Genomic DNA, 113,595 nt, shown 5'->3' with positions numbered 1-113,595 from the left:
AATAGCGGGCGCAGCGCCGCAATATCGCTTTCCTGTAAAAAGTAATGGGTGGTGCGGACGGAAGATTCCCAGATCGCGACCAGACGTTCGAAGTGTGAGGGGAGTGCGGTTTCTATTTTCATGGGGGGATCATTATAGAGCGCGGCGATTAAATCAAGTATCCAGAAGCATGGAGGCAATAAACTGAAGACCTTAAATGAAGTTATAAACTCTCGTACCTGTGAAAGTCGAGTGCGTATCAGGGAAATGGCCCGGAAGTTGGTTCAGGAGACGGGTCAGCAGATAGAGCATGAAAAGCAAGAATCCCCAACAGACAGTGAGAATAAAGAAACCAGCTAATCCTTCATGGCAGTTGTTCGGTTAAACCGAACAACTGAGGAACGGTAAATATTGTAGCGCCCTGTCCCCCCCTCACCCTAACCCTCTCCCTCAGGGAGAGGGAACTGACCGTGCGGTTTTTCATCCCCTACCCTAATCTCCATCACCGCGTACACGCCGTCCTTCGGCACCACCACGGTAACATTTTCCACCGGCACGCCCGCCGCGAGGTGAATATCCTGCAGCTGCTGTAACGACCTAGGGTAAATATCCTCCCAGCCGATACCCCGCAGCACAAAATCAATTTGCGGGCTGCTGGTGAGCATGTTTGACACAATTACCGCCCCGCCGGGCTTGACCAGCCGCAGCGCGCGCTGGAGGAAAATCACCGCGTCGGTATCGTTGAAGTATTCGAAAATCCCCAGCGCGTCGACCAGTTCGGCCTGCTGCTCGCCCAGCTCCAGCAGCAGATCTTCGTTACGCACCAGCGTATGGAGCAGGTTGCGCCTGAGCAGGGTCAGCTGTTCCCCCACTACAATCCCTTCCTGTGCCGCCATGGTTTCAGCCCAGCTGAGCGCCACCGGGTCTTTGTCCACCAGCGTGAGATACACCTGCTGGCCGTCGAGCTTTGCTTCACGCAGCGCCTCCAGCACCGGGATGGCGGCACCGCTCGCGAGGCTGACCCAGTTGTTCTCGCTCTCATTATGAATGTACTTATCCACCAGCGCGGCCAGCACTCTGGCGCGGGAGCGCACGCCAATCGCATCGTTAGCGTGGATAAACCACTGGCGGCTGTCGCTGTCCATTTTCGTGCCGTCGGGCAGGCGGTCTTCCAGCGGGTTTTGCACCACAAACAGCGCCAGCGCGGAGGGCACCAGCCGGGTGCGCCACGCGGTGAGCGCCGGGCGGTTGCGGAAGGCCTGTTCGGAATAGCGGTTCTGGGGAACCAGCACGGCCTGCCCCCCTTCGTCGTATTCCACCCTCGGGGGCCGGAGCGCTGGCTCGGCTTTCAGGGCGCGGTCAAGGGAGGCGATCTCGCGGGCAGCGTCGTCTTTCATCGGCCACTGGTCGCTGACGTCGGGAAATGACGCGCTGAAAATCGTCATATTTTCCGGTGCATCGCCGCGAAAAGGCTGCCAGTTCATGTCGTCTTCCCTCCGTTAGGCTTTTAACGGAAGTCTATCCAGGCGAGCCAGTAATACCCTACGAAGAAAGCACGAAATAGGTGCATCAGTTCTGCGACGTGCGCCATACCCCCGGCGTGCAGCCGTACTCGGTCTGAAAATGACGAATAAAGTGGGCGCAGTCGCTAAACCGCATCCGTCGCGCAATATCCGTAACGCTTTGCTGAGAGTTTTTCAGCAGCCAGCAGGCATAGCGCAGCCTGGCGCTGCGAATAAATTCCCGCGCCGTTTTGCCAAACTCGGCGTGAAACAGGCGGTTAAGCTGGCGCTCGCTCAGCTTAACGTCCTGCGCGAGCCTGGCGGCGTTCAGCGGGTGAGTCAGATACTGTTCGACGATCGTCACCGCCCTGCGCAGCCGTGAATCAGGGATCATGGCGATATTCGCGGGCCGCGGCGTGGCGGCGTCATGCGGAGGAAGGGACAGCCGCCGGGAGGTGGTGGCCGCAATGTCGTCTCCCCCGTGGGCTCGGATAAGCGCCGTTACCAGGGTGAGCGTTGAGATCCCGCCCGGGCAGGTCAGCAAATCGCCTTCGTCGATAAAATCGAGGCCTTGCTCAGCATAAACCTGCGGAAAGCGTTGCGTGAAAACGTCATGGTGATGAGGATGAATCGAGGCGCGGCGCTCGTTCAGTAAGCCTTCCTCCGCCAGAATAAAGCTGCCGGTACCAATACCTATCAGGGGAACGTTGTTGTGATAAGCCTCCGTGAGAAACGCTCTGTCGCCACGGTGCCCCTGGTGAAGGTGCTCCAGGCCTCCACCAATTACCGCAATGTAGTCGAAGTCACCGGGCGGCGCATGGGCGGCCTCCGGCCGCAAGCTGAGCCCTGAGCTGCTCACTACCGGTAAGTCGGGATAAGTGCTTATATGACTGAGTCTAAAGCGTATTTTCTGGCTACGCTTCTGGACGCTGGATGCAATACGTAACGCCTCTATTAATCCTGAATATGCGAAAAGCGAGAAATGGGGCCACAGGAGTAAACCCATATGCAGGGATTTATTCCGTGCAGGCGTCATTCTGACGCTATCATCAATTATATTTTTCATTAACTTGCCGAAGAATAATTACATTATCGCAACATTATTGTTGCTGTTATATTTTCCTAAGATAGGTCCTGGCTGTTAAATCAAGCATAAATGATGGTCGCAAAAACTTAAAAATATTTCTCCTTGTCGCTATCCGTTTTTTGACGTGTGGCACACATAGGTCGGCAGCGTCCCCAGAATAAATAAATAGTTCTCATTCTGCTGTTTCTTAATACGCATATAAATATTCTTATTCGGATAGATAAAAAATAAGGGCTCGTACTTCTCCAGCCAGCTGTCGCTGATGTTGTCGTCCGGAAATTTCATATTGCGTATGGACGTCAGATTATAGACGCTGTCTTTGCGCTCAATCTGAAAGAAAACTTTGCGATTCAGGGTCTTCGTGGGATCGCTTTTCAACCGGCCATTCATGCTGAGTATTCCGCTGTTACCCTCCACGGTGTAATTCAGCCACAGAGAGAGCGTCTCATCACGGTGATGCTGAATAAAGTTCGCCTGACAGGAAAAGGGCTGAATGTAATGGCGATGCCAGAGGTAATACGCCGCCACGACAGCCCCCATCAACAGGCACAGGCAGAGCGCAACAAGCGTTTGACGGTAGCGAACCATACTAGCGATCCTCTATAAAATAATCGGACATACAGCGGTTGGGTTCCGTCATCGGTCTGTCACAGCGAATGACCGACGCGCGAGGCAGCAGGATGTATCCGCTGACGTACACCCAGGGATAGTTCGCGCACTGGTCCTTAAACGGGGCGGCATAGGCCAGGGCTTTATCCCGGTCGCGCTGCGTTTCAATATCGCGAGAAAAATAGAGCTGGCATTCGCCCATCTTCATCGCGAAGCGGTACCCGTCGACGAAATAGCTGTCATGCAGCAGGTTATGGCTGATAACGCTCACGCCAGCCAGCATCAGCAATAGCACCAGCGCGCCCGGCAGCCAGAAGCGGCGCGTCGAGTCGGTCGGGGCGACGGTCTCTTCGCAGACATCCGGAGCAGCACGTTCTTCCTCATCAGCCTGCGGCTGCGTCTCTTTAACGGTGATTTGCGTATCGCTTGCGAGCGTCAGTCCAATCCGCGGGATAGTGACAATCGGATCGGTTTCAAACCCCACTTTCTTCAACCCCTTACGCAGAATAGAAATATTCTGGTAGTAGGTATTAGGCGAAACCAGCATCCCCCGGCGCTGCCAGACAATATCCATGCACTCCTGTTGAGTCACAATACTTCCGACTCTTTCTATTAATAACAACAAACAGCGCCCCGCCGGGGAATTTAATACCACCACCCGGTCAGGATTGTTGAGATCGCGTAATGTGCTGGCCGCTGGATGAAACTCTACCAGGCCATTAATAATGTAATGCTTATGCATAGAATGGGCTAAATACCTCCGGTCAACGCCTGTTGCTCCAGTAGATTCCCTTCACGGTTAACATGCGTATCCCTCGCCTGTGTAAGGATTAATGTGACGGATAAATGCGCAACTGTATATCCTGGCGCCTGGCGAAAATTCTTATTTTTCCTTTCTCTTTATCTGACGGGTCTAAAGTTTTCTTAACCGCTATTTAAAGCCGTCTTGACACTGACAAAACTCGACAAATCCGCCCGTTGAACGGTTTAGCCATCATTGTCTGAATTATTCAGCACCCTTAATTTGTTTTTTTAACAAAAAGGAGAGAGGACGGGCGTTCCCGGCGGGTTTCAAAATTATGCCCCATTCGAAACCTGTCGTCTTAATTAACAATTTCGGCACGGAACTGTTAGTCACCGTCAGTAACAACCCGCGTCGCATGACGTCCCCAGACTATTTCCTTACAAAACATTTATTAAAGCTAACTTTTCAATAAAAACTATCGGTATGATTATTTACAGGCAGATAAGCAAAAGCCGGTTCAGCGAGGAGAAATTGACGCTACACCTAAACCGTACTTAAAACAAATTAAGATTAATTCAGGTTACCTCTTTTACGCCCTGAGTATAGTGGGCTCACACCGTGCAATGCTTAATTGCTTCGAAAATACAGGCATCGTTCTGCCAGACAGACGAGTCTCATTACAATTATAAATCGAGGGAATGACATGGCGAATAAGCTCAACAACACACGTCATTTAAATATCGCGCTATTAGGTGGAGATCACTTTGCGCGCCAGGGGATCGCCGCGTTATTAAAAAATATTGTCCCGGCTATGCAGATTACGGCATCGATCGATAATTACGCGGAGATCGAAACGATACTCGCGGCCGCACCGGTAGACGTGATTTTTTTATCCGGCATGGAGAAATATCACGCGGGATATGACTGCCTGAAATATATCAGGAAGATGAAAGTCCTTTATCCCGACGTACTTATTTGCATGTATTCCGCACCGGCAAATTCCTGGCTGTGGATACGCGGTGAAATAGACGCCTATCTCTCGCTGCAGGACCCGCTTTATCACTGGCGAGCCAGCGTATTAAAAATGGTCGATAGCCGTTATCGCCCAATAAAAAAACCCACGGCGTTATCGCTGACGCCGGGTGAATGGAGGGTATTGAAGGAACTGCGAAAGGGTCTGGATATGCGTTACATCGCCGAAACAGAGCAGCTTTCTTACCGTCGTGTCAGCGCGTTAAAAAGCTCAGCGATAAGAAAACTCGGGCTCAGGAACAAGACAGATTTGCTGGTCTTTTTAACCAGTTAGACCTGCTGCTTTCAGAGCAAATCTCGACATAACACCATAATGGAATCAGGACAATGAAAGCTCAATTCAATAATAAAACGCTGCTCGCGATCGCTATTGCGGCATTACTGCCAGCGGGCACGGCTCTGGCTGCCGGCACCAGCGGCGGCACGGTGAACTTTAGCGGCAAAGTGGTGACTTCCGCCTGCGCCATCAGCGCAGGAAGCGCCAACATTGACGTGGATATGGGTGAAGTGCGTACCGCAACGCTGGCGACCGCCGGCAGCGAAGCCAGCACGGCAAAAGCGTTTGCCATCACCCTGGAAGATTGCGAAATCGCCGATACCTCAGCCTCTACGGATGAGAACCCGATTGCCGCCACAACCGTGGCCGTCACCTTCACCGGCACGCCGGACACTTCCGATGTTAATAGCTTGTCCGTCGGGGCAAACGGCAGCGCCAACTCTGCGCAAAACGTGGCTATTCGCCTTTATGACGAGCAGGGCAACGTGGTTAAGCTGGGTGAACCCGCTTCGGCCATCCCTCTGCGTAAGGGTGCCAACACCCTGAACTTCAGCGCGAAATATTACTCGCCGAAGGGCGGCGCCACTGCGGGTGATGCCAGCGCCGTCGCAACCTACACAGTGACCTATTCGTAACCTTCAGGCCCGGTCTGCGAGCCGGGCCTGTCTTAGCTTTCAGGAGAAGCACTATGCGCGTAAACACATGGATTTGCCTGGCGGGCGCGTTATGTTCCTCCGCCGTCTATGCCGGCGGCGTGGGACTGGGCGCAACGCGATTGGTCTACTCCAGCGCCACCAGCCAGGCCATGATGCAGGTGAGAAACACCCATCCCGACGCCACGTTCCTGATCCAGTCATGGATGGAGAATGAGAAAGGCGAACGTACCAACGACTTCGCGATCACGCCGCCGCTGTACGTCATAAAACCGGCCAGCGAAAGCGCGGTGAAAATCATGTTTAACGGCAAAGCCCTGCCAGCGGATCGGGAGACGCTCTACTGGATGACGGTCAAAGCCATCCCCCAGCAGGCGAAAAGCGGCGCCGGGAATACGCTGCAGTTTGCATCGGCTAACCGCATCAAGGTCTTTTATCGCCCGGAGGGACTCAGTGAGACCCCGCGAGAGGCGTGGAAAAAACTGGCCGGTGCCTACCGTGCCGGAAAAGTGACGCTCAGTAACCCAACGCCGTACTACCTCACCACCATCAACGTGAAAATTGACGGTATGCCGGTGCAGCCGGTGATGGTGCCCCCGAAAGGCAGCGTGACGCTGGCTGAACGCTTCAGCCACGCGAGCAGCATGAGCTATCAAACCATTAACGATTACGGGGCATGGACCCCCGCCACGCGCGCGTCGTTATCCCAGTAATAAAAACAGTAAGGCGTGACCACGTGAAAATAAAAATCCTGTGCGCCACGGTGATCTCCCTGGTGATTCGGCAAGCCGTGGCTGCTGAAAGCGAGCTGCAATTTAATCCCGCGTTCCTCAACGGCGAGAGCGCAAACAGCGCCGATCTCGCCTGGGTCAACGCCGGGAGCGCGTTGCCGCCGGGTGATTACAATCTCAACGTGTATATCAATACGAATTATGCGTTCACGGGAAACGTCACGTTCCGCCTTGCTGAAGACAGCACGGGTGAAGCGCTGCCCTGCCTCACGCCTGAACAATTCGCCGCGCTGGGCATCGATAGCCATCAGGCGAAGGGCGGAGCGCTGCCGCTGGCGCAGCGCTGCATTTTCTTAACGAAGGCGTTTGCGGATACGCAGTTTGACCTGGACCAGAAGACGCTCACCCTGAGCTTCACCGTACCGCAGAGTGCGATGCGCAATTTGCCGCGCGGGTACGTCAGCCCGGAAAGCTGGGAGGCGGGCATTCCTGCCGCGTGGCTGAATTACGTGGTCAATGGCTCGAACAATGAGTATCGCGGCGAGACGCGCACGCGGGAACAGCAGCTGTTTGCGAGCCTCAACAGCGGCGTCAACCTGGGCGCGTGGCGGCTGCGTGATTTCACCACATGGACCAAAGACAGCAATGAGCTTACCCACGTGCAGACCTGGCTGCAGCGCGATATTCACGCCCTGCGCGCGCAGGTGTATGCCGGGGAAACGTACACCTCGGCGCAGGTGTTCGACTCCGTGGGCCTGCGCGGTATCGCCCTGAAAACCGATGACAACATGCTGCCCGCCAGCCTCAGCGGCTATGCGCCTGAAGTCCGGGGCATCGCGCGCAGCAACGCCACCGTGACGGTTCGCCAGAACGGCAATATCATCTATCAAACCTCCGTTCCACCAGGGGCGTTTGTGCTGAAAGATCTCTACCCGACCTCCTCGGGAGGCGATCTGGCGGTCACCATTCAGGAGAACGACGGCAGCAAAAAGCAATACACGCTTCCCTTTGCCAGCGTGCCGAACCTGGTGCGTAACGGACAGGTGAAATATGCCCTCGGCGCCGGGAAGTACCGTCCAACGGGCAATCAGGATGCGCCCTCTTTCGCGCAGGGCGAGCTGTTCTACGGCTGGCAATACGGCCTGACGTTTTACGGCGGGGCGCAGTTTGCCGATCGCTACAACGGCCTGGCCTTTGGGTTTGGGCAAAACCTCGGCCGCTTTGGCGCCTACTCCATCGACCTGACCCACGCCCGCAGCCAGCTGGCGGACGATCGGCACTATACCGGTGATTCGGTGCGCCTGCGCTACAGCAAGCTGCTGAACGACATTGGCACGCGGGTTAACTTCTTCTCGCTGCGCTACTCCACGAAAGGGTTTTATACCCTCAGCGACACCACGTACAAAGGCATGTCGGGCGGATCGCCAAAGCAGACGGTGGAAGACGATGGCACCGTCACCACCCAATACGACAACGTGTACAACCTGCGCATGTCGCGCAAGGCAAAAAACCAGCTGCTGCTGTCGCAGCCGATGGGACAATACGGCTCGCTGTCACTGTCGTGGGATCAGCAGACCTACTGGAACACGTCAAATACCACGCAAAGCCTGCAGTTTGCGTGGAACGCCACGTTTCGCAACGTGTCGCTTGGCGTCAGCGTCCAGCGAAGCTCGAGCCTGTATGACGACAAGAAAGATAACATCCTGTCGATGTCGATTTCGGTCCCGCTGGGCAACCCGACGCTGTCGACCCGCGCGCGCTTTACCACGACCCATGCGGACTCCACCGGCACCACCACCAGCACGGGCGTGAGCGGCTACCTGCCGGGTGAGGAGAATCTGTTCTACAGCGTCAACCAGCGCTACAGCTCCCGACAGCACTATGGCGGCGATGCCACCCTGCAGTACGAAGGCGCGTGGGGAGACTACAACCTGGGCTACAGCTACGCCAGCGACTCCCGCAACCTCAGCTACGGCATCAGCGGCGGCGCGGTAGTGCATGAAGATGGCCTGACGCTGAGCCAGCCGCTCGGGAACACCAACATTCTGGTAAAAGCGCCGGGAGCCAGCAACGTCGCCGTGCTTAACCATAAGGGCATCAAAACGGACAGCCGGGGCTACGCGGTGATCCCGTACGCCACGCCGTATCGCGTCAACCAGGTCGCGCTGGACGTGACGACCGCCGGCAATGACGTGGAGCTGGAAAACGCCATCGCCAACAAAACGCCTACCGACGGTGCCCTGGTTCGCGCCACCTTCATCACGCACCAGGGGGCTAAAGCGATGTTTATCGTGCGTCACGGCAACGACGTGCTCCCCTTCGGCACGCTGGTCTCGCTCGATGATGACAAAACCAGCGGCATCGTCGGCGATGGCGGCAGCCTGTATCTCTCCGGTTTGTCAGAGAAGGGCACGCTGAACGCCGTGTGGGGCCGCGGCAGCCGCCAGCGCTGCGCCATTACCTACGCCTTAAACAAGCAGAACTATAACGCCCGCACCGGTCTCTATTCTCAGGAGGTGGTATGTCAGTAACGTTCCGGATCGGCTGCATCGCACTGCTGGTTTTCGCTCTCCCCGTTCGCGGGTATGACGTGCTGGTCTCCGTCACCGGCAATGTGATTGGCAATACCTGCGTGGTTGCAGAGGGCTCTGAGGTGCAAAACGTGCCGCTGGGCACCATTGGCATCAAGCAGTTCAACCGCGCCGGAGCCGTCAGCAATATCAAAACGCCCTTTACGCTCAGGCTTGAAGCGTGCGGGCCAACCTTTGCTGGCGTAAAAATTCGCTTCAGCGGAACGCCGGATGATGCCAACCCGCAGCTGCTGAAGATTGCCGACGGTGGCGCTACCGGCGTGGCGGTGCAGATCCTCGATAAAGAGAGCGTACTCATTCCCCTGAACACACAAACCGCCGCGTACGGAATGGCGGGGGATGACAGCGTACAGATGACCTTTTACGCGCAGCTGGTAGCCACCGGCGCACCCGTGAGCGCTGGCGATGTGTCAGCCTTCGCCACATGGACAACGGAGTATCTATGATGCGTTTATTATTTCTTCTCGGCGGATTACTTTTCTGCGCCAGCGTGCAGGCTCTGGACTGGAAATCGGACATTACGCTCTCCCCTCAGCCGATGACCTACAGCGGGCCGGCGGATTCCGTGGTGCCGGGCAGCATTATCGGCTCGACCTGGAGCGCCACCGCCAGCGTGCAGCAGGTGTTCTGGTGCGGGATTGTTTTTACCTGCAACAAAGGCACGCTGCAGCCCAGCAGCAGCGCCATCACGAGCGGTGCGACGGTCACCGTCGACGGGGTGAACTACACCGTTTTTGAGACCGGCGTACCGGGCGTGGGGTATATCATCGGGCTGAAGGATTTTAAGGGAACAAAATACATTCCCCTGCAAACCGGTATCACGCAAAGCTACCCGGCAGAGGGCACCAGTGGGTTTGCCCAGGATCTGGGCTGGTCTGCAAAGGTCACCTTTATTAAAACCGGTGCCGCCCTGAAATCCGGCGTCTATAACATCCCGACCATCAACGCCGCGGTGCTCACCGCCTATAACAACGAAACGAAAACGGCGCAGGTGATTATCAGCCCGACCAGCATCACGGTAACCGCCAGCGGATGTACGGTTGGCAGCAAAAACGCCAGCGTGGCGCTGGGCACCATCGATATGCGTACCCTGCCCACGGTGGGAAGCACGTCGCCATCGGGAACGTTTACCGTTGGCCTGACCTGCGACGCGAACGTGGCGGTTCACGCGGTGATGACCGATCAGACCACGCCGTCGAACACCTCGTCGGTGGTGACCCTGACCGGAGACTCAACGGCGTCCGGCGTTGGGGTGCAGTTTTTCTACAACGGCAGCGGGCCGCTGACGATGGGGCCGGACAGCTCGGCCGCGGGCACGACCGGCCAGTTCTTTATCCAGAGCACCACGGCGGCGCAGACGCTCACGTTACCGTTCCAGGCGCAGTACATCAGAACCGGTGAACTGGTCCCCGGCTCGGCCAACGCGCTGGCCAGCATTACGTTTTCCTACCAGTAGGGGCTACTGCTTCACCCACACCAGCTGGTCAACCCGGAAGCCCAGACTGCGCGCGGTGTTCAGGTAATCCTGCTTCACCGCATCCGGAATGGTTGGCGTGCGCGACAGGATCCACAGGTAATCGCGGTTCGGGCCGCTGACCAGGGCGTACTGGTACTTATCGTCCAGCCTGATCACGTTGTAGCCGCCGTAGAACGGGCCGAAGAAGGAGACCTTCAGCGCGGCGGTGGTCGGCTCGCCGGTGAAGTACGCTTTCCCTTCGCTCTCATTCCACTTGTTCTTCACCGGATCGTAGCCCCGGTTAAGCACGCTGATCCCGCCGTCGCTGCGCTTGCCGTAGGTCGCCGTCACCTGCTCCAGCCCGCGTTCGAAGCGGTTTTCCAGACGGGCGACTTCGTACCATTTGCCGAGATAGCGGCTGGCTTCGAAGTTGGTAATAGGCTGCACGCCTTTCGGCGGCGTGGGGGATTTACAGGCGACCAGCGTCAAAGCAATCGCAACACCGGTCACAACAGGCCATAGCTTCATGAGAATTCCTTTCATTTGCACGGTTGGATGTTAAGTGTAGTGCACCGTTTCGGCGCTTCATCCCCTTCGGGAAAATTCGTAGTATATTGAGAGTATTCCTCCACTCTGGACACGGACATGGCTTACTCCATCGGCGAATTCGCCAGACTCAGCGGCATCACCGCCACCACCCTGCGGGCGTGGCAGCGTCGCTACGGTTTACTCAAGCCACAGCGCACGGAGGGCGGCCATCGCCAGTACAGCGATGAGGACGTCCAGCAGGCGCTAAAAATTCTCGACTGGGTCAAAAAAGGCGTCCCGATCGGCCAGGTCAAACCTCTGCTGGAGCGCCCGACGCCGGGTCGGACCAACAACTGGCAAACCCTGCAGCAGAACATGCTGCAACGCCTGCAGGACGGCAAGGTCGAGTCCCTGCGCCAGATGATTTACGACGCCGGACGCGAATACCCCAGGCCGGAGCTGGTCGCGAACGTGCTGCGCCCGCTGCGCAGCCAGGTCTCGGCCAACGTCGCCGCCGCCATGACCCTGCGTGCGATCCTCGACGGCATCATCATCGCCTACACCTCGTTTTGCCTCGAAGGCGATAAAAAAGCGCCGGGCGATAACATTCTGCTCAGCGGCTGGCACCTGAACGACCCGTGCGAGATCTGGCTCGAAGCCTTAACGCGCACCGGGCAGGGCCACCGAATCGACATCCTGCCGGTTCCGCCTGACGCGCTGGCACCGGAAATTTTCCCGGAGCGCAAATGGCTTCTGGTCATCAGCGGCAAACTCACCGCCGGGCGGAAAAAACAGGTGGAGCAGTGGCAGCAGCAGGTATCGCTTGAAGTGATTATCCTCTGATAATTTTCTCCTGCGGGAATCTTCACGAAAAGTTGAATATTTTCCCGCGCCGCAGATGCTAACGTTTTCCTGTGACGAATAACTCAACAGGAAAACACCATGAAAAAAACTGCCCCTCTGCTGATCCTGGCCTCGATGGCCTTTGCCCCTGCCGCCTTTAGCGCCCCTGCCGGCACGCTGAGCGTCCATATTCTCGACCAGCAAACCGGGATGCCGCCATCGGACGTGACCGTTACGCTGGAGAAACAGCAGCAGGACAAATGGACCCCGATTGCCAACGGCAAAACCGACCACGACGGCCGCATCAAATCGCTCTATCCGCAGGATCAGGACATGCAGCCTGGCGTGTATAAAGTGACCTTCAAAACCGCAGAGTACTTCCACGGCAAAAAGCTGGACTCCTTCTTCCCGGAGATCCCGGTGCTGTTTACCGTGACCCGCACCAACGAGAAGCTGCACATCCCGCTTCTGCTGAGCCAGTACGGTTACTCTACCTACAAGGGTAGTTAAGACCCGTTGATTTTAAAGGAATAAAAAAAATAGTTCCTCTAATACTTGGACAAATTAGTCATGTTGTGTAAGTTTTAATTATATGAACGGGAGGACTACACCATGACAACGAAACCTGTGCTCGGTATTAGCGGATGTTTGACCGGATCCGCCGTTCGCTTTGACGGCGGACACAAGCGTATGGGCTTCGTCATGGATGAGCTGGCCCAGTGGGTGAATTTCAGGCCCGTCTGCCCGGAAATGGCTATCGGTCTGCCGACGCCTCGCCCGGCCATACGCCTGACGCTGACGGACAGCGGCGAAACGCAGCTCCGTTTCAGCAAACCGCCTCATGATGACCTCACGCAGAAAATGACCGAGTTCACGGCGGACTATCTGCCAAAAATCGGCGATCTGTCGGGATTTATCGTCTGTGCAAAATCCCCAAGCTGCGGCCTGGAACGCGTGCGGCTGTACGATGAAAACGGCAACCGGGGCCGCAAGGAGGGCGTCGGGCTGTTCACCGCCGCCCTTCTTGAAACCTGGCCGTGGCTGCCCGTCGAGGAAGACGGTCGGCTGCACGACCCGGTGCTGCGGGAAAACTTTATCGAGCGGGTATTTGCCCTGCACGAGCTAAACACGCTGCGCGCTAAAGGTCTCACGCGACGTGGGCTGCTGGATTTCCACAGCCGCTATAAATTGCAGCTGCTGGCGCACCATCAGGCGGGCTACCGTGAAATCGGCCCGTTCGTTGCCTCGCTGCACGAGTGGGAAGACCTGGACGCCTTCTTCGTGGCGTACCGGGAAAAACTAATGACCATCCTGAAAAAACCCGCCTCGCGGAAGAATCACACCAACGTGCTGATGCATATCCAGGGGTATTTCCGTAACCAGCTGAACACCCGCCAGCGCGGCGAGCTGCGCGACGTGATCCTGCACTATCGCAACGGACAGTTGCCTATTCTCGCCCCGATCACGCTGCTGAAGCACTACCTGGCCGAATACCCCGACCGGTATCTGATGACGCAAAACTACTTTGATCCCTATCCTGATGATTTGGGTCTGCGTCTGGCAGTCAAGTGATCATAAAAATGCGAAGGCCCCATTGACCCGTAGAGGCCCAAAGCAGTACCCCGTTTAGACGACATCCTCACTGTCGTCTCTTTTTTGCATTTCACCTCAAAGACTGTGATTATATACAGGCTTATTCTGCGAAAGGGGCCTGCCTGTGATCAACACCCTGCACATTCAAAACTACCGCTCCATCCGCGACATGTCGCTGGAGCTGGAGCAGCTCAACATCGTCTTCGGGCCGAACGGCACCGGGAAATCCAATATTTACAAGGCGATACACCTGATGCACAGCGCCGCCCAGGGGCAGTTTTCCCAGGCGCTGGCGAACGAGGGCGGCATTCTGAAGGTGTTCTGGGCAGGCAAAACCCGTAGCGACCAGCTACGACGGATGAATCTGGCCGTGGAAACAGAGTCCTACGAATACGAGCTGCAGGTCGGGTTTGTGGAGAAGCTGCCCTATCCCTCGCAGTTTCAGCTCGATCCGGTGATCAAAGAGGAGTCCATCTGGCTGAGCGGCCAGCACCGTCGGCCTTCATCACAGCTGATGAAGCGTAAGAACCAGGCGGTGTTTCTCAACAACGTGCATCACGAGAAAGTGACCCACAGCGGCACGCTGTACGAGAACGAATCGGTGTTCGGACAGCTCGGCGAACCGCATCTTTATCCGGAAGTGTCGCAGATGCGTGAGTCCCTGCGTAACTGGCGCTTTTATCATGAGTTTTCTGTATCAATTGGCTCGGCGATGCGCGCCCCGCAGGTCGGCTTCCGCTCCCCGGTGCTGGCCAGCGACGGCGCCAACCTGGCGGCCGCGTTTCAGACCATCGTCGAGATCGGCGACGAGCTGCTGCTGATGCGCATCCTTGACCAGGCCTTCCCCGGCTGCGTGTTTTACAGCGACAACACCGGCGGACGTTTTCGCATGATGATGCAGCGCGAGGGGCTGAGCAGGCCGCTGGAACCGGCGGAGTTCTCCGACGGCACCCTGCGCTTTCTGTGCCTGGCGGTAGCGCTGTTAAGCCCGCGCCCACCGGCGTTTATCGCGTTGAACGAACCGGAAAACAGCCTGCACCCGCAGATGCTGCCCGCGCTGGCGAGCTTAATTGCCGAGGCCAGCCGCTACTCGCAGATCTGGCTCACCAGCCACTCGCCGGAGCTGGCAAAGTTGATTGAGAAGCAGAGGTCGTTTTCGCTGTATCAGCTATCGATGGTTGAGGGGGAGACGCGGGTGGAGAGGCTGGGGTAAGCCGCATTCTCTTCCTTTGAAGCCCAATAAAATGAAATCTTCATTTTTTCTCTTTCACCTGCAGGGACTGCCCCCCTCCAATGATGAACCCTGCGCCTACAGAGATTTTGAGCGCAGTAATCAAGTCGCTCCACTTGAAATCAAAATCATTAAGGAAGAGATACGAGGCCGCTGCAATTAGCAGACGGCCTGCAGCCATAGTGATAAAGAGGCCTGACATCCAGAGTAATACCAGTAACAGGAAAAGTTTTATTCGAGGATTAATCATCATTTCTATAACTACCACAATCGCTTTCGTGATATTGATATTTCGTTTGGCAGTACGTCGAGATTGAGGCTCTCTCTATCCACATTTGCTTCAACGTATCATTCCAATAAAGAAACCCAGATACCCGGCCCGACTTAACCATAAAAAGGGGCTAGTGAGGCTGGACAACCTGAGACTGGTCAATTCTCTCATGGGTGCAAGCCCATCATTTTTGATAACGACATTTTTTGCGCAATAGCGACAGTGCATAATTAGAAACAAAATCCCGGCGATCACGAGACCAAAATAGCTTTCTCGACTCCCCCAAAAATGTGCGCTTAATTTTAAATAAGTTAATCCCCATACGCTTAGTAAAAAGACAATAAACGAACATGCTGCGATATTCATGTCTCGCTTACTGCCCAGCCCAAAAAAGAGCGCATCAAAGAAAAACATAGAGGTAAAAGGTGACTGGACGCTTCTTCCCGTCACTTTACTAAAGCGAAGAAACACGGCCGTTCCAACTGCAAAAGCGAAAAGTGCAATTCCTAATAATACATAAATCATTTCATGAGTCCTTTTTGCCACCTCATTCAATGTACCTATCTGTTCTTCGACAGGTAAGAAATTATATTATCGGCATCAGGTTTGTTTGGTTGAGACTTAGTACTCAACACATTTTCTTCTGCCGCTATATGCTCTCCTGTATCAGGCTCCTCACCCTGCTTAGTATCATTAGAACAGCAAGTACGCCCAAAGGTGCATTGGGTCACGCCATCGTCTGGTTGGCATCATTCATCGCATCACCGGTATTGTTGCCAGCAACCGAGAGTGGAGAGGCTGGGGTAGTACAATCTCTTCCTACCCAACTTACCGGGGTGGGTCTTCGGATCGGTTCTTTTCCTTTGCCATAACGCACTGTATTCCTCCAATGAGGATCCCACCACTAATGGCAAGGGTAGTAGCTTCAACAAGATCACTGATTGGAAAATCAAATTGTCCGATGAAAAAGAAGCTGACCAGGGCAATCAACAAACGTCCAAATAAAAGCGTGGCAAATATTCCTGCTATCCAAACAGCGGCCAGTAACAAGAATAATTTTACCCTTGTAGTAATCATTATTTTTCCTCTGCCTGAAGGCGGCAAACTGGTGAAGGACTATAACCACTAGCTTCTGTAGGTTCCTGAATGCTCAAATTTCTTAACCTTTCGTTATTACAGAACTTTCACGCTAGTTCTGCAGACGAAACGTCTTTCGCCACTCCGCCGGACTGACCCCAAAACGCGCCTTAAACTGCTGTCGCCAGGTGACGGCGGAATTAAACCCCACCAGCTCGGCCACGCGCTCAATCGGCATATTTCCGGCTTCAAGCAGGATCTGGCTGCGCCGCAGGCGTTCGGCGGTCAGCCAGTCGGCGACGCTCATCCCCGTGGCTTTAATAAAATGGCGGGTCAGGGTGCGGCGGCTCATCGAAACCACCTCTGCCAGCGAGTCCAGGCTATGCGGTTCGGTGATGTGCTGCTGAAGATAATCGATCAGACAGTTAATACGTCCGTCGCGGGTATCTTTGGGTACCGGCTGGGCGATGAACTGCGCCTGCCCGCCTTCGCGGTAGGGCGGAACAATCATCCGACGGGCAATCTGGTTGGCAACCACGCTGCCAAAGCGCTGGCGAATGATATACAGGCAGCAGTCCAGCGCAGCCGCCGTTCCAGCAGAGGTGATGATATTGCCGTCATCCACGTAAAGGGCATTAATATCCAGCTGAACGTACGGGAAAAGCGACTGGAACTGATGCTCGAACTCCCAGTGGGTGGCCGCACGTTTGCCGTCGAGGAGCCCCGCCCAGGCCAGCACAAACGACCCCAGACACAGCCCGACGATTTCCGCGCCGTTGTCTCTCGCCTGCACCAGGCTGTCGAGCAGCGTCTGGGGCGGTCGTTCAAGGACGTGCTGCCAGTAGGGAACGACAACAATATCGGCCTGGCCAATGGCGGTGTAATCCTGCGTGGCGTTGAGGGCAAATCCGTCTTTTGAGGTGAGAAAACCCGGCGTTTCGGCGCAGATCGTCACGTTAAAGCGCTTTTCGCCGGAGACCGAATCGCCAAACAGAATGCAGGGAACGGAGTAGTGGAACGGGCTGAACCCGTCTACCGCGACAATCGCGACGTTGATTAGCGACATCTGTCTCTCCTTTCCCTTTAACGCACTCAGAATATAACGGTTTCGCCATCCTGGGGAATGCTCACCGCGTCACTCACCTGATTGGCTTCAACGTACTCACGCAGCGCGCTGCGGGTCAACAGGCAGTGGTTAATCGCCTCCATATGGATCGCCACAATGTTTGCCTGCGGCAGCAGGAAATGAACGTTGAGCACATCCTCCTGCCCCATAATAATGGGCCCAAAACCAATGACGTGGGCATAGCCCGCGTTCAGCACCACCACGTCCGGCTGGTGCTTTTGCAGGTCGGCCGCCACTTCGTCACGCCAGATGGTATCCCCGGCAAGATAAAGCGTCTTCTCATCGGGATGACGCAGCACCACGCCGCAGGCCTCGCCCAGCCGCTCCGCCAGCTCCGGCACGGCGTAAGCGCGATCGGTGCCGTGCTGCCCGCCGTGGGTTTTCGTAATCTGAATATCGCCGAAGAAGGTCGCGTCGGTCATGACCGTCAGGTTGCTGAATCCCTGGCTTCGCAGCAGCGCGGCGTCACGATCGTTTTGCACGTAGATCGGTTTGTCTTTGGCGATCAGCTCCGCCGCGGTGCGATCCCAGTGATCGTCATGGGTATGGGTGACGATCACCGCGTCAGCATCCAGCAGCGTGTTGACGTCAACGGGGAGTTCGACAGTCGGGTTACGGCGTTCGGCATACGCCGTACCGGGAAAGCCCGGATAAGCCCCCTTCGGGGCCAGCATCGGGTCGATTAAAAGACGTTTACCGGCGTAGGTAATCAGCTGGGTGGCGTTGCGAATGTGGGTAATGTTCATTGGGCTATCCTCCGGTTGGTGTGATAAGGAGGATAGCCAGCCGTCACAATTGACGCTGTGGGTTAAAGGGCGATTACCGATGGAATCGGGCCAAGTTAAGCAACCCGTTTTCCGTCAGATCGTTTACCAGCCCGGCACCGCCCCGCCGTTAAAGATCGTCTCCGCCGCTTTCGCTACCTCAGGCGATTGATACGACTGGATAAATTCCTTCACGTTCTCCGCGTCTTTGTTGTCTTCGCGCGTCACCACAATGTTCACGTACGGCGAGTTTTTATCCTCAATAAAGACGCTGTCATGCACCGGCGACAGCCCTGTTTGCTGAATATAGGTAGTGCTGATGATGGCGACATCCACTTTCGGGTCGTCCAGCACGCGCGGCAGCTGTGCCCCTTCCAGCTCCATAATTTTCAGTTGTTTAGGGTTGGCGGTAATATCCAGCGCCGTGGGCAGCAGCCCGGTGTCCGGCTTCAGGGTAATGAGCTTCTCCTTTTGCAGCAGCAACAGCGCGCGGCCAAGGTTGGTCGGGTCGTTTGGAATGGCAATGGTCGCCCCGTCCTTCAGGTCAGAGACGGATTTGATTTTGCGGGAATAGCCGGCCATCGGAAAAACAAAGGTGTTCGCCACGGCCACCAGCTTGTAGTTATGCGCCTTGTTATCCTCAGCGAGGAACGGGCGATGCTGGAAGACGTTAGCATCCAGTTCCCCCTGGTTGGTGGCATCGTTGGGCAACAGCGAGCCGCTGAAACCCACCAGCTCCACGTCCAGGCCATATTTCTCTTTTGCCACCTTTTTGGCAACTTCCGCTACGTCCTGTTCAGCGCCGTTGATGACGCCCACTTTAATGTGTTTGGCATCGCTGCCACTTTGATCGCACCCTGCCAGCAGCAGGCCAGCAAGTACCAGAGCACCCAATCGACGTTTCACAAGACAGTTCCTTTTGCTAAATGTTGTAGTGACTATATCGACAACGAGGCGGTGAAATAAAAACCGAAAAAGAATCAATAAGAAGGATAAGTTATATGCGGGTATTGCCGGGTGGAGCTGCGCTTACCCGGCCAACAGATTCCGAGCTTAAAGCGCTTTCGCCAGATAATGCCGCTGCATGCCCTCATACGGGTAATCCTGTAGCGACATCTGCAGCCGGTACCCCTGTTTTTCATAGAACGGGCGCGCCTGGAAGCTGGCGGTATCGACCAGCGCGTGCTTGCAGCCTTTGCGTCTGGCTTCCTCTTCGGCCGCTTTGATAAGCTGACTGCCCACGCCGGATCCGCGCACGGCATCGCTCACCCAGAGAAAGTCGATATTCAGCCAGTCGCCTTTACGCACCCCAATTAGCCCGCCGAGCATGACGCCTTTATCGTCCCGCACGTAAACGCCAATATCCCCGCTGAAGGTGGATAGATCCAGAAACTGCGCATTGTAGGCTCTCAGGCCCGTGAGTAACTCTTCTTTTTCCTGCGCCGTAACCGCACGAGTAATGCTCAGCTGCATATTTTTATCTCCTTGTTATCTGTGCCGCTTCACTATCTCACACAGATCTCCTGGAGAAAATTCATACTTTCGGCTGGCGTCGCTACACTGAATGTAACGATATATTTCATGGGAAGCATGTGACTTCTAAAAGGGGGTTGTTGATGAAAGCTGCGCACCTGGTCTGCCTGCTGGTTTGTCTGCTCTTCGCCGCGTTTGTCCATGCTCAGGAAAAGGATGACCCCGCGAAAGAGGCGCAAATAAAGCAGCAGGTCCTTAAAGATATTAAGAAAACCTGTACGCCACAGAAAAAGCAGAGCGATAAAGCCTGGCAGGAGATGATTTTGTCGTCCGAGGCCAATCAGCTGCTGATCAAAAATGCCATCACCGCCGTTAAGCGCGACAACCTGGATGCCTACTGGGGGGCGATTGGTCAAGTGGATTGTATGGAAGATTATTGAGTTCCCGCCGGGTGGCGCTGCGCTTACCCGGCCTGGAAAACATTTTTAACGCTTCCGCATGTCCGGAATAATCAAATCCCCGCGCAGAACATAGGACCCGAGCATCTGCGTTTTCTCCGTCAGCCAGCTCACAATCCGCGCCGCCATCGCGTCCATGGAATATTCAATCGCCGGGATCACCGGAATACCCGGCAGGTGCAGCGATCCGGCCAGGCTAAAGACCATGATGTCGTCCGGCACCGATTTGTTAAACGCCTGCAGCTGCGGGATCACCCGCTGGGCTTCCTGCTCATCCGCCACCAGCAGCGCGTTGAAGTTCAGCGTGCTGGCGTTATTAAGCAGCTCCTGTAGCGCAACGGACGAGGAGGTCGCGTCCATAAAGACCAGGCTGCGATTAAAGGGCAGGAAATTTTTCTCCAGCGCGTGCTTGTAGCCGAGCAGCACCTGATCGGCAAAACCGCTGCCGTGCGGATGGATCAGCGCAATCTGGCGACGCCCCTGGCTGGTGAGGTAGTTACAGGCGGTCTCGGCGGCAAAGGCGTGATCGAACTGGATGCTGTTGGAATTATCAGTCTCCATGCAGTCCACCAGAATGACGTTTTCCATTTCCACGTCCAGCGGGAAACGGGCGCCAATCACCAGGATGTCATCGCACAGCCCGCAGGAGAGTTCTTCAAGGGCGTGCATCACTTCCGCTTTGCTGTGCGCGAAGCGCAGCAGGAGATGTTTTTGATGCTGGCTGAGCTGTTTTTCCAGCGCGTAGAGATAACCGGTGGTCTGGTTAATGTTTTCCTGCGCGCAAATCACCCCGATACAGCCCGTCGACTGGCTCAGCAGCGACTGGGCAATCACGTTAGGCCGGTAATTCAGCTCATCCACCGCTTTTAATACGGCCTGACGGCTGGCTTCCTTAACGCCACGCGACCCGCTCAACACTCGCGATACCGTGGCTTTAGACACCCCGGCAAGACGTGATACATCATTGATTGTCGACATCTCTTTCCCCTGGCAGGCTTACCTCGCGCCTGCAAATTCCATGACCGCTTCGGCTCACATTATAGCCAGAACGGAGTATATCCGTTTCCGTTTTCCATGGAAACCGATTTTCCGTTTCCACTCAAAATGATCTCAAAACAGCCAAATTATGTGATGCACATCCGGTTAATTAGCCTCATAAGTAAGGGATCTTGATGGGTATCACACTTCTGTCTTTTATGAATGGAAACCGGTTTCCGTATAATGTCCAATCATCCTCGCAATAACTTTTTACATTTAGAGGATGGTTGTCGATGTTCAAGATTATGCTGTGCTGCTCTGCCGGGATGTCCACCAGCCTGCTGGTCAGCAAAATGGTCGATGTCGCGAAAGAACGTGGTTTGCCGGTGAAGATCGATGCGTACGGTGTTTCCGAATTTGATACGCAGTTTCCGCAATACCAGGTTGTCCTTCTCGGACCGCAAGTGAAATACATGTTACAGACACTCTCAGACAAGGCGGCTACGAAAGGCATTCCGGTGCAGCCCATCGATATGATGGACTACGGTATGCAGCGTGGCGATAAAGTACTGGACTATGCTCTGTCGCTCATCGAAGCGGCACACTAAAAGGTGTTCACATGAGTTCGTTATATCAATCCATGGTCGCGGTGATTGAGCAGTCAATTACCCCGCTGGCCGCGAAGCTGGGTCAGCAAAAGTATGTGATTGCCATCCGCGACGGCTTTACTGCCGCGCTGCCGTTTATGATCATCGGCTCGTTTATGCTGGTGTTCATCTTCCCGCCGTTCTCGGCGGATACCACTAACAGCTTCGCCCGCGGCTGGCTGGATTTTTCCCAGACCTATCGCGAGCAGCTGATGCTGCCGTTTAACCTCAGCATGGGCGTGATGACCTTCTTCATCTCGGTGGGGATTGGGGCAAGCCTGGGGCGTCAGTTCAACCTCGACCCGGTGATGTCCGGCCTGCTGGCCTTTATGGCCTTCCTGCTGGTCGCCGCGCCGTATGCCGACGGCAAGATCTCGACCCAGTATCTCTCCGGCCAGGGCATCTTCACCGCGCTGATCACCGCCATTTACGCTACCCGCGTCTACGCGTGGCTGAAGCAGAACAACGTGACCATTCGCCTGCCGAAGGAAGTCCCAACCGGTGTGGCGCGCTCGTTTGAGATCCTGATCCCGGTGATGGTGGTGATCGGTACGCTGCACCCGCTGAACCTGTTCATCGAAGCGCAGACCGGAATGGTCATCCCGCAGGCGATCATGCACCTGCTGGAGCCGCTGGTGTCCGCGTCTGACTCCCTGCCCGCGATTCTGCTCTCCGTACTGCTGTGCCAGATCTTCTGGTTCGCCGGTATTCACGGCTCGCTGATTGTCACCGGCATCATGAACCCGTTCTGGATGGCGAACCTATCCGCAAACCAGGCGGCGCTGGCGGCCGGCGCGGCGCTGCCGCACGTTTATCTTCAGGGCTTCTGGGATCACTACCTGCTGATTGGCGGCGTAGGCTCCACCCTGCCGCTGGCGTTCCTGCTGCTGCGCAGCCGCGTTACCCACCTGCGTACCATCGGCAAAATGGGCGTGGTGCCGAGCTTCTTTAACATCAACGAACCGATCCTGTTCGGCGCGCCGATCATCATGAACCCGATGCTGTTTATCCCGTTCGTGTTCGTTCCGCTGGTTAACGCCTGCCTGGCGTACGCGGCAACCAAACTCGGCTGGCTGGCGCAGGTTGTGTCGTTAACCCCGTGGACCACCCCTGCACCGATTGGCGCTTCGTGGGCAGCAAACTGGGCGCTGAGCCCGGTGGTGATGTGCCTGGTCTGTATGGTGATGTCCGCGCTGATGTACCTGCCGTTCCTGCGCGCCTATGAGCGTACGCTCATCAAAAACGAAGAGCAGAAGGCCCAGGCAACCGTCGGCGCCGCCGAGACCGCCAGCAATTAAGTCAAAGAGGAAGAGTCATGAAATACGCATTTCCCGATAACTTCTGGTGGGGCAGCGCAAGCTCCGCTCTCCAGACCGAAGGGGCAAGAGAGGGCGAAACCACATGGGATTACTGGTTTGCCCGCGAGCCGAACCGTTTTCACAACGGCGTGGGGCCGCAGCAGACCTCCACGTTCTATCAGCACTGGAAAACGGACATTCAGCTGTTAAAGCAGCTGAACCACAACAGCTTTCGCACCTCGATTAGCTGGGCGCGCCTGATCCCCGACGGTATCGGTGAAGTGAACCCGGAAGCGGTCGATTTTTACAATCAGGTCATTGATGAGCTGAATGAACAGGGCATCACGCCGTTTATGACCCTGTTCCATTTCGACATGCCGATGGCGATGCAGGAGATCGGCGGCTGGGAAAACCGCGACGTGGTGGACGCCTACGCCCGCTATGCGCAGATTTGCTTTGAGCTGTTCGGCGATCGCGTGCTGCACTGGTTTACCTTCAACGAGCCGATCGTGCCGGTGGAAGGCGGTTATCTGTACGACTTCCACTACCCCAACGTGGTGGATTTTCGTCGGGCGGCAACCGTGGCGTATCACACCGTGCTGGCCCATGCGAAAGCGGTGCAGGCCTACCGCGCCGGGCATTACGCGGGGGAGATTGGCATCGTGCTGAACCTGACGCCGTCGTACCCGCGCTCGCAGAACCCGGCGGACGTGAAGGCGGCGCACATCGCGGACCTGATGTTTAACCGCAGCTTCCTCGACCCGGTCCTGCGCGGCGAATACCCGGCGGACCTGGTCGCGCTGCTGAAATCCTGCGATCAATTACCCGCCTGTAAACCGGAAGACGGTTTCCTGATTGCGGAAGGGAAAATCGACCTGCTCGGCGTGAACTACTATCAGCCGCGTCGCGTGAAGTGTCGCGACACCGCGGTGAACCCGCAGGCGCCGTTTATGCCGGAGTGGTTCTTTGATAGCTACGAGATGCCGGGCCGCAAGATGAACCCGTACCGCGGCTGGGAAATCTACGAGCCGGGTATTTACGATATTCTGGTCAACCTGCGCGACAATTACGGCAACCCTCGCTGCTTTATTTCTGAAAACGGCATGGGCGTCGAAAACGAGCAGCGCTTTATTGAAAATGGCCAGATTAACGATCGGTACCGCATCGAGTTTATCTCCGAACATTTAGCCTGGCTGCATAAGGGTATTAGCGAAGGGTGCAATTGTCTTGGCTATCATATGTGGACGTTTATTGATAACTGGTCGTGGTGCAACGCGTATAAAAATCGCTACGGATTTATCCAGCTCGATTTAGAGACGCAGAAACGCACCATTAAGAAAAGCGGAGAGTGGTTTGCCGCCACCGCGTTAAATAATAGTTTTGATAAAGAGTAATGATGATGATCGCATTAGAAGAAGCCGTAATGGAAATTATCGTCAATGCCGGACAGTCCCGCAGCCTGTGCTTTGAAGCACTGCACGCGGCGCGCCAGGGCAACATTGACGAAGCCAAAAGCCTGCTGCGCGAAGCTGACGGCTACGCGCGCCAGGCGCACAAGATGCAGACCAAACTGATCGAGCAGGATGCGGGCGAAGGCCGCCAGCCGATGACGTTAATTATGGTGCACGCGCAGGATCATTTAATGAATTCCTTATTAGCGCGTGAATTATCCGAAGAAATTATTCATTTATATCAGAGATAGTCCATGGCGAAATAATTACTGTAATACCTCTGTACCCTAAATAGAGATCCACTTGTTCTGATGATAGCGACATACTCTGTCAGATCGGAGCGGGATGGTTATTGTCTGAATAAAATTAAACTATATTGAGATAACCATGAATACGATTAAAAAACTTCCATTAACCATGGCGGTTATCGCCGCGCTTTGCCCAATTTCCGTGCTCGCGCAGGAATTCACCCAGGAGCAAATCGACGCCATTGTGGCAAAAGCGGTGGATAAAGCCCTCGCCGAACGTCAGGCTAAAATGGATGCGGCGGTCGCGAAAAAAGCGGACGTGGTGACCGAGCCGCAAAGCGCGGCGCAATCTCCGGATATGGCGATCCCGTTCGGGATTAAATTTACCGGCTATGCCCGCTACGGCGCGCACTTCCAGGCCGCCGATCAAAAATACGTGGCGGTGGACGGCTCGTACAACGGCGCGTCGGCCATTGGTCGTCTGGGCAACGAAGGCAACGGCGGGGAATTCCAGCTCTCCAAGGCCTTTAAGGGTGAAAACGGCGCCATCTGGGACGTTAACGTGATGATCGACCACTGGGGCGACGAAGTTAACCTGAAAAAAGCCTACGCGGGGGTGACCAACATTATGGCCTCCAACCCGAACGCCTATTTCTGGGCCGGTCGTGACTTCCACCAGCGTCCACAGCAGGGCATCAACGATTACTTCTGGATGAACCACGACGGCCAGGGCGCCGGGGTGAAGAACTTCGACATCGGCGGCGTGCAGTTCGACGTGGCCGCCGTCGCGGCGGTGGAATCCTGTAGCCCGGAAGTGATGGAAGACGAAGCCAACCCGTCGCGCATCACCTGTACCGGCGGGTCAGGCACGGGCGACAAAGGCAACTACGCCGCAACCTCAAAAATCCACGGCATGAAGCTCGGCCCGATCGACATGGAGCTGTACGCTAACTACGGCTTTGACTCCAAAGCGGTGGAGAGCGACGAGCGTCTGAACGCCTGGCAGGGCGGCGTGGTGCTTAGCCACACCAACGACAGTGGCGTGAACAAGGTGATTGCCCGCTACTCCGATAACGCGGACAACAGCGTGTTCAACAAAACCGAGGATCTGACCACGGTCTACGCCAGCTTCGAAGGGCTGTACAAATTCACCCAGGCCACGCAGGTGGAGTACATCCTCGCCTTCCACGACTACGACAACAGCCGCGATAAGACCGACAACCGCAAGAACTACAACGCCATCGTGCGTCCGATGCACTGGTGGAACGACGTTCACTCCACCTGGCTGGAAGCAGGCTGGCAGCACGTTGACTACGATAACGGCGGCGACAACAAGGGCTGGAAGCTGACCCTGTCGCAGAATATGTCTATCGCCATGGGGCCGGAGTTCCGCCCGATGCTGCGCTTCTACGTGACCGGCGGCAAAGTGGATAACGAACGCACCGCGCGCGTGAACAACACCAAAGACGAAACCCTCGACGACTTCAACGTCGGCGCGATGTGGGAGGCGTGGTTCTAAGCAAGGTAGAAGCAAAACGGCAACGAGAGTTGCCGTTTTTAGTGTTTGCTCCCTCTCCCCGTGGGAGAGGGAGCCCCAGTAATTTTTTTACCGAAAGCGACGAATGTTTCTTCAGGAAAATGAATGACGTACAGCGACGCCCTGGTCCGGCTGTAAATCGCTGAGGCGTTTCCTGCAGGCCGGGGCGAGGCGCATGGATGCGCCGAGAGGGCGGCTTTACAGGGACGTTACATCCGCCCGTCCCCGATAAGCCGGAAGGAATAAGCCGAAGGCACCGCGAAGCGGCGATTTACCGCCGGGAGCCCGGGTCGCTAGGGCGGCGGCGATTGAGCCGCCCTGGCACGTTCACAAGTCATGCCGTTACAGAGTAGCAAGGAACATAAAGTGAACGGAATGACCTCCACAGCCGTATGTTCCCCCTCACCCCGGCCCTCTCCCAAAGGGAGAGGGGGCCGTCTGTGCAGGCATTATTTATGGGGAACCCTCAGCCCCGTGGGAGAGGGTCAGGGTGAGGGCATCAGGCCACACACAACCATGCTATGCTGTTGACCGAATTAACGACAACATCGCAGGGGAGAACATGGGTTCCACACGTAAAGGGATGCTAAACGTCCTGATCGCCGCCGTTTTATGGGGCAGTTCCGGCGTTTGCGCGCAGTACATCATGGAGAAAAGCCACATTTCTTCGCCATACCTGACCATGGTTCGCCTGCTGTTTACCGGCGTGATCCTCCTGACGCTCTCCTTCGTTCACGGCGACAAGATTTTCTCGGTGATCAAACATCGCAAAGACGCCCTCAGCCTGCTGTTTTTCTCGCTGGTCGGCGCGCTCACCGTGCAGCTCACCTTCCTGCTGACGATTGAAAAATCCAACGCCGCGACCGCTACCGTTCTGCAGTTTCTGTCACCAACCATTATCGTGGCGTGGTTCGCGCTGGCGCGGAAAAAGCGCCCTGGCGTGTTTGTTTTATCCGCGATTGTGACCTCGCTTGTCGGGACGTTCCTGCTGGTCACCCACGGCGACCCGACCTCGCTCTCCATCTCGCCTGCCGCGTTGTTCTTCGGTATCGCCTCGGCGTTTGCCGCGGCGTTTTACACCACCTATCCGTCCACGCTGATCGCCCGCTACGGCACGCTGCCGATTGTCGGCTGGAGTATGTTGATTGCCGGATTGATGTTGACGCCGTTCTACGCCGGGCGCGGGACGACCTTCGTCATTGACGGCAGCCTGCTGCTGGCGTTTTTCTATCTGGTGGTGATTGGTACGGCGCTGACGTTCAGCCTGTATCTGAAAGGCGCACAGACGATCGGCGGGCCGAAGGCGAGCATTCTGAGCTGCGCCGAGCCGCTGAGCAGCGCGCTGCTGTCGGTGATTTTGCTGGGCGTGGCGTTCACCCTGCCGGACTGGCTGGGGACGCTGCTGATTGTGTCATCGGTGGTGCTGATTTCGATGGATTCGAGAAGACGGGTTCAGACATCGGCGTAGCCTGATGTCCCCTCACCCCAGCCCTCTCCCCAAAGGGGCGAGGGTGAAAAGACAGCACCGAGCAGTCCCCTCTCCCTGATGGGGGGAGGGAGAAAAGCACTACTTCGCCTTAACCTTCCCCGCCACCAGCAGCGCGGTCAGCAGCATCAGCGTACCGGAAATCACCAGCGGTGAGGTCAGCCCCAGATGGTCGAGCGCCACGCCGCCAATGGCCGCGCCGCAGGTGTTCGCCAGCTGGATCACCGCCACCTGAATCGACCCGGCTTTTTCAGCCTGATCGGCAAGCGAGCGGGTGATCCACGTCGACCAGCCCACCGGCACCAGCGCAAAGGCAAAGCCCCAAATAATCGCGATGGCAGACGCCACCCACTTATCGCTGCCCCACAGCACCAGCACCGCCGCGCTCGCCGCCAGCACCAGCGGCGCACCCGCCAGCGCCACCTTCAGGGAGCGTTTCAGGAACTGAGACGACAGCGAGGTGCCGACAAAGCTGGCGATACCGAAGCTCAGCAGCACCAGCGTCAGGCCGTCCACGTCAAAGCCCGCCATGGTCATAAACACCGGGCGGATGTAGGTAAAGAAGGCAAACTGCCCGGCAAAGGACATAAAGATGGCGGTCATCCCCGCCAGCACGCCGGGGCGCTTCAGCAGCGCGAACATGTTCTGTTTGTGGTGCGCCGCTTCGCCCGGCAACGACGGTAGCGCTTTCCACACCCAAATGATGCAGAGCAGGCCCATCACCGCCGCCGCGTTGAAGACGTTACGCCAGCCGATAATCCCGCCGAGGAAGCTGCCGAGCGGCGCGGCAATCACCAGCGCGATAGAGACCGCACCGAAGATAACGGAAAGCGCTTTTGGCACCGTCCGCGCGGGCACCAGGCGCATGGTGAGCGAGGCCGACATCGCCCAGAAGCCGCCTAACCCCAGCCCCAAACAGGCGCGACCGAGCAGCAGCAGGGTGAAGCTTTCAGCAAAGGAGACCAGCAGGCAAGAGAGCGTCAGCAGAACGCTGAACAGGATGACCACCTTGCGGCGGTCGATGGTGCCAATCACCTGGGTGATAAACAGGCTGGCGAACATCGCCACAAACGCGGTGACGGTAACGGACTGCCCCGCCACGCCTTCGGAAATGCCCAGATCCTGCGCCATCGGCGTCAGCAGGCTCACCGGCAGAAACTCAACGGTAATCAGGCAGGCGACGCAGAATGCCACGGCGAAAACGGCCGACCAGTTGGGGCGTGAAACCTCGTTGGTCTGCGGTCTGGTCGTGGGCTGGATATGTTCTGTCATGGCGTCACCTGAAGATAAAAACGTGCGGAAAAGTCGCGCAGTTTATCATCAAAAGTGTGACGAATTTAACGTTTAGACAACTTTTGTGATTTTTAGAGGGGATCAGTGCAGGTAAAACACGCCCTCTTCCGGCAGGAAGAGCTGGTTATAGCGCAGCTGGAAGGCGTTAAGCTCCTGCGGATCGGGCTCCATCTCGCGCATAAAACCGAGCGCCAGACGAATTTGCGCATCGGTGATCGGCGCGGCCAGGCGGGCTTTACGCAGCATACGGTGCCAGGCGTGCAGGTTCTCTTCGCTGCCGTCGACAATGCAGACCTGCCAGATAAGCAGCACCTGCGCCGCGTTTTGCAGATGCGCCTCGTCCGGCCGCTCAAGGTAGCGGATAAACTCATTCCCGGGCGTCTTTCCGAACTGGTCGATCATCGACTCAACCGGCATCGGGGTGATCCCCAGACGCTCGCTTAAACGTTTGATGGCGCGGCGGGAATCTGAGGTCAGGACGCGAAATCCCACCACAAACACCACGGCAAGCGTTGCCAGCATTATCCAGACCATGCGTTCTCCTATGAATAGCCGCTCATCATAGCGGGAAACGCAGCGCCTCGACAGCGGGTGGCGCCATAATAGTGAACGGAAAAGATGTTGAAGAATTGGGAGAGGAGGAGTTAACCCCGTCGGGTCAATATAAAAAAGCCCGGCATCACACACCGGGCAAAGAAGTTACCTGCACACTCAGGCTGTTTTTAATTTCTGCGCACGATTCTCACGGCGGATCTTACGTTCTTCCAGCACCGCGACCATCGCCATCAGGACGATACAGCCGATGGCCGCCGCATCCAGCGCCGCGAAGGTGCCCGCCCAGCCGGTGAGGCCGAAAATCGGCGTGCCGTCGGCGATCATCCCCAGGCCCAGCTTGGCGAAGCTGTCGCCGATCAGGTAGGCGAAGGTGCCTTTAATCCCATCGGCGGCGCCGATCGCTTTTTTCGGGACGAAGCCCACTGCCGCTACGCCGATCAGCAGCTGAGGACCAAACACCAGGAAGCCGAGCGCGAACAGGGACGCCAGGTAAACGTACTGGTTGCTGGCGTGCTGGTAGACGCCGAGCGTGGCGATAATCAACGCCAGCGCGACGCAGGCTACCAGCGCGCGACGGCCGTTGGCGAGGTCGGAGAGCCAGCCCCACAGCAGCGTGCCGACCAGGGCGCCCACTTCGAACAGGGTGAAGCCCTGAATTGCTACTTCTTTAGAAAGCTTCAGCTCCTGGAAAGCATACACGGTTGACCACTGGTCAATGCCGATACGCACCACGTACAGGAAGATATTCGAGAAGCAGAGCAGCCAGATCACTTTGTTTTTCAGCACGTACTCAACGAAGATCTGCCATTTGGACATCTCGTTTTCTTCGGTCTCTTTGTCCTCTTCGCTGATCTCCTCGCCGAACAGCTCTTCGGCCTTGCCGAGGCCGTAAGATTCCGGGGAGTCGCTGCCGTAGCGCAGGCCGATAAAGCCGACGATCAGGGCGATAATCGACGGGAAGATAAACATGCCGATCACGTGGCCGTCGAACAGGTAGTTTGCGCCAAACAGCGCCACGCCAGCCGCACCCGCCCCGCCGAGGTTGTGGGAGATGTTCCACATGCCGAGGTAGGAACCACGCTTGCGGCGCGGCGTCCATTTGGTGATGGTGGAGTAGCTGCACGACCCGCCGGTACTCTGGAAGAAACCGCTCAGGGCGTAGAAGGCGATCATAAGGAACAGGCTGACTGAGCCCGCGCCCATGCTGGCGCTGAAGCCGAGCATACAGATGGCGGAGAGGATCAGCATAAACGGCAGGAACTGCTTGGTGTTTTTGCCGTCCGCGTAGTAGGAAACGACGGTTTTACCCACGCCGTAGGTGATGGAGAAGCCCAGGCCAATCATCCCCAGCTGCGTCATGCTCAGCCCGTAGGTTGAGATCATGTCGTTCTGCGCGATGTTAAAGTTTTTGCGGATCAGGTACATGGTCAGGTAGCCGATGAAGACCACCAGATAGGACTGCATGAACGGTTTGAACCACATCTTGCGCCGCACGTCGAGCGGCAGATCCAGGGTCGGCTTGCGCACCTGATTTAAGAAGGCCAGCATGACTGAGTTACTCCTGAGCTGATTTTTGCAGCATTGTAAAAATCAGCCGGGAGAGATGCCTGAGACAGCGTCCAGGTAAAACCGGGAAAATTTCTTAGTTTTACGCCATTCGGGGTGAAAAGGTGAGACGCATCACGCTTCGCTCACCTCGCGCGGCGCCTGCGCATGCAGGAAGGGAAGCAGCAGCAGGGCGGAGATCCCCGCCGCGATGGCGATCACCGCGAAGAAACCGCTCCAGTGCCAGACGTCGATCACCCGCGCCAGCGGCCAGCCGGAGAGCGATGCACCGAGGTAGGCAAACAGCCCGACAAAGCCCGTCGCCGCGCCTGCCGCCTCTTTGTGCGAGCACTCCGCCGCCGCCATGCCGATCAGCATCTGCGGGCCAAAGACGAAGAAGCCGGTGGTGAAGAAGCACGCCGCCTGCATCACGTAGCTGGCGAACGGCATCAGCCACAGCGAGCCGACGGAGAGCAAAATCCCGGCGGCGAAAATCAGGTTCATCGGGCCACGGTTGCCGTTGAACAGCTTGTCCGAGCCCCAGCCCGCCACCAGCGCACCGATAAACCCGCCCAGCTCAAACATCGTCACCGCCGAGTTGGCGGTCACCAGGTCCACGCCGAGCGTCTCGGACATGTACAGGTTGCCCCAGTCGTTGATCGCCGCGCGCACCACGTAGACCAGCACGTAGCAGAGCGACAGCAGCCAGATGTAGGGGTTTTTCAGCACGTATTTGGTGAGGATCTCCCTGCGGGTCAGCCCCGCGCCCTCCTGCTGCTGGGCAATCTCCATCTCGTCGTGCCGCCAGTCGCCCACCGCAGGGAGGCCGACGGTTTGCGGCCGGTCGCGCAGGCGCCAGCAGAGAAACAGCCCGGCGACAATCGCGAGGCCACCGGCAATCATCATCCCCGCTCGCCAGCCGTAGTGCAGCGCCGCCGCACCTACCACCATCGGGATCAGCGCCCCGCCGACGTTATGCGCGGTGTTCCAGATTGCCCACCAGCCGCCGCGCTCGTTGCGCGAATACCAGGCGGTGAGCAGGCGGGCGCAGACCGGCGCGCCCCAGCCCTGGAAAAAGGCGTTCAGCGCCCACAGCAGGGCGAAGGCCCACAGCGAGGTGGAGAATCCAAACAGAATGTTCACCACGCCGGTGGCGATCAGCCCAACACCCATAAAATAGCGCGCGTTGGAGCGGTCGCTGACGATGCCGGAGAAGAACTTCGACAGGCCGTAGGTGATGTAAAACAGCGTCGCCAGCAGGCCGATATCGGTGCGAGTCATCACGCCGCTGGCGAGGATCTCCGGCGCGGCGGCGTTGAAGCTTTTGCGGGTGAAGTAGAACAGCGCGTAGCCGAGCCAGATGGCCATCAGGATATGGCGACGCCAGTAGCGGTAGCGGGCGTCGATTTCCGATTTATCGCCAATCGGCGCGGCGCTGGCAGGGGTTTTAAACATGGTAACTCCGTAGCGGCAGGCTGACGCTGACGCGCGTCCCGTGGGTGCAGGAGAGGTTCAGCGTGCCGCCCAGCGCCTTGACGCGCTCCCGCATGCCCGCCAGGCCAAAACCCTGCTGGCCGGAGCCCGGCGGCAGGCCGCAGCCATCGTCTTCAATTATCAGCTTCAGGCTGTCGTCCTGCCGCCAGCCCTGGATCGTGACCGCGCTGGCGCTGGCGTGCTTGACGATGTTGTTCAGCCCTTCCTGACAGACGCGGAACAGCGTCACGCGCTGGCCTTCGCTGAGCGTAGATTCGTTAATGCGCCAGTCGAGATGGCTCACTATTCCGCGGCTTTCCAGCTCCATCTCGCGCATCAGGGAACGCACCGCCTGCTCCAGCAACAGGTCGTCAAGCTGGCGCGGGCGCAGTCGTCCTAACAGGCGACGAACGGAGTCATAGACTCCCAGCGAAAGCTGTTCGATATGCGCCCCGCCCTGCTTCACGCCCGCATTTTCCGCTGCCAGGCGCTGGACAATGCCCGCCTGAGTGCGAATGGCGGTGATGGTCTGGCCGATATCGTCGTGCAGCTCGCGGGCGACCTCCTGCCGCACGCTCTCTTCCGTCTCCAGCAGGCGCTCCGCCAGACGGCGGTTGCGCGCCAGCTCGGTTTGCAGGGACTGGTTCAGCTCGCGCAGGCGCTGAATGCCCGCTCCCAGCAGCAGCCCGGTCAGGCTTTGAGCCAGCAGGGAAAGCAGTAAATCAACAGGATGATCGTGCCAGGTCTGGCTGGCGATCAGTGCGATGGCGTTCATCAGCGTGGCGATCAGCGCCCCCTGCCAGCCGTAGTGCCAGGCCAGGGCGATAATCGGCAGCGCCAGGCAGAACGGCGTGAAGCGTGAAAGCTCGGCGGGCAGGCCAAGCTGGAGCCACAGGCTCACCACAAACAGCAGCAGATACCAGATGAGGTGCCGGGCGCGCCAGTTCACCGGCTGGGAAACCAGCGCCGGGCCGAGCGGCTGCCAGACGGTGCTGGTGAGATAGTGCCAGATCACGAGGCAGGTTGGTGCCAGCGTCAGGCCGCCGGTGAGGGTCAGCAGCAGGGCATTGAGCATCTCCTTCTCGCCGACCCACGGAAGCGACTGCAGCAGCGCGGCGGCAATCAGCGCCGCCCCCTGACGCAGCAGCGTGCGCCAGTCGCGCTGGTGGCGGTAGCGGGAGATGAGGGCAACCGGGAGAAGCGTGAGCAGGCTTCCGGTCATCAATAAGGGCAGGTGCGCGAGGGCCACCTCCTGCGCCAGCCAGACCAGCATCAGCCACTCAGCGCCGAGCAAAACCGGCCAGTAGGCGCGCGGACACTGGAGCATTAAGCCCAGACGCAGGCCGAAGGGAAACAGCAGCACCGCCAGCTCGGGGCGTTCCACCAGGTGCAGGCTGATGCTCCACAGGCAAAACCAGGCGGCGGAGAAGATAAAAAAGCTGGCGACGACGGCGATCAGCCGTGAAAAAGCGGAACTCATTGCCAGCTGTCGAACATGCGGCGCGCCAGCTCGACGTCGTTGCTGACGTTGAGTTTTTCCATCAGGTTGGCGCGGTGGACGTGTACGGTTTTCGGGGACAGATCCAGCTCGGCCGCAATCTCTTTCACCGACATCCCCTGCGCGAGTTTTTCCGCAACCTGGCGCTCGCGTCTGGTGAGCGGATCCTGGCGTCCGGCCGCCAGCTTGATGGCGATATCCGGCGTCAGGTAGCAGCCGCCGGTGGAGACGGTGCGCACCGCGGCGATCAGTTCGTCGGGGCTACAGCGCTTGGAGAGAAAGCCGCGCGCGCCCGCGTTGAGCGCCTGCTCTACCAGCGCCGGGCTGTCGTGGACCGACAGCATGATCGTCGCCATCCCTTTCGGCAGCTGGCTTAACAGCTCCAGCCCGGAGAGATCCGGCATCGAGATGTCGCAAATACAGACCTGCACCCCGCGCCCCGGCAGGCCCGCCAGCGCTTCACGACCGGAGCCAAACTCGGTCACGACCTGAAAATCCGGTTCGAGGTTCAGAAGCTGGGCAAATCCGGAGCGGACGATAAGGTGATCGTCGATAAGGGCGATGGTGGTCATGGCGCATTCCTGGCGGGCGGATAAAAAAACGCGCCTACCTTAACGATAAGCGCGCGGGTGTTCAAGCAATGAGCGATTTATTCGAAGAACACCGCAATTTTGTTAAACATGGTGGGATCGGACTGGTTGCGAGCCACTTTGGTGACGTCTTCCAGCTTGTCGATCTGCGCCATCATCTGCTCAAGACGCTGGTCGTCGTTGACCAGTAGCCAGATGCGGCTGTGCTCGCTGCCCTGAATCGGCAGACAGAGAATGCCTTCCACGTTAAACGCACGGCGGGCAAAAAGCCCGCAGACGTGGGTCATGACGCCAGGGTGGTTGCGGACGGTGAGTTCCAGAATGACGTTATCATGTTGTTTCTGCATGGCTTATTCTCCCACCATCTCAGTATTTGCCGCTCCCGGCGGCACCATCGGATACACTTTTTGTTCAGGGTCGATACGCACGTGGATCAGCGCCGGACCGGGGCGAGAAATCGCGTCCTGCAGCGCCGCGTGGGCATCCTCTTCGGCGTTCAGATCGCAGGTGTGCAGGCCAAAACCGGCGGCAATCTGCATAAAGTTAATCATCCCCGGGTAGGTCGCCGCAAACACGCCCTGCTTGTAGAACAGGCTCTGCTGCTGGTGCACCAGCCCCAGCGCCTCGTTGTTCATCAGGATGATTTTCACGTCTAACTGGTTTTCGGCCGCGGTGGCCATTTCCTGAATGTTCATCATCAGGCTGCCGTCGCCGGAGAAGCAGATGACCTTGCGGTCCGGATTCGCCAGCGCCGCACCAACTGCTGCAGGCAGACCGAAGCCCATGGTTCCCAGACCGCCGGAGGTCAGCCACTGGCGAGGACGGTTCAGCGGATAGGCCTGCGCGGTCCACATCTGGTGCTGTCCCACGTCGGTGGTGATAATCGCGCTGTCGTCCACGCAGGCGGCCACGGCGTTGATAAGACCGTAGTGGCTCAGCGGATCGCCTTCAGTTGGGATCGCGCCCGGGAACTCGCGCTGCAGATCGGCCACCAGCTTAAGCCAGTCGGCGCGCTCGGCTGCGTCCGTCTGCGGGATCAGCTGCGCCAGCACCTCGGCCACGTCGCCCTGAATCGCCACGTGCGGCTGCTTGATTTTACCCAGCTCGGCGCGGTCGATATCCACGTGAATGATTTTGGCGTTCGGGCAGAACTGCTCGGTTTTGCCGATCGCCCGGTCATCAAAACGCGCGCCCATAACAATCAGCAAATCCGCCTCTTGCAGGATGTAGTTGGTGCTGCGCGCGCCGTGCATGCCCAGCATGCCGAGAGAGAGCGGGTGCGCTTTAGGCAGCATGCCCAGCGCCATCAGGGTCATGGTAGTGGGCAGGTTGGCTTTCTCTGCAAACTGGCGGATTTCATCCGCGGCGTTGATGGCCCCACCGCCCAGGTAGAGCACCGGGCGTTTGGCGGCGTTAATCATAGCGGCGGCGTCGCGCACGCTCTCAGCGCTGAATTCCGGCGCGGGGGCACGCTCGCCCGGCTCCGGCAGGACGTCTATCTCGATCTCTGCGGTCTGGACATCCTTAGGAATGTCTATCCACACCGGGCCCGGGCGGCCGGACTGCGCAATGCGAAACGCATCGCTAATAACCTGAGGAAGCTCGCTGATGTCGCGAACTAAATAGTTATGTTTGGTGATGGGGATAGAGATGCCGTAGGTGTCCACTTCCTGGAACGCATCGGTGCCGATCATTGAGGACGGTACCTGGCCGGTAATGCAGATCAGCGGAATGGAGTCGAGACGCGCGTCGGCGATGGCGGTGACCAGGTTGGTTGCGCCCGGGCCGCTGCAGGCCATACAGACCGCCGGTTTGCCCTGCGTACGCGCCATGCCCTGAGCAATAAAGCCTGCCCCCTGCTCGTGGCGCGCCAGCACGTGGCGGATCTGCGTGCTTTGGCTTAACGCATCGTACAGCGGCAGCACCGTGCCACCCGGGATGCCCGCAACCGTGGTGATGCCCTGCCGTTCCAGCAGATGAACGATCAGCTGCGCGCCAGTAAAACGCGTCTTGGTGGATGTTGTGCCCGAACTTGCCATGCTCCAGTCCTTTTCTTCTGGGCCGACGTTCCGGGGAGGGTCCTAAACGAAAAACCCCGCCCGGTTTGCGCCGGCGGGGTTTTGGATTCGTGTGTTGATCCAGTCCCTACGGCGCATTGCCGACGACCACCACCACACGCACGACGACCACTGCGGCTGGTTGCGCAGTTTTTAGTAGGGTCGAAGTGAAGATGGATGAAGTCATTGGGGACCTGTGTTTGGAATCATTGATGGAATTTATACAAACACAGGTTTTCGGGCGTGACAATGGAAATATTTTCATCTGCGCAAAAATGCGTCAGGGATCACGTTTCGTTTGTTGAGGGTTGAAAACAAAAAACCCCGCCGGAGCGAGGTTTTTATCAGGGTTTTGCGGTTGGTCGCCGCAGAACACACTATGTTACGTCAACGCAAAAAGTATACGCGATCGAAGACGAACGCGCAATTCCGGCACGGATTTTGACGCTTTTGAGTATGGATCGCCTTCCTGATTTTGTCCAAAAAATACTGTTCATGCATACAGTATTTATCTATACTGAGGGTGTTCGCAGTGAGCGAGGGGGCCGCAGTTTTACCGGCGCAAAGAAGTCCTGGCTGAAACGGGTGGTGCCGTCAGTGCCTTAACCCCTGAAGTGAGCACACTGTGTTACGTCAATCCAGGTGCTGGCAACAGGCGGCGGAAAGGTACGCCAGCATCGTGCTCCTTTTAACCAAAAGGAGACGCGTATGAGCGTAGTGGATATGGTGATACTTATCCTCAAACTCATTGTTGCTGTACTGCAACTGCTTGATGCTGTCCTGAAATTCCTTCGGTAATTCAGGTTCAAGTCGCACCTGAGAGGGGCGGGCAACCGCCCCTCTTTAATAACGAGGGAATGCTATGTCGCGTCTGTTAATTGAGCCCGTCACACCGGATGAGCCGTGGTATATCGCCCTGAAGGCTGAAAGTATCGCACTGAATTTCAACATGCTGCGCAGGCTGGAAGATAACTGGCAGCGTGGTGAGAACCGCTTTAACGCGCCGGGTGAAAAGCTGCTGGGCGCGTTTCTCAACGGCAGGCTGGTCGGCGTGTGCGGCCTCAACCGCGATCCGTTCAGCCAGCAGCCGCGCGCCGGACGTATTCGCCATCTCTACGTCAGCGAGAAGTGCCGCGGGCTGGGCATTGGCAAACAGCTTTTAACCGTGGTGATGGCCGATGCCAGCATCTGGTTTGATTTCCTGAATACCCATGCGCCGGAGAGCGCGTACGGCTTCTATCGCCAGGCGGGTTTTACGCTGGTCTCGGACGAGCCGCGGGTGACGCACCGCCTTTTTTGTGCCGTGTAGCCGGCTGGCAGCATCAGGGTGTGAATGTTACAGTTGAGTGACAATTCACCACCCGATACGCTATGACCATCACCGTTTTTTGCATTTTGCTCTTCGCCGCGCTGCTGCATGCCAGCTGGAACGCCATCGTTAAGGCCGGAACGGACAAGCTCTATTCCGCCATAAGCGTCAGCGGATCCGCCACGGTTATCGCTCTGGTCTTACTGCCGTTTTCCCCACAGCCATCTGCTGCAAGCTGGCCGTTTTTGATCGTCTCCTGCGCCTTACAGGTTGTGTACACCGTGCTGGTAGCGAAAACCTATCAGGTCTCCGATATGAGCCAGACCTATCCGCTGATGCGCGGCACCGCCCCGCTGCTGGTGGCGCTGATCGGCGTGCTGGCGCTCGGCGATCGTCTCTCGTGGCTCGCCTGGTCCGGTATCGGAGTAATTTGCCTGTCAATTCTGGCGATGGCGATGCATGGCCGCATACGGTCACGCAAAGGGATCGGGCTGGCGCTGCTGAACGCCTGCTTTATTGCCGGGTATACGCTGGTGGACGGCACCGGCGTGCGTCTGTCGAACACCGCGCTGGGCTATACGCTGTGGACCTTCTTTATGAACGGCTTCTGCCTGTTGAGTTGGGCAATGGTGGCGCGCCGGCGCGAGGCGTCCGGCTACCTGCGCCTGCACTGGAAAAAGGGGCTGCTCGGCGGGGTGGGAACCATGGGATCTTACGGTCTGGCGCTTTGGGCAATGACGCAGGCGCCGCTGGCGGTGGTCGCGGCGCTGCGTGAAACCTCCATACTCTTTGGGGCACTGATCGCGTTTGTCCTTTTAAAAGAGAAGGTTGCGGGCCTGCGTATCGCGGCGGCGCTGGGTATTGCCGGCGGCGCTATTCTGCTGCGCATGGCGTAAATCACTGGCAACATTAGTTGCCGATCTTGTTTACTAATCCTGCCTTTCCCGGTTTTTTCATTCACCACGACAATGCTTAAATTGTCATCTCTCTGTGGTAGATTCCTCGCGCATTTATGGGAATGCGCAGTCACTTATTCTTCATTTTTCTCTTTTGGCAAAAGTATTCAGCGACATGAAAAAACAAAGGAACGTTAACTTATTGTTGATGCTGGTGTTACTGGTGGCCGTCGGTCAGATGGCGCAAACCATCTACATTCCGGCGATCGCCGACATGGCAAAGGAATTGAACGTCCGCGAGGGCGCGGTGCAGAGCGTGATGGCAGCCTACCTGCTGACCTATGGCGTTTCGCAGCTCTTTTACGGCCCGCTGTCTGACCGCGTCGGGCGTCGCCCGGTGATCCTGGTGGGCATGAGCATTTTCATGGTGGCGACGGTGATTGCCATTACCACGCACAGCCTGACCGTATTGATTGCCGCCAGCGCCCTGCAGGGCGTCGGGACCGGCGTCGGTGGGGTGATGGCGCGAACCTTACCGCGCGATATGTATCAGGGCACCCAGCTCCGTCATGCCAACAGCTTGTTGAATATGGGAATTCTGGTCAGCCCGCTTCTCGCCCCGCTGATTGGCGGCCTGCTGGACACGATGTGGTCCTGGCGCGCCTGCTACGCCTTCCTGCTGGTGCTGTGCGTGATTGTCACCTTCAGCATGGCGCGCTGGATGCCGGAAACGCGCCCGCAGGACGCGCCGCGCACGAAGCTCATCACCAGCTATAAAACGCTGTTTGGCAACGGGTCGTTTACCTGCTACCTGCTGATGCTGATCGGCGGCCTGGCGGGCATTGCGGTGTTTGAAGCCTGTTCCGGCGTGCTGCTGGGCGCGGGTCTGGGCCTGAGCAGCATGGTCGTGAGTATTCTGTTTATTCTGCCGATCCCGGCGGCGTTCTTCGGCGCGTGGTTTGCCGGACGCCCGAACAAACGCTTCTCCACCCTGATGTGGCAGTCGGTGATCAGCTGTCTGCTGGCGGGCCTGATGATGTGGATACCGGGGCTATTTGGCGTGATGACGGTCTGGACGCTGCTCATCCCGGCGGCGCTGTTCTTCTTCGGCGCGGGGATGCTGTTCCCGCTGGCGACCAGCGGCGCGATGGAGCCGTTCCCGTTCCTCGCAGGCACGGCTGGTGCGCTGGTGGGCGGTTTGCAGAATATCGGCTCCGGCGCGCTGGCCTGGCTCTCGGCGATGATGCCGCAGACCGGGCAGGCTAGTTTGGGCCTGCTGATGACGCTGATGGGGCTGCTGATTTTACTGTGCTGGCTGCCGCTGGCGTCGCGTGTTCCGCATCACGAGCAGCCGGTTTAACCGCATGATGGCCCGGCTTCTCGCCGGGCTTTTCACAGACGGGCGCAATCATCGCCTGCAACAACGGCTCCGGCGCGGGCCGCCAGGCCCCCTCTTCCCCGTCGTAAAACTGGAAATCCGCGTTCAGCGCATATGGGATTTTCGCCTTTTGCAGCTCGCAGGCCATAAAGGTGGAGAACGCCATTTGCGAAGCGGTTGGCGTGAGGTGGTTTGACTCTCCCACGCCCCAGCCCCCGACCCAGCTAACGTGCCCGGTTTTTTGCTGCCAGCGCAGCGCGGTATTGATGCGATTATGGATAGCCGCTTTCTCCGCCGCCGTGCCGGACGTCCACGGGTATTTACCGCTATTTTTCAGCGGCCCCCACGGGAAAATATGCCACTCCGCCAGCAGGTAGTTTTGACTGTGCGCGGGCAGCTTCAGGCTGGATAAATCCTCCGGCGCGGCGCGCAGGCGTGGCGCAACAAAGATCATGCGCTGCGGGTCCATGTCGTGGATCGCTTTAATGGTTTTTTCATACACGCGGTTTAGCGACGCGAGGTTGTGGTTAAGCTTGTCGGCCGGCTCATAGATGAGATCAAAACCCAGCAGCGGGTAGCTCTGACCGAAATAGTGCGCCACGGCAATCCACCAGTTGATCGTCTCTTTCTCGTTATCGGCTTTCGGGTCGTTTTTATATTCATCAGCCTGATAAGCGATAATCGGGATCACGCCATACTGCTCGCAGGCTTCTACCAGCTTGCGCAGGTGAATTAGCCGCGCTTCCGTCGGCTCATCGGCGACGCGAATGCGCACGTGGGTAATGCCTTTTGCACGAAAATCGCGTACCACCAGCGGGTCGAATTCGCGTATGCCGCGCTCGGTGCGCGCCCAGTCCACATCCATCCCGACGCCCAGCTGCTGCGCATAACGGGCAGCCGTCAGCGGCGGCTCAGCGGCAATCGCCCAGCCGGAAGAGATCAGTAATGCAGAGGCAATAAAAGGCTTTAACACGGTTTACCCTGGATAAATCGAAAGCATTACCTGTATTTAGCACGCTTTTTCACATTTGGTGTAGAGCGAAAGCGTAATAATTCTTCAACCTGCCAGTTCTCTCAGCCAGCCAATAAAGGCGTCTATTTTCGGCCACTGACGACCGGAAAGCGTCGAGACATAGTAGTGCTGATGGCATTTCAGGGTCTTGTCACCAAACGGGGCGATCAGCTCGCCCCGTTCGAGCCGTTTCTGCACCAGCCGCTTTCTGCCCATCGCGACGCCGACGTGGTTGATGGCCGCAATAATCGCTAAATCGGAACGATCGAAACCAATGCCCGACGATGACGGCATATTCACCGCAAAGTGTTGCGCCCAGCTCAGCCACTCATCCGTCCCGGAATCGTTGCTCCAGGCCTGACGGTCGTGCAGCAGCGTGCAGTGGCTGAGGTTATCGGGGTTTTTCAGCAATTCATGCTCGCGGGCATACTGCGGTGAGCAGACGGGCAAAATCTCCTCGTCCATCAGGAAGTGATGAGAGAGGTGGTTTGGCGGCGTATCGTCGAAATAGAGCGCCAGATCGACGCCCGTTCGCTGCATATTGACGTAATCATTGCCGGTCAGGATGGTGAGTGAAATCGACGGATAGCGGCGGGTAAAGCCCCCCAGCATGGGCACCAGCCAGCACTGGGCGATCGACGGCCGGGAGTAGACCGTCAGCGTGCCGGAGAGCGCCTGGTTTTTGATGTCCAGGATCTCCTGATTCAGGGTGTCGAGGGACGATTTCAGCGTCCAGTAAACGCGCTTTCCCTCCTGCGTCAGCTCAACTTTACGGTGCGAGCGGACGAACAGCTGAATGCCCAGCTCCTCTTCCAGCAGGTTGATGCGGTGGCTCACCGCGCTGGGGCTGAGCGACAGCTCCTCCGCCGCCAGGGCGAAGGACTCATGCCGGGCGGCCACTTCAAAGGTATACATTTTCGACAGCTGCCAGCCGTTTAACAGGCGGTTTCTGGCTTCATTCGCATCGGTCATCACAATTCTCACGTGGGTTTTCTGCGCTCAGCATACCGCTCAAGGGTGAATTTATGTGAACCTAATACGAATTAAGTGCGCTTTTTAGAGCGCAGTCACTCAATTGATCCAATCTGGCTCACCTGAACGCCAATTTATATCGTTTGTCAGCCCACGCCGTTTTTTCGTCCAATACCCACAGATGACATAAGGGTGAGGTGAGATATGGGATCTCAGGTCTGGGTTGTGGCAACGCTGCTGGTCAGCATTGTGTTGATTGTTTTAACCATCGTAAAACTGAAGTTTCACCCGTTCCTCGCGCTGCTGCTGGCGAGCTTTTTCGTCGGCGCGATGATGGGGATGAGCCCGCTGGATATGGTGAACGCCATCGAGAGCGGAATTGGTGGTACGCTGGGCTTCCTGGCGGCGGTGATTGGTCTGGGCACCATTCTCGGCAAGATGATGGAAGTCTCCGGCGCGGCAGAGCGCATCGGGATCGCACTGCAGCGCTGCCGCTGGCTGTCGGCGGACGTGATTATGGTGCTGGTAGGCCTTATCTGCGGCATTACGCTGTTTGTGGAAGTGGGCGTGGTACTGCTGATCCCGCTGGCGTTTTCCATCGCCAAAAAGACCAACACGTCGCTGCTCAAGCTGGCCATTCCGCTCTGTACCGCGCTGATGGCGGTGCATTGCGTGGTGCCGCCGCATCCGGCGGCGCTGTTTGTCACCAACAAACTCGGTGCAGACGTCGGAACGGTGATTGTCTACGGTCTGATGGTGGGCCTGATGGCCTCGCTGGTCGGCGGCCCGCTGTTCCTGAAACTGCTCGGCAACCGTCTGCCGTTTAAACCGGTTCCGGCGGAATTTTCAGACCTGAAGGTACGGGAAGAGCACACCCTGCCGTCGCTGGGCGCCACGCTGTTCACGGTGCTGCTGCCGATTGCCCTGATGCTGGTGAAAACCATCGCCGAGCTGAATATGGCAAAAGAAGGCACGCTGTATACGCTGCTGGAGTTTATCGGCAACCCGATCACCGCCATGTTTATCGCCGTGTTTGTTGCCTACTACCTGCTGGGGATCCGCCAGCATATGGGCATGGGCACGATGCTGACGCACACCGAGCACGGCTTCGGCTCTATCGCCAACATTTTGCTGATTATCGGCGCGGGCGGCGCGTTTAACGCCATCCTGAAAACCAGCGGACTGGCGGACTCGCTGGCGCATATTCTCTCGAACCTGCACATGCACCCTATCCTGCTCGCCTGGCTGGTGGCGCTGGTGCTGCATGCCGCTGTAGGCTCCGCGACGGTGGCGATGATGGGCGCCACGGCAATAGTCGCGCCGATGCTGCCGCTCTACCCGAACGTGAGCCCGGAGATCATTACCATTGCCATCGGTTCCGGTGCCATTGGCTGCACGATCGTGACCGATTCTCTCTTCTGGCTGGTGAAGCAATACTGCGGCGCTACCCTGAACGAGACCTTCAAATACTATACGACGGCGACGTTTATCGCCTCGGTGCTTGCACTTGGCGGCACATTCCTGCTTTCCTTCATTATCTGAGCGCGAAGAGACGTATTATGGAAAACGCAACTATCACTACTTTAACCGCACAGTTTCCTCTGGTTGAGGATCTGATTGCCCTGAAAGAAACCACCTGGCTTAACCCGCGCACCACGACGCTTGCAGAAGGGTTGCCGTACGTCGGGCTGACCAAAGCCGACGTGGACGACGCGCACGCGCGCCTCAACCGCTTCGCGCCGTACCTGGCGAAAGCCTTCCCGGAAACGGCGGCAACGGGCGGGATTATCGAATCCGAACTGGTTGCAATCCCGGCGATGCAAAAGCGGCTGGAGAAAGAATCTGCGAAGTCTATTCCCGGCACGCTGCTGCTGAAAAAAGACAGCCATCTGCCGATTTCCGGCTCGATCAAAGCGCGCGGCGGCATCTATGAGGTGCTGACCCATGCGGAAAAACTGGCGCTGGAAGCCGGGTTGCTGAGCGTTGAAGACGACTACAGCGTTCTGCTGGAACCGCGCTTTAAGGACTTTTTCAGCCAGTACAGCATTGCGGTAGGTTCAACCGGCAACCTTGGGATGTCCATCGGCATTATGAGCGCCCGCATCGGCTTTAAGGTGACGGTGCATATGTCTGCCGACGCCCGCGAATGGAAGAAAGCCAAACTGCGCAGCCACGGCGTCATCGTCGTGGAATATGAGCAGGATTACGGCGTGGCGGTGGAGCAGGGACGAAAAGCGGCAGAAAGCGATCCGAACTGTTTCTTCATTGACGATGAAAACTCCCGCACCCTTTTCCTGGGCTACGCCGTTGCAGGCGAGCGGCTGAAGGCGCAGTTTGCCGAACAGGGCCGCGTGGTGGATGCCGATCATCCCCTGTACGTCTACCTGCCGTGCGGCGTCGGCGGCGGTCCCGGCGGCGTGGCGTTTGGCCTGAAGCTGGCCTTTGGCGATAACGTCCACTGCTTCTTCGCGGAGCCAACGCACTCCCCGTGCATGCTGCTCGGCGTCTACACCGGCCTGCACGATGAGATCGCGGTGCAGGATCTGGGCATTGATAACGTGACGGCGGCGGACGGTCTGGCGGTAGGGCGCGCCTCTGGCTTCGTGGGCCGCGCGATAGAGCGCCTGCTCGACGGGTTCTATACGCTCTCCGATCAGAGCATGTACGACATGCTCGGCTGGCTGGCGCAGGAGGAGGGCATTCGCCTGGAGCCGTCGGCGCTGGCGGGCATGGCCGGTCCGGTGCGCGTTCATTCGCATACCAACGTTACCCACCTGGTGTGGGCGACCGGCGGCGGAATGGTCCCGGAAGACGAGATGGCGAAGTATCTGGCGAAAGGGAAGTAATTATGCCGGGTGGCGGCTACGCTTTACCGGGCCTACGGTTCGCGGCAGTTGCAGGCCCGGTAAAGCGTAGCCGCCACCGGGCTTACAGGCTCAAAATTTGCTGAATATGGGTTACCGCAAACAGCAGCGACAGCGAGAGAACAGCGAGCGCGATCAGGAACTTATCCCGCACCGTTTTCGGCTGTACAAAATCGTTCTGCGCCACGTCCATCAGGTTACGGCTGCGGGTATAGCGCCATAAAATAATGGCCACCAGCGCCAGCACAATAATGGAAATCCAGAATGGCACCCCTGTGCGGTGCCAGTTGTGCTTGATCGCCAGGGCAATCAGCGCGCCATACCCCAGCAGCGTGCGCAGCCAGGCGAGCGACGTCCGCTCCGGCTGCAGGCCGGGGTCCGCTTCGCGCCGCGCTTTGCGGCTATCCGCCATAGAACACCAGCACCATCACCACGCCCGCCACCGTCAGCAGAATCGTGCTGATAATCAGCAGCCCGCGCGTATAGGGCAGATCCTGCTTCAGACGCATCGCCTTCTCATTGCGCAGCCAGCGCAGGTAGCCGTAAATCGCCAGCACGCCCGCAAACAGGCACAGCAGCAGCGCCAGCACTTCGCGAATCAGCGGCGTGGCGAAATCGGGCGCGAGCTGATCGAGACCCACCCCTGCGGCAAGAAAGCCCAGCGCGGTGCGGATCCACGCTAAAAAAGTGCGTTCATTAGCCAGAGAGAAGCGGTAGTCCGGCGCTTCGCCGAGGCGGGAAATTTTCATGAGGGTTCCTTGTCGTGCTCCAGGCAGGCTTCAGCATAGCGTAAATCGACAAGGACAAGGAGACCGGCATCGGGCGATGCCGGTCAGGACGATTAGTGCAGCTCTGGCCAGTAGTCCTTATTGGCCGCGATCAGGTCATCCAGAATCGCTTTCGCGACGGACGCGCTCGGCACGGTTTTCGACAGGGTGATCGCCTGCCAGAGTTTCTGGTACGAACGCTGCTCCCAGGCATCCACCACCAGTTTTTCCACCGCCACCTGCTGGCTCATCAGCCCTTTCTGGAAGTGCGGAATATCGCCCACCGTGAGCGGCTCCGGCCCGTTATGGCCTACCAGGCACGGGATCTCCACCATCGCGTCGGCATCAAAGTTATGGATGGCCCCGTTGTTAGGCACAATCAGCAGCATCCGCTCCTGGGTGTTGAAGGCAATCGCCGTCGCCAGATCGACGATGTACGACGCATGTTCGTCGATTTCCAGCTCACCGGCGGCGGAGTGACCGGCTTCAATAATTGCCCGGCAGGCGCTGAACACGTGCTTTTCACGGTGATCCATGACCTCATTGGCGCGGGTGCGTTCCGGATTGGAGTGCGCGACCACGTAGTCCGGGAACAGATAATACTTCAGGTAGGTGTTCGGCATGGTATCCGGGTCAAGCGCCTGTACGTCTCTGGCTTTGGCAAAGGTATCGTTCCAGCTCGCTTCGGTATGCGCATCTTCCGAAGGCGGCACATAGCCATTTTTCGCCACGTATTCGCGCAGTTTCGGCATCAGATCGTTGCCGTTGAGATCTTCAATCGACGTCCACCAGCCGAAGTGGTTCAGACCGTAGTAGCGCACGCGCATCTCTTTGCGGTTTTTCAGGCCGACAATCTGCGCCATGCGCCCTTCAATGCCGATCGGCATATCGCAGATGTTGAGGATTTTGGCGTTCGGACGCAGGCGACGCGTGGCTTCCGCGACAATCGCCGCCGGGTTGGAGTAGTTCAGCATCCACGCGTTCGGGGAGTACTGCTGCATATAATCCACCAGCTCCAGCACGCCGCCGATCGAGCGCATGCCGTAGGAGATGCCGCCCGGTCCGCAGGTTTCCTGGCCCAGCACGCCGTGGCGCAGCGGGATTTTTTCATCTTTTTCGCGCATCGGGTATTTGCCCACGCGGATATGCGCCATCACAAAATCCACATCGGTAAACGCCGCTTTAGGATCGGTGGTGTAGCTGAATTCAATCTCCGGCGCCTGCTCCCTGAGGATGATTTTGCACGCTTCGCCGATGGTCTCCTGACGTGCGCCGTCGTTGTCATAGAACTTCAGCGCGCGCAGCGGGAAACGGTCACGGTTGGCTAACAGCATCAGGACGATACCAGGCGTAAAGGTGCTGCCGCCGCCTGCAATGACAACTGAGAATTTTTTCATGATATAGCCTCTGTCAGGGTGGTTTGTTCATTTGTTAAAGGAGTTTTCATCAACGATTCCAGCTGGTCGCGCACCTGAGGAACGTGCAGGCCGACAATCACCTGAATGCCGTTGCCGCGTCGCACCACGCCGTGGGCGCCGAGGGCTTTGAAGACGTCATCGCTTTGGGTTTTCGCCATATCCACCAGCGCAATGCGCAAGCGGGTGGCGCAGTTGTTGATGCTTTCGATGTTGGCCGCGCCGCCGAGCGCCTGCAGGAATCCGGCGGCCAGCCCTACCTGCTGGCTGGCCGCGGCCGGGACGGTGGTTTGCCCGCGCGCCGCCTTATAGTCGGCCTTGCTGTAGAGTTTGATTTCGCTCTCTTTCCGGCCCGGCGTTTTCAGGTTCAGACGTTCGATCAGCGTTTTGAAGACCGCGAAGTAGATGCCGGTGAAGCAGACGCCGATGCCGATCTGGGTGAATACCGTCGAGGCGTGGTTATGAAACATTGGGATCCAGTTTTGCGGCAGGAACTGGTCCAGCAGGCCGCCGCCCATGTTCCCGACCACGCCAAAGGCGTACATCACCGTTGCCATAGTCGCCGCCAGCACCGCATGGACGGCAAACAGCAGCGGCGAGATAAACAGGAAGGTGAACTCAAGAGGTTCCGTGATGCCCACCAGCACGGCGGTGAGCGTGGCCGGCACCAGCAGCCCCGCCACCTTGACGCGGTTTTCCGGCGACGCGGTGTACCAGATAGCGAACGCAATCCCGACCGAGCCAAACACTTTAGAGTTGCCGTGCAGCGCGAACCCGCCTTCCGGGAAGAGAGTTTTCAGCGGCAGGGTGCTCTGGCTGAACTCCTGCAGGTGCTGTGCCCAGTAGACCTGAATCCCGCCTTCCACCGCCGCCGGGCCGAAGATGAACGGACCGTAGACGAAGTGGTGCAATCCGGTTGGGATCAGAATGCGTTCCAGGAAGGTATACACCCACACGCCCAGCGCACCGGCGGAGCGCAGGAACGCCTGCAGGGACTCAATGCCCATCTGTACTTTTGGCCAGCCCAGCAGCGTCAGCCAGGCGCAGGGGATCATGACGAAGAACGCGAGGATAACGACAAACGAGCTGCCCTGGAAAATCCCCAGAAAGACCGGCAGCGGCTTGTCGAAGTAGCGGTTGTGGATGGCGGTGACGATACCTGAGATCACAATGGCGCCGATGATGCTGGTATCGAGCGTTTTGATGCCGGCAATCATCGCCAGCCCGCTACCCGCCGTCGGTTCTGCGGAGAAGTCGACGCCGAAGAAGTGGCCCCAGGTCATCCCCATCGCGTTAATGAAGTAGTTCCAGGTCAGAAAGCTAATCAGCACCGCCAGACAGGCGCGGCCCTGCGCCTGCTTCGCCAGGCCAATCGGCAGGCCAACGGCAAAAATCAGCGGCATATTGCGAAACACCGCCCAGCCGCCCTCTTCAATGATGTGAACAATCTGCGCGAAAAGATGATCGGGGGCCGTTAAGGCTTCGCCGACAAACAGCGGGTTGCGAAGCATGATGGCGATTCCCACCACGATCCCGGCGAACGGAAACAGCAACACCGGGGTAAACATGGCACCGCCAAAACGTTGTATTTGACTGAGCATTTTTAAATCCTCATGAAACAACCTGTAGGGGTAGAGGCCTTTATGGTTTTTTGCTGGCCTGAGGTGAGCATAAGAACTTACTGATGCGCGAACATGGCGTGCCGCTGCGATTCGTGATCGCATTCATGGTTTTATTTTGACCAATCAGGTCTACTTTTTGGCGTAAATATGGACATGTCAGGACACAATCCACGCCCTGATAAGGGCAGAGAGGTCTACTGGTGATCTACAAATCTATCGCCGACAGATTGCGGCTGCGGCTGAATTCGTCGGACTACAACATCGGCAGCCCGCTGCCCGGCGAAAAGGCGCTGGCGCAGGAGTTCGGCGTGGCGCGAATGACCATCCGCAAGGCGCTCGATCTGCTGGTGAGCTGGGGGCTGGTTGAGCGGCGGCACGGCAGCGGAACCTTTGTCGCGCGCAAAGACGTTCACCACGAAATCACCAACCTGACCGGACTGGTGGAGGTGCTGCGGCAGCAGGGAAAAGAGGTGCAGAGTAAGGTCTTACAGTTTGAAGTGATGCCCGCCCCGCCCGCTATCGCCAGCCAGCTGCGGATTCAGGTGGATGAGCGGATCTACTTTTCCCGGCGGGTGCGCTACGTGGACGGGAAGCCGCTGATGCTGGAGGACAGCTTTATGCCGGTGAAGCTGTTCCGCAATCTGTCGCTGGCGCATCTTGAGGGGTCTAAGTTTGATTACATCGAGAAGGAGTGCGGGATCACCATCAGCGGCAATTACGAGAGCCTGACGCCGGTGCTGGCAGATAAAACGCTGGCCGGTTATATGAACCTGCCGGAACAGACGCCGCTGCTGCGAATTACGTCTCTCTCCTACAGCGACAGCGGCGAGTTCCTCAATTATTCCGTAATGTTCCGAAATACCAGTGATTACCAGGTGGACTACCATCTGCGGCGCGTCCACCCGGACGACCTGCTAGCCCATTCCCCAGAACAGCACCGCCAGTAGCTGCGGGGTGATGATGCGCAGGAACATCACCAGCGGATAGACGGTGGCATAGGAGAGCGCAGCCGCACCGCTGGTGGCGTGCAGGTTGTTGGCAAAAGCCAGCGCGGGCGGATCGGTCATGGAGCCCGCCAGCATCCCGCACAGCGTCAGGTAGTTCATTTTGGCGAACATCCGCGCCAGTATTCCCACCGTCAGCAGCGGGATCGCCGTGATAAAGATACCGTAGCCTACCCAGCTCATCCCTTCGCCCTTGACCAGGGTATCGACAAAATCCCCGCCGGACTTCAGCCCGACCACCGCCAGGAACAGCACGATACCCAGCTCGCGCAGCGCCAGGTTGGCGCTCGGTGGCATAAACCAGTAGAGCTTCCCGATACAGCCGATACGCCCGAGGATCAGCGCCATAATCAGCGGTCCACCCGCCAGGCCCAGCTTGAGCGCCACCGGGAAGCCCGGCACGTACACAGGAATAGAACCGAGCAGCACGCCGAGCCCGATACCGATAAACACCGGCAGCATCTGCACCTGCTGCAGCTTTTGCTGGGCGTTACCCACCATATCCGCCACGGCGTCGATGGACGACGGGCGCCCGACCAGGTTGAGGATATCCCCGAACTGCAGGCTGGCCTCCGGGCTGGCGACCAGTTCAACACCCGCACGGTTAAGGCGAGAGATCACCACGTCATAGCGCTCTTTTACCTGCAGATCGCGTATTTTCTTGCCAAGAACGTGTTCGTTAGTCACCACAACGCGTTCCACGCGCATATCGGTGCCGCGGGTTGAGAGCGAGGTATCCACTTCCTGGCCAATCACCAGCCGCGCGTTGTTTAAATCTCCGGGCTGGCCGACCAGGTGCAGCAGATCGCCCTGCTGAATGACGGTGCCGGGGGCAGGCACCATCAGCATATCGTCACGCTTGAGGCGGGAGCAGATGATATTGGCGCTGTTCAGGATCGGCACGTCCTGAATCGCCATATTGTTCAGGTTGGGGTTATCGACCCGAATGTTGATGGTTTTGATCGGCATATGGCCGTTGGTGAGCGTGGTTTCATGGTCCTTCGCCTCTTTGTCGACGTTAATGCGAAACAGGACGCGCACCAGCCACATGGAAAGCAGAATGCCGCAAATCCCAAACGGATAGGCCATGGCGTAGCTCATCCCCATCTGGTCGACAATGCCGGGTTCGATACCCAAATCGCGCAGGATTTGCTGCCCGGCACCGAGCGCAGGCGTGTTGGTAACCGCCCCGGAGAAAATGCCCAGCACCACGGGGAGCGGGATATCGAAGATTTTATGCAGAATTGCGGTGACCAGCCCGCCCATCACCACAATGCCGAGGGCAAACAGGTTGAGCCGTAATCCGGAGACCCGAAGTGAGGCGAAAAAGCCCGGTCCCACCTGAATACCGATGGTATAAACGAAGAGGATCAGGCCGAACTCCTGGGTAAAGTGGAGCATTTCGGCGCTGAGAACCAGCCCGAGCTTGTCGGCGAAGTGCCCGACAAAAATGCCGCCAAACAGTACCCCGCCTATCCCAAACCCGACACCGCGGATTTTGATATTACCTATCCACAGGCCAACAACTGCGACCAGGGCCAACACGCTGACGGTTAACGCGATATCACTCATGACCCACTTCCTTATCATAACCTTGGTTATGCTAAGGATTCTCTCAGAGCCGGGGGCGGTTGTATGGGTGATGGCGCACAAAAAAGCCCTGCCGGGGCAGGGCTTTATCTTTTCACCCTCTCCCACAGGGAGAGGGCCAGGGTGAGGGCATCAGCCCGCACAGTGCTAACTGTTCAACGCCGGCCGCTCGCTAATGGCGATACGCTGCGGCGCGATGGCTTCCGGCACGTTGCGGATCAGGTCGATATGCAGCAGACCGTTGGTAAACGTTGCGCCAGACACTTCCATATGGTCTGCCAGGGTAAAGCTCAGGCTAAACGGCTGATTAACCAACCCCTGATGCAGCCATTTGGTCTCGGTCTCTTGTTTTTCCGGCGACCCCTTCACGGTCAGGCGAGTGCCTTCAAGCTGGATGTCCAGATCGTCCTGGCGGAAACCGGCCAGCGCAAGGGTAATGCGATAGTGGTTATCGTCGCTTTTTTCGATGTTGTACGGCGGAAACGTCTGTTGCTCGGTGGTGCTTTGCAGGGCGTTAGCCAGTTTGTCAAAACCAATCCACTGACGCAGCAGGGGGGATAAATCATAGTTACGCATACTAAATCTCCTTCTGAGAAGCGAGTTCGGCACAGTGTAATTTTGTGCGCAGTTGTACCTGCAAATCCTGATGGATTCGCATATGCTCCCGTTACGGCAAGCAAGTTCGGGTGGGGCGCTCACGCGACCCGCGTAATTAGTTAATTTCGATACGGCGCGGTTTTTTCTCTTCCGGAATCACACGTTCCAGTTCGATAAACAGCAGACCGTTAACCAGGTTCGCGCCTTTAACGTGAATGTTCTCGGCTAACTGGAACTTGCGTTCAAAGTTGCGCTCGGCAATGCCCTGATAAAGGTAGGTACGTTCTTTCTGCTCGGCCGTATGGGAACCTTTCACCACCAGCAGGTTGTCCTGCGCGGTGATCTCCAGTTCGTTTTCTGCAAAACCGGCGACGGCAATGGCGATGCGGTAGTGGTTTTCGTCAACCAGCTCAACATTGTATGGAGGGTAGCCGTTGCTCTGGCTTTGGTTATTTTCTAAATGGTTAAACAGGCGGTCAAAACCAATTGCAGAACGGTATAGCGGAGAAAGATCGAAGTTACGCATAAATAAAACTCCTGAAATCAGCGAGAAATTGTAGCCTTCCACCATGGACAGGCCTTTGCGCCCCCGAACACCCATCAGGCGAGTTCGTTATCGGGCCACATTCTTAAAATGGGTCTGCAATCGGGCTTTTCAAGAACGACAGCTGCACTTTTTTTTGCACTTTCCTGCATCTCGCTTAGACTGGGACAACAGCACAAAGGGTTAAATTGCGATGGCTGCCACAGTGCGGGGTTATAGGGCTATCCATTTTGGATAAGGCTCGCTATAACCCTGAGTTGCAGGTCTATGCAGTGCCATTAACGATGACTGAGTGATGATGAAAAATGTTCTGATAAAGCTGACGACGTTCAGCGGGGTAGTTTTACTTTGCGGGTGTTCGAGCGTGATGTCTCACACCGGCGGTAAAGAAGGAACATATCCGGGGACGCGCGCCAGCGCGGCGATGATCTCCGATGACGATACAAACTGGGGCACCAAATCCCTGGTTATCCTGGATATGCCGTTTACGGCCGTGGCGGATACGCTTCTGCTGCCGTGGGATATGTTTCGTAAGGACAACTCCGTACGCTCGCGGGTAGAGAAAAGCGAGCAGGAAAATCTGGCGACAAACGCCGTCATCCCGCCCGCTGAAATGCCTCCACGCTAGTACTGCGCGGTTTCCGTCACCCAAAGCTGACGGAAACCGGCTGTCTCCTCCATCCACGCAATAACGCGCCCGTCCGGGGAAAACACGACCGCATCAGCAGACGGCGGGTTGCCGTGATCGGACGTCAAAAACGTCACCTCTCCGGTCTGTGCGTCGCAGCAGGCGATCCGATTTTCGAGCACAAACCCCAGACGATCGCCGGAAGGATGCCAGTTAAATGCAGACTGAATATCGCTCCCGGTACGCGTCAACTGGCGCGGCTCGCCGCCCTCAGGAGAGATCAGCCACAGCTGCACAATGCCGTTATCATCCCGCATCAGAAACGCAATCCGTGTCCCCTGCGGGTTACAGCGAACCCAGTGACGCGGCACGTTCACCAGGCCCGGGTACGCCCTCTGATGCGTAAAGGTCAAACGACGCTGCTTCACACCCGCAGGCGGCGCTGGAAGGGTCTCCGTCGTGCCCTGTAGCGGCGCATCGCCCGCATGCTTCCAGCCCTGCTCATCTTCCGGCAGATTTACGATAAACAGTTCGGGTACTTTTTCGCCCTGCTCAGACAGGGTGTCGCCGATGAACGCCAGCCTGTCGTTGCCCACCCAGCCCTCTTCGTAGGCGCGGTTAATCTCGTCGCTGCCCGGCTGCGGGTTGGGCGTCGTGCGGCTGACCAGCACGCTCCAGAATGCACCTGAATATTCGCGCGGATGGTTCCCGCGCGGGTTCACCGGGCCGTAAGGCGCAGCCACGCCGACGTTGCGTAAATCAAGTTTAGGATCGCGTTCGTGCAGAACATGGTCGTTATAGGTAAAGCTGACGAGCTGCCCGTTTGGGCTGAAGACATGGACGTGGCTGCCGCCGCGCAGCGCGCCGGCGGTGTAAGGCGCGGTGATATCCATCGCGTCCAGGTTGCTCACCTGACCGTTTTGCGCAACCACTCCCTGACGATGATGAAAATCGTAATGCCAGTCCGCATCCGGGTTTTTCGGGCCGTGGATAAAGACATATTTCTCTTCTGCAGGATGAACGGTCACCACGCCGACATGCGCGCCGTCAGTGGCGCGATATACCACCTCTACCTCACCCGTAGCGACATTGACCCGCTCGATGGTTTCACCGGTGAACGACGCACCGGACGGGCGCACGTCGTAGACCAGCCACTGGCTGTCCGGCGTCCAGGTATTGATGTTGGTCAGCTGGTGGTTGCGGGAAGCGAAGGTGATTTGTTTCATGAGGATACCCTGATGCACGGTGAGTGCATCAGGGTAAAACATCCGCAGGGATTAGCCTACTCGTTTCACATCACCCACCAGCAGGATGTAGGAGAGTGCCCCGATCAGCGCCACGGCAGAAATATAGACCAGCGCCGGGCCGAAGCCGTAGTCCTGCGCCAGGTAGCCGATGACCAGCGGTACGGTGATCCCACCCAGCCCACCGACAAAGTTGAACACGCCGCCGGTCAGGCCAATCAGCCGCATCGGCGCAAGGGACGACACCAGCGACCAGGTGATAGAGGCGAAACCGTTACCGAAGAACGCCACCGCCATCAGGGTCATAATCCACACCGGATCGTTGGTGTAGTTGGCACCCATGATGCAGGTTGAGATCAGCAAGCCGCAGATGATCGGCGTTTTACGCGCCACGCCCAGCGAGTAGCCTTTTTTCACCAGCTTATCGGCCAGCCAGCCGGAGAGCAGCACGCCGAAGAATGCCGCGAGAAACGGCACGGTGGTCATAAAGCCCGCCTTCAGCGCCGCGATCCCCTTCTCCTGGGTCAGGTAGTTCGGGAACCAGGTGAGGAAGAACCACAGCGTGGAGGTCACCGCGAACTGGCCCAGATAAACACCCACCAGCTTACGATGGAAGACCAGCTTCCAGTCCGCTTTGGTCAGCGGCTGGCGCGCCTCTTTTTTCACCGGCGCATCGCCGTCCACCAGGCCACCGCCGTCGCGGATGTAGTCCAGCTCGGCTTTGGTGATGCTTTTGGTCAGACGCGGCGGCTGGTAAACCTTGAACCAGATCAGCGACCAGATAATGCCAATCCCACCCGTGACGATGAATACCCAGTGCCAGCTCAGCAGCTCCTGGATCCAGATCAGCAGCGGTGTCAGGAACGCCAGGCCGACAAACTGCCCGGAGGTGTAAAAGCCAACGGCGGACGCGCGCTCGTGTTCCGGGAACCAGCTGGTCACCATGCGGTTGTTGGTGGGAAACGCGGGCGCTTCGAACACCCCGGTGATGGCGCGCAGGCCAATCAGCGACATCAGCCCGGTCGCGAAGCCCTGGAACAGGGTCGCCACTGACCAGCCGAAAATGGCAATGAAATAGGTCAGACGTGAACCCACGCGGTCAAGGAACCAGCCGCCCGGGATCTGACATAAAGTATACAGCCAGGCAAACGCCGAAAAGACGTAGCCCATTTCCGCTTTGGTGATGCCAAACTCTTCCTGGATATGGGCCGATGCCACGGCAAGGTTGGCGCGGTCGACATAGCAAATGACCACGGTAATAAAGATCATAATCAGCGTCAGGTAGCGGCGACGCCCGGTTTTTGTAGCGGTAACTGGAATATCCATCGCAATCTGTCTCCAGATTTTGGGCATAGCGAAGCCGCTCACCATGCCCTGTAATTTACAGAGGGTGTATTTGGTTTTTTTAATTAAAAACGTAAACAGAATGCGCTAAATAATTCGTGCTGGGGGAAGGCGGCAAGTTTTCGCATCCCCGGGAGCATACAAAAGTATGTGACCGGGGTAAGAAAACGCAGCCAACGCATCACCAGCGCGAAGTATGACGCGCATTTACCATTCGGCTACGCTGCCGTCCTCATGACGCCACAGCGGGTTACGCCAGTCTGGCGCATTTTTACTCAGCTCAATGACTTTGGCTTCGTCAATTTCTACGCCAAGGCCCGGCTTCGTTAACGGTTTAAAGAAACCGCCTTCCATGCAGAAGTCTTCTTTATTTTTCACAAAATCGAGCAGTTCCGCGCCCTTGTTATAGTGAATCCCCATGCTCTGTTCCTGGAACACCGCATTGCGGGAGACAAAGTCGACGTGCAAACAGGCAGCCAGCGCGATCGGGCCAAGCGGGCAGTGCGGCGCCAGCGCCACATCGTAAGCCTCTGCCATCCCGGCAATTTTATAGCATTCGGTGATGCCGCCCGCGTGAGAGAGGTCCGGCTGCAGAATGGCAATGCCGCCCGCTTCGAGCACGCGTTTAAACTCGAAGCGCGAGAACATACGTTCACCCGCCGCGATAGGGATGTGGGTCTGTTCAGCCAGTTTCGGGTAGTACTCGGCCTGCTCGGCCAGCACCGGCTCTTCGATAAACAGCGGACGATACGGCTCCAGCTCTTTGATCAGAACTTTGGCCATCGGCGCGCTGACGCGGCCGTGGAAATCCAGGCCAAACTCAATCTCGTTGCCGAAGGCTTCACGGATTTGCGCCACGGTATTCACCGCCCGGTCTACCGCGCGCGAGTTGTCGATAATGCCCATCTCTTCGCAGCCGTTGAGCTTGAAAGTGTCGAAGCCGATGTTGCGCAGCTGCGTGATGCCATCAATCACTTCCGCAGGACGGTCACCGCCGACCCAGCTGTAGGCTTTGATTTTGTCGCGCACCAGGCCGCCCATCAATTGCCAGACCGGCGCGTTCAGCACTTTGCCTTTGATATCCCACAGCGCCTGGTCGATGCCGGCGATGGCGCTCATCAGGATCGGCCCTCCGCGGTAGAAGCCCGCGCGGTACATCACCTGCCAAAGGTCGTTAATGCGCGCCGGATCCTGACCAATCAGGTATTCACCCAGCTCGTGCACCGCCGCTTCTACGGTACGCGCCCGCCCTTCAATCACCGGTTCGCCCCAGCCCACAACCCCTTCATCGGTTTCGATTTTCAGGAACATCCAGCGCGGGGGTAAACGGTACGTGGTGAGTTTGGTTATTTTCATTTCACTGCCTCTCGATACGCTTTCACAAATGCTGCCGCCTGCTGTGCGGTACGTTCAACGGACTGTCCGGCACGATAAAGATCGCTGCCCAGCCCTGCGCCCACACAGCCAGCGCTCATCCACTGGCCCAGGTTTTCTGGCGTTACGCCGCCCACGGCAAAGACCGGCACGCTGGCGGGCAATACCGCTTTCAGCGCTTTGATGTAGTCCGGACCAAAAGCCGATGACGGGAAAATTTTGAGCGACTGTGCGCCTGCTTCGAGAGCAGTAAAGGCCTCCGTGGCGGTGGCGCAGCCCGGGCAGACGGTCATGCCGTGCCCCACCGCGCGGCGGATCACCTCTGGCTGAATATTGGGCGTAACGATAAGCCTGCAGCCCATTTCCGCCAGCCGATCCACCTGCTCAGGCTGTAACACGGTGCCTGCGCCAATCAGCGCCCTATCGCCAAAGGCCTTCACCACGGCCGGAATGCTTTTTTCCCACTCCGGAGAGTTAAGCGGGATTTCCACCGCGTCGAACCCGGCGTCAATAACCGCGCCGACGTGGGCTAACGCCTCATCGGGCGTGATGCCGCGCAAAATCGCGATAAGGGGAAGATCAGTTTGCCACTGCATGAGCGATGCTCCTTATTCCTGCCTGAAATGCCGTGTCGCCGGATATCGTTAAAACATCACGCCCCACGGCGCGAAACGCCTGCTCGTAGCGCGACGTCAGCGATGCGCCTGCGACAATGGTGATGGCCTGCTCGTGCGCGATGAAATCACGCATGCTGGCAACCTCAGCGCCAATCAGCAGGCCGGAAAGAAACTCGCTGACCTGCTCGCGCGGGAGATTTCCCAGCACGTGCGAGGCGCGAACCTCAAAAAGGTGCGGCAAAACATCAGGAGAAGCGATCCCACGTTCAAGCCCGGCAGCAAACGCCTCTGCCGAGGCTTCCTGGTCAGGTAAACCGGCCCCAACCAGCGAATGGTTGAGCAGCAAATGGTGCAGCTCGCCGGTCATCACGGTGCGAAAGTCGTGGATTTGCTCAGCGTCAGCCTGGACCCACTTGCAGTGCGTGCCGGGCATGACGTAGACAGAAGAAGGAGAGAGAGCGCTCGCGCCAAGCAGCTGCGTCTCTTCGCCGCGCATCACGTTGCGGTTATCGTCGCGAGAAACGCACAAGCCGGGAATAATCCAGATATTGTCGCCAACGGACGTTAACTGCTCGCCAATAGCGGAGAAATGGGCGGGGACCGGCAGATAAGGTGCAATTTTCCAGCCTACGTTACTGCCCACCATTCCCGCCATTACCACCGGCGTGGCGCTATCGCGCCAGTTTTGTGTGACCTCTGCTAACACCGCCTCGGGGGATTTACCGTTCAGGCGCGTCACGCCTGCTTCTGATTGCCTGCTCTCCAGGCACTGCTCGCCCTGGTATAGCCAGGCGCGCAGATTGGTCGATCCCCAGTCAATTGCGATGTAGCGAGATGTCATGTGATTTCCTTCAGCCTTCGTGTCGAGCTGGCAATCATTGTAAGCGCCGCCTGCTCTGCCGCATCGCCGTCCTGATGCCTTATCGCATCGAACAGCGCTTTATGTTCCTGGAGCGTTTTCGGCATGTTGGCCTCATCGCCCATCCAGGTACGTTCAAATACTGCTCGCTGTAGCGAGCTGATCGCTACGCTAAGCTGCTGTAATACCGGGTTATGCACCGACTGCAGCACCGCCTCGTGGTAGCGAATATCTGCCTCGTTAAACGCCTCCCGGTTCTGGTTATTGGCGATCATGTCGTTTAAAGCCGACTCGATCTGGGCCAAATCGCCGGAAGTTGCGCGTTCCGCCGCCCAGCGGGCGATGGCCGGTTCAACCAGGTTTCGGACTTCGCTCATCGCGCCGATAAGCCGCGGGTCGTAGTCGTTTTCCAGCACCCACTGCAGCACGTCGGTATCGAGGTAGTTCCACTGGTTACGCGGGGCAACAAACGCGCCGCGATAGCGCTTCATTTCAATCAGCCGCTTCGCCATCAGCGAGCGGAATACTTCCCGGATGATGTTGCGCGAGGTTTCAAACTCCTCACACAGTTCGGCCTCTGCCGGCAGCGGCGAACCGGGAACGTATTTGCCACCCACAATCTGTGTGCCCAGCGTGATGACGATGCGATCGGTTTTATTGAGAGTCATGGAGAGTCCTTGTGCTCTGTATGTCCATCACTACTTTACCGCGACCGCTGAATTTCACCTCACTTTTGCAGTACAAACGTGAGGGAGTTCGTCTTTGCCATGGCTGTAATGTAGTACAATCATTTAATGTTGTACTACAATCAAGATCACAAAAAGAACAATTCAATAAATTCAGCGCAAAAAAAGCCCCGGTTGATAACCGAGGCTGATGATTAAAAATAAGCGTTACTGCAGCACAAACTTCTCGATCGCGTAAGCAACGCCGTCTTCCAGGTTGGATTTTGTCACGAAGTTGGCCACTTCTTTCACGGATGGAATGGCGTTATCCATCGCCACGCCCATACCGGCGAATTCGATCATCGCGATGTCATTTTCCTGGTCGCCCAGCGCCATGATCTCTTCCTGTTTAATACCCAGCGCATCGGCCAGTGATTTGACACCGGTGCCTTTATTGACGCGTTTATCGAGGATTTCGAGGAAGTACGGCGCACTTTTCAGCACGGTGTACTTCTCTTTTACCTCCGCCGGAATGCGCGCAATCGCTTTATCCAGGATCTCTGGCTCGTCGATCATCATCACTTTCAGGAACTGCGTCGCCGGGTCCATTTTCTCCGCTTCACAGAACACCAGCGGAATGGTCGCAACGTAGGATTCATGTACCGTGTAGTAGCTGATATCGCGGTTGGCGGTATAGAGCGTATTGCGATCGAGCGCGTGGAAGTGGGAACCCACTTCACGGGACAGTTTTTCCAGGAACAGATAGTCATCGTAGCTCAGCGCGGTTTGCGCAACCGTACTGCCGTCAGCGGCTTTCTGCACCAGCGCGCCGTTATAGGTGATGCAGTAGTCGCCCGGCTGATTCATGTGCAGCTCTTTCAGATAGCTGTGTACGCCCGCATACGGACGCCCCGTGGTCAGGACCACATTCACGCCCTTTGTGCGCGCCGCGGCGATCGCGTTTTTAACGGCTGGAGAGATAGTGTGATCTGGCAGCAGCAGCGTGCCGTCCATATCGATTGCGATGAGTTTGATAGCCATGAGTTCCCCGGAATAAATGAGTGCTGCCTCATGCTAACGCGATTAAGCACACAAAAATAGAGCTATATTGCGCAACAGGAATGCCCCTTTTACGCTGATTCCGGGGAACGAAGGCTTACTCGCGGGTGAGAACTATTTTACCGAACGCGCCGCGATCGAGGTGTTCAAACGCCTGTTCAAGCTCGTTAAAACGGTAGCGATGCTCTATCACCGGCTTCAGCCCCGTGACGTCAACTGCGCGGACAAAATCTTCCAGCGCCCGGCGGTGCCCCACGCCAATCCCCTGAATGACGGGTGATTTCAGCAGCAGTTCGCCAGCAGAGAGCGTAATCTCCGTCCCGGCCAGCACGCCAATGACGGAGATACGTCCGTGAACGGCAATGGCGCGCAGGGAATGCTTCAGGTTCTCTCCGCCTACGGTTTCAATAATATGGTCGATGCCGCGATCCTGCGTGAGCGCCAGCGTATTTTCCGCCCAGTCGCCTTTCAGACGGTTGATGCCCTGGCTGGCTCCCAGCTTTTTGGCCAGCGCCAGTTTTTCATCACTCCCCGAGGTGACAAACACCTCCGCGCCGTGCGCTTTTGCGATTTGCAGGGCGAATATCGCCACGCCGCCCGTGCCCTGCACCAGCACCGATTGACCGGCGCGCAGCTGGCCACGTTCCACCAGCGCAAACCAGGCGGTAAGCCCTGCGCAGGGTAAGGTGCTGGCCTCGGCGTCATCCAGAGTCTCCGGGGAGGCCACCAGCGCGCCTTCATTCACAATCACATACTCGGACAGCATGCCCTGAAAGTATCCGCCGGACGTTTTATAGGGCAGATTGCGCGCGTCCGCCTGCGGCTTACCGTCGATCCACTCAGGGAAGAAGGTTGAGATGACGCGCGCGCCGGGCTGGAAGCGCGTAACGCCTTCACCAATGCTGTCCACCACGCCCGCCATGTCAGATGCCGGGGTAAACGGGAAGGAAAGCGGAATCGGCATTGTGCCTTCAACAACCATTTTATCGCGATAGTTAAGCGCAACGGCATTCACCCGCACGCGCACTTCACCCGGGCCCGGCTGTGGGACGGGCGTCTGAGTCAGCTTGAGGTTCTCGCGCCCGAGGGCATCCATGGACCAGCGTTGCATTGTCTCTGTCATTTAATTTCTCCTGCCATCAGATGAGCTTTAGTCCTGACAGTCTACCGTTGACTAAAGGTCGCCAGTGGCGATAAGTTTTCTCTTTATTGACGCCATAACAGATACAATCCATGACCGATACGCTGAAGGATATTCCTGTTTTTGTGGCCGCCGTTGAGGCGGGAAGTTTTGCGCAGGCCGCCATTCGTCTGCATTTGTCACGCTCGGCGGTCGGAAAAAGCATCGCTCGCCTTGAACAACGGCTGGGGGTACGTCTTTTTCAGCGCACCACCCGCAGCCAAAGTCTGACCGATAACGGCGCCCTTTTTTATGAACGCTGCCTGCGTGCGCTGGAGGAGATTCGGAGTGCGGAATCGCTGCTTGAGACGGGGAAACAGCAGGTCAGCGGTCGCCTGCGCATTTCCATGCCGGTGCTGTTTGGCCGCCAGTGTGTCGCCCCGCTGCTGATAGCGCTGGCTCAGGAACACCCCGGGCTTGAGCTGGAAATGTCATTCAGCGACCGCGTGGTGGATCTGGTCGAGGAAGGGTTTGATATGGCGGTGCGTAACGGCACGCTTCAGGACAGCAGCGTGCTGGTCGCCAGAAAGCTGGGAGAACACCGCATGGTGCTGTGCGCCGCGCCGGAGTATCTGCTGAAGAAAGGCCAGCCACAAAGCGTTAATGATTTATCCCAGCATACGGCCATTAACTATTTGAGCGCAGGCAGAGTGTTGTCCTGGCAGCTGATGGATAACGAAGGAACGTCGCACACCTTTACGCCCCGATCGTCGCTCAATATGGATGATTTGCAGGCGATCTGCGACGCTGCGCTGGCCGGACACGGCATTGCATGGCTGCCCTGCTGGATGGTCGTCAAAGATATTCACCAGGGTAAACTCGTCCCGCTCTTAAAGCAGGCACCGGATGTGCATTTCAACGTTCATGCCGTGTGGCAGCAGACGCCGCATCTGCCGCTGAGGGTAAGAATAGCGATAGATACGCTGGCGAGCCGTTTACCGTCAGTGATGTCGCTGGATATGCCTGCGCCCACAAAAAAGCCGCGCTAAAAGCGCGGCCAGTTATCGTGCGGTATAACGACGATTAAATATCGATATTTGCCGCTTTCAGGGCGTTCTCTTCGATGAAGGCACGACGTGGTTCAACCGCATCGCCCATCAGGGTCGTGAACAGCTGGTCTGCAGCAATCGCATCTTTAACGGTGACGCGCAGCATGCGGCGGCTTTCCGGATCCATGGTAGTTTCCCACAGCTGCTCCGGGTTCATTTCACCCAGACCTTTGTAGCGCTGGATCGCAAGACCACGACGAGACTCTTTCACCAGCCAGTCCAGCGCCTGCTCGAAGCTGGCTACAGGCTGACGACGTTCGCCACGTTCGATGAACGCATCGTCTTCGATCAGGCCACGCAGCGTCTCGCCAAGCGTGCAGATGCGGCGGTATTCCGGACCGGTCACAAACTCGTGCTCCAGCGGATAGTCGGTGTCAACGCCGTGGGTACGCACGCGAATAATAGGCTCGAACTGCTTATCAGCGTTCTGCTGGATATCGCATTTCCACATGCTGCCGTGCTGCTCTTTCTCGTTGAGATCGGTCACCAGGGCGTTCACCCAGCGGGTTACGGTCTGCTCGTCGCTCAGATCGGCTTCGGTCAGGGTTGGCTGATAAACCAGCTCCTTCAGCAGCGTTTTCGGATAGCGGCGTTCCATACGCGTGATCATTTTCTGCGTCGCGTTGAACTCGGACACCAGACGCTCCAGCGGCTCGCCGGCCAGTGCAGGGGCGTGCGAGTTCGCATGCAGGGTTGCGCCATCAAGGGCGATTGCGATTTGGTACTGATCCATCGCTTCGTCGTCTTTAATGTACTGTTCCTGCTTGCCTTTCTTCACCTTGTACAGCGGCGGCTGTGCAATGTAGACGTGGCCACGCTCAACGATTTCAGGCATCTGACGATAGAAGAAGGTCAACAGCAGCGTACGAATGTGCGAGCCGTCGACGTCCGCATCGGTCATGATGATGATGCTGTGGTAGCGCAGTTTGTCCGGGTTATACTCATCACGGCCGATGCCGCAGCCCAGAGCGGTAATGAGCGTCGCCACTTCCTGAGAAGAGAGCATCTTGTCGAAGCGCGCCTTCTCAACGTTAAGGATTTTACCCTTCAGCGGCAGGATAGCCTGGTTCTTACGGTTACGGCCCTGCTTCGCAGAACCGCCCGCGGAGTCCCCTTCCACGAGGTACAGTTCGGACAGCGCCGGGTCGCGTTCCTGGCAGTCAGCCAGTTTGCCCGGCAGGCCTGCTAAGTCCAGCGCGCCTTTACGACGGGTCATTTCACGGGCTTTACGCGCCGCTTCACGGGCACGCGCCGCATCAATAATTTTACCCACCACGATTTTCGCGTCGGACGGGTTTTCCAGCAGGTATTCGCTCAGCAGTTCGTTCATCTGCTGTTCAACCGCCGATTTCACCTCGGAAGAGACCAGCTTGTCTTTGGTCTGTGAGGAGAACTTCGGATCCGGCACCTTCACGGAGACAACGGCAATCAGGCCTTCACGGGCGTCATCACCGGTGGCACTGACTTTTGCTTTTTTGCTGTAGCCTTCTTTGTCCATGTAGGCGTTCAGGGTACGGGTCATCGCCGCACGGAAGCCTGCAAGGTGCGTACCGCCGTCACGCTGTGGAATGTTGTTGGTGAAGCAGTAAATGTTTTCCTGGAAACCGTCGTTCCACTGCAGCGCCACTTCCACGCCGATACCGTCTTTTTCGGTGGAGAAATAGAAGATATTCGGGTGAATAGGCGTTTTGTTCTTGTTCAGATACTCAACGAACGCCTTGATACCGCCTTCGTAGTGGAAGTGGTCTTCTTTGCCGTCACGCTTGTCGCGCAGGCGGATAGAGACGCCGGAGTTCAGGAACGACAGTTCACGCAGGCGTTTCGCCAGGATGTCGTACTCGAATTCGGTGACGTTGGTGAAGGTTTCGAGGCTCGGCCAGAAACGCACCATGGTACCGGTTTTGTCGGTATCGCCAGTAACGGCCAGCGGTGCCTGCGGCACGCCGTGCGTATAGAGCTGACGGTGGATCTTGCCTTCGCGCTGGATAACCAGCTCCAGCTTCTGCGACAGGGCGTTAACCACGGAGACGCCTACGCCGTGCAGGCCGCCGGAAACTTTATAGGAGTTATCGTCGAACTTACCGCCTGCGTGCAGCACGGTCATGATCACTTCCGCGGCAGAGACGCCCTCTTCCGGGTGAATACCGGTTGGGATGCCACGACCATCATCGGTGACGGAGACGGAGTTATCCGCATGGATGGTGACCACGATGTCTTTACAGTGACCCGCGAGCGCTTCGTCGATAGCGTTATCTACCACCTCGAATACCATGTGGTGCAGACCGGTGCCGTCATCCGTGTCGCCGATATACATACCCGGGCGCTTACGCACCGCATCCAGCCCTTTCAGGACTTTGATACTGGAGGAGTCATAAGAATTCGACATCAACGTTTCTCGCTCATTTCAACTTGGGTTAATCCGTTATTTTACCCTTTTCCACGGTAAACATCTTCGAATTTTCGTCCGACATGTCTATAACGTGTTCAGCGCTAATGGCGCTGACGAAAACCTGCGACTGCGTGGCTTTTAAGCGGCTGGCAAGCAGCCCGCGCCGCGCGTCGTCAAGTTCCGAGGCAAAATCATCTATCAGGTACAGGCAGCGTCTTCCGCTCTCACGGGTGAGAAACTCTCCCTGTGCCAGGCGCAGCGCACACATCAGAAGCTTGAGCTGCCCGCGCGACAGCGTGTCTTCCACCGGTGCACCGTCGGCACGAATGCGGAAATCCGCCTTGTGAGGGCCGTGTGCGGTGTAGGTCAACATGCGATCGCGCTCGAAGCTTCTCTCTAACACCTCGGCATAATCCGTCTCTTTCTCCCAGCCGCGCTGGAAGGAGAAGGTGAGAGAGAACTCGGGTAAAAACTGTTTGCAGGTGTCGGCCATGTCTTCGGCGATACCTGCGCTGTATTCGGCACGCCAGTTGCTGATTTGTTCCGCGAGAGGGATTAACTCCATGTCCCACGGACGCAGCTGGGCGTAACGGGTAACCTGGCGCAGTGCAGCGTTACGCTGCTTGAGCAGACGCTTCAGGTTGCTCCAGGCGTTAAAGAAACCGGTTTCGTTGTGAAAGCATCCCCAGTCGAGGAATGCTCTTCTGTATTTGGGGCCGCCGTTGAGTAAAGTAAACCCCTCCGGCGTAATCAGCTGCATTGGCATCAGCAGCGCCAGCTCCGCCACTTTATGGCCGTCGGTGCCGTCGATGCGCACCTTGCTGTCGCCCTGCTTGTCTTTGGTCAGGCCGATGGCGGTTTCCCGCTCCGCCCCCTGCAAACGCCCGTGCAGGACAAAGGATTCCTGCTCGTGGCGAATGACGCGACCAATCTGCAAACTGCGAAACGCCCGACCGTGGCCGAGCGTATAGATGGCCTCAAGCACGCTGGTTTTGCCGCTGCCGTTTGCGCCAACCAGGAAGTTAAAGCCAGGGGATAAAGCGAGATCCGCGCTTTCGATATTGCGAAAGTCGCGGATCAACAGACGGGTGAGCGACATTACAGTCTCATTGGCATGACAACATAAGCAGCCGACTGTGATGCGGCATCTTCAATCTGTACGCTTGAAACGGAGTCGGTCAGCAGAATGCGCACGTTCTCGCACTTCAGCGCATTCAGCACATCCAGCACGTAGCTGACGTTAAAGCCGATTTCCATCTCGGTTCCGGCGTAGGTGACGTCCAGAATTTCTTCTGCCTCTTCCTGCTCCGGGTTGTTAGCGGTGATTTTGATCTGGTTTTCACTCACGTACAGGCGCACGCCGCGGAATTTCTCGTTTGAGAGAATGGCCGCACGGGCAAAGGCCTGCTTGAGGCTGTCGCAGCCTGCTTCCAGCGTTTTGTCCGGATTCTTCGGCAATACGCGGCGATAATCAGGGAAACGACCGTCAACCAGCTTCGAAGTGAAGACAAAATCGCCCACGTGTGCGCGGATATTGTTGCTGCCGATCTGCACGCGCAGCGGCGTGTCGCCGCCGTCGAGCATACGCATCAGCTCAATCACCCCTTTACGCGGCACGATCACCGAATGGTTTGGCAGCGCGTCGCCAATCGGCATAGAACAGACCGCCAGACGGTGGCCGTCGGTGGCTACGGTACGCAGCTCTTCACCTTCGGTTTCGAACAGCATGCCGTTTAAGTAGTAACGGACGTCCTGATGCGCCATGGAGAACTGCGTGGCTTCAATCAGACGCTTCATCGTCGCCTGCGGCAGGGTGAATTCAACTTCGCTCTGCCAGTCGTCCAGGTTCGGGAAGTCCGCAGCAGGCAGCGTGGAGAGCGAGAAACGGCTGCGGCCAGAGCGCACCAGCATACGGTCGCCTTCCAGCTGCACGGCGATTTCAGCGCCTTCCGGCAGCCCGCGGCAGATATCAAAGAATTTACGTGCCGGAACCGTGGTCGCGCCCGCGTCGTGCGGCTGCGTCAGCGTAACGCGCGCGATCATTTCCATTTCCAGATCTGTACCGGTCAGCGACAGCGTACCGTCCGCGACCTGAAGCAGCAGGTTTCCGAGAATAGGCAGCGTTGGGCGGCCACCTAATGGGCCACTCACCTGTTGCAGCGGTTTTAATAAATGTTCACGTTCAACGGTAAATTTCATAGCGTCACGATGATAATGTTCTGATTAGATTGGAAAAATCTTCTTTTATGTCGTGGCTTTCTTCGCGTAACTGCTCAATCTTGCGACAAGCGTGCAGCACGGTCGTATGGTCACGGCCACCAAACGCATCCCCGATTTCCGGCAGACTGTGGTTGGTTAACTCCTTAGCCAGCGCCATCGCCATCTGACGCGGACGCGCCACCGAGCGGGAACGACGTTTAGACAGTAAATCTGCCACTTTGATCTTGTAGTACTCAGCCACCGTCTTTTGAATATTGTCGATAGTGACCAGTTTTTCCTGCAATGCCAGCAAATCTCGCAGCGCTTCACGCACAAAATCGATGGTGATCGCACGACCGGTGAAGTTGGCATTGGCGATAACGCGGTTCAGCGCCCCTTCCAGCTCACGCACGTTGGAGCGCAGACGCTTGGCAATGAAGAACGCCACTTCGCCCGGCAGGCGAATGTCGTTTTCATCGGCTTTCTTCATCAGGATCGCGACGCGGGTTTCCAGCTCCGGTGGCTCGATCGCCACCGTCAGGCCCCAGCCGAAGCGGGATTTCAGACGATCTTCAACGCCGTTGATCTCTTTTGGGTAACGATCCGAGGTCAAAATGATCTGCTGATTGCCTTCCAGCAGGGCATTAAAGGTGTGGAAAAACTCTTCCTGCGATCGTTCTTTATTGGCAAAGAACTGGATGTCATCGATGAGCAGAGCGTCAACAGAACGATAGTAGCGTTTAAACTCTTCGATCGCATTGTTTTGCAGGGCTTTTACCATGTCCTGAACGAAGCGTTCGGAGTGCATATACACCACTTTGGCATTGGGCTTGCGCGCCATAATGCCGTTACCCACCGCATGCAGCAGGTGCGTTTTACCCAGACCCGTACCGCCATAAAGGAACAGCGGGTTGTAGGCCCCACCAGGGTTATCAGCAACCTGACGAGCCGCCGCGCGCGCCAGCTGGTTCGACTTACCTTCAACGAAGTTATCGAACGTGTGTTTCACGTTAACGTTAGAGCGGTAGGTTGGCTCAGCCGGTGCGGGGACATTATCCCAGCCCTGACGAGCGGGTGCGACGCGAGGGGCCGGAGCAGGCGCGGCCTGAGCAGGTGCTGCTACGTTCACGGTTTCACGAACGGTTTGGGTGACCGGCTTTGTGCCCACTTCAAAGCGCAGCTGCGGGGCATCAGACCCGCAGAAATCGTTCAGCAGTCCATTGATGTTATTAAGGTACTTGTCCCTTACCCAATCGAGCACAAAACGGTTTGGCGCATACAAAGCCAGCGTGTTATCGCTCAGTTCCGCCTGCAACGGGCGGATCCACATACTGAATTCTGTGGCTGGTAACTCATCCTGCAATCGGGCAAGACACTGCTGCCAAAGCGAAAGTGACACGGCGGACTCCACTCGAACAATAAAAGAAAACTATTGAATATTCATGATTGTTGGCGCACATCGACATGACCCTGTGTAAAGGGGGACGTGCGAATTGCTATCTGCAATTTATCCTGACCAGGATCCTGGGATCCCGATCGGGACCGCGGATCATAGCCTAAACTGAGCCAGAGATCTTCTGTTTCTCACAGATTCTTCCCGATTTATCCACAGGAAGATCCGGAACCGGATAAGTGTAAACGATCCTGGCGCCAGTGCCCCACGATTTAGTCCGCATATTGGAAAAATTAATGAGCACAGACAATTTATTGCTTAAATGATCTAACGAAGATCCGGGACGATCCTTGCGCTTTGTTGGCGAGGCCGTATAATCCTCGACCCGGCGCGTGATGCTCATCTTCCTGCGTCGTCCGTTGCTCATTTTCCACGCGAAAACGTGCGGAAATACGCGGGAAATAAGGAAAGAGAATTGACTCCGGAGTGTACAATTATTACAATCCGGCCTCTTTAATCACCCACGCTGAGGCGTTAGTCGTTCGAAACTCGTTCGGGTATACGCAAAAGTCAGTGAATTTATTCAAGTTTAGGTAGAAATCGCCATGAAACGCACTTTTCAACCGTCTGTACTGAAGCGCAACCGTTCTCACGGCTTCCGTGCTCGTATGGCTACTAAAAATGGTCGTCAGGTTCTGGCACGTCGTCGTGCTAAAGGCCGCGCTCGTCTGACCGTTTCCAAGTAATAAAGCTAACCCCTGAGTGGTTAAGCTAGCATTTCCCAGGGAGTTACGTTTGTTAACTCCCGCTCATTTCACTTTCGTCTTCCAGCAGCCACTACGGGCTGGCACGCCGCAAATCACCATCCTCGGCCGCCAAAATTCGCTGGGGCATCCCCGCATCGGTCTCACAGTCGCCAAGAAAAATGTTAAGCGTGCGCATGAACGCAATCGGATTAAACGTCTGACGCGTGAAAGCTTCCGTTTACGTCAGCACGAACTGCCTTCAATGGATTTCGTGGTGGTGGCGAAGAAAGGGGTTGCCGACCTCGATAACCGTGCTCTCTCGGAAGCGTTGGAAAAATTATGGCGCCGCCACTGTCGCCTGGCTCACGGGTCCTGATAGCCCTCATTCGGGTCTATCAACGCCTGATTAGTCCGCTACTCGGGCCGCACTGCCGTTTCACACCAACATGCTCAAGCTACGGAATTGAGGCATTGCGCAGGTTTGGAGTGATAAAAGGCAGTTGGTTGACAGTGAAACGCGTATTAAAATGCCACCCTTTACACCCCGGTGGAGACGACCCCGTCCCTCCAGGACCCTTTGATACCAGAGAACACTAACGATGGATTCGCAACGCAATCTTCTTATCATCGCTTTGTTGTTCGTGTCTTTCATGATCTGGCAGGCATGGGAGCAGGATAAAAATCCTCAACCCCAGCAGCAGACCACGCAGACTACGACCACCGCAGCGGGTAGCGCCGCCGACCAGGGCGTACCGGCCAGTGGCCAGGGGAAACAGATTACGGTTAAGACCGATGTGCTTGAGCTGACAATCAACACCCGTGGTGGTGATATTGAGCAGGCGCTGCTGTTGACCTACCCGAAAGAGCTGAAGTCTAACGAACCGTTCCAGTTACTGGAAACCACGCCTGAGTTTATCTACCAGGCGCAGAGCGGCCTGACCGGTCGTGATGGCCCGGATAACCCGGCTAACGGTGCGCGTCCACTGTATAACGTCGAGAGCGACACCTTTGTGCTGGCTGATGGTCAGAACGAACTCGCGATCCCGATGACGTACACCGACGCCGCAGGCAACACCTTCACTAAAACCTTCACCCTGAAGCGCGGTGAATATGCGGTGAACGTGGGCTACAGCGTACAGAACGCCAGTGCGAAACCGCTGGAACTGTCTACCTTTGGCCAGCTGAAGCAGTCCATCAATCTGCCGTCTCACCGTGACACCGGAAGCAGCAACTTTGCGCTGCATACCTTCCGTGGCGCGGCGTACTCCACGCCAGACGCGAAGTATGAGAAATACAAATTCGACACCATTGCCGATAACGAAAACCTGAACGTTAGTTCCAAAGGCGGTTGGGTTGCGATGCTGCAGCAGTATTTCGCTACGGCCTGGATCCCAAACAACGACGGTACGAATAACTTCTATACCGCGAACCTGGGCAACGGTCTTGCAGCCATCGGCTACAAATCTCAGCCGGTTCTGGTTCAGCCGGGTCAAACCGGTAAGATGGCAAGCACCCTGTGGGTCGGCCCGGAAATTCAGGACAAAATGGCCGCTGTTGCGCCGCACCTGGATCTGACCGTTGATTACGGTTGGTTGTGGTTCATCTCTCAGCCGCTGTTTAAGCTGCTGAAGTTCATCCACAGCTTCCTGGGTAACTGGGGCTTCTCCATCATCGTTATTACCTTCATCGTTCGTGGCATCATGTACCCGCTGACTAAAGCGCAGTACACCTCCATGGCGAAGATGCGTATGCTGCAGCCGAAGATTCAGGCTATGCGTGAGCGTCTGGGCGATGACAAACAGCGTCAGAGCCAGGAAATGATGGCCCTGTATAAAGCAGAGAAAGTAAACCCACTGGGTGGTTGCTTCCCGCTGCTGATTCAGATGCCAATCTTCCTTGCGCTGTACTACATGCTGATGGGTTCCGTTGAGCTGCGCCACGCGCCGTTCGCACTGTGGATCCATGACCTGTCCGCACAGGACCCGTACTACATCCTGCCGATCCTGATGGGCGTGACGATGTTCTTCATCCAGAAGATGTCGCCGACCACCGTGACCGACCCGATGCAGCAGAAGATCATGACCTTTATGCCGGTCATCTTCACCGTGTTCTTCCTGTGGTTCCCGTCAGGTCTGGTGCTGTACTATATCGTCAGCAACCTGGTGACCATCATCCAGCAGCAGCTGATTTACCGTGGTCTGGAAAAACGTGGCCTGCATAGCCGCGAAAAGAAAAAGTCCTGATTCGGTAAGTTAACGCTAAAATAAGGGCGGTCGATTGACCGCCTTTTTTATTTGTATTGAACGAGACCAACCATGAGCCATAACGACACTATCGTCGCCCAGGCAACCCCACCGGGACGCGGTGGTGTAGGCATTCTGCGTATCTCCGGCCTGAAGGCGCGCGAGGTGGCCGAAGCGGTGCTGGGTAAACTGCCAAAGCCGCGCTACGCTGATTACCTGCCGTTTAAAGATACCGACGGCACGCCGCTGGACCAGGGCATTGCGCTGTGGTTCCCCGGCCCGAACTCTTTCACCGGCGAAGACGTGCTGGAGCTGCAGGGCCACGGCGGCCCGGTTATCCTCGACCTGCTGTTAAAACGTATCCTGACCCTGCCGGGCCTGCGCATTGCGAAGCCGGGCGAGTTCTCTGAGCGTGCCTTCCTCAACGACAAGCTCGACCTGGCGCAGGCAGAAGCGATTGCAGACCTGATCGACGCCAGTTCTGAACAGGCGGCCCGCTCCGCCCTGAACTCGCTGCAGGGGGCATTCTCCGCCCGCGTAAATCACCTTGTGGAAGCACTCACTCACCTGCGGATCTACGTGGAAGCGGCTATCGACTTCCCGGACGAGGAGATTGACTTCCTCTCTGACGGTAAAATCGAAGCGCAGCTCAACCAGGTGATGGCCGATCTCGACGCCGTTCGCGCCGAAGCGCGCCAGGGCAGCCTGCTGCGCGAAGGGATGAAGGTGGTGATTGCCGGACGCCCTAACGCCGGGAAATCAAGCCTGCTGAACGCCCTGGCGGGCCGTGAAGCGGCAATCGTCACCGATATTGCCGGCACCACACGCGACGTGCTGCGCGAGCACATCCACATCGACGGCATGCCGCTGCATATCATTGATACCGCCGGCCTGCGCGATGCCAGCGACGAGGTTGAGCGCATCGGTATCGAACGTGCCTGGCAGGAGATCGAGCAGGCCGACCGCGTGCTGTTTATGGTGGACGGCACCACGACCGACGCCGTTGACCCGGCTGAGATCTGGCCAGACTTTATCGCCCGTCTTCCGGCCAAGCTGCCCATCACCGTGGTGCGTAACAAAGCGGACGTCACCGGCGAAACGCTGGGCATCAGCGATGTGAATGGTCACTCACTGATTCGCCTGTCGGCGCGTACCGGTGAAGGCGTTGACGACCTGCGTAACCATCTCAAGCAGAGCATGGGCTTTGATACCAGCATGGAAGGCGGCTTCCTGGCGCGTCGTCGTCACCTGCAGGCGCTGGAAGAGGCGGCAAACCACCTTGTTCAGGGTAAAGCGCAGCTGATCGGCGCGTGGGCGGGTGAACTGCTGGCGGAAGAGCTGCGTCTGGCGCAGCAGAATCTGAGCGAGATCACCGGGGAGTTTACGTCGGACGATCTGCTGGGACGGATTTTCTCGAGCTTCTGTATCGGTAAGTAAGGCCCGATCGCTGATGGTGATTTCCTCCAGGGAAATCACCATTGTCCAAATGGCAACTCGCCTAATCCCTTTTCACCCCCTATCCTGCATGCCTGCATCTATGGGGGGTTTATGGCGCGTTTTCTGTTTTGTAGCTTCGCTTTAGTTCTGCTTTATCCGTCCGGCATTGATATGTATCTGGTGGGATTGCCGCACATCGCCCGCGATCTGGGCGCCAGCGAAGCGCAGCTGCACATCGCGTTTTCGGCCTACCTCGCGGGGATGGCGTCGTCTATGGTCTTTGCCGGGAAGATCGCGGATAAGGCAGGCCGTCAACCCGTCGCGATAAGCGGCGCCATCATTTTTGCCCTGGCCTCTCTTCTCTGCTCACAGGCCCAAAGCAGCACCTTGTTCCTGGCCGGACGGTTTATCCAGGGCATTGGCGCCGGTGGCTGCTACGTCGTCGCGTTTGCCATTTTGCGCGACACCTTAAGCGCCCAGCGTCGCGCTAAGGTGCTTTCGATGCTGAACGGTATTACCTGCATTATCCCGGTGCTGGCCCCGGTCGTGGGATATCTGATCATGCTGAAATTCCCGTGGCAGAGCCTGTTCTGGACCATGGCGGCGATGGGCGCGCTGGTGTTTATCCTGTCTATCGCCGTGCTGAAAGAGACCCACCCGGGCTCGCAGAATACCGGTCATACCGCAACTATTCACCCAGCCGAGAAGCTGCTTAACCGCTTTTTCCTCAGTCGTCTGACCGTGACCACGTTAAGCGTGGCGGTGATCCTGACCTATGTAAACGTTTCCCCGGTTTTACTGATGGAAACCATGGGCTTCGATCGGGGTGAGTATTCAACGGTGATGGCATTAACCGCCATGGTCAGTATGGCAGTCTCGTTCACCACCCCGTTTGCGCTAAATGTTTTCAGCCAGCGCACGCTGATGCTAACCTCACAGGTTTTATTCCTCACGGCTGGCGCGATCCAGGCAACCACCAGCTCGCATGCGGTGATGCTGGCGGGTATTACCCTTATTTGTGCCGGGTTCTCGGTTGGCTTTGGCGTGGCGATGAGCCAGGCGCTTGGCCCTTTCTCGCTGCGGGCAGGCGTGGCAAGCTCGGTGCTGGGAATTGCGCAGGTCTGCGGCTCGTCGCTGTGGATTTGGCTGGCGGCGGTCATCGGGCTTAACGCGCTGAATATGCTGATCGGGGTTCTGATTGGCTGTAGCATACTGTGCATTACCTTACTTATGGTCATCCAGCCCGCGGCGCATTATGAAGAAGCCCATCAGCAGTCTCGATCTTAACCTGTTGCTGTGCCTGCAGCTTTTGCTGCAGGAGCGCAGCGTCACCAAAGCGGCGAAGCGGATGAACGTGACGCCGTCTGCGGTGAGTAAATCGCTGGCCAAGCTGCGTGACTGGTTTGACGACCCGCTGTTTGTCAAAACGCCGCTGGGGCTGCTGCCGACCCCGCTGACGGTAAGCCTCGAGCAGGATTTGGCTGACTGGATGCAAATCGGCAACCAGATCCTCGATAAATTCCACCATGATTCCCCGGGCGGGCTAACGTTTGTGCTGGCCGCCGAAACGCCGTTGATGCTGATCCGCTTTAACGCCCTGCTGGAGCAGGTGAACCAGCGCTATCCGCAGGCGACGGTGAAGATGCGTCACTGGGATTATGACTCGCTGGACGCCATTACGCGTGGAGAGGTGGATCTGGGATTCACCGGACGCGAAACGCACCCGCGATCGCGTGAATTGCTGAAGCTAATGCCGTGGTTCATCGACTATGAGATCCTGTTCAGCGACCGTCCGTGCGTGTATCTGCGTGAGGATCACCCCGCGCTACAGGACGAATGGAATCTTGAGACCTTCCTGCGCTACCCGCACATCAGCATCTTCTGGGAACGCAGCGACACCTGGGCACTGGACGAAGTGCTAAAGGAGATGGGTCGGGAGAGAAACATTGCCATGAGCGTGCCGGGCTTTGAGCAGTCGATGTTTATGGCGGCCCAGCCCGGTCACAACTATATCGCCACGGCTCCGCACTACTGTCATCACTACAATCAACTTCACCAGCGGAAGCTGATCGCGCTGCCTATTCCCATTGACGAAGCGCAGGCTGAAAAGCTTACCGTTCCCTTCACGCTGATCTGGCATAAACGGAACAGCCATAATCCGAAAATCCTCTGGCTGCGGGAAACCATCAAGGCGCTATACGGTGCCAGCGATCCAATTTTTTCCTAAGAAAATGTAAAGTTCGGTCCTGAGGCTTCTCTTACTCCCATTTACTGATTAAAACAGGAGTCAAGTTAAGCGATAATCATGTAACCGTTTAACCGATTACGACCATTATCAAGGAGCGAAAAATGGCTACGCACTTTGCAAGAGGGATACTTACAGAAGGACGTCTCGTATCGGCAAGAATTTCTTCAGCCTGTCACAGTGAAGCACTCACTCTCCCGGAACACCGCAGAACGCGGTATTTAGCGTCCAGAGCGCTTCTCGCAGAACTGCTTTTTATGCTGTACGGCACCAGCGAGCTGCCGGACATCATTACCCAACCCGAAGGCCGCCCGGTCTTTGCCGACCCGGATCTCCCTCGTTTTTCGATTGCCTACGCGGGCAATATCATTGGCGTCGCGCTGACCACCGAAGGGGATTGTGGGCTGGATATGGAGCTTCAGCGCGCGACGCGCAGCTTCCATGGCAGTAATGCGCATGAAGACTATCCGCTCTCAAGCAACGAAAAGCTGTGGGTCCGCAACCAGAACGACCCTGTCGAAGCTCGAGCCCAGCTCATTACCCTGCGCCAGAGCATCCGCAAGCTCTGTGGATGCGCCTCAGACGACGCCAGCCTGCTGCAGCTGCTGCCAGGCTCCGGACGTCTGCGTGCCGCCCAGGCCACGCTGGTAGAGGCGCTCAGTGACGCGGAGGATGTGCTCATTTGGTCCATTGCGGTTACCCCCGCCATCGAACGCATGAAAATCTGGGAATTTGACAGCCAACAGGGATGGCGTAGCCTTCCTGATGTGCCCGAGCGCGCCAACGAGCCCGCCGCACGCCTGATGCGTTTAACCAGTTTACCGGCAGAAAAAGCATTCACCCTTAGCTGATCCGATCAGGGTCATCATGATGAAACAGGAGTAATCATGTCTGATACGTTGAAAGTAGTTACGTTACTGGGAAGCCTGCGCAAAGGTTCATTTAACGGGATGGTTGCCCGCACGCTGCCACAGCTGGCACCGGCAGGAATGGAAATTAGCGCCCTGCCGTCTATTGGCGATATTCCGCTCTATGATGCTGACGTACAGCAGGAAGAGGGTTTTCCGCAGAGCGTTGAGGCGCTGGCAGAGCAGATCCGCCAGGCTGACGGCGTGGTCATCGTCACGCCGGAGTATAACTATTCGGTTCCGGGTGGCCTGAAGAATGCCATCGACTGGCTGTCCCGTTTACCTGAGCAGCCGCTGGCAGGCAAGCCGGTGCTGATCCAGACCAGCTCAATGGGCGCGATTGGCGGCGCGCGCTGCCAGTATCATCTGCGCCAGATCCTGGTGTTCCTGGATGCGATGGTCATGAACAAGCCGGAATTTATGGGTGGTGTGATTCAGAACAAGGTCGACCCGCAAACGGGTGAAGTGGTGGATCAGAGCACGCGCGATCATCTGTCTGGCCAGCTGACGGCGTTTGGGGATTATATTAAGCGGGTGAAGGCGTAAGCTTATTGTGGCCTGATGCCCTCACCCCAGCCCTCTCCCACGGGAGAGGGTGCAAACACTAAAGCCCTTTTCTTCGAAAAGGACTTGCTGTTTATTTGGCATCAATAAACACAATCTTCAGCACAAACAGCAGCGCCACAACGATGACGCACGGGCTGAGGTCGCGGAAGCGGCCGGTACCGATCTTCATTACGCAGTAAGAGATAAAGCCCAGCGCGATACCTTCGGTAATCGAGAAGCTGAACGGCATCATCACGGCGGTAATAAACGCCGGCACCGCTTCGGTTAAATCATCCCACTTCACGCGTGACAGGCTGGAGGTCATCAGCACCCCCACATAGATCAGCGCGCCGGCTGCCGCATACGGAGGAACCATACCCGCCAGCGGAGAGAGGAAGATCACCAGCAGGAACAGAATACCCACGACCACCGCCGTCAGGCCGGTACGGCCGCCCACGGACACGCCGGAAGAAGATTCAATGTACGCGGTAACGGACGAGGTTCCGATAAAAGCACCGGTCACAGAGGAGACGCTGTCCACAAACAGCGCCTGCTTCATGCGCGGGAATTTGCCTTTTTCATCCGCCAGGCCCGCTTTGTCGGTCACGCCAATCAGCGTGCCGGAGGAGTCAAACAGGTTGACCAGCATGAAGGAGAAAATCACGCCCGCCAGGCCCAGGTTCAGGGAACCCGCCAGATCGACATGACCAATCACGGTAGAGACGCTCGGTGGCGCGGAGACAATACCGTTATAGTGAACGTCGCCCAGCATCCAGCCCAGCAGGGTGGTGACCACGATGGAGACCAGCACCGCCGCGTGAATATTGCGGGAAGCCAGGATCGCGATGATAAAGAAGCCCAGCACGCCCAGCAGCACGTTATGAGAGGTCAGGTGACCGATGCTCACCAGCGTATCCGGGTTCGCCACGATAACGCCGGCGTTTTTCAGCCCCATCATCCCGATGAACAGACCGATACCGCTGGTGATGCCCACGCGCAGACTCACGGGAATGTTTGCAATCATCCAGTAACGCACGCGGAAAATGGTCAGCAGCAGCAGGCCAACCGCGCCCCAGAAGATGGCGCCCATGCCAACCTGCCACGGCAGCCCCATCGCCTGAACAACCACGAATGCGAAGAACGCATTCAGGCCCATCGCCGGTGCCAGCGCAACCGGCAGGTTAGCGAACACACCCATCAGAATGCTGCCAAGGGCCGCAATCAGGCAGGTGGTTACAAAGACGGCGCTGGTATCCATGCCAGCAACGCCCAGAATTTGAGGGTTCACAAAAACGATATAGACCATCGTCAGGAAGGTGGTGAAACCAGCGATCACTTCGGTGCGTGCCGTTGTGCCGTGCTCGCGCAGTTTAAAAACGCGCTCAAGCAGACCCTGACCAGACGTCTGGGTAGTGTGTTGTTGACTCATCATCAATTCCGAACAAGGAGGGAAAATTCGTCGCTATCCTATACCAAAATGCGACAATAGTGGCGGTTACGTGATACTTTTTTCATTGATTTTGCTTATACGGCAACGATTGCGTCCCGGCGAACTGCCGTACGTAAACGTTAAACTTGTTAAAAGGGAAAGGCATGTCCGGAATTGAAGCGGTATTTTTCGACTGCGACGGTACGCTGGTCGACAGTGAGGTCATTTGTTCCCGCGCGTATGTCACTATGTTCAAGGAATTTGGCATTACGCTGGAGCTCGAAGAGGTGTTTAAACGCTTTAAGGGCGTGAAGCTCTACGAGATCATCGACATCATTAACCGGGAACACGGTGTGGATCTGGCGAAAGCCGATCTGGAACCGGTGTACCGCGCCGAGGTCGCACGCCTGTTTGATTCGGAGCTGGAGGTCATTCCGGGCGCAAACGCGCTGCTGGATGCGATGACGGTGCCTGTCTGCGTCGTCTCTAACGGCCCGGTCAGCAAAATGCAGCATTCGCTGGGCAAGCTTGAGATGTTGCACCATTTCCCGGAAAAACTGTTCAGCGGCTACGATATCCAGCGCTGGAAGCCAGACCCGGCGCTGATGTTTCATGCGGCAAAAGCAATGAACGTCAACGTAGAGAACTGCATTCTGGTGGATGACTCGTCTGCGGGCGCGCAGTCGGGGATTGATGCGGGGATGGAGGTGTTTTACTTCTGCGCCGACCCGCACAACAAGCCGATCGCTCATCCGAACGTGACGACCTTTACCGATCTGGCGCAGTTGCCAGCGCTGTGGAAGGCACGCGGGTGGAATATTACTCGCTGAGTTTTCCCCCTCATCCCGACCCTCTCCCCAGGGGAGAGGGAGAAAACCGAATTGTCCTCTCTCCCTGTGGGAGAGGGTTAGGGTGAGGGTAAAATCACTCTTTCGGATCTTTACCCGCCAGCAGTTTGTCCAGCTCGTCGCCGCCCACGTGACGGAAGTCCTGACCTTTCACGAAGTAGAAGATGTATTCGCAAATATTCTGGCAGCGGTCGCCGATACGCTCAATAGAGCGCGCGCAGAACAGGGCGGTCAGTACGCTTGGGATCGTACGTGAATCTTCCATCATGTAGGTCATCAGCTGACGCACGATGCCTTCATACTCCTGGTCGACCTTCTTGTCTTCACGGTAGATACGCACCGCTTCGTCCAGATCCATACGCGCAAAGGCATCCAGCACGTCGTGCAGCATCTGCACGGTGTGGCGGCCCAGCGACTCCAGGCTCACCAGCAGGGGCTGGTGCTGCTGAGAGAATTTCTCCAGCGCGGTGCGGCAGATTTTATCCGCAACGTCACCAATACGCTCCAGCTCGGCGATGGTCTTGATGATTGCCATCACCAGACGCAGGTCGCTCGCCGTCGGCTGGCGTTTCGCGATAATGCGCACGCAGGCCTCGTCGATAGCGACTTCCATCATGTTGACGTTTTTGTCGCCTTCAATGACGCGCTTCGCCAGCTCGCTGTCCTGATTGTGCATTGCCGTAATCGCATCAGAAAGCTGCTGCTCGACCATGCCGCCCATGGTCATTACCTGGGTGCGAATGCTTTCCAGCTCTGCGTTGAACTGGCCGGAAATATGTTTATTAAGATTGAGGTTGTCCATGGTTTCTCCACATGCACTAAGGCAAATCAACCGTAGCGGCCAGTAATATAATCTTCGGTTTGTTTCTTCGCGGGCCTGGTGAACAGCGCGTCCGTATCGCTGAACTCAATCAACTCGCCCAGGTACATAAACGCCGTGTGATCGGAACAACGTGCAGCCTGCTGCATGTTATGGGTCACGATAACCACGGTGTAATCCTGCTTCAGCTCGGTGATCAGCTCTTCAATACGGCCGGTTGAGATCGGGTCCAGCGCTGAACACGGCTCATCCAGCAGCAACACTTCCGGGCGAATAGCAATACCGCGCGCAATGCACAGACGCTGCTGCTGACCGCCGGAGAGAGAGTAACCGCTCTGGTGCAACTTATCTTTGGTTTCGTTCCATAATGCGGCCTTGGTCAAAGCCCACTGCACGCGCTCGTCCATATCGGCACGGGAGAGTTTTTCAAACAGACGCACGCCAAACGCGATGTTGTCGTAAATTGACATCGGGAAAGGCGTTGGTTTCTGGAACACCATCCCCACTTTGGCGCGCAGCAGGGCGATATCCTGAGCCTGGGTCAGAATGTTTTCACCGTCCAGGATGATTTCACCTTCAGCGCGCTGCTCCGGATAGAGCGAATACATTTTGTTAAAGGTACGTAGCAGCGTGGATTTTCCGCAGCCGGACGGACCGATAAATGCCGTGACCTGGTTCTTCGCGATATCCAGGTTGATGTTCTTCAGGGCATGGAATTTGCCGTAGTAGAAGTTCAAATCACGAACCTGAATCTTACCCGGGGCAGTATCAACCATACTCATTGACTCATTTCCTCATTCGGCGCCGCGAGCTGCAGCGCCGTAAAAAATTAACCGTGTTTCTTCTTCGCGAAAATGACGCGCGCCAGAATGTTCAGCAACAGCACGCAAAGGGTAATGATCAGCACCCCGGCCCAGGCCAGCTGCTGCCATTCCGCGAATGGGCTCATCGCAAATTTAAAGATCGTCACCGGCAGGTTGGCGATCGGCTGCATCATGTCCGTGCTCCAGAACTGGTTGGAGAGGGACGTAAACAGCAGCGGCGCAGTTTCACCCGCGATACGCGCAACCGCCAGCAGGATACCGGTCATGATCCCGGATACGGACGCCTTCAGCGTAATCGCAGAGATCATCTTCCATTTCGGCGTACCCAGCGCATAAGCCGCTTCACGCAGGCTGTCCGGCACCAGTTTCAGCATGTTCTCGGTGGTACGAATAACAATCGGCACCTGCAGCAGCGCCAGTGCAATCACACCCGCCCAGCCGGAGAAGTGTTCCATCTGTGCCACCACCACCGTGTAAACAAACAGACCCACGACGATAGAAGGTGCAGACAGCAGAATGTCGTTGATGAAGCGAATGACTTCGGCCAGCCAGGATTTACGACCGTATTCTGCCAGGTAGATGCCCGCCATAATGCCCAGCGGCGTGCCGAAGACCGTCGCCCAGAGGATCAGCAGGCCGCTGCCCGCCAGGGCATTCGCCAGGCCACCACCCGCCGTGTTCGGCGGCGGCGTCATTTCGGTGAACAACGACAGTGACATCCCGTCAATCCCGCGAACGACCGTCGAGAAGAGGATCCAGACCAGCCAGAACAGGCCGAATGCCATCGTCGCCATAGAGAGCGACAGGGCAATACGGTTTTTCATGCGGCGTCTGGCCTGCATTTTGCGGCGGGATTCCGCCAGTTCAGCGGTTGCTTGCATTTCGAGAGTTGCCATTAGCGTGCTCCCTCATTTTTAGCGAGGCGCATAATCATCAACTTGGAAATCGCCAGAACAATGAAGGTGATAACGAACAGAATCAGACCCAGCTCCATCAGCGCCGCTACGTGCAGCCCCGATTCCGCTTCCGCAAATTCATTCGCCAGCGCCGAGGTAATACTGTTACCCGGCATGTAGAGCGACGCGCTGTCGAGCTGGTAGGTGTTACCGATGATAAAGGTGACCGCCATGGTTTCACCCAGCGCACGACCTAAACCCAGCATCACGCCCCCGATCACCCCATTTTTGGTGAACGGAAGGACAATGCGCCAGATAACTTCCCAGGTGGTGCAGCCGATGCCGTAGGCCGACTCTTTCATCATCACCGGCGTTTGTTCGAAGACATCGCGCATCACCGCCGCAATGTACGGAATAATCATGATGGCGAGGATCACACCTGCCGCCAGAATGCCGATACCGAAAGCCGGGCCAGAGAACAGGGCACCCACAAACGGAATGGCGGAAAGCACGTTACCCACCGGTTCCTGGAAGTACGTGGCAAACAGCGGAGCAAAGATGAACAGACCCCACATGCCGTAAACGATACTTGGAATAGCCGCCAGCAGTTCGATGGCAATACCCAGCGGGCGTCGCAGCCAGCCCGGCGCCAGCTCCGTCAGGAACAGGGCAATACCAAAGCTCACCGGAACCGCAATCAGCAGGGCGATGAACGAGGTCACCAGAGTGCCGTAAATCGGCACCAGGGCACCGTAGATATCGTTCGGCGCGTCCCACTCTTTAGTCCACAGGAAGGAAAAACCGAATTTCTGGATGCTCGGCCATGAGGAGAAAATCAGAGACACGATAATGCCGCCCAGCAGCAATAGCACAATCAGCGCAGCCAGTTTGACCAGCGCGCTGAAAATCATGTCACCTTTTTTACCCGGAGGGTTAAATGCAGGCTTGGTTGCAGCCATAAATTACTCTTCTGTTTGAGACGTTTTACGAATATGCCCGGTGGCGCTGACGCTTACCGGGCCTACAGCTTAAACCGTAGGGCGGGTAAGCGCAGCGCCACCCGCCATCTTCGTTAAATATATCCTGTTAGTACAGCGCTTTACCGCTGCTGTCTTTCACGTTGGTTTTCCATGCAGCGCGAATCTGCTCAACCACGTTGTCCGGCAGTGTAGCGTAATCCAGGGCGTTAGCCTGTTTGCCGCCGTTTTTGTACGCCCAGTCGAAGAACTTCAGCACTTCGGCGCCCTGCTCAGGTTTCTTCTGCTCTTTGTGAACCAGGATGAAGGTGGTAGAGGTGATTGGCCATGCACCTTCGCCTTTCTGGTTAGTCAGATCCTGCGCGAAGGATTTGCTCCAGTCAGCGCCTTTCGCGGCGTTAGCAAAGTTCTCTTCGGTTGGGCTAACCGGTTTGCCGTCGGCTGAAACCAGTTTGGTGTAGGACAGGTTGTTCTGCTTGGCGTACGCATACTCTACGTAACCAATTGAGCCAGGCAGACGCTGTACGAACGCGGCGATACCGTCGTTACCTTTACCGCCCAGACCGGTTGGCCAGTTAACGGTAGAGCCGGAGCCGACTTTAGATTTCCACTCTTCGTTCACTTTTGCCAGGTAGCTGGTGAACACGAAAGAGGTACCGGAACCATCCGCGCGGCGAACCACGGCGATGTTCTGAGAAGGCAGCTTCAGGCCTGGGTTGAGTTTAGCGATCGCTTCGTCATCCCATTTTTTGATTTTGCCCAGGTAGATGTCACCCAGCGTTTTGCCGTCCAGCACCAGCTCACCCGACTTCACGCCCGGCAGGTTGATGGCCAGGACCACGCCACCGATCACGGTAGGGAACTGGAACAGGCCTTCCTGAGCTAGTTTGTCATCAGACAGCGGAGCGTCTGATGCGCCGAAATCAACCGTGTTCGCGGTAATTTGTTTAACACCACCGGAGGAGCCGATACCCTGATAGTTAACCTTGTTACCGGTTTCTTTCTGGTAGGTATCCGCCCATTTGGCATACACCGGCGCAGGGAAGGTTGCACCAGCGCCAGTCAGGCTTGCTTCTGCAAATACAGAGAACGCGCTCAGAGATAAGGTCGCGGCGACAACAGTTGCGACAGTGGTACGCATAACTTTCATAATGTCTCCTGCAAGATTTTCGTAAATCGTTGTTTAGTGGCTACGATGAGCAAAATAGGACAAACAGGTGACAGATAAATGTACGAATTATGACAGTTTTATGACAACGTAAATTTCACTTAAAAATAAGCAAAAGAAAGCTTATTTTTCATCGCTTTAGCCGCTTTTATGACAAGGCGTTTTCAGAAATATTTTCTTTATGTGACACTGAAAAAAGTAGCTGAAGATGACAAATTGTCATTATTAAAAACGAGAAAGGATTGATGAAAAACAAGCCGGGCAGGATAAAAAAGCTCCACCCGAAGGTGGAGCCTGAAGGGATTATTCTACGGTAACCGATTTCGCCAGGTTACGCGGCTGGTCAACGTCGGTACCTTTGATCAGCGCAACGTGATAGGCCAACAGCTGCAGCGGAACGGTGTAGAAGATTGGTGCAATCACCTCTTCCACATGCGGCATCTCGATGATATGCATGTTGTCGTTGCTGACAAAACCGGCATCTTTGTCGGCGAAGACGTACAGAACACCGCCGCGGGCGCGCACTTCTTCGATGTTAGACTTCAGTTTTTCCAGCAGTTCGTTGTTTGGTGCCACAACGATGACCGGCATATCCGCGTCAATCAGCGCCAGCGGGCCGTGCTTCAGCTCGCCAGCCGCATAGGCTTCAGCGTGAATGTAGGAGATCTCTTTCAGCTTCAGCGCGCCTTCCAGCGCAATCGGATACTGATCGCCACGACCCAGGAACAGGGCGTGATGTTTGTCGGAGAAATCTTCCGCCAGCGCTTCAATGCGTTTGTCCTGAGACAGCATCTGTTCAATACGGCTCGGCAGCGCCTGCAGGCCGTGAACGATGTCGTGCTCAACGGACGCATCTTCACCTTTCAGACGCGCCAGCTTCGCCACCAGCATCAGCAGAACGGTCAGCTGAGTGGTAAACGCTTTGGTAGAGGCCACACCGATTTCGGTGCCCGCTTTGGTCATCAGCGCCAGATCGGACTCACGCACCAGCGATGAGCCAGGAACGTTACAGATAGCCAGAGAGCCCAGGTAACCCAGCTCTTTAGACAGACGCAGCGCTGCCAGCGTATCCGCCGTTTCACCAGACTGGGAAAGGGTGATCATCAGGCTGTTACGACGCACCGCGGATTTGCGATAGCGGAATTCAGACGCGATTTCCACATCGCACGGCACGCCAGCCAGGGATTCAAACCAGTAGCGAGAGACCATACCGGAGTTATAGGAGGTGCCGCAGGCCACGATCTGAATATGCTCGACCTTGCCGAGCAGTTCGTTCGCGTTTGCGCCCAACTCGCTCAGATCCACTTCACCGTGGCTGATGCGCCCGGTCAGCGTGTTTTTGATGGCGTTTGGCTGCTCGTAAATCTCTTTCTGCATGTAGTGACGGTAAGCGCCTTTGTCGCCCGCGTCGTACTGCAGATTCGATTCAATCTCCTGACGTTTCACCTGCTCGCCTTTGGTATCAAAGACGGTCACGCTGCGACGGGTCACTTCCGCGATATCACCCTCTTCGAGGAAGATAAAGCGACGGGTAACCGGCAGGAGCGCCAGCTGGTCAGAAGCGATGAAGTTTTCGCCCATGCCCAGACCGATAACCATCGGGCTACCGGAACGCGCGGCCAGCAATGTGGACGGATCGCGGGAATCCATGATCACCGTACCGTACGCACCGCGCAGCTGAGGGATAGCACGCAGCACCGCATCACGCAGCGTGCCGCCCTGCTCCAGCTCCCAGTGCACCAGGTGAGCAATCACTTCGGTGTCAGTTTCAGAGACGAAGGTGTAGCCGCGCGCTTTCAGTTCTTCGCGCAGCGGTTCGTGGTTTTCGATAATGCCGTTGTGCACGACCACGATGTGTTCAGACACATGCGGGTGCGCGTTACCTTCAGACGGTTCGCCGTGCGTCGCCCAGCGGGTGTGAGCAATACCGGTTCCACCGTGCAGCGGATGTTCTTCCGCGGCCTGGGCCAGCATCTGCACTTTACCGAGACGACGCAGACGGGTCATATGGCCTTCTGCATCGACGACAGCCAGACCGGCTGAGTCGTAACCACGGTATTCCAGACGACGTAAACCTTCGAGAAGGATTTCAGCAATATCACGCTGCGCAACTGCGCCAACAATTCCACACATAATTTTAGATTCCGAATTTAGGCATTATGCCTGCGTTGTCGCTGACCTGTATTTACCCTTTCCGGGCGCCCCGAGCCTTGTAGAGAGTGGGGTTATTTTTATGGGTACTGCTTATGGGGGGAGGATTATATTATCCCCTCACCCCGGCCCTCTCCCCAAAGGGGCGAGGGAGAAAAACACCGCACCGAACGATCCCCTCTCCCCTGTGGGGAGAGGGTTAGGGTGAGGGGTAAATCCGTTACTTCTTCTTCACCGGGCGTTTCCAGCCCTGCTTGCTGACCTGCGGAACGCGGCTTAACACCAGCTCGTTCTCGGCCACATCGCGCGTAACGGTTGTTCCCGCGGCAATGGTCACCCCGTTACCCACGGTAACAGGCGCCACCAGCTGCGTATCGGAGCCAACAAACACGTCGTCACCGATGATAGTTTTAAACTTATTCGCGCCGTCATAGTTACAGGTAATAGTCCCTGCACCAATATTCACGTTATTGCCAATTTCCGCGTCGCCCAGATAGGTCAGATGACCGGCTTTCGAGCCTTTACCCAGACGCGCTTTTTTCATCTCCACGAAGTTACCCACGTGAGCGCCTTCCAGCAGCTCAGCGCCCGGGCGCAGACGCGCAAACGGGCCGATGGTGCATGCCGCGTCCAGACGGGCATCTTCCACCACGCTGTACGGGCTAATTTCGCAGTCGTCACCGATGACGCTGTTTTTAATCACGCAGCCGGCGCCAATTTTGACGCGATTGCCCAGCGTGACGTGACCTTCGAGGATAACGTTCGTATCAATTTCAACGTCACGCCCGTGAGATAACGAACCACGCAGATCGAAACGCGCCGGATCGCGCAGCATCACGCCCGCCAGCAGCAGTTTTTCGGCCTGCTCGGACTGATAAATACGCTCAAGACGGGAAAGCTGCAGGCGGTTGTTCACGCCGTCCGTTTCGCTGATGCGCGCCGGATGAACGGCAGCAATTTCACGCCCTTCGTGGTACGCCATCGCAATGATGTCGGTGATGTAGTATTCACCCTGCGCGTTGTTGTTGTCGAGTCTGGACAGCCAGCGCTTCATATCCGCGCCGTTGGCAATCAGGATACCGGTGTTGATCTCCTGAATCTGGCGCTGTTCGTCGCTGGCATCTTTGTGCTCAACAATACCCGTGACGTTGCCGTTTTCACGGGTGATGCGACCATAACCGCTTGGATCGTCCAGCACGACGGTCAACAAACCGATGCCGCCCTGCGGTTTGGCTTCACGCAGGCGAGTCAGAGTTTCAACGGAGATCAGCGGGACATCGCCGTAGAGCATCAAAATGTCTTCGTCATCCGCAAAGAAAGGCGCAGCCTGCTGCATCGCATGGCCTGTGCCCAGCTGTTCGGCCTGAAGCACCCAGTTGAGCTTGTCATCGCTCAGCGTCTTTTTAAGCAGATCGCCGCCGTGACCGTAGACCAGGTGGACCTGACTGGCACCCAGCTCGTTCGCTGCATCAATGACATGCTGCACCATTGGCTTTCCTGCAAGCGTGTGGAGCACCTTAGGCAGATCGGAATACATGCGGGTCCCTTTGCCAGCGGCAAGGATCACCACGCTCATCGCACTGTTTGACATACGCATCCTGACGGTAGTTTGAGTGTGAAGTAAAAACGTTTGATGCTTAAAATTCTACATCTTTTTCATCATGAATTAAGGCCGAAAAAAAAAGCCAGCCTGGTATCCAGACTGGCTTTTGTGCTTTTCAAGCCGGTGTTACATCGCTTTTTTGGTCAACTCGATAACGCGCAGTTTCGCGATCGCTTTGGCCAGCTCCGCAGACGCCTGAGCGTAATCCACGTCACCATGAGAGCTGCTAATGTGCTCTTCAGCCTTACGCTTCGATTCCAGGGCTCGCGCTTCGTCGAGATCCTGGCCACGGATAGCGGTATCGGCCAGAACGGTCACACTGCCAGGCTGCACTTCAAGAATGCCGCCGGACAGATAGATAAACTCTTCGTGACCGAACTGTTTAACGATGCGGATCATACCAGGCTTAATGGCGGTGAGCAGCGGTGCGTGACCCGGGAAAATACCCAGTTCACCTTCACTACCCGTTACCTGGATTTTCTCGACCAGACCAGAGAACATTTGTTGCTCTGCGCTGACGACGTCCAGGTGGTAAGTCATTGCCATATCACCCTCCGATTAAGGCGTTAAAGTTTTTTGGCTTTTTCCACGGCTTCTTCGATGGAACCAACCATGTAGAACGCCTGCTCTGGCAGGTGGTCGTATTCGCCTTCCATAATGCCTTTAAAGCCACGGATGGTGTCTTTCAGGGAAACGTATTTACCCGGAGAACCGGTGAATACTTCCGCAACGAAGAACGGCTGGGACAGGAAGCGCTGGATCTTACGCGCACGTGCTACCACCAGTTTGTCTTCTTCAGACAGTTCATCCATACCCAAGATGGCGATGATGTCTTTCAGTTCCTGGTAACGCTGCAGCAGGGACTGTACGCCACGCGCGGTGTCGTAGTGTTCCTGACCCACAACCAGTGGATCCAGCTGACGGCTGGTGGAGTCCAGCGGGTCAACGGCCGGGTAGATACCCAGAGACGCGATCTGACGGCTCAGTACCACGGTTGCATCTAAGTGCGCAAAGGTGGTTGCTGGAGATGGGTCAGTCAAGTCATCCGCAGGTACGTATACCGCCTGAACGGAGGTGATAGAACCGGTTTTGGTAGAGGTGATACGTTCCTGAAGAACACCCATCTCTTCCGCCAGCGTAGGCTGATAACCTACCGCTGAAGGCATACGACCCAGCAGTGCAGATACTTCCGTACCGGCCAGGGTGTAACGATAGATGTTATCAACGAACAGCAGAACGTCACGGCCTTCGTCACGGAACTTCTCAGCCATCGTCAGACCGGTCAGCGCAACGCGCAGACGGTTTCCTGGTGGCTCGTTCATCTGGCCGTAAACCAGGGATACTTTGTCCAGAACGTTGGAGTCGGTCATTTCGTGGTAGAAGTCGTTACCCTCACGAGTACGTTCACCTACGCCCGCAAACACGGAGTAACCGGAGTGCTCGATCGCGATGTTACGGATCAGCTCCATCATGTTTACGGTTTTACCAACACCTGCACCACCGAAAAGACCAACTTTACCGCCCTTCGCGAACGGACACATCAGGTCGATAACTTTGATACCGGTTTCCAGCAGTTCCTGAGAGCTGGACAGCTCTTCGTAGGAAGGTGCTGCGCGGTGGATAGCCCAACGCTCTTCTTCACCGATGTCGCCTTTCATGTCGATTGGCTGACCCAATACGTTCATGATACGACCCAGTGTTGCTTTACCTACCGGGACTTCGATCGGGTGCTCAAGGTCTTTGACTTCCAGACCACGACGCAGACCGTCGGAAGAACCCATCGCGATGGTACGCACGATACCGCCGCCGAGCTGCTGCTGAACTTCCAGCACCAGGCTCTCGTTACCATTCTGTACCTCAAGCGCGTCGTACACGCGTGGTACGGCGTCCTGAGGGAACTCGACGTCCACCACGGCGCCGATTACCTGGACAATCTTTCCAGTAGCCATCTTGAATCCTCTACGTAATTCGTAAACCTGGTTAAACCGCGGCGGCCCCCGAGACGATCTCGGTGAGTTCCTGAGTAATGCTGGCCTGACGAGCTTTGTTGTAAACCAACTGCAGCTCTTTAATCAGGCTGCCGCCATTATCGGTCGCGGCTTTCATCGCCACCATTCGTGCGGCCTGCTCGCTGGCCAGGTTTTCTACAACGCCCTGATAAACCTGAGATTCAACGTAACGACGCAGCAGGGTATCCAGCAGCGGTTTCGGATCGGGTTCATACAGGTAATCCCAGGCTTTTTGCTTCAGCTCGTCATCTTCTGATGCCGGTAACGGCAGCATCTGAGTGAGCGTTGGAACCTGAGACATGGTGTTAATGAATTTGTTGCTGACAACGTACAGTCTGTCCAGACGGCCTTCATCATAGGCCTGCAACATCACTTTAACCGGGCCGATCAGTTCGGACAGGGACGGGTTATCACCCATACCAGTTACCTGAGCGACAATGTTGCCACCAACGGAGTTAAAGAAAGAGACGCCTTTAGAGCCGATCATTGCGATATCGCACTGAACGCCTTTTTCAGACCATGCTTTCATATCCGCCAGCAGTTTTTTGAACAGGTTAATGTTCAAGCCGCCACACAGACCACGGTCGGTCGACACCACCAGGTAGCCCACGCGCTTAACGTCGCGTTCTTCCAGGTAAGGGTGCTTATATTCCAGATTACCGTTTGCAAGGTGACCAATCACTTTGCGCATGGTTTCTGCATAAGGACGGCTGGCCGCCATGCGATCCTGCGATTTACGCATTTTGGAAGCGGCGACCATCTCCATCGCTTTAGTGATCTTTTGCGTGTTCTGGACGCTTGCGATCTTACTACGTATCTCTTTTGCGCCGGCCATGAGCTTCTCCTCAATGCCAGGCGGCTTGTCCTGAGACAAGCCGCCGGACGATTACCAGGATTGGGTTGCTTTGAAGGAATCGAGGATAGCTTTCAGCTTGCCTTCGATTTCGTCGTTATAGCCACCGGTCTGGTTGATCTCTTGCATCAGCGGAGCGTGATCACGGTCGACGTAAGCCAGCAGAGCGGCTTCGAAGCTACCGATTTTCGCCAGTTCCACATCTTCGAGGTAACCGCGTTCAGCCGCGAACAGTACCAGGCCCTGCTGAGCAACAGACATTGGTGCGTACTGTTTCTGCTTCAGCAGCTCGGTCACTTTCTGACCGTGGCTCAGCTGTTTACGGGTTGCTTCGTCCAGATCGGATGCGAACTGAGAGAACGCAGCCAGTTCACGATACTGTGCCAGCGCGGTACGGATACCACCGGACAGTTTCTTGATGATCTTGGTCTGAGCAGCACCACCAACACGGGATACGGAGATACCCGGGTTAACCGCCGGACGAATACCGGAGTTAAACAGGTTGGTTTCCAGGAAGATCTGACCATCGGTAATGGAGATTACGTTGGTCGGAACGAACGCAGAAACGTCACCCGCCTGGGTTTCAATGATCGGCAGAGCGGTCAGAGAGCCCGTTTTACCCTTCACTTCACCTTTGGTGAAGTTCTCGACGTATTCCGCGTTAACGCGGGAAGCACGCTCCAGCAGACGAGAGTGGAGGTAGAATACGTCGCCAGGGAACGCTTCACGTCCAGGTGGACGACGGAGCAGCAGGGAAACCTGACGATAAGCAACAGCCTGTTTAGACAGGTCATCGTATACAATCAGCGCATCTTCACCGCGGTCACGGAAGTATTCGCCCATTGCGCAACCGGCGTATGGTGCCAGGTATTGCAGTGCAGCAGATTCAGACGCGGTTGCTACCACAACGATGGTGTTAGACAGTGCGCCGTGCTCTTCCAGTTTACGAACCACGTTAGAAATGGTGGACGCTTTCTGGCCGATGGCCACGTACACGCATTTGATGCCGGAATCACGCTGGTTGATGATGGCGTCGATAGCCATCGCAGTTTTACCGGTCTGACGGTCACCGATGATCAGTTCACGCTGACCACGACCGATTGGGATCATGGCATCAACGGACTTATAACCTGTCTGAACAGGCTGATCTACGGACTGACGGTCGATAACGCCTGGTGCGATAACTTCGATTGGAGAGAAGCCATCGTGCTCAACCGGACCTTTACCGTCGATTGGCGCACCCAGGGTGTTAACAACGCGACCCAGCAGGCCACGGCCAACCGGCACTTCCAGAATACGGCCAGTACACTTAACCTTCATGCCTTCGGCGAGGTCAGCGTATGGACCCATCACAACTGCACCTACGGAGTCGCGCTCCAGGTTCAGTGCGATAGCGTAACGGTTACCCGGCAGGGAAATCATCTCACCCTGCATACAATCGGCCAGGCCGTGGATGCGGATAACACCGTCACTTACAGAAACAATAGTACCTTCGTTGTGAGCTTCACTCACAACACTGAACTGAGCAATGCGCTGCTTGATCAGTTCGCTGATTTCGGTGGAATTCAGTTGCATGCTCCAGTCCCCTTAAGACTGCAAGACGTCTGCAAGGCGTTCAAGACGGCCGCGTACGCTGCCATCAATGACCATATCACCCGAACGGATGATTACGCCTGCCATTACAGACTTATCGATTTTGCAATTCAGCTTAACTTTGCGTGACAGACGTTTTTCCATCGCGGCGGTGATTTTCGCAAGCTGTTCATTACTCAGTTCAGTCGCAGAAGTCACTTCAACTTCAGCGGTTGCTTCACTAAGGGCACGTAAGTGCTCAAACTGCTCAAGAACATCCGGGAGCACACGGAGACGACCATTTTCTGCCATCACCTTAATCAGGTTCTGGCCGTTGGCATCCAGTTGCTCTCCGCACACGGCGATAAACGACGCGGCGAGAGTTTCAGGTGCTAACGCACCGGAAAGCAACTCAGCCATTTGTTCGTTTTTCGTCACCTCAGCGGCAAACGCCAGCATATCCTGCCAGCGATCGACATTTTGGTGTTCGACAGCAAAGTCAAAAGCTGCTTTGGCGTAGGGGCGAGCTACCGTAACAAATTCAGACATCAGCCCCTCCCTCCTTACAGTTCAGCGACAAGTTTGTCCACGATGTCGCTGTTAGCAGCTTCATCCACGGAACGTTCGATGATCTTCTCGGCGCCAGCAACAGCCAGAATCGCAACCTGCTTACGCAGTTCTTCACGAGCACGTTTACGCTCAGCATCAATTTCTGCCTGAGCTTGTGTCACGATCTTAGTACGTTCCTGTTCTGCTTCAGCTTTGGCTTCGTCCAGGATCTGAGAACGGCGTTTGTTAGCCTGTTCAATGATTACCTGAGCTTCAGCTTTCGCTTTTTTCAGCTGGTCTGTCGCGTTGGCCTGTGCAAGGTCCAAATCTTTCTTAGCGCGTTCTGCAGAAGCCAGACCGTCAGCAATTTCTTTCTGACGTTTTTCGATGGCAGCCATTAAAGGCGGCCATACATACTTCATGCAGAACCAGACAAAGAGAATAAACGCGATGGCCTGGCCGAGGATTGTTGCGTTCATGTTCACAGCACAATACCTCTTTAATTTCTGTGGCTTAGGGTTTTAAAACTACTACTACGCGACAGCAAACATCACGTACAGACCCAGACCTACAGCGATCATTGGGATAGCATCCACCAGACCCATAACGATAAAGAACTGAGTACGCAGCAGAGGAATCAGATCAGGTTGACGCGCTGCGCCTTCCAGGAATTTGCCCCCGAGGATGCCGATACCGATCGCAGCACCGATAGCCGCCAGACCCATCATCACAGCGGCAGCCATGTACAGCAGATCCATATTCAGGTTTTCCATGACAGTCTCCAGTTTGTTTCAATTAAAACGTAGTAGTGTTGGTAAAAAATCAGTGCTCTTCAGACGCCATCGACAGATAGACGATCGTCAGAACCATGAAGATAAAGGCTTGCAGCGTAATGATCAGGATGTGGAAAATGGCCCATGGCACATTCAGAATCCACTGTGACCACCACGGCAGAAGACCCGCGATCAGAATGAAAATCAGCTCACCCGCATACATGTTGCCGAACAGTCGCAGACCCAGTGAAACAGGTTTGGACAGCAGGCTAACGCCTTCCAGGATCAGGTTGACCGGAATAAACGCCCAGTGGTTGAACGGCTGCAAGGTAAGCTCTTTCACAAAGCCGCTTACGCCTTTCATTTTGATGCTGTAGAAAAGAATCAGGATAAACACGCCCAGCGCCATCGACAGGGTGATGTTCACGTCCGCAGACGGTACAACACGCAGCGCAGGCAGGCCGAAGATATGCTCGCCGATAAACGGCAGCAGATCGATTGGCAGCAGGTCCATCAGGTTCATCAGGAAGACCCAAACGAACACGGTCAGGGCCAGCGGAGCAATCAGCTTGCTCTTACCATGGTACATGTCTTTGACGCTGCCATGGACGAAGCCGATGATCATTTCGATGAATGTCTGGAATTTCCCTGGTACACCGCTGGTCGCTCGTTTAGCAACACCGCGGAACATGGCCAGGAACAGAAGACCCAAAACCACCGAGAAGAACATGGAGTCGATGTTGATCGTCCAGAAGGTGGCCGGGGGGTTATGTGGATCCACCAGCGAGAATGTACGCAGGTCCAGCTGAAGGTTATTCAGATGGTGACCTATGTAATCCTGCGGCGTCATATTTTCTGAAGCCATGATGCCTTTTACCCTTTGTTATTGATTACAGCTGGAGCCAGAACTTGTACCACCAGCACCAAAACCCACGTTGCTATCAGCGGCATGAAGACCACTTTCAAAACCGCCAGCGCCATCACCAGTAGAGCAAAGGTCAGCAACACCTTACACACTTCGCCGAGGGCGAAGGACCAGGCCACGCGGCCTTTGGCGGGTGTATGCGCCTGATGACGCCAGGCAAAAATCATAAACAACACGTTTGGCAGCACAACCGCCAAACCCCCGCACACGGCGGAGATGCCCCAGAAGGGGTCTTTGAGGCTAAACAGCAGTCCACTTGCTATCACAGCCAGAAACTGAATGAACAGAAGCTTACGAGCAACGTTTCTACTCAAGAGCGACACAGACATCACGTTTTTACTCCTGCTCCCTTCGAGGTATGCCGCGTGTCGTATAAAACGTCCTTTAAGGCTCAGAGTCAAGCATCAAAAAGCGGTCAAATTATACGGTGCGCACCCGTGATTTCAAACATTAAGTAGCGAAAAGGTGAATAAATGTTTAAATATTTTTCCCCACCGCTATTTTTTAACTTTCGCTGAAAGCGTCAACCTTCGAGCAAAACTGCAAACAGCGCGAAAACGTTGGCGATAAAGCGTGCACGAGATCACAAAACACACATTTGCGATAAGGTTGTATTTATCAAAGGCGCAAATCGCATAAATTTAACTTTATGAAATTAAAAGCAAAACGTCGTAACTATTTTCAAAACAGCCCAGTACACAATAAAAACGTTTTATTGACATTCTTAATAAAAAATTAACATTGCGTTCTGGTTACTGCCTCCCACTTTTAGCAGACTTATATTTTCACAGATGACTATCTTCTCGGTGAATAAAAGTGGCCAGGTTAACCTGAAGAAAAACCTTAGTGAAAAAGAGGTTAAAAGCTCACCGGTAAATCCCCGGTAGTTGTGCTGTTTTTTAACATGCGAAGAACAGCACAAATTCCACATTTTTTATTAATTTTTTAAAAATTGTTTGGCTTAATTATCACCAGATGACGCTCCCCATCGAGCTGAGGAATGTGTAATTTCTCGATGGATTCAACAGCAAAACCGTCCGGGAGCTGTTCAATCTCATCGCCTGGCAACTGCCCTTTCAGCGCATAAAAGCGGCCATTCTCTGCCGGCAAGTGCTTACACCAGCTCACCATATCATTGAGCGAAGCAAACGCGCGGCTGATAACACCGTCAAACGGCGGCTCTGCCGGGAACTCCTCTACCCTGCTCTGCACGGGCGTGATGTTTTCAAGCTTCAGCTCATGCTGTACCTGACGTAAAAAGCGCACGCGCTTGCCAAGGCTGTCCAGCAGCGTGAAGTGGCTCTCAGGGCGAACAATCGACAGCGGAACGCCCGGTAAACCAGGTCCCGTACCCACGTCGATAAAACGCTCACCTTTCAGCCACGGGGCAACCACGATGCTATCGAGAATATGGCGTACCAGCATCTCGTTGGGGTCACGTACTGAAGTCAGGTTGTACGCTTTGTTCCATTTGTTCAGCATATCGACATAGGCCACCAGCTGATTTTTCTGGTGATCGGTGAGCGAAATACCTGCCTGATCCAGCAGACGAGAGAGTTTGTTGAGCACGGTGAATACCTGTTGGAAAACTTAGGTGGCGGGTGGCGCTTCGCTTACCCGCCCTACGGGTTCATCAGGCCCGGTAAGCGCAGCGCCACCGGGCAATGTTCTGGGCATTACGCGCTGCGGCGCAGCATGCCCTGCTTTTTCAGCCAGACCAGCAGGATCGAAATCGCTGCAGGCGTGACGCCGGAGATACGGGATGCCTGGCCGATCGATACCGGTTTGTGATCGTTCAGCTTGGCGATCACTTCGTTGGAAAGGCCCGTCACCTGGCGGTAGTCCAGCATTTCCGGCAGCAGCGTGTTTTCGTTACGCTGCTGTTTTTCGATCTCATCCTGCTGACGCGCGATGTAACCTTCGTACTTCACCTGGATCTCAACCTGCTCTGCCGCTTCAGCGTCTTCCAGCCCCGGCGCGAAGGCGGTCAGTTTGACCAGGTTCTCGTAGGTGACTTCAGGACGGCGCAGCAGATCTTCCCCGCTGGCTTCACGCGACAGCGGCGCGGTTAAGTGAGCGTTTACTTCGGCGGCGGTTTCCGCCTGCGGATTCACCCAGGTGGTTTTCAGGCGCTGACGTTCCTGCTCAATGCGCTCCAGCTTTTCGTTGAAGCGCGCCCAGCGTTCGTCATCGACCAGACCCAGCTCGCGGCCCATTTCGGTCAGACGCAGGTCGGCGTTATCTTCACGAAGCATCAGGCGATATTCAGCGCGAGAGGTAAACATACGATACGGCTCTTTGGTACCCAGCGTGCAGAGATCGTCAACCAGCACGCCCAGATACGCCTGAGAACGGCCTGGTGCCCAGCCCTCTTTCTCAGCGGAGAAGCGCGCGGCGTTCAAACCGGCAAGCAGGCCCTGCGCAGCCGCTTCTTCGTAGCCGGTAGTGCCGTTAATCTGCCCCGCGAAGAACAGACCGTGGATGAATTTGCTTTCCAGGGTTGGCTTCAGGTCGCGCGGATCGAAGAAATCGTACTCAATAGCGTAGCCGGGACGAACGATTTTCGCATTCTCCATCCCCTGCATTGAGCGAACAATTTGCATCTGTACATCGAACGGCAGGCTGGTGGAGATGCCGTTCGGATAAATTTCATTAGAGGTCAGCCCTTCCGGCTCCAGGAAGATCTGGTGCTGGTTACGATCGGCGAAGCGCATCACTTTGTCTTCGATCGACGGACAGTAGCGTGGGCCGATCCCTTCGATCACGCCGGCATACATGGGGCTGCGATCGAGGTTATTGCGGATCACGTCATGGGTTTTCTCGTTGGTATGCGTGATGTAGCACGGTACCTGCTGCGGATGCTGAGCCGCATTGCCCATGAACGAGAACACCGGCATCGGATTATCACCGTGCTGTTGCGCCAGCACGCTGAAATCAATGGTGCGCGCATCAATACGCGGCGGCGTGCCGGTTTTCAGGCGGCTGACGCGCAGCGGCAGTTCACGCAGACGGCGAGACAGGGGAATAGACGGCGGATCGCCGGCACGGCCACCGCTGTAGTTATCCAGACCGATATGAATTTTACCGTCCAGGAATGTGCCCACGGTCAGCACCACGGCTTTCGCACGGAATTTGAGACCCATCTGGGTCACGGCACCTACGACGCGATCGTTCTCAACGATAAGATCTTCAACCGCCTGCTGGAAGATCATCAGGTTCGGCTGGTTCTCCAGGGCGGTACGCACAGCCTGACGGTAAAGTACGCGGTCTGCCTGAGCTCGGGTCGCACGCACGGCGGGACCTTTACTCGCGTTTAGTATCCTAAACTGGATGCCAGCATGATCGATCGCTTTCGCCATCAGGCCGCCAAGTGCATCCACTTCTTTTACCAGGTGTCCTTTCCCAATGCCGCCAATCGCCGGATTACAGGACATTTGTCCCAGCGTGTCGATATTGTGTGTCAAAAGCAGGGTCTGCTGACCCATACGCGCTGCGGCCATTGCGGCCTCAGTGCCTGCATGACCCCCGCCAATGATGATGACGTCAAAAGGATCCTGATAAAACATGGTGGTCTGCCTCGCGTAAAGCGGTATGAAAATGGATTGAAGCCCGGGCCGTGGATTCTACTCAACTTTAGTCTTTCGAGAAAGCATTGGGATCCTGGGCTATTAAAAAGAAGATCTTTTTATTTAGAGATCTGTTCTATTGTGATCTCTTATTAGGATCGCGAACCTGTGTGGATAAGTCCGATCTCACAAAGAAGATCATGCAGTTAGAAAGGATCGTTTGCTGTGAATGATCGGTGATCCTGGACAGTATAAGCTGGGATCAGATCGCGACTTTATACACAGGTCAAAAACGATACAACAGTTGTTCTTTGGATAACTACGGGTTAATACGAGCTTTTAACCAGAGTTATCCACATCTGTTCGCGCGATCTTTAATCGGTTTTGAGTAAATTTTTCCATTCCGCGAGCCAGATCTCGGCTGGATCCTCCGGAATGTCATGATCGAGGATGTTGATCTTGAGCGTTTCACCCAGCTGTTTTGCTCCACAAGAGGTTACAGCGGCTTCAACTTTCTCTATTGCCCCGCAAAAGGTGTCATATTCACGACTGCCGATCCCCACCGCGCCAAAACGGACGTTTGACAGGTCGGGCTGCTGTTCCAGCAGTTCGTCATATAAAGGTTGCAGGTTATCCGGCAGATCGCCCGCGCCGTGCGTGGAGGTGATCAGCAGCCAGACCCCGTCAGTCGGGAGATCTTCAAGCAACGGACCGTGCAGGGTTTCCGTGGAAAAGCCCGCATCTTCCAGCTTTTCAGCCAGGTGTTCCGCTACGTATTCCGCACCACCAAGGGTGCTGCCGCTGATAAGGGTAATGTCCGCCATTGATCGCTCGCCCAGATAAAGAGACGGTCATTGTACGCTGTGAACGAGCTGGGATCTACCTGTGGAAAATGTGGGAATGAATTTGCCCGATCACGGGCGGATGGTACGCATGATCGGGTTTTGCAGGGAGATCAGCGTCTCGGTGGATTGAATTTCATCGATTGTTTGGATCTTGTTGATAAGTACCTGCTGGAGGGCGTCGATGGATCGGCACATGACTTTAATAAAGATGCTGTAATGCCCGGTGGTGTAATACGCCTCGGTGACTTCATCCAGCGCGTTCAGCTTCGCCAGGGCGGAAGGGTAGTCTTTGGCGCTTTTAAGAATGATGCCGATGAAGCAGCAGACGTCGTAACCCAGATGTTTAGGACTGACGTCAATGCGTGCGCCGGTAATGATCCCCGCCTGCTTCATCTTCTCTACGCGGACGTGAATGGTTCCCGGGCTGACGCCAAACTGTTTTGCCAGCTCGGCGTAGGCGGTACGGGCATTGGCCATTAACGCCTCCAGAATGCCGCGGTCGAGATTGTCGATCTGATAATTTTCCATAGTTTTTTCTTATGAGGATTAATGAATCACCCTATTCTAGCGTTTAATTTTATCGAATCAAAAGTGAAGGTGGCTTTTTGTTGATGAGTTATTGAATATGATGCCATTTCTGTTGCTTAATCAATATCAACAGGACGCAGGAGTATAAATAATGAAAACCGCTTACATCGCAAAACAACGCCAGATCAGTTTCGTAAAATCCCATTTTTCCCGCCAGCTGGAAGAGAAGCTTGGCCTTATTGAAGTTCAGGCGCCGATTCTGAGCCGCGTGGGTGACGGGACGCAGGATAACCTCTCTGGATGCGAAAAAGCGGTACAGGTAAAAGTGAAAACGCTGCCAGACGCTCAGTTCGAAGTGGTTCATTCCCTGGCGAAGTGGAAGCGTCAAACTCTGGGACAACACGACTTCAGCGCGGGCGAAGGGCTCTACACGCACATGAAAGCCCTTCGTCCCGATGAAGACCGCCTTTCTCCGATTCATTCCGTTTACGTTGACCAGTGGGACTGGGAGCGCGTAATGGGTGATGGTGAACGCCACGTCGGTACGCTGAAATCCACCGTTGAGGCGATCTACGCCGGGATCAAAGCAACCGAAGCGGCCGTGAGCAAAGAGTTTGGTCTGGCACCGTTCCTGCCGGATACGATCCACTTTGTCCACAGCCAGGAGCTGCTGAGCCGCTTCCCGGATCTCGATGCTAAAGGTCGCGAGCGTGCGATCGCTAAAGAATTAGGTGCAGTATTCCTGATCGGTATCGGCGGCAAACTGTCTGATGGCAAACGCCACGACGTTCGCGCACCGGATTATGATGACTGGAGCACTGTAGGTGAGGGCGAATTTGCCGGGCTGAACGGCGATATTCTGGTGTGGAACCCGGTACTGGAAGACGCATTCGAGATTTCATCTATGGGGATCCGCGTGGATGCCGACGCGCTGAAGCGCCAGCTGGCGGTCACCGGTGATGAAGATCGTCTCAAACTCGAGTGGCACCAGGCGCTGCTGCGCGGTGAAATGCCTCAGACGATCGGCGGCGGTATCGGCCAGTCCCGTTTAACCATGCTGCTGCTGCAATTACCCCATATCGGTCAGGTTCAGTGTGGCGTCTGGCCGCAGCAGGTACGTGAAAGCGTCGGTTCTCTTCTGTAATTAACGCTGCCAGCGTCTGAGCAGGCGGCTACGCAGCCCGGTATCAAAGCGCCAGATATGATCGAAGATGCGCATGATGCCGGGTTTTCCATGGGCTGACATCGCCACCGCGTGAAAACGGTGCTGGTGCACCCGCTGTAATTCCTTCACCTTATTCACCACGTCATCCGGCAGCCGCTGGGCAATAAAATCGGAAATCACCACCGCGTCAGCGTCGTACCAGTCGCCGCCCTGCATACGCTCCACAATACTGCGGAAGCAGCTGGCCAGATCCGTGCCGCCGCGAAAGCGCTGGCTCAGAAAGCGGATTGCCTGCTCGATCCCCTGCTGGTTCGTCAGCTCATAGCCCACCACCTCGCTGGAGAAGAGCATGATGAAGCAGCGACGGCGATCGGCCAGCGCCACGCGCATCAGTGCCAGACAGAACGCCTTCGCGCACTGCTCGTTAAACCCGCCCATCGAACCGGACGTATCCACGCAAACAATGAATGGCCCGCGCGGCTGTTCATCAAAATCCTGATGGACGACCGGCCGTTGGCTGACTTTCTCGCGCCAGGCTTCACCGTGCAGTCGGTAGGTGAGAAGCTGTTTTTCAACCAGCCGACGATAAAACTCATACTCCAGCTCGGTCATCCCCAGCGTGCTTAGCTCGGTCGGCAGCAGGCGTAAGATGTCGTCGCTCTGCTGGAGCCCGTCGACCTGCTCAGGCACGGTAGCCGGTTCGCGCACCAGAGTGCGGAAGGTTTCCATCGGGGCATCTTTCTTTGGGACCGACTTTGCCTCCCTTGAGCGCCCCAGCTGTTCTGCAAGCTTCATCAGCTCGGGCTGCTGCGTTAGAAAGTCGCCGTACTTCACGATCAGCTGGTAGTCACCGCGCTTCAGCTGCCCGGCGCTCATGTCCCACAGACGTCCGGCGGCGTTTTCATTTTCTACCAGCACCTCTTCAAGCTGGCCGCTCAGCGTCATACGTTCCTGAACTTCGCTGAGCAGCTGTTCACGCTCTTCATCCAGCAGCTGCTGGTTCAGCGTTGTGGCCTGAACCACCAGGCTGAGGCGCCAGCGCTGTAAGAAGAGGGTATGCAGTGCGGGTGTAAAGGTGGCGTTATCCGTGACCAGCGCCCGGGCCTGGCTGGCAAACGGAGAGTGGACGTTATTGAGCAACGTCAGGGTTTGCGGGAGCTGGACGATAAACTGCGACGTGGAGAGCCGCTGGCACTGCTGATAGCAGGCCACCTCTTCCGTTAACTCAGGCGGAACTTCGGTCTCCCTGAACCGCTGACGCAAATTTTCCCGCCAGCGGGGCAGATCGTCCGTCATCGCCTTTTTTAGCTTCGGAAATTTTTCAAAAAACGCCGCCAGCTGCGGCGACGCCAGAAGGGTAATGACCACTTCTTCGATCAACCCCTCCTCGCTGACGGCCAGCATGACGTTAAGCGTATCGAGCGTTAGCATTGACGCGCCTGTTTGATCTGCGCGCTGACGTCCTGCAGGCTGGCTTCGATGCGACCTAACCAGTCGCTATGAATAAAGAGGCATTTTTGCTGCTCGCTAAAGCGGGTGTGCTGCTGATGCCATTCGGTATCCAGCGCTTCCAGCTGCTGCTTGATCTCTTCCGGCACGCTATCTGAAGCGGTTCCCGGCAGCGCAAGACGCGATCCCTGGAGGCTGACGTCGCGGATCACCAGGTGCTGGCTGCTGTCCACTTCCATATTCAGCGGCTGCGCGAAACCAATGCCGTTGAGTTTTCCTCGGATCTCTCCGCCCTTATCCAGCCACTGCGCCAGCGCCTCGCGCTCAATCGTAATGTGCACCACCTGCATATCATGCAGTTTAAGCGGCTGCTGGAGCAGCAGCGTTAGCGTTGCGCCGGTCAGATCCGCGGGAAGCTCGTAGTGCGGTTTGCGGGCGAACATGCCCCCAAGGCGATTCACTTTCAGCGCGGTTTTATCACTTTGCTGCTGCTGGAGCTGGATGCGCCGCTGGGCAATCGCTCCCAGCTGGTTGAGCATTGCCTGCTGTCCCCAGGCGTGTCCGGTCATCAAAACGTCAAGCTGCTGCTGCATCAGATTCATGCCTTCTGCATCGTGCCAGAGGCAATCTTTCAGCAGAATCAGATCGATTGGCGCAACGGCATCACGGCCGCTGAACAGGGCGCTCGCCTGCAGCAGGCGGATCGCTTTTTTCCACCGGCGATCGGAGACATAGGGCGCTGAAGGGATGAGATCAAGCTGCTGGCGCAGCAGATAGATCAGCTCGAAGACGGCGTCAGGCAGTTTGATTTTGCCGATATCCTGCTGCCACTGGTGATACTCCTCATCCGTCACCTGCAGCGAAGCGGATACCGGGTTTTCACTTTCATCCTGCTGGCTGACCAGCATGGAGCGGAAGTTGGACTTATCCTGCACTTTGTCCAGCCACAGACGGATAAGCATACGGTCATACAGCGCTTCCAGACTGCTGTCGGCTTCAGGCAGTTCGTTAGAGGCGGCCACCAGCAGGCGCATCGGGATTTTCTCTTCACTGGCGCCGTTACGGAATCGACGTTCGTTTATCGCCGTGAGGAGGGTGTTAAGAATAGCCGGCCCCGCTTTCCAGATCTCATCGAGAAAAACAATCTCAGCCTCCGGAAGATACCCTTCAGTCAGACGCTGATAGCGCCCCTCATCTTTCAATGCCTGAATGGAGAGCGGACCAAAAACTTCTTCTGGGGTGGAAAACCGGGTCATGAGATATTCGAAGGCGCGGGCGTTCTGAAAAGCAAATTTTAGCCTGCGGGCAATCAGGCTTTTGGCAATGCCCGGCGGTCCCAGCAAAAATACGCTCTCACCGCTCAGCGCCGCCAGTAAGCAGAGGCGGATGGCGTGGCTACGCTCGAAAAGGCCTTTCTCCAGCGCGCTGCTGAGGCGGGAAATTCTTTCTGCTAATAAATGTGAGTGAGCCATAATAGTTTTGCATCCTTTCGCCGTCGTGGCGGCCAATTGAAGCGAGTATAGACGTTTCAGTCAGGGCTGGTAATAGACTGAAGTGCGGCGCAATTTTCTTTGCGCTACATTAATGCGGTTGCATTTAGGGGTACGATTTTGCAATGAATCGTGCATACTGTGCGCTTTTTGTGGGCCAAGGGACCGGGAACACATTTGTTATTTAAACGAAAAGACTAGTCTATGAGCACTGATAATAAGCAATCATTACCCGCAATAACGCTTGCGGCGATCGGGGTTGTCTACGGTGATATCGGCACCAGCCCGCTTTATACGCTTCGTGAATGTCTGTCCGGCCAGTTTGGTTTTGGTGTTGAACGCGATGCCGTGTTTGGCTTCCTGTCCCTCATTTTCTGGCTGCTGATCCTGGTGGTTTCCGTTAAATATCTCTCCTTCGTTATGCGTGCTGATAACGCAGGTGAAGGTGGGATCCTGACCCTGATGTCTCTTGCCGGACGTAATACCTCGGCCAGGATGACCTCTGTGCTGGTCATTATCGGCCTGATTGGCGGCAGTTTCTTCTACGGGGAAGTGGTGATAACGCCGGCTATCTCGGTGCTGTCGGCGATTGAGGGGCTGGAGATTATCGCTCCGCAGCTTGATTCATGGGTGGTTCCGCTGGCCATTATTGTCCTGACGCTGCTGTTCATGATCCAGAAGCACGGTACAGGGCTGGTGGGCAAACTGTTCGCGCCGATTATGCTGGCCTGGTTCCTGATCCTGGCGGCGCTTGGTTTACGCAGCATTATCGCGAATCCGGAAGTGCTGCATGCGCTTAACCCTTACTGGGCGGTGCATTTCTTCCTCGAATACAAAGTGGTTTCCTTCGTGGCGCTGGGGGCGGTTGTGCTCTCCATCACCGGTGTGGAAGCGCTGTATGCTGACATGGGCCACTTCGGGAAACTGCCTATCCGCGTGGCATGGTTTATTGTGGTACTGCCGTCGCTGGTGCTGAACTACTTCGGTCAGGGCGCGCTGTTGCTTAAAAACCCGGAAGCGATCAAGAACCCGTTCTTCCTGCTGGCGCCCGACTGGGCGCTGGTGCCGATGCTTATCCTGGCGACGCTGGCGACCGTCATTGCCTCCCAGGCGGTGATTTCCGGCGTGTTTTCTCTGACGCGCCAGGCCGTGCGTCTGGGGTATCTCTCGCCAATGCGCATCATCCATACCTCAGAGATGGAGTCGGGCCAAATCTACATCCCGTTCGTTAACTGGCTCCTCTATTTCGCTGTTGTTATTGTTATCGTCAGCTTCGAGCACTCCAGTAACCTGGCGGCGGCGTACGGTATTGCGGTAACCGGTACGATGGTGCTGACATCGCTTCTCTCCACCACGGTGGCGTACCGAAACTGGCACTGGAATAAATTCCTCGTGGCGATGATTCTGGTGGGCTTCCTGTGCATCGACGTGCCGCTGTTCTCTGCGAACCTCGACAAGATTGTCTCCGGTGGCTGGCTGCCGCTGACGCTGGGTCTGGTGATGTTCATTGTCATGACCACCTGGAAAAGCGAGCGTTTCCGCCTGCTGCGCCGCATGCATGAGCACGGTAACTCCCTGGAGGCGATGATCGCTTCGCTGGAGAAATCCCCGCCGGTCCGCGTGCCGGGCACGGCGGTGTATATGTCTCGCGCGCTGAACGTCATCCCGTTCGCGCTGATGCATAATCTCAAGCACAACAAAGTGCTGCACGAGCGCGTGATCTTGCTGACGCTGCGCACCGAAGATGCGCCTTATGTTCACAACGTGCGTCGTGTTCAGATCGAGCAGCTTTCGCCGACATTCTGGCGCGTTGTTGCGAGCTACGGCTGGCGCGAAACGCCAAACGTGGAAGAGGTGTTCCACCGCTGCGGCCTGGAAGGGCTGAGCTGCCGGATGATGGAGACGTCGTTCTTTATGTCGCACGAGTCGCTGATCATCGGCAAGCGACCGTGGTATCTGCGTCTGCGCGGAAAGCTGTACCTCATCCTGCAGCGTAACGCCCTGCGCGCGCCTGACCAGTTTGAGATCCCGCCTAACCGCGTGATTGAGCTGGGAACGCAGGTCGAGATCTAATCCCTTCTGAAAATGCCGGGTGGCGCTTCGCTTACCCGGCCTACCAAACCCCACGCCAACCCACAATAATTGTCTCTGCATTTCACTTAGCGAAACGTTTCGACGTCGATCACAAATCTGTTACGTCATGATGGTTTTCTGAACATTCTTGAGATTAAACTGACGTCAGCGAAACGTTTCGCTAGTGGAGCAAGAAAATGAAGAAAGGCACGGTACTCAACTCAGAAATCTCATCGGTTATTTCCCGTCTTGGGCATACCGATACGCTGGTGGTTTGCGATGCAGGCTTACCGGTTCCGCGCAGCACAACCCGTATCGATATGGCGTTAACGCAGGGTGTACCCTCGTTTATGCAGGTACTGGAAGTTGTGACGGCGGAGATGCAGGTTGAGGCAGCCATTCTCGCGGCGGAAATTAAACAACATAATCCGCAACTCCACGAAACGTTGCTCAGCCATATTGAGCAACTGCAACAACACCAGGGAAACACCATAGAAATTCGTTACACGACGCACGAACAGTTCAAACAACAAACCGCAGACAGTCAGGCGGTGATTCGCAGCGGTGAGTGTTCCCCGTATGCGAATATCATTCTCTGTGCTGGCGTCACCTTCTGAGGCCATCATGGACGCATTACTGCAACTCAAAGGGATCGATAAGTCGTTCCCGGGCGTAAAAGCCCTCTCCGGCGCGGCGCTGAACGTCTACCCCGGGCGCGTGATGGCGCTGGTGGGCGAAAACGGTGCCGGCAAATCCACCATGATGAAAGTGCTGACCGGTATCTATCAACGCGATGCCGGTTCACTCGTCTGGCTGGGGAAAGAGACCACCTTCAATGGCCCGAAATCCTCTCAGGAAGCGGGCATCGGCATTATTCACCAGGAGCTGAACCTGATCCCGCAGCTCACCATTGCGGAAAACATCTTCCTCGGCCGCGAGTTTGTTAACCGGTTCGGCAAAATCGACTGGAAAACCATGTATGCCGAAGCGGACAAGCTGCTGGCGAAGCTGAACCTGCGCTTTAAGAGCGACCGACTGGTAGGCGATCTGTCCATTGGCGATCAGCAGATGGTGGAAATTGCGAAGGTGCTGAGCTTTGAGTCGAAGGTCATCATTATGGATGAACCCACCGACGCTCTGACCGACACCGAAACCGAATCCTTGTTCCGCGTGATCCGCGAGCTGAAATCGCAGGGGCGCGGGATTGTCTATATTTCTCACCGCATGAAAGAGATCTTCGAAATCTGCGATGACGTCACCGTCTTCCGCGACGGGCAGTTTATTGCCGAGCGCGAAGTCGCCACGCTGACCGAAGATACGCTCATCGAAATGATGGTGGGACGCAAGCTCGAAGATCAGTATCCGCATCTGGAGAAAGCGCCGGGTGAGATCCGCCTGAAGGTGGACAACCTCTGCGGTCCGGGTGTGAACGACGTGACCTTTACCCTGCGCCAGGGCGAGATCCTGGGCGTGGCGGGCCTGATGGGGGCCGGGCGTACCGAGCTGATGAAAGTGTTGTACGGCGCACTGCCGCGCACCAGCGGTTATGTCACCCTCGACGGTCATGAAGTGGTCACCCGCTCTCCGCAGGATGGCCTGGCGAACGGCATCGTTTATATCTCCGAAGACCGCAAACGCGACGGCCTGGTGCTGGGGATGTCGGTTAAAGAGAACATGTCCCTGACCGCGCTGCGCTATTTCAGCCATAGCGGCGGTAGCCTGAAGCATAAAGATGAGCAGCAGGCGGTGAGCGATTTTATCCGCCTCTTTAACGTCAAAACCCCGTCGATGGAGCAGGCGATTGGCCTGTTGTCCGGCGGTAATCAGCAAAAAGTGGCGATTGCGCGCGGGCTGATGACGCGCCCGAAAGTGTTGATCCTCGACGAGCCAACCCGCGGCGTGGACGTGGGCGCGAAGAAAGAGATCTATCAGCTGATTAACCAGTTCAAGGCCGACGGTCTGAGCATCATTCTGGTCTCTTCCGAGATGCCAGAAGTATTAGGCATGAGCGATCGCATTATCGTCATGCATGAAGGGCATCTCGGCGGTGAATTCACTCGCGAGCAGGCCACCCAGGAAGTTCTGATGGCTGCCGCTGTGGGCAAGCTTAATCGCGTGAATCAGGAGTAAGAAGATGACTACCCAGGCTGTTTCTGGTCGCCGCTATTTCACAAAGGCATGGCTGATGGAACAAAAATCGCTGATTGCCCTGCTGGTGCTGATCGCGATTGTATCGACCATGAGCCCGAACTTTTTCACCGTTAATAACCTGTTCAACATTCTGCAGCAAACATCGGTGAACGCCATTATGGCGGTCGGCATGACGCTGGTGATTTTGACCTCAGGTATCGATCTGTCCGTCGGTTCCCTGCTGGCGCTCACCGGCGCGATCGCCGCTTCGATTGTCGGCATTGAAGTCAACGCGCTGGTGGCCGTGGCCGCGGCCCTGGCGGCAGGCGCGGCGATTGGTGCCGTAACCGGCGTGATTGTCGCAAAAGGCCGCGTTCAGGCGTTTATCGCTACGCTGGTGATGATGCTGCTGCTGCGCGGTGTGACCATGGTGTACACCAACGGCAGCCCGGTCAATACCGGCTTTACCGATAACGCCGATCTGTTTGGCTGGTTCGGTATTGGTCGCCCGCTGGGTGTTCCGACCCCGGTCTGGATCATGGCTATCGTCTTCCTGGCGGCGTGGTACATGCTGCACCACACCCGTCTGGGTCGTTATATCTACGCGCTGGGCGGTAACGAAGCGGCAACGCGCCTGTCCGGTATCAGCGTTAATAAAGTCAAAATTATCGTTTACTCCCTGTGCGGTCTGCTGGCATCGCTGGCAGGTATCATCGAAGTGGCGCGCCTCTCCTCCGCGCAGCCAACGGCAGGGACGGGTTATGAGCTGGATGCTATCGCGGCAGTGGTTCTGGGCGGTACGAGTCTTGCGGGCGGTAAAGGTCGCATTGTTGGGACATTGATCGGCGCACTGATTCTTGGTTTCCTGAATAATGGTTTGAATTTGTTAGGTGTTTCCTCCTATTACCAGATGATCGTTAAGGCAGTGGTGATTTTGCTGGCGGTACTGGTAGACAACAAAAAACAGTAACTGACGACACTACAGGACATCTTAGATATGAACATGAAAAAACTGGCTACCCTGGTTTCTGCTGTCGCGCTGAGCGCAACCGTAAGTGCTAACGCCATGGCGAAAGACACCATCGCGCTGGTTGTCTCTACCCTGAACAACCCGTTCTTCGTCTCCCTGAAGGACGGTGCGCAGAAAGAAGCGGACAAACTGGGCTACAACCTGGTGGTGCTGGATTCACAGAACAACCCGGCGAAAGAGCTGGCTAACGTTCAGGACTTAACCGTTCGCGGCACCAAAATTCTGCTGATCAACCCAACCGATTCTGATGCCGTCGGTAACGCCGTTAAAATGGCAAACCAGGCGAAGATCCCGGTAATCACCCTGGACCGTCAGGCGTCTAAAGGTGAAGTGGTCAGCCACATTGCCTCTGATAACGTGCTGGGCGGTAAAATCGCCGGTGATTACATCGCGAAGAAAGCCGGCGAAGGCGCGAAAGTTATCGAACTGCAGGGGATTGCCGGAACTTCCGCAGCTCGCGAGCGTGGTGAAGGCTTCCAGCAGGCAGTGGCTGCACACAAATTCAACGTGCTGGCCAGCCAGCCGGCAGACTTCGACCGTACTAAAGGTCTGAACGTTATGCAGAACCTGCTGACCGCGCATCCTGACGTGCAGGCCGTGTTCGCACAGAACGACGAAATGGCGCTCGGCGCGCTGCGTGCCCTGCAGACCGCAGGTAAATCTGATGTGATGGTTGTCGGATTTGACGGCACGCCGGATGGTGAAAAAGCAGTAAACGATGGCAAACTGGCTGCGACCATCGCTCAGCTGCCTGAGCAGATTGGCGCAACTGGCGTTGAAACTGCCGACAAAGTGCTGAAGGGCGAAAAAGTTCAGGCTAAATACCCAGTTGACCTGAAGCTGGTCATCAAGCAGTAAAAGGCGAATCAGGCAGTCGCTGGCTGCCTGAGGGACACCAATAAAGAAAAGTGTGGCATACGCCACCGGGTAACACCGGTGGCGCTCTCAGATGGACAACCCAACCATGAAAACCGCAGGCAACCTCGTCGTCCTTGGCAGTATCAATGCCGATCACATTCTTAACCTTGAATCGTTCCCTGCACCGGGCGAAACCGTCACGGGTAACCAGTATCAGGTGGCATTTGGCGGTAAAGGCGCCAACCAGGCCGTCGCTGCCGGTCGCAGCGGGGCGAATATTGCGTTTATCGCCTGCACGGGTGATGACGATACCGGTGAGCGCGTACGCAAACAGCTGGCGAGCGACAACATTGATATCGCACCGGTCAGCGTGGTTGCAGGGGAATCGACCGGCGTGGCGCTGATTTTCGTCAATGCTGAAGGTGAGAATGTCATCGGTATTCATGCGGGTGCTAACGCTGCGCTGACGACAGAACGCGTCGAAGAACAACACGGAATTATTGCCGGAGCGGAAGCCCTGCTCATGCAACTGGAGTCACCGGTTGAAAGCGTGCTGGCCGCCGCGAAAATTGCGCATGAAAATCATACCACTGTCGTACTTAACCCGGCCCCAGCCCGTGTATTATCAGACGAGCTGCTGGCGCTGGTGGATATCATTACGCCGAACGAAACCGAAGCCGAAAAGCTGACGGGTATTCGCGTAGAAAATGATGACGATGCCGCGCGAGCCGCGCGTGTACTGCATGATAAGGGCATCGGCACCGTGATTATCACCCTTGGTAGCCGTGGAGTGTGGGCAAGCGTCAATGGCGAAGGCCGTCGCGTGCCGGGCTTTAAGGTCAAAGCGATTGATACCATCGCAGCGGGAGATACCTTTAACGGTGCACTGGTCACCGCGCTGCTGGAAGGCAAGAGAATGGATGACGCTATTCGCTTCGCACACGCTGCTGCCGCGATTGCGGTGACGCGCAAAGGCGCCCAGCCTTCCGTTCCGTGGCGTAAAGAGATCGATGAATTCTTAAGTCAGCAGGGGTAACGCTTGGCCACAATGAAAGATGTCGCCCGCATGGCGGGCGTTTCTACCTCGACGGTCTCCCACGTTATAAACAACGATCGCTTCGTCAGCGAGGCGATTCGGGGGAAAGTTGAAGCTGCGGTAAAAGAACTCAACTATGCGCCGTCTGCGCTGGCGCGCAGCCTTAAGCTCAACCAGACGCGCACCATCGGTATGCTGATCACCGCCAGTACCAATCCCTTTTATTCAGAACTGGTTCGCGGCGTGGAGCGTAGCTGCTTCGAGCGTGGCTACAGCCTGGTGCTGTGCAATACCGAGGGCGACGAGCAGCGCATGAATCGTAACCTGGAAACGCTGATGCAAAAACGCGTCGACGGACTATTGCTGCTCTGCACCGAAACGCACCAGCCCTCGAAAGAGATCATCCAGCGCTATCCTTCGATTCCCACCGTGATGATGGACTGGGCGCCGTTCGACGGAACCAGCGATCTCATTCAGGATAACTCCCTGCTGGGCGGTGATATGGCGACTCAGCACCTGATTGATAAAGGACACACTCGCATTGCCTGTATTACGGGGCCGCTGGATAAAACTCCGGCGCGTTTGCGTCTGGAAGGGTATCTCTCCGCCATGGAACGGGCGGGGCTTACCATTCCTGATGGCTATCGAATCACCGGTGATTTTGAATTTAACGGCGGTTTCGAGGCGATGCAGAAACTGCTGGCGCTAAAGTCGCGTCCGCAGGCAGTGTTTATTGGTAACGACGCGATGGCGTTTGGTGCCTACCAGGCGTTGTATCAGGCGGGGCTACGCGTGCCTGATGATATGGCGGTCATTGGCTATGACGATATCGAACTGGCCAGCTACATGACGCCGCCGTTGACCACGATCCATCAGCCAAAAGATGAACTGGGCGAGCTGGCCATCGATGTGTTGATCCACCGTATGGCGCAGCCCACGCTGCAACAGCAACGCCTGCAGCTTACTCCTGTTCTGATGGAACGCGGTTCGGTTTAGCTTTCTCTTTGTGACGCTCTTTAATCAGGTTTCGGCCATCTTTCGGTTTTAACAGCATAAAGACCAGCGCCGATACCACGGTAAGTGCGCCCATGGTGATAAAGGTATAGTGGAACTGCTCAACGGTATTTGCGCTGTCAAAACCTTCATAAAACCGCAGCACCGCTGCACTCACGGCAACCCCTAAACTGATCGACAGCTGTTGCGTTACCGCCAGCACGCTGTTGCCGCTGCTGGCGTTCTCGTCAGTCAGGTCGGCGAGGGTGATGGTGTTCATCGACGTGAACTGCGTCGACATCGCCATGCCCAACACAAACAGCGGCAGGATCAGCATCCAGACGGGTAACGCGGCGGATTGCAGCGAGAACTGCGCAATCATCAGACCGATAAAGACCGTCACGCCAACCAGCGTCTTACGATAGCCAAACCAGCGCAGCACCTGTGTCACGGTTGATTTTGCCAGAATTGAGCCCATTGCCGTGGGTGCCATCATGCAGCCAGCAATCAGGGCCGGGTAGCCGAAACCCACCTGCAGCATCAATGGCATCAGGAACGGTACGCAACCCGTCCCCAGACGAGACGCAATGTTTCCTGCAATCCCAACTGAAAACGTTCGGGTGTTAAAGAGCCCCAGGGAAATTAACGGCGTCGGGTGACGGCGCGCGTGAGGTATATAAAGAAGGAATAACAGAATACCGCAGAGGATAACGGAGAGCGCTAACCACGTCGCGACGATCTTCTCGCCAAACAGCTCCATTCCGCTGGAGAATAACACCAGGCTCAGGCCAAACAGGAAAAAGCCTCCCATGTCGAAGCTGTGCCTTGGCGTGGTGAAGTTCGGCATATATTTGCGGGCATACAGCAGCCCCGCAACGCCAATTGGAATATTAATCAGGAAGATCCAGTGCCAGCTTGCCCAGGTGACAAACACGCCACCGAGTACCGGGCCAAGAATCGGGCCGACCAGACCCGGCATGGTGACGAAGTTGAGCACGGGAAGCAGTTCGCTCCTGGGGTAGGCTCGCAGCAAGGCAAGACGCGCCACCGGCATCATCATCGCGCCGCCAATGCCCTGCAATACGCGGAAGATAACCAGCTCCGTTAAGGATGAGGAGAGCGCACAGGCCAGTGAACCGAGCGTAAAGAGCGTTACGGCCAGCATGAAAACTCTGCGGGTGCCAAAGCGGTCGGCCAGCCAGCCGCTGACCGGAATTAACATTGCGACCGTCAGGGTGTAGCTGATGATGGCGGACTGCATCGCCAGCGGGGAGCGGTTAAGGCTTTGCGCAATAGCGGGAAGCGCTGTGTTGAGGATGGTGGCATCCAGTGCCTGCATAAAAAACGCCATGGCTGCAATCCACGGCAATCCGGCCATGCTGCGCGCTTTTTTCGTTGTCATTTATTTACCTGCTGGTGGGTTGGCGCGGCCAGCAGTGCCTGGCACGCACTCAGGGCTCGCTGCCCGTCGCTTTCCTGGATGGCATCTACTATCGCCTGGTGCAAATCCAGTTTTACCACTTCGTTTTGTGTAATAGAGGTAAAGTAGGTGTGATACACCGAATGAAATAAAGAGGCAAAAGAGGTGAGAAACGGATTGGCGCTCATCATATAGATGTGTTCATGCCAGGCCATATCAACCTCAACCCAGCGTTCGCGGTTGAAGTGCTTTTTCAGGAACACCATCTCTTCCATCAGCGCGTTAAGCTGTGCTTTCTGCTCTGCAGTTCCTAGCGTGGCGGCAAGCAGACATGCCTGAGGTTCAAGGCTGCTGCGCATCACCAGAAAGTGATCGACGACCTGGTGAAAGTTATCTTCCGTCATCCACCAGGAGAGCAGCTCCTGATCGAGAAAATTCCAGTTACTCTGTGGCATCACGCGTGTGCCAATACGAGGGCGTGGAAGCACCATGCCTTTTGCCGTCAGGGTTTTCACCGCTTCGCGAACGGCGGTACGGCTCACCCCAAACTGCTCACCCAGCTCCATCTCACCCGGCAGGATGCTGCCCGGGGCATATTTACCCGCTAAAATCCGCTGAGCCAGCTTTTCTGCCAGCACGTACGACAGGTTTTTTTGGGCGGCCAGCTGTTGTGCGCTTAATGGCATCGCTTTTATTCCTTAAAGATTCATGCTGATAATTATGCCACCTCGAATGTGATTGTGGTTGCAGATACATCAAATAGAACAATTTGTAGCTCGATTTCACCTCTGTTGGTGAAAAAAAACGCGGATGGAAACTTTTTTTTAATTTCCTCTTG

Annotated in this window: 113 protein-coding genes and 1 other annotated feature (1 of these 114 only partly in view); of the genes, 44 read left to right on the top strand and 69 right to left on the bottom strand. The window is 56.4% G+C overall.

What is annotated here, in order from left to right; all coding sequences use genetic code 11:
- The 5 genes from WM95_RS00575 to WM95_RS00555 form a co-directional block, all read right to left on the bottom strand.
- A protein-coding gene (locus tag WM95_RS00575; RefSeq protein ID WP_059446489.1) for an acetyltransferase crosses the window boundary here: on the bottom strand, window positions 1-122 show its start. The gene continues 322 nt to the left of window position 1, outside the view; only the first 122 of its 444 coding nucleotides appear in the window; its start codon is at window positions 120-122; the stop codon falls past the left edge of the window.
- 294 nt (window positions 123-416) lie between these two features.
- Window positions 417-1,463, bottom strand: a complete 1,047-nt coding sequence (locus WM95_RS00570; protein WP_063409706.1) for a class I SAM-dependent methyltransferase — start codon at window positions 1,461-1,463, stop codon at window positions 417-419.
- A gap of 85 nt (window positions 1,464-1,548) precedes the next feature.
- Window positions 1,549-2,487: a GlxA family transcriptional regulator gene (locus tag WM95_RS00565; protein WP_063409705.1), complete on the bottom strand. Its 939-nt coding sequence runs from the start codon at window positions 2,485-2,487 to the stop codon at window positions 1,549-1,551.
- Between the two features lie 189 nt (window positions 2,488-2,676).
- The gene (locus WM95_RS00560) at window positions 2,677-3,156 is read right to left on the bottom strand and encodes a hypothetical protein (RefSeq protein WP_023309865.1); all 480 of its coding nucleotides are present in this window, start codon (window positions 3,154-3,156) and stop codon (window positions 2,677-2,679) included.
- A gap of 1 nt (window position 3,157) precedes the next feature.
- On the bottom strand, window positions 3,158-3,919 hold the full coding sequence (locus WM95_RS00555) for a winged helix-turn-helix domain-containing protein (protein ID WP_088544610.1): 762 nt from the start codon (window positions 3,917-3,919) through the stop codon (window positions 3,158-3,160).
- A 706-nt stretch (window positions 3,920-4,625) separates the two neighbouring features.
- Between WM95_RS00555 and WM95_RS00550 the strand changes: the two genes are divergently transcribed.
- Genes WM95_RS00550 through WM95_RS00525 form a run of 6 tightly spaced genes read left to right on the top strand, consistent with a single transcriptional unit; the run spans window position 4,626 to window position 10,662 of the window.
- Window positions 4,626-5,228 (top strand): helix-turn-helix transcriptional regulator, encoded by a 603-nt coding sequence (locus WM95_RS00550; protein ID WP_023309863.1) that lies wholly within the window; start codon window positions 4,626-4,628, stop codon window positions 5,226-5,228.
- 53 nt (window positions 5,229-5,281) lie between these two features.
- Window positions 5,282-5,866: a fimbrial protein gene (locus WM95_RS00545; protein ID WP_023309862.1), complete on the top strand. Its 585-nt coding sequence runs from the start codon at window positions 5,282-5,284 to the stop codon at window positions 5,864-5,866.
- A 53-nt stretch (window positions 5,867-5,919) separates the two neighbouring features.
- Window positions 5,920-6,597, top strand: coding sequence for a fimbrial biogenesis chaperone (locus WM95_RS00540; protein WP_063409836.1), 678 nt, complete (start codon window positions 5,920-5,922; stop codon window positions 6,595-6,597).
- 23 nt (window positions 6,598-6,620) lie between these two features.
- Window positions 6,621-9,146: a fimbria/pilus outer membrane usher protein gene (locus WM95_RS00535; protein WP_063409835.1), complete on the top strand. Its 2,526-nt coding sequence runs from the start codon at window positions 6,621-6,623 to the stop codon at window positions 9,144-9,146.
- Window positions 9,137-9,652, top strand: coding sequence for a fimbrial protein (locus WM95_RS00530; protein WP_063409834.1), 516 nt, complete (start codon window positions 9,137-9,139; stop codon window positions 9,650-9,652). The genes WM95_RS00535 and WM95_RS00530 overlap by 10 nt, the downstream gene beginning before the upstream one ends.
- Window positions 9,652-10,662 (top strand): fimbrial protein, encoded by a 1,011-nt coding sequence (locus WM95_RS00525; RefSeq protein WP_032668285.1) that lies wholly within the window; start codon window positions 9,652-9,654, stop codon window positions 10,660-10,662. The genes WM95_RS00530 and WM95_RS00525 overlap by 1 nt, the downstream gene beginning before the upstream one ends.
- A 3-nt stretch (window positions 10,663-10,665) precedes the next feature.
- On the opposite strand, the gene WM95_RS00520 is transcribed toward WM95_RS00525, so the two are convergent.
- Window positions 10,666-11,190, bottom strand: coding sequence for a lipocalin family protein (locus WM95_RS00520; RefSeq protein ID WP_008500115.1), 525 nt, complete (start codon window positions 11,188-11,190; stop codon window positions 10,666-10,668).
- A 117-nt stretch (window positions 11,191-11,307) separates the two neighbouring features.
- Here WM95_RS00520 and WM95_RS00515 point away from each other — a divergent pair, with 117 nt between their 5' ends.
- The 4 genes from WM95_RS00515 (at window position 11,308) to WM95_RS00500 (ending at window position 14,839) form a co-directional block, all read left to right on the top strand.
- Entirely contained in the window at window positions 11,308-12,033 is a 726-nt protein-coding gene (locus tag WM95_RS00515; protein ID WP_063409833.1) for a MerR family transcriptional regulator, read from the top strand.
- A 99-nt stretch (window positions 12,034-12,132) separates the two neighbouring features.
- The gene (gene uraH / locus WM95_RS00510) at window positions 12,133-12,543 is read left to right on the top strand and encodes a hydroxyisourate hydrolase (RefSeq protein ID WP_023309856.1); all 411 of its coding nucleotides are present in this window, start codon (window positions 12,133-12,135) and stop codon (window positions 12,541-12,543) included.
- Window positions 12,544-12,645: 102 nt separating this feature from the next.
- Entirely contained in the window at window positions 12,646-13,605 is a 960-nt protein-coding gene (locus tag WM95_RS00505) for a YbgA family protein (protein WP_088544609.1), read from the top strand.
- Between the two features lie 145 nt (window positions 13,606-13,750).
- Window positions 13,751-14,839: an AAA family ATPase gene (locus WM95_RS00500; RefSeq protein ID WP_063409831.1), complete on the top strand. Its 1,089-nt coding sequence runs from the start codon at window positions 13,751-13,753 to the stop codon at window positions 14,837-14,839.
- A 40-nt stretch (window positions 14,840-14,879) separates the two neighbouring features.
- Here WM95_RS00500 and WM95_RS00495 read toward each other — a convergent pair whose 3' ends face one another.
- The 7 genes from WM95_RS00495 to WM95_RS00465 form a co-directional block, all read right to left on the bottom strand.
- Window positions 14,880-15,110 carry a hypothetical protein gene (locus WM95_RS00495; RefSeq protein ID WP_126786511.1) on the bottom strand — a complete coding sequence of 77 codons (231 nt, stop codon included), beginning with the start codon at window positions 15,108-15,110 and terminating at the stop codon, window positions 14,880-14,882.
- Between the two features lie 87 nt (window positions 15,111-15,197).
- Window positions 15,198-15,653, bottom strand: a complete 456-nt coding sequence (locus WM95_RS00490) for a hypothetical protein (protein ID WP_059446496.1) — start codon at window positions 15,651-15,653, stop codon at window positions 15,198-15,200.
- A gap of 303 nt (window positions 15,654-15,956) precedes the next feature.
- Entirely contained in the window at window positions 15,957-16,205 is a 249-nt protein-coding gene (locus WM95_RS00485; protein WP_029740772.1) for a hypothetical protein, read from the bottom strand.
- A gap of 112 nt (window positions 16,206-16,317) precedes the next feature.
- The gene (locus tag WM95_RS00480; protein WP_063409112.1) at window positions 16,318-17,271 is read right to left on the bottom strand and encodes a GlxA family transcriptional regulator; all 954 of its coding nucleotides are present in this window, start codon (window positions 17,269-17,271) and stop codon (window positions 16,318-16,320) included.
- Window positions 17,272-17,297: 26 nt separating this feature from the next.
- Window positions 17,298-18,077 (bottom strand): MBL fold metallo-hydrolase, encoded by a 780-nt coding sequence (locus tag WM95_RS00475; RefSeq protein WP_063409111.1) that lies wholly within the window; start codon window positions 18,075-18,077, stop codon window positions 17,298-17,300.
- 123 nt (window positions 18,078-18,200) lie between these two features.
- The gene (gene nlpA / locus WM95_RS00470; protein ID WP_023309849.1) at window positions 18,201-19,001 is read right to left on the bottom strand and encodes a lipoprotein NlpA; all 801 of its coding nucleotides are present in this window, start codon (window positions 18,999-19,001) and stop codon (window positions 18,201-18,203) included.
- Between the two features lie 147 nt (window positions 19,002-19,148).
- Window positions 19,149-19,568, bottom strand: a complete 420-nt coding sequence (locus WM95_RS00465) for a GNAT family N-acetyltransferase (protein WP_063409110.1) — start codon at window positions 19,566-19,568, stop codon at window positions 19,149-19,151.
- 143 nt (window positions 19,569-19,711) lie between these two features.
- On the opposite strand from WM95_RS00465, the gene WM95_RS00460 reads away from it, so the two are divergent.
- Window positions 19,712-20,008, top strand: coding sequence for a YicS family protein (locus tag WM95_RS00460; RefSeq protein WP_023309843.1), 297 nt, complete (start codon window positions 19,712-19,714; stop codon window positions 20,006-20,008).
- Window positions 20,009-20,053: 45 nt separating this feature from the next.
- Here the strand turns inward: WM95_RS00460 and WM95_RS00455 are convergent, their stop codons facing one another.
- The gene (locus tag WM95_RS00455; protein ID WP_023309842.1) at window positions 20,054-21,004 is read right to left on the bottom strand and encodes a LacI family DNA-binding transcriptional regulator; all 951 of its coding nucleotides are present in this window, start codon (window positions 21,002-21,004) and stop codon (window positions 20,054-20,056) included.
- 293 nt (window positions 21,005-21,297) lie between these two features.
- Here WM95_RS00455 and WM95_RS00450 point away from each other — a divergent pair, with 293 nt between their 5' ends.
- The 6 genes from WM95_RS00450 (at window position 21,298) to WM95_RS00420 (ending at window position 27,653) form a co-directional block, all read left to right on the top strand.
- Window positions 21,298-21,612: a PTS sugar transporter subunit IIB gene (locus tag WM95_RS00450; RefSeq protein WP_014830072.1), complete on the top strand. Its 315-nt coding sequence runs from the start codon at window positions 21,298-21,300 to the stop codon at window positions 21,610-21,612.
- Between the two features lie 11 nt (window positions 21,613-21,623).
- The gene (locus tag WM95_RS00445; protein WP_063409109.1) at window positions 21,624-22,949 is read left to right on the top strand and encodes a PTS sugar transporter subunit IIC; all 1,326 of its coding nucleotides are present in this window, start codon (window positions 21,624-21,626) and stop codon (window positions 22,947-22,949) included.
- Window positions 22,950-22,966: 17 nt separating this feature from the next.
- A complete protein-coding gene (locus WM95_RS00440; protein ID WP_063409108.1) occupies window positions 22,967-24,343 on the top strand; it encodes a glycoside hydrolase family 1 protein in 1,377 nt (458 codons plus the stop codon).
- Between the two features lie 5 nt (window positions 24,344-24,348).
- Window positions 24,349-24,651: a PTS lactose/cellobiose transporter subunit IIA gene (locus WM95_RS00435; RefSeq protein WP_029741865.1), complete on the top strand. Its 303-nt coding sequence runs from the start codon at window positions 24,349-24,351 to the stop codon at window positions 24,649-24,651.
- A 136-nt stretch (window positions 24,652-24,787) separates the two neighbouring features.
- Window positions 24,788-26,167 (top strand): carbohydrate porin, encoded by a 1,380-nt coding sequence (locus WM95_RS00430; protein ID WP_033144328.1) that lies wholly within the window; start codon window positions 24,788-24,790, stop codon window positions 26,165-26,167.
- A gap of 580 nt (window positions 26,168-26,747) precedes the next feature.
- Window positions 26,748-27,653: a DMT family transporter gene (locus WM95_RS00420; protein WP_023309837.1), complete on the top strand. Its 906-nt coding sequence runs from the start codon at window positions 26,748-26,750 to the stop codon at window positions 27,651-27,653.
- A 99-nt stretch (window positions 27,654-27,752) separates the two neighbouring features.
- Here the strand turns inward: WM95_RS00420 and nepI are convergent, their stop codons facing one another.
- From nepI to ivbL, 9 genes are all read right to left on the bottom strand, one after another.
- A complete protein-coding gene (gene nepI, locus WM95_RS00415) occupies window positions 27,753-28,943 on the bottom strand; it encodes a purine ribonucleoside efflux pump NepI (protein ID WP_047063453.1) in 1,191 nt (396 codons plus the stop codon).
- 102 nt (window positions 28,944-29,045) lie between these two features.
- The gene (locus WM95_RS00410; protein ID WP_021242696.1) at window positions 29,046-29,498 is read right to left on the bottom strand and encodes a DUF1198 domain-containing protein; all 453 of its coding nucleotides are present in this window, start codon (window positions 29,496-29,498) and stop codon (window positions 29,046-29,048) included.
- Window positions 29,499-29,675: 177 nt separating this feature from the next.
- Window positions 29,676-31,067 carry a hexose-6-phosphate:phosphate antiporter gene (uhpT, locus tag WM95_RS00405; RefSeq protein WP_023309834.1) on the bottom strand — a complete coding sequence of 464 codons (1,392 nt, stop codon included), beginning with the start codon at window positions 31,065-31,067 and terminating at the stop codon, window positions 29,676-29,678.
- Window positions 31,068-31,199: 132 nt separating this feature from the next.
- On the bottom strand, window positions 31,200-32,519 hold the full coding sequence (locus WM95_RS00400; RefSeq protein WP_045354672.1) for an MFS transporter: 1,320 nt from the start codon (window positions 32,517-32,519) through the stop codon (window positions 31,200-31,202).
- On the bottom strand, window positions 32,512-34,017 hold the full coding sequence (gene uhpB, locus WM95_RS00395) for a signal transduction histidine-protein kinase/phosphatase UhpB (RefSeq protein WP_063409107.1): 1,506 nt from the start codon (window positions 34,015-34,017) through the stop codon (window positions 32,512-32,514). Before uhpB ends, WM95_RS00400 begins: the two co-directional genes overlap by 8 nt.
- Complete coding sequence (uhpA, locus tag WM95_RS00390) at window positions 34,014-34,607, bottom strand: transcriptional regulator UhpA (RefSeq protein WP_088544608.1); 594 nt, start codon at window positions 34,605-34,607, stop codon at window positions 34,014-34,016. The genes uhpB and uhpA overlap by 4 nt, the downstream gene beginning before the upstream one ends.
- A gap of 77 nt (window positions 34,608-34,684) precedes the next feature.
- Window positions 34,685-34,972 (bottom strand): acetolactate synthase small subunit, encoded by a 288-nt coding sequence (gene ilvN, locus WM95_RS00385; protein ID WP_010426528.1) that lies wholly within the window; start codon window positions 34,970-34,972, stop codon window positions 34,685-34,687.
- 3 nt (window positions 34,973-34,975) lie between these two features.
- Window positions 34,976-36,664: an acetolactate synthase large subunit gene (gene ilvB / locus WM95_RS00380; protein WP_088544607.1), complete on the bottom strand. Its 1,689-nt coding sequence runs from the start codon at window positions 36,662-36,664 to the stop codon at window positions 34,976-34,978.
- A 106-nt stretch (window positions 36,665-36,770) separates the two neighbouring features.
- Window positions 36,771-36,869 (bottom strand): ilvB operon leader peptide IvbL, encoded by a 99-nt coding sequence (gene ivbL / locus WM95_RS27050; RefSeq protein ID WP_057979964.1) that lies wholly within the window; start codon window positions 36,867-36,869, stop codon window positions 36,771-36,773.
- Between the two features lie 521 nt (window positions 36,870-37,390).
- On the opposite strand from ivbL, the gene tisB reads away from it, so the two are divergent.
- The 4 genes from tisB (at window position 37,391) to emrD (ending at window position 40,247) form a co-directional block, all read left to right on the top strand.
- Window positions 37,391-37,480 carry a type I toxin-antitoxin system toxin TisB gene (tisB, locus tag WM95_RS00370; protein ID WP_023309830.1) on the top strand — a complete coding sequence of 30 codons (90 nt, stop codon included), beginning with the start codon at window positions 37,391-37,393 and terminating at the stop codon, window positions 37,478-37,480.
- 64 nt (window positions 37,481-37,544) lie between these two features.
- Complete coding sequence (locus WM95_RS00365) at window positions 37,545-37,991, top strand: GNAT family N-acetyltransferase (RefSeq protein ID WP_063409105.1); 447 nt, start codon at window positions 37,545-37,547, stop codon at window positions 37,989-37,991.
- 62 nt (window positions 37,992-38,053) lie between these two features.
- Entirely contained in the window at window positions 38,054-38,887 is an 834-nt protein-coding gene (locus WM95_RS00360; RefSeq protein ID WP_045354666.1) for an EamA family transporter, read from the top strand.
- A gap of 175 nt (window positions 38,888-39,062) precedes the next feature.
- Entirely contained in the window at window positions 39,063-40,247 is a 1,185-nt protein-coding gene (gene emrD, locus WM95_RS00355) for a multidrug efflux MFS transporter EmrD (RefSeq protein ID WP_029741426.1), read from the top strand.
- Here the strand turns inward: emrD and WM95_RS00350 are convergent.
- Both WM95_RS00350 and dsdC read right to left on the bottom strand, forming a co-directional pair.
- Window positions 40,150-41,238, bottom strand: a complete 1,089-nt coding sequence (locus WM95_RS00350) for a cellulase family glycosylhydrolase (RefSeq protein WP_063409104.1) — start codon at window positions 41,236-41,238, stop codon at window positions 40,150-40,152. The genes emrD and WM95_RS00350 overlap by 98 nt on opposite strands.
- A gap of 84 nt (window positions 41,239-41,322) precedes the next feature.
- Window positions 41,323-42,249 (bottom strand): DNA-binding transcriptional regulator DsdC, encoded by a 927-nt coding sequence (dsdC, locus tag WM95_RS00345; RefSeq protein WP_063409103.1) that lies wholly within the window; start codon window positions 42,247-42,249, stop codon window positions 41,323-41,325.
- A 204-nt stretch (window positions 42,250-42,453) separates the two neighbouring features.
- Here dsdC and dsdX point away from each other — a divergent pair, with 204 nt between their 5' ends.
- Window positions 42,454-43,791 (top strand): D-serine transporter DsdX, encoded by a 1,338-nt coding sequence (dsdX, locus tag WM95_RS00340; protein ID WP_023309824.1) that lies wholly within the window; start codon window positions 42,454-42,456, stop codon window positions 43,789-43,791.
- A gap of 17 nt (window positions 43,792-43,808) precedes the next feature.
- A complete protein-coding gene (gene dsdA / locus WM95_RS00335) occupies window positions 43,809-45,095 on the top strand; it encodes a D-serine ammonia-lyase (RefSeq protein WP_063409102.1) in 1,287 nt (428 codons plus the stop codon).
- A gap of 82 nt (window positions 45,096-45,177) precedes the next feature.
- Here dsdA and WM95_RS00330 read toward each other — a convergent pair whose 3' ends face one another.
- The 4 genes from WM95_RS00330 to WM95_RS00315 form a co-directional block, all read right to left on the bottom strand.
- Window positions 45,178-45,525, bottom strand: coding sequence for a DUF202 domain-containing protein (locus tag WM95_RS00330; RefSeq protein ID WP_063409101.1), 348 nt, complete (start codon window positions 45,523-45,525; stop codon window positions 45,178-45,180).
- On the bottom strand, window positions 45,515-45,862 hold the full coding sequence (locus WM95_RS00325; RefSeq protein ID WP_023309821.1) for a YidH family protein: 348 nt from the start codon (window positions 45,860-45,862) through the stop codon (window positions 45,515-45,517). The genes WM95_RS00330 and WM95_RS00325 overlap by 11 nt, the downstream gene beginning before the upstream one ends.
- A 92-nt stretch (window positions 45,863-45,954) precedes the next feature.
- Complete coding sequence (locus WM95_RS00320) at window positions 45,955-47,277, bottom strand: 6-phospho-alpha-glucosidase (protein ID WP_063409100.1); 1,323 nt, start codon at window positions 47,275-47,277, stop codon at window positions 45,955-45,957.
- Window positions 47,274-48,896 carry an alpha-glucoside-specific PTS transporter subunit IIBC gene (locus tag WM95_RS00315; RefSeq protein WP_063409099.1) on the bottom strand — a complete coding sequence of 541 codons (1,623 nt, stop codon included), beginning with the start codon at window positions 48,894-48,896 and terminating at the stop codon, window positions 47,274-47,276. Before WM95_RS00315 ends, WM95_RS00320 begins: the two co-directional genes overlap by 4 nt.
- A 221-nt stretch (window positions 48,897-49,117) precedes the next feature.
- On the opposite strand from WM95_RS00315, the gene WM95_RS00310 reads away from it, so the two are divergent.
- Entirely contained in the window at window positions 49,118-49,864 is a 747-nt protein-coding gene (locus WM95_RS00310) for a GntR family transcriptional regulator (RefSeq protein WP_088544606.1), read from the top strand.
- On the opposite strand, the gene WM95_RS00305 is transcribed toward WM95_RS00310, so the two are convergent.
- The 3 genes from WM95_RS00305 to ibpA all read right to left on the bottom strand — a co-directional run bounded on the left by WM95_RS00305 (window position 49,832) and on the right by ibpA (window position 52,634).
- Window positions 49,832-51,493, bottom strand: a complete 1,662-nt coding sequence (locus tag WM95_RS00305) for a putative transporter (RefSeq protein ID WP_023309817.1) — start codon at window positions 51,491-51,493, stop codon at window positions 49,832-49,834. The genes WM95_RS00310 and WM95_RS00305 overlap by 33 nt on opposite strands.
- 165 nt (window positions 51,494-51,658) lie before the next feature.
- Entirely contained in the window at window positions 51,659-52,087 is a 429-nt protein-coding gene (gene ibpB / locus WM95_RS00300; protein WP_023309816.1) for a small heat shock chaperone IbpB, read from the bottom strand.
- Window positions 52,088-52,223: 136 nt separating this feature from the next.
- Window positions 52,224-52,634: a small heat shock chaperone IbpA gene (gene ibpA, locus WM95_RS00295; protein WP_008500162.1), complete on the bottom strand. Its 411-nt coding sequence runs from the start codon at window positions 52,632-52,634 to the stop codon at window positions 52,224-52,226.
- Window positions 52,628-52,699, bottom strand: a sequence feature (ROSE (Repression Of Heat Shock gene Expression) occurs in the 5'-region of heat shock genes and acts as an RNA thermometer to modulate expression.). It overlaps the preceding gene by 7 nt.
- Window positions 52,700-52,947: 248 nt before the next feature.
- Between ibpA and WM95_RS00290 the strand changes: the two genes are divergently transcribed.
- A complete protein-coding gene (locus WM95_RS00290) occupies window positions 52,948-53,280 on the top strand; it encodes a YceK/YidQ family lipoprotein (protein WP_024907391.1) in 333 nt (110 codons plus the stop codon).
- Here the strand turns inward: WM95_RS00290 and WM95_RS00285 are convergent.
- The 8 genes from WM95_RS00285 to WM95_RS00250 all read right to left on the bottom strand — a co-directional run bounded on the left by WM95_RS00285 (window position 53,277) and on the right by WM95_RS00250 (window position 61,565).
- The gene (locus WM95_RS00285) at window positions 53,277-54,506 is read right to left on the bottom strand and encodes a DUF3748 domain-containing protein (RefSeq protein WP_074166140.1); all 1,230 of its coding nucleotides are present in this window, start codon (window positions 54,504-54,506) and stop codon (window positions 53,277-53,279) included. The two genes, WM95_RS00290 and WM95_RS00285, sit on opposite strands and share 4 nt — an antisense overlap.
- A gap of 51 nt (window positions 54,507-54,557) precedes the next feature.
- Window positions 54,558-55,895, bottom strand: a complete 1,338-nt coding sequence (locus tag WM95_RS00280) for an MFS transporter (RefSeq protein ID WP_048702291.1) — start codon at window positions 55,893-55,895, stop codon at window positions 54,558-54,560.
- Window positions 55,896-56,075: 180 nt separating this feature from the next.
- Window positions 56,076-57,224, bottom strand: coding sequence for a galactonate dehydratase (gene dgoD, locus WM95_RS00275; protein WP_023309812.1), 1,149 nt, complete (start codon window positions 57,222-57,224; stop codon window positions 56,076-56,078).
- A complete protein-coding gene (locus tag WM95_RS00270) occupies window positions 57,221-57,838 on the bottom strand; it encodes a 2-dehydro-3-deoxy-6-phosphogalactonate aldolase (protein WP_047743279.1) in 618 nt (205 codons plus the stop codon). Before WM95_RS00270 ends, dgoD begins: the two co-directional genes overlap by 4 nt.
- Window positions 57,822-58,700, bottom strand: a complete 879-nt coding sequence (locus WM95_RS00265) for a 2-dehydro-3-deoxygalactonokinase (RefSeq protein ID WP_088544605.1) — start codon at window positions 58,698-58,700, stop codon at window positions 57,822-57,824. Before WM95_RS00265 ends, WM95_RS00270 begins: the two co-directional genes overlap by 17 nt.
- Complete coding sequence (gene dgoR, locus WM95_RS00260; protein ID WP_003861109.1) at window positions 58,697-59,386, bottom strand: D-galactonate utilization transcriptional regulator DgoR; 690 nt, start codon at window positions 59,384-59,386, stop codon at window positions 58,697-58,699. Before dgoR ends, WM95_RS00265 begins: the two co-directional genes overlap by 4 nt.
- A 225-nt stretch (window positions 59,387-59,611) precedes the next feature.
- Window positions 59,612-60,424, bottom strand: coding sequence for a sugar-phosphatase (gene yidA / locus WM95_RS00255; RefSeq protein ID WP_063409382.1), 813 nt, complete (start codon window positions 60,422-60,424; stop codon window positions 59,612-59,614).
- Between the two features lie 115 nt (window positions 60,425-60,539).
- Complete coding sequence (locus tag WM95_RS00250; RefSeq protein ID WP_063409383.1) at window positions 60,540-61,565, bottom strand: zinc-dependent alcohol dehydrogenase family protein; 1,026 nt, start codon at window positions 61,563-61,565, stop codon at window positions 60,540-60,542.
- Window positions 61,566-61,675: 110 nt separating this feature from the next.
- On the opposite strand from WM95_RS00250, the gene WM95_RS00245 reads away from it, so the two are divergent.
- Window positions 61,676-62,611, top strand: coding sequence for a LysR family transcriptional regulator (locus WM95_RS00245; RefSeq protein WP_063409384.1), 936 nt, complete (start codon window positions 61,676-61,678; stop codon window positions 62,609-62,611).
- Window positions 62,612-62,645: 34 nt separating this feature from the next.
- Here the strand turns inward: WM95_RS00245 and gyrB are convergent, their stop codons facing one another.
- Genes gyrB through dnaA form a run of 4 tightly spaced genes read right to left on the bottom strand, consistent with a single transcriptional unit; the run spans window position 62,646 to window position 68,658 of the window.
- Entirely contained in the window at window positions 62,646-65,057 is a 2,412-nt protein-coding gene (gene gyrB, locus WM95_RS00240) for a DNA topoisomerase (ATP-hydrolyzing) subunit B (protein WP_023309806.1), read from the bottom strand.
- A 28-nt stretch (window positions 65,058-65,085) separates the two neighbouring features.
- Window positions 65,086-66,159, bottom strand: a complete 1,074-nt coding sequence (gene recF, locus WM95_RS00235) for a DNA replication/repair protein RecF (RefSeq protein WP_063409385.1) — start codon at window positions 66,157-66,159, stop codon at window positions 65,086-65,088.
- Entirely contained in the window at window positions 66,159-67,259 is a 1,101-nt protein-coding gene (gene dnaN, locus WM95_RS00230) for a DNA polymerase III subunit beta (RefSeq protein ID WP_023309804.1), read from the bottom strand. The genes recF and dnaN overlap by 1 nt, the downstream gene beginning before the upstream one ends.
- 4 nt (window positions 67,260-67,263) lie before the next feature.
- Window positions 67,264-68,658, bottom strand: coding sequence for a chromosomal replication initiator protein DnaA (gene dnaA, locus WM95_RS00225; RefSeq protein ID WP_010426558.1), 1,395 nt, complete (start codon window positions 68,656-68,658; stop codon window positions 67,264-67,266).
- Window positions 68,659-69,257: 599 nt separating this feature from the next.
- Between dnaA and rpmH the strand changes: the two genes are divergently transcribed.
- The 9 genes from rpmH to WM95_RS00175 all read left to right on the top strand — a co-directional run bounded on the left by rpmH (window position 69,258) and on the right by WM95_RS00175 (window position 76,777).
- A complete protein-coding gene (rpmH, locus tag WM95_RS00215; RefSeq protein ID WP_000831330.1) occupies window positions 69,258-69,398 on the top strand; it encodes a 50S ribosomal protein L34 in 141 nt (46 codons plus the stop codon).
- A 16-nt stretch (window positions 69,399-69,414) separates the two neighbouring features.
- On the top strand, window positions 69,415-69,774 hold the full coding sequence (rnpA, locus tag WM95_RS00210; protein WP_032640303.1) for a ribonuclease P protein component: 360 nt from the start codon (window positions 69,415-69,417) through the stop codon (window positions 69,772-69,774).
- On the top strand, window positions 69,738-69,995 hold the full coding sequence (yidD, locus tag WM95_RS00205; protein WP_001307474.1) for a membrane protein insertion efficiency factor YidD: 258 nt from the start codon (window positions 69,738-69,740) through the stop codon (window positions 69,993-69,995). The genes rnpA and yidD overlap by 37 nt, the downstream gene beginning before the upstream one ends.
- 2 nt (window positions 69,996-69,997) lie before the next feature.
- Window positions 69,998-71,641 (top strand): membrane protein insertase YidC, encoded by a 1,644-nt coding sequence (yidC, locus tag WM95_RS00200; protein WP_059445898.1) that lies wholly within the window; start codon window positions 69,998-70,000, stop codon window positions 71,639-71,641.
- Window positions 71,642-71,713: 72 nt separating this feature from the next.
- Complete coding sequence (gene mnmE, locus WM95_RS00195; protein ID WP_021242672.1) at window positions 71,714-73,078, top strand: tRNA uridine-5-carboxymethylaminomethyl(34) synthesis GTPase MnmE; 1,365 nt, start codon at window positions 71,714-71,716, stop codon at window positions 73,076-73,078.
- Between the two features lie 111 nt (window positions 73,079-73,189).
- Window positions 73,190-74,365, top strand: a complete 1,176-nt coding sequence (locus WM95_RS00190; protein ID WP_063409386.1) for an MFS transporter — start codon at window positions 73,190-73,192, stop codon at window positions 74,363-74,365.
- A complete protein-coding gene (yidZ, locus tag WM95_RS00185; RefSeq protein ID WP_063409387.1) occupies window positions 74,334-75,305 on the top strand; it encodes an HTH-type transcriptional regulator YidZ in 972 nt (323 codons plus the stop codon). The genes WM95_RS00190 and yidZ overlap by 32 nt, the downstream gene beginning before the upstream one ends.
- Before the next feature lie 122 nt (window positions 75,306-75,427).
- Window positions 75,428-76,174 (top strand): 4'-phosphopantetheinyl transferase family protein, encoded by a 747-nt coding sequence (locus tag WM95_RS00180; protein WP_063409388.1) that lies wholly within the window; start codon window positions 75,428-75,430, stop codon window positions 76,172-76,174.
- Between the two features lie 36 nt (window positions 76,175-76,210).
- The gene (locus WM95_RS00175; protein ID WP_023309798.1) at window positions 76,211-76,777 is read left to right on the top strand and encodes an NADPH-dependent FMN reductase; all 567 of its coding nucleotides are present in this window, start codon (window positions 76,211-76,213) and stop codon (window positions 76,775-76,777) included.
- 91 nt (window positions 76,778-76,868) lie between these two features.
- Here the strand turns inward: WM95_RS00175 and adeP are convergent, their stop codons facing one another.
- Window positions 76,869-78,206 carry an adenine permease AdeP gene (gene adeP / locus WM95_RS00170; protein WP_023309797.1) on the bottom strand — a complete coding sequence of 446 codons (1,338 nt, stop codon included), beginning with the start codon at window positions 78,204-78,206 and terminating at the stop codon, window positions 76,869-76,871.
- A 164-nt stretch (window positions 78,207-78,370) separates the two neighbouring features.
- Here adeP and yieH point away from each other — a divergent pair, with 164 nt between their 5' ends.
- Window positions 78,371-79,036, top strand: coding sequence for a 6-phosphogluconate phosphatase (gene yieH, locus WM95_RS00165; RefSeq protein WP_063409389.1), 666 nt, complete (start codon window positions 78,371-78,373; stop codon window positions 79,034-79,036).
- A 94-nt stretch (window positions 79,037-79,130) separates the two neighbouring features.
- Here the strand turns inward: yieH and phoU are convergent, their stop codons facing one another.
- The 20 genes from phoU to asnC all read right to left on the bottom strand — a co-directional run bounded on the left by phoU (window position 79,131) and on the right by asnC (window position 99,113).
- Window positions 79,131-79,856 (bottom strand): phosphate signaling complex protein PhoU, encoded by a 726-nt coding sequence (phoU, locus tag WM95_RS00160; protein ID WP_008500182.1) that lies wholly within the window; start codon window positions 79,854-79,856, stop codon window positions 79,131-79,133.
- A gap of 26 nt (window positions 79,857-79,882) precedes the next feature.
- Window positions 79,883-80,656 carry a phosphate ABC transporter ATP-binding protein PstB gene (gene pstB / locus WM95_RS00155; RefSeq protein WP_010426574.1) on the bottom strand — a complete coding sequence of 258 codons (774 nt, stop codon included), beginning with the start codon at window positions 80,654-80,656 and terminating at the stop codon, window positions 79,883-79,885.
- A 47-nt stretch (window positions 80,657-80,703) separates the two neighbouring features.
- Window positions 80,704-81,594, bottom strand: a complete 891-nt coding sequence (gene pstA, locus WM95_RS00150) for a phosphate ABC transporter permease PstA (protein ID WP_023309794.1) — start codon at window positions 81,592-81,594, stop codon at window positions 80,704-80,706.
- On the bottom strand, window positions 81,594-82,553 hold the full coding sequence (pstC, locus tag WM95_RS00145; RefSeq protein WP_023309793.1) for a phosphate ABC transporter permease PstC: 960 nt from the start codon (window positions 82,551-82,553) through the stop codon (window positions 81,594-81,596). The genes pstA and pstC overlap by 1 nt, the downstream gene beginning before the upstream one ends.
- A gap of 127 nt (window positions 82,554-82,680) precedes the next feature.
- On the bottom strand, window positions 82,681-83,721 hold the full coding sequence (pstS, locus tag WM95_RS00140; protein WP_008500186.1) for a phosphate ABC transporter substrate-binding protein PstS: 1,041 nt from the start codon (window positions 83,719-83,721) through the stop codon (window positions 82,681-82,683).
- Window positions 83,722-84,042: 321 nt separating this feature from the next.
- Window positions 84,043-85,872, bottom strand: a complete 1,830-nt coding sequence (gene glmS / locus WM95_RS00135; protein ID WP_023309792.1) for a glutamine--fructose-6-phosphate transaminase (isomerizing) — start codon at window positions 85,870-85,872, stop codon at window positions 84,043-84,045.
- A 238-nt stretch (window positions 85,873-86,110) separates the two neighbouring features.
- Window positions 86,111-87,481 (bottom strand): bifunctional UDP-N-acetylglucosamine diphosphorylase/glucosamine-1-phosphate N-acetyltransferase GlmU, encoded by a 1,371-nt coding sequence (gene glmU, locus WM95_RS00130; RefSeq protein WP_045400470.1) that lies wholly within the window; start codon window positions 87,479-87,481, stop codon window positions 86,111-86,113.
- Between the two features lie 138 nt (window positions 87,482-87,619).
- Window positions 87,620-88,039 (bottom strand): F0F1 ATP synthase subunit epsilon, encoded by a 420-nt coding sequence (locus tag WM95_RS00125; RefSeq protein ID WP_006177560.1) that lies wholly within the window; start codon window positions 88,037-88,039, stop codon window positions 87,620-87,622.
- 20 nt (window positions 88,040-88,059) lie between these two features.
- Window positions 88,060-89,442, bottom strand: a complete 1,383-nt coding sequence (gene atpD / locus WM95_RS00120) for a F0F1 ATP synthase subunit beta (RefSeq protein WP_003862362.1) — start codon at window positions 89,440-89,442, stop codon at window positions 88,060-88,062.
- A gap of 31 nt (window positions 89,443-89,473) precedes the next feature.
- Window positions 89,474-90,337, bottom strand: a complete 864-nt coding sequence (gene atpG, locus WM95_RS00115) for a F0F1 ATP synthase subunit gamma (RefSeq protein ID WP_008500191.1) — start codon at window positions 90,335-90,337, stop codon at window positions 89,474-89,476.
- Window positions 90,338-90,388: 51 nt separating this feature from the next.
- The gene (gene atpA, locus WM95_RS00110; RefSeq protein WP_006808751.1) at window positions 90,389-91,930 is read right to left on the bottom strand and encodes a F0F1 ATP synthase subunit alpha; all 1,542 of its coding nucleotides are present in this window, start codon (window positions 91,928-91,930) and stop codon (window positions 90,389-90,391) included.
- 12 nt (window positions 91,931-91,942) lie between these two features.
- Complete coding sequence (gene atpH / locus WM95_RS00105; RefSeq protein ID WP_023309790.1) at window positions 91,943-92,476, bottom strand: F0F1 ATP synthase subunit delta; 534 nt, start codon at window positions 92,474-92,476, stop codon at window positions 91,943-91,945.
- Between the two features lie 14 nt (window positions 92,477-92,490).
- Complete coding sequence (atpF, locus tag WM95_RS00100; RefSeq protein WP_014072436.1) at window positions 92,491-92,961, bottom strand: F0F1 ATP synthase subunit B; 471 nt, start codon at window positions 92,959-92,961, stop codon at window positions 92,491-92,493.
- 48 nt (window positions 92,962-93,009) lie between these two features.
- Entirely contained in the window at window positions 93,010-93,249 is a 240-nt protein-coding gene (gene atpE, locus WM95_RS00095; RefSeq protein ID WP_000429386.1) for a F0F1 ATP synthase subunit C, read from the bottom strand.
- A 49-nt stretch (window positions 93,250-93,298) separates the two neighbouring features.
- Window positions 93,299-94,114, bottom strand: coding sequence for a F0F1 ATP synthase subunit A (gene atpB / locus WM95_RS00090; protein WP_023309789.1), 816 nt, complete (start codon window positions 94,112-94,114; stop codon window positions 93,299-93,301).
- An 8-nt stretch (window positions 94,115-94,122) separates the two neighbouring features.
- Window positions 94,123-94,503 (bottom strand): F0F1 ATP synthase subunit I, encoded by a 381-nt coding sequence (atpI, locus tag WM95_RS00085; protein ID WP_008500194.1) that lies wholly within the window; start codon window positions 94,501-94,503, stop codon window positions 94,123-94,125.
- Window positions 94,504-95,119: 616 nt separating this feature from the next.
- On the bottom strand, window positions 95,120-95,743 hold the full coding sequence (rsmG, locus tag WM95_RS00080; protein ID WP_023309787.1) for a 16S rRNA (guanine(527)-N(7))-methyltransferase RsmG: 624 nt from the start codon (window positions 95,741-95,743) through the stop codon (window positions 95,120-95,122).
- 107 nt (window positions 95,744-95,850) lie between these two features.
- On the bottom strand, window positions 95,851-97,740 hold the full coding sequence (mnmG, locus tag WM95_RS00075) for a tRNA uridine-5-carboxymethylaminomethyl(34) synthesis enzyme MnmG (RefSeq protein ID WP_014072433.1): 1,890 nt from the start codon (window positions 97,738-97,740) through the stop codon (window positions 95,851-95,853).
- A 374-nt stretch (window positions 97,741-98,114) separates the two neighbouring features.
- On the bottom strand, window positions 98,115-98,564 hold the full coding sequence (mioC, locus tag WM95_RS00070) for an FMN-binding protein MioC (RefSeq protein WP_059445903.1): 450 nt from the start codon (window positions 98,562-98,564) through the stop codon (window positions 98,115-98,117).
- 90 nt (window positions 98,565-98,654) lie between these two features.
- Window positions 98,655-99,113, bottom strand: coding sequence for a transcriptional regulator AsnC (gene asnC / locus WM95_RS00065; protein ID WP_023333916.1), 459 nt, complete (start codon window positions 99,111-99,113; stop codon window positions 98,655-98,657).
- Window positions 99,114-99,264: 151 nt separating this feature from the next.
- Here asnC and asnA point away from each other — a divergent pair, with 151 nt between their 5' ends.
- The gene (gene asnA / locus WM95_RS00060; RefSeq protein ID WP_047173125.1) at window positions 99,265-100,257 is read left to right on the top strand and encodes an aspartate--ammonia ligase; all 993 of its coding nucleotides are present in this window, start codon (window positions 99,265-99,267) and stop codon (window positions 100,255-100,257) included.
- Here the strand turns inward: asnA and viaA are convergent, their stop codons facing one another.
- Complete coding sequence (gene viaA / locus WM95_RS00055) at window positions 100,258-101,709, bottom strand: ATPase RavA stimulator ViaA (RefSeq protein WP_045354611.1); 1,452 nt, start codon at window positions 101,707-101,709, stop codon at window positions 100,258-100,260.
- Window positions 101,703-103,199, bottom strand: a complete 1,497-nt coding sequence (gene ravA, locus WM95_RS00050) for an ATPase RavA (protein ID WP_023309782.1) — start codon at window positions 103,197-103,199, stop codon at window positions 101,703-101,705. The genes viaA and ravA overlap by 7 nt, the downstream gene beginning before the upstream one ends.
- 222 nt (window positions 103,200-103,421) lie before the next feature.
- Between ravA and kup the strand changes: the two genes are divergently transcribed.
- From kup to rbsR, 7 genes are all read left to right on the top strand, one after another.
- Window positions 103,422-105,290: a low affinity potassium transporter Kup gene (kup, locus tag WM95_RS00045; protein WP_023309781.1), complete on the top strand. Its 1,869-nt coding sequence runs from the start codon at window positions 103,422-103,424 to the stop codon at window positions 105,288-105,290.
- Between the two features lie 197 nt (window positions 105,291-105,487).
- On the top strand, window positions 105,488-105,907 hold the full coding sequence (rbsD, locus tag WM95_RS00040; protein ID WP_003862392.1) for a D-ribose pyranase: 420 nt from the start codon (window positions 105,488-105,490) through the stop codon (window positions 105,905-105,907).
- A 7-nt stretch (window positions 105,908-105,914) separates the two neighbouring features.
- Entirely contained in the window at window positions 105,915-107,420 is a 1,506-nt protein-coding gene (rbsA, locus tag WM95_RS00035; RefSeq protein ID WP_023309779.1) for a ribose ABC transporter ATP-binding protein RbsA, read from the top strand.
- A 4-nt stretch (window positions 107,421-107,424) separates the two neighbouring features.
- A complete protein-coding gene (gene rbsC, locus WM95_RS00030) occupies window positions 107,425-108,390 on the top strand; it encodes a ribose ABC transporter permease (RefSeq protein ID WP_006808742.1) in 966 nt (321 codons plus the stop codon).
- 27 nt (window positions 108,391-108,417) lie between these two features.
- Window positions 108,418-109,308 carry a ribose ABC transporter substrate-binding protein RbsB gene (gene rbsB, locus WM95_RS00025; protein WP_023333911.1) on the top strand — a complete coding sequence of 297 codons (891 nt, stop codon included), beginning with the start codon at window positions 108,418-108,420 and terminating at the stop codon, window positions 109,306-109,308.
- Window positions 109,309-109,414: 106 nt separating this feature from the next.
- A complete protein-coding gene (rbsK, locus tag WM95_RS00020) occupies window positions 109,415-110,344 on the top strand; it encodes a ribokinase (RefSeq protein ID WP_063409704.1) in 930 nt (309 codons plus the stop codon).
- Between the two features lie 3 nt (window positions 110,345-110,347).
- Window positions 110,348-111,340 (top strand): ribose operon transcriptional repressor RbsR, encoded by a 993-nt coding sequence (gene rbsR / locus WM95_RS00015; protein ID WP_074166196.1) that lies wholly within the window; start codon window positions 110,348-110,350, stop codon window positions 111,338-111,340.
- On the opposite strand, the gene mdtD is transcribed toward rbsR, so the two are convergent.
- Window positions 111,306-112,739 (bottom strand): multidrug transporter subunit MdtD, encoded by a 1,434-nt coding sequence (gene mdtD / locus WM95_RS00010; RefSeq protein WP_063409700.1) that lies wholly within the window; start codon window positions 112,737-112,739, stop codon window positions 111,306-111,308. The genes rbsR and mdtD overlap by 35 nt on opposite strands.
- Window positions 112,736-113,443, bottom strand: coding sequence for a FadR/GntR family transcriptional regulator (locus tag WM95_RS00005; protein WP_023309775.1), 708 nt, complete (start codon window positions 113,441-113,443; stop codon window positions 112,736-112,738). Before WM95_RS00005 ends, mdtD begins: the two co-directional genes overlap by 4 nt.
- Window positions 113,444-113,595 lie beyond the last annotated feature (152 nt).

It is taken from the genome of Enterobacter cloacae complex sp. ECNIH7 (assembly GCF_002208095.1).
Classification (GTDB): Bacteria; Pseudomonadota; Gammaproteobacteria; order Enterobacterales; family Enterobacteriaceae; genus Enterobacter; species Enterobacter cloacae_M.
Note: the sequence above shows the minus strand (reverse complement) of the source record. Positions and strands in the feature narration are given on the sequence as shown.

What these genes read in the sequence shown, in the direction of transcription:
- viaA (WP_045354611.1), bottom strand. Translation starts at nt 101,709, where the DNA reads ATGCTAACGCTCGATACGCTTAACGTCATGCTGGCCGTCAGCGAGGAG.
- WM95_RS00550 (WP_023309863.1), top strand. Translation starts at nt 4,626, where the DNA reads ATGGCGAATAAGCTCAACAACACACGTCATTTAAATATCGCGCTATTA.
- WM95_RS00125 (WP_006177560.1), bottom strand. Translation starts at nt 88,039, where the DNA reads ATGGCAATGACTTACCACCTGGACGTCGTCAGCGCAGAGCAACAAATG.
- uhpA (WP_088544608.1), bottom strand. Translation starts at nt 34,607, where the DNA reads ATGACCACCATCGCCCTTATCGACGATCACCTTATCGTCCGCTCCGGA.
- WM95_RS00555 (WP_088544610.1), bottom strand. Translation starts at nt 3,919, where the DNA reads ATGCATAAGCATTACATTATTAATGGCCTGGTAGAGTTTCATCCAGCG.
- WM95_RS00465 (WP_063409110.1), bottom strand. Translation starts at nt 19,568, where the DNA reads ATGCAGCTGAGCATTACTCGTGCGGTTACGGCGCAGGAAAAAGAAGAG.
- WM95_RS00250 (WP_063409383.1), bottom strand. Translation starts at nt 61,565, where the DNA reads ATGACAGAGACAATGCAACGCTGGTCCATGGATGCCCTCGGGCGCGAG.
- atpE (WP_000429386.1), bottom strand. Translation starts at nt 93,249, where the DNA reads ATGGAAAACCTGAATATGGATCTGCTGTACATGGCTGCCGCTGTGATG.
- WM95_RS00420 (WP_023309837.1), top strand. Translation starts at nt 26,748, where the DNA reads ATGGGTTCCACACGTAAAGGGATGCTAAACGTCCTGATCGCCGCCGTT.
- asnA (WP_047173125.1), top strand. Translation starts at nt 99,265, where the DNA reads ATGAAAACCGCTTACATCGCAAAACAACGCCAGATCAGTTTCGTAAAA.
- WM95_RS00290 (WP_024907391.1), top strand. Translation starts at nt 52,948, where the DNA reads ATGATGAAAAATGTTCTGATAAAGCTGACGACGTTCAGCGGGGTAGTT.
- recF (WP_063409385.1), bottom strand. Translation starts at nt 66,159, where the DNA reads ATGTCGCTCACCCGTCTGTTGATCCGCGACTTTCGCAATATCGAAAGC.
- uhpT (WP_023309834.1), bottom strand. Translation starts at nt 31,067, where the DNA reads ATGCTGGCCTTCTTAAATCAGGTGCGCAAGCCGACCCTGGATCTGCCG.
- dsdC (WP_063409103.1), bottom strand. Translation starts at nt 42,249, where the DNA reads ATGACCGATGCGAATGAAGCCAGAAACCGCCTGTTAAACGGCTGGCAG.
- WM95_RS00485 (WP_029740772.1), bottom strand. Translation starts at nt 16,205, where the DNA reads ATGATTACTACAAGGGTAAAATTATTCTTGTTACTGGCCGCTGTTTGG.
- WM95_RS00270 (WP_047743279.1), bottom strand. Translation starts at nt 57,838, where the DNA reads ATGCAGTGGCAAACTGATCTTCCCCTTATCGCGATTTTGCGCGGCATC.
- tisB (WP_023309830.1), top strand. Translation starts at nt 37,391, where the DNA reads ATGAGCGTAGTGGATATGGTGATACTTATCCTCAAACTCATTGTTGCT.
- WM95_RS00455 (WP_023309842.1), bottom strand. Translation starts at nt 21,004, where the DNA reads ATGTCGACAATCAATGATGTATCACGTCTTGCCGGGGTGTCTAAAGCC.
- mnmG (WP_014072433.1), bottom strand. Translation starts at nt 97,740, where the DNA reads ATGTTTTATCAGGATCCTTTTGACGTCATCATCATTGGCGGGGGTCAT.
- WM95_RS00180 (WP_063409388.1), top strand. Translation starts at nt 75,428, where the DNA reads ATGGCTACGCACTTTGCAAGAGGGATACTTACAGAAGGACGTCTCGTA.
- WM95_RS00490 (WP_059446496.1), bottom strand. Translation starts at nt 15,653, where the DNA reads ATGATTTATGTATTATTAGGAATTGCACTTTTCGCTTTTGCAGTTGGA.
- WM95_RS00400 (WP_045354672.1), bottom strand. Translation starts at nt 32,519, where the DNA reads ATGTTTAAAACCCCTGCCAGCGCCGCGCCGATTGGCGATAAATCGGAA.
- uraH (WP_023309856.1), top strand. Translation starts at nt 12,133, where the DNA reads ATGAAAAAAACTGCCCCTCTGCTGATCCTGGCCTCGATGGCCTTTGCC.
- WM95_RS00445 (WP_063409109.1), top strand. Translation starts at nt 21,624, where the DNA reads ATGAGTTCGTTATATCAATCCATGGTCGCGGTGATTGAGCAGTCAATT.
- ivbL (WP_057979964.1), bottom strand. Translation starts at nt 36,869, where the DNA reads ATGACTTCATCCATCTTCACTTCGACCCTACTAAAAACTGCGCAACCA.
- rbsC (WP_006808742.1), top strand. Translation starts at nt 107,425, where the DNA reads ATGACTACCCAGGCTGTTTCTGGTCGCCGCTATTTCACAAAGGCATGG.
- WM95_RS00315 (WP_063409099.1), bottom strand. Translation starts at nt 48,896, where the DNA reads ATGCTCAGTCAAATACAACGTTTTGGCGGTGCCATGTTTACCCCGGTG.
- WM95_RS00430 (WP_033144328.1), top strand. Translation starts at nt 24,788, where the DNA reads ATGAATACGATTAAAAAACTTCCATTAACCATGGCGGTTATCGCCGCG.
- mdtD (WP_063409700.1), bottom strand. Translation starts at nt 112,739, where the DNA reads ATGACAACGAAAAAAGCGCGCAGCATGGCCGGATTGCCGTGGATTGCA.
- pstC (WP_023309793.1), bottom strand. Translation starts at nt 82,553, where the DNA reads ATGGCTGCAACCAAGCCTGCATTTAACCCTCCGGGTAAAAAAGGTGAC.
- yidA (WP_063409382.1), bottom strand. Translation starts at nt 60,424, where the DNA reads ATGGCTATCAAACTCATCGCAATCGATATGGACGGCACGCTGCTGCTG.
- WM95_RS00265 (WP_088544605.1), bottom strand. Translation starts at nt 58,700, where the DNA reads ATGACATCTCGCTACATCGCAATTGACTGGGGATCGACCAATCTGCGC.
- WM95_RS00190 (WP_063409386.1), top strand. Translation starts at nt 73,190, where the DNA reads ATGGCGCGTTTTCTGTTTTGTAGCTTCGCTTTAGTTCTGCTTTATCCG.
- WM95_RS00365 (WP_063409105.1), top strand. Translation starts at nt 37,545, where the DNA reads ATGTCGCGTCTGTTAATTGAGCCCGTCACACCGGATGAGCCGTGGTAT.
- glmU (WP_045400470.1), bottom strand. Translation starts at nt 87,481, where the DNA reads ATGTCAAACAGTGCGATGAGCGTGGTGATCCTTGCCGCTGGCAAAGGG.
- dgoD (WP_023309812.1), bottom strand. Translation starts at nt 57,224, where the DNA reads ATGAAAATAACCAAACTCACCACGTACCGTTTACCCCCGCGCTGGATG.
- WM95_RS00440 (WP_063409108.1), top strand. Translation starts at nt 22,967, where the DNA reads ATGAAATACGCATTTCCCGATAACTTCTGGTGGGGCAGCGCAAGCTCC.
- WM95_RS00570 (WP_063409706.1), bottom strand. Translation starts at nt 1,463, where the DNA reads ATGAACTGGCAGCCTTTTCGCGGCGATGCACCGGAAAATATGACGATT.
- atpA (WP_006808751.1), bottom strand. Translation starts at nt 91,930, where the DNA reads ATGCAACTGAATTCCACCGAAATCAGCGAACTGATCAAGCAGCGCATT.
- WM95_RS00525 (WP_032668285.1), top strand. Translation starts at nt 9,652, where the DNA reads ATGCGTTTATTATTTCTTCTCGGCGGATTACTTTTCTGCGCCAGCGTG.
- WM95_RS00360 (WP_045354666.1), top strand. Translation starts at nt 38,054, where the DNA reads ATGACCATCACCGTTTTTTGCATTTTGCTCTTCGCCGCGCTGCTGCAT.
- rbsK (WP_063409704.1), top strand. Translation starts at nt 109,415, where the DNA reads ATGAAAACCGCAGGCAACCTCGTCGTCCTTGGCAGTATCAATGCCGAT.
- pstA (WP_023309794.1), bottom strand. Translation starts at nt 81,594, where the DNA reads ATGGCAACTCTCGAAATGCAAGCAACCGCTGAACTGGCGGAATCCCGC.
- ilvN (WP_010426528.1), bottom strand. Translation starts at nt 34,972, where the DNA reads ATGCAGAAACAACATGATAACGTCATTCTGGAACTCACCGTCCGCAAC.
- pstS (WP_008500186.1), bottom strand. Translation starts at nt 83,721, where the DNA reads ATGAAAGTTATGCGTACCACTGTCGCAACTGTTGTCGCCGCGACCTTA.
- dgoR (WP_003861109.1), bottom strand. Translation starts at nt 59,386, where the DNA reads ATGACTCTCAATAAAACCGATCGCATCGTCATCACGCTGGGCACACAG.
- uhpB (WP_063409107.1), bottom strand. Translation starts at nt 34,017, where the DNA reads ATGAGTTCCGCTTTTTCACGGCTGATCGCCGTCGTCGCCAGCTTTTTT.
- mioC (WP_059445903.1), bottom strand. Translation starts at nt 98,564, where the DNA reads ATGGCGGACATTACCCTTATCAGCGGCAGCACCCTTGGTGGTGCGGAA.
- WM95_RS00520 (WP_008500115.1), bottom strand. Translation starts at nt 11,190, where the DNA reads ATGAAGCTATGGCCTGTTGTGACCGGTGTTGCGATTGCTTTGACGCTG.
- pstB (WP_010426574.1), bottom strand. Translation starts at nt 80,656, where the DNA reads ATGAGTATGGTTGATACTGCCCCGGGTAAGATTCAGGTTCGTGATTTG.
- dsdX (WP_023309824.1), top strand. Translation starts at nt 42,454, where the DNA reads ATGGGATCTCAGGTCTGGGTTGTGGCAACGCTGCTGGTCAGCATTGTG.
- WM95_RS00505 (WP_088544609.1), top strand. Translation starts at nt 12,646, where the DNA reads ATGACAACGAAACCTGTGCTCGGTATTAGCGGATGTTTGACCGGATCC.
- yidD (WP_001307474.1), top strand. Translation starts at nt 69,738, where the DNA reads ATGGCGCCGCCACTGTCGCCTGGCTCACGGGTCCTGATAGCCCTCATT.
- WM95_RS00330 (WP_063409101.1), bottom strand. Translation starts at nt 45,525, where the DNA reads ATGGCGGATAGCCGCAAAGCGCGGCGCGAAGCGGACCCCGGCCTGCAG.
- dnaN (WP_023309804.1), bottom strand. Translation starts at nt 67,259, where the DNA reads ATGAAATTTACCGTTGAACGTGAACATTTATTAAAACCGCTGCAACAG.
- WM95_RS00320 (WP_063409100.1), bottom strand. Translation starts at nt 47,277, where the DNA reads ATGAAAAAATTCTCAGTTGTCATTGCAGGCGGCGGCAGCACCTTTACG.
- rpmH (WP_000831330.1), top strand. Translation starts at nt 69,258, where the DNA reads ATGAAACGCACTTTTCAACCGTCTGTACTGAAGCGCAACCGTTCTCAC.
- WM95_RS00480 (WP_063409112.1), bottom strand. Translation starts at nt 17,271, where the DNA reads ATGTCGCTAATCAACGTCGCGATTGTCGCGGTAGACGGGTTCAGCCCG.
- atpG (WP_008500191.1), bottom strand. Translation starts at nt 90,337, where the DNA reads ATGGCCGGCGCAAAAGAGATACGTAGTAAGATCGCAAGCGTCCAGAAC.
- WM95_RS00245 (WP_063409384.1), top strand. Translation starts at nt 61,676, where the DNA reads ATGACCGATACGCTGAAGGATATTCCTGTTTTTGTGGCCGCCGTTGAG.
- WM95_RS00410 (WP_021242696.1), bottom strand. Translation starts at nt 29,498, where the DNA reads ATGGTCTGGATAATGCTGGCAACGCTTGCCGTGGTGTTTGTGGTGGGA.
- WM95_RS00005 (WP_023309775.1), bottom strand. Translation starts at nt 113,443, where the DNA reads ATGCCATTAAGCGCACAACAGCTGGCCGCCCAAAAAAACCTGTCGTAC.
- WM95_RS00435 (WP_029741865.1), top strand. Translation starts at nt 24,349, where the DNA reads ATGATCGCATTAGAAGAAGCCGTAATGGAAATTATCGTCAATGCCGGA.
- WM95_RS00560 (WP_023309865.1), bottom strand. Translation starts at nt 3,156, where the DNA reads ATGGTTCGCTACCGTCAAACGCTTGTTGCGCTCTGCCTGTGCCTGTTG.
- nepI (WP_047063453.1), bottom strand. Translation starts at nt 28,943, where the DNA reads ATGACAGAACATATCCAGCCCACGACCAGACCGCAGACCAACGAGGTT.
- glmS (WP_023309792.1), bottom strand. Translation starts at nt 85,872, where the DNA reads ATGTGTGGAATTGTTGGCGCAGTTGCGCAGCGTGATATTGCTGAAATC.
- WM95_RS00565 (WP_063409705.1), bottom strand. Translation starts at nt 2,487, where the DNA reads ATGGGTTTACTCCTGTGGCCCCATTTCTCGCTTTTCGCATATTCAGGA.
- mnmE (WP_021242672.1), top strand. Translation starts at nt 71,714, where the DNA reads ATGAGCCATAACGACACTATCGTCGCCCAGGCAACCCCACCGGGACGC.
- rbsA (WP_023309779.1), top strand. Translation starts at nt 105,915, where the DNA reads ATGGACGCATTACTGCAACTCAAAGGGATCGATAAGTCGTTCCCGGGC.
- rbsD (WP_003862392.1), top strand. Translation starts at nt 105,488, where the DNA reads ATGAAGAAAGGCACGGTACTCAACTCAGAAATCTCATCGGTTATTTCC.
- kup (WP_023309781.1), top strand. Translation starts at nt 103,422, where the DNA reads ATGAGCACTGATAATAAGCAATCATTACCCGCAATAACGCTTGCGGCG.
- WM95_RS00545 (WP_023309862.1), top strand. Translation starts at nt 5,282, where the DNA reads ATGAAAGCTCAATTCAATAATAAAACGCTGCTCGCGATCGCTATTGCG.
- WM95_RS00540 (WP_063409836.1), top strand. Translation starts at nt 5,920, where the DNA reads ATGCGCGTAAACACATGGATTTGCCTGGCGGGCGCGTTATGTTCCTCC.
- WM95_RS00515 (WP_063409833.1), top strand. Translation starts at nt 11,308, where the DNA reads ATGGCTTACTCCATCGGCGAATTCGCCAGACTCAGCGGCATCACCGCC.
- ravA (WP_023309782.1), bottom strand. Translation starts at nt 103,199, where the DNA reads ATGGCTCACTCACATTTATTAGCAGAAAGAATTTCCCGCCTCAGCAGC.
- atpD (WP_003862362.1), bottom strand. Translation starts at nt 89,442, where the DNA reads ATGGCTACTGGAAAGATTGTCCAGGTAATCGGCGCCGTGGTGGACGTC.
- dsdA (WP_063409102.1), top strand. Translation starts at nt 43,809, where the DNA reads ATGGAAAACGCAACTATCACTACTTTAACCGCACAGTTTCCTCTGGTT.
- WM95_RS00475 (WP_063409111.1), bottom strand. Translation starts at nt 18,077, where the DNA reads ATGAACATTACCCACATTCGCAACGCCACCCAGCTGATTACCTACGCC.
- yieH (WP_063409389.1), top strand. Translation starts at nt 78,371, where the DNA reads ATGTCCGGAATTGAAGCGGTATTTTTCGACTGCGACGGTACGCTGGTC.
- atpH (WP_023309790.1), bottom strand. Translation starts at nt 92,476, where the DNA reads ATGTCTGAATTTGTTACGGTAGCTCGCCCCTACGCCAAAGCAGCTTTT.
- atpI (WP_008500194.1), bottom strand. Translation starts at nt 94,503, where the DNA reads ATGTCTGTGTCGCTCTTGAGTAGAAACGTTGCTCGTAAGCTTCTGTTC.
- asnC (WP_023333916.1), bottom strand. Translation starts at nt 99,113, where the DNA reads ATGGAAAATTATCAGATCGACAATCTCGACCGCGGCATTCTGGAGGCG.
- WM95_RS00325 (WP_023309821.1), bottom strand. Translation starts at nt 45,862, where the DNA reads ATGAAAATTTCCCGCCTCGGCGAAGCGCCGGACTACCGCTTCTCTCTG.
- phoU (WP_008500182.1), bottom strand. Translation starts at nt 79,856, where the DNA reads ATGGACAACCTCAATCTTAATAAACATATTTCCGGCCAGTTCAACGCA.
- rbsB (WP_023333911.1), top strand. Translation starts at nt 108,418, where the DNA reads ATGAACATGAAAAAACTGGCTACCCTGGTTTCTGCTGTCGCGCTGAGC.
- yidC (WP_059445898.1), top strand. Translation starts at nt 69,998, where the DNA reads ATGGATTCGCAACGCAATCTTCTTATCATCGCTTTGTTGTTCGTGTCT.
- WM95_RS00305 (WP_023309817.1), bottom strand. Translation starts at nt 51,493, where the DNA reads ATGAGTGATATCGCGTTAACCGTCAGCGTGTTGGCCCTGGTCGCAGTT.
- WM95_RS00285 (WP_074166140.1), bottom strand. Translation starts at nt 54,506, where the DNA reads ATGAAACAAATCACCTTCGCTTCCCGCAACCACCAGCTGACCAACATC.
- ilvB (WP_088544607.1), bottom strand. Translation starts at nt 36,664, where the DNA reads ATGGCAAGTTCGGGCACAACATCCACCAAGACGCGTTTTACTGGCGCG.
- adeP (WP_023309797.1), bottom strand. Translation starts at nt 78,206, where the DNA reads ATGAGTCAACAACACACTACCCAGACGTCTGGTCAGGGTCTGCTTGAG.
- ibpB (WP_023309816.1), bottom strand. Translation starts at nt 52,087, where the DNA reads ATGCGTAACTATGATTTATCCCCCCTGCTGCGTCAGTGGATTGGTTTT.
- emrD (WP_029741426.1), top strand. Translation starts at nt 39,063, where the DNA reads ATGAAAAAACAAAGGAACGTTAACTTATTGTTGATGCTGGTGTTACTG.
- WM95_RS00495 (WP_126786511.1), bottom strand. Translation starts at nt 15,110, where the DNA reads ATGATGATTAATCCTCGAATAAAACTTTTCCTGTTACTGGTATTACTC.
- gyrB (WP_023309806.1), bottom strand. Translation starts at nt 65,057, where the DNA reads ATGTCGAATTCTTATGACTCCTCCAGTATCAAAGTCCTGAAAGGGCTG.
- WM95_RS00460 (WP_023309843.1), top strand. Translation starts at nt 19,712, where the DNA reads ATGAAAGCTGCGCACCTGGTCTGCCTGCTGGTTTGTCTGCTCTTCGCC.
- WM95_RS00280 (WP_048702291.1), bottom strand. Translation starts at nt 55,895, where the DNA reads ATGGTGAGCGGCTTCGCTATGCCCAAAATCTGGAGACAGATTGCGATG.
- yidZ (WP_063409387.1), top strand. Translation starts at nt 74,334, where the DNA reads ATGAAGAAGCCCATCAGCAGTCTCGATCTTAACCTGTTGCTGTGCCTG.
- ibpA (WP_008500162.1), bottom strand. Translation starts at nt 52,634, where the DNA reads ATGCGTAACTTCGATCTTTCTCCGCTATACCGTTCTGCAATTGGTTTT.
- WM95_RS00450 (WP_014830072.1), top strand. Translation starts at nt 21,298, where the DNA reads ATGTTCAAGATTATGCTGTGCTGCTCTGCCGGGATGTCCACCAGCCTG.
- WM95_RS00175 (WP_023309798.1), top strand. Translation starts at nt 76,211, where the DNA reads ATGTCTGATACGTTGAAAGTAGTTACGTTACTGGGAAGCCTGCGCAAA.
- WM95_RS00530 (WP_063409834.1), top strand. Translation starts at nt 9,137, where the DNA reads ATGTCAGTAACGTTCCGGATCGGCTGCATCGCACTGCTGGTTTTCGCT.
- atpB (WP_023309789.1), bottom strand. Translation starts at nt 94,114, where the DNA reads ATGGCTTCAGAAAATATGACGCCGCAGGATTACATAGGTCACCATCTG.